This is a genomic window from Shewanella sp. SW1 (assembly GCF_025653545.1).
Lineage (GTDB): Bacteria > Pseudomonadota > Gammaproteobacteria > Enterobacterales > Shewanellaceae > Shewanella > Shewanella oncorhynchi.
Window position 1 is genome coordinate 57672 of the sequence record NZ_JAKKSG010000012.1, and the last position, 111069, is coordinate 168740.

Sequence of the window (111069 nt, forward strand, 5' to 3'; positions counted from 1 at the left end):
GACCAAGTCCCCTAGCACTAAGCAAATAAAAGCCTGCTCACTCATCCTATATTTTCACCTTCACGAATGGCGATATGTAACGAATCATTACGCGACTTTCAATATCGAAATCATCATGTTAGGGTGAGTGCTTAGATTGACTCATAATAACAGACACATTTTTAGCGCTCTGTTTAACTCTCTCATTGTCCAAAGGAGCGGTATCTATGGACTGGCTTATTATTGCACTCGCGGGCTTTTTAGGCGGCATGCTCAATGCAGTTGCCGGTGGAGGCAGTTTTATTACCCTATTAGCGTTAGTGTTTGTCGGGGTTCCACCGATTGCGGCGAATGCCACGGGGACAGCCGCGCTGCTGCCTGGTTATATCGCCAGCGCATGGCGTTTTAGAAAGGATATCGAATATCCGGCGAGTCTTAGCCTTAAAAATCTGATCTTAATTGCTTTAATTGGCGGCAGTATTGGCGCGGGTATTTTGCTGACCACCAGCGAGCAAGTCTTCGCAAAGCTGATCCCTTGGCTGATTCTACTGGCCACCGCGGCCTTTATTGTTGGCCCTTGGTTGCTCAAACGAAGAATCGCTGAGCAAGGCGAAAACACCTCTACGCCAATGTTAAGTCCGATAACGGCACTGATAATGCTGTCGGCTGTGTGTATCTATGGCGGTTATTTTAATGGTGGCTTAGGCATTATTCTGCTGGCGAGTTTTGGTCTAATGGGGCAAACCAACCTACATGGGATGAACGGGCTTAAAAATCTGATTTCTGCCCTGCTTACCACGATTGCAGTGGTGATTTATGCCGCGGGCAATGTTATTGATGGGCAATATCTGTTGCTGCTTGCCGTTATGGCGATTGTCGGTGGTTATGTGGGGGCGGCGCTGGCTTACCGTATTTCACAGCCCTTGCTACGCGGCTTTATTGTGATCGTCGGTTTAGCGATGGCCTTAGGCTTTTTCATGCGCTAGTTTTTCATACGTTAGGCTTTTGATTTGTGAAGCTTAAACTCATAAAAGCTGGACAGGCGAGTTTTCGATACAAGGTCTCACCGATAAATTGCCCTTATGTGACTGACTTGTTACTCTGATCCATCCTATAGGAGAACAGTGTGATTAAGGATAGCGATGAAACTGATGACCTTGAAACTGAGGATCTTGAGACTGAGTAAATTAATGCCAAAGACCTTGAAGCTAAGCACCTTAAATCTTGCCCTGTGTCTTATTGCATGCTCACCGGCTATTTACACCGAAACCGCTAGCGCAGCGACCATTAGCGTCAAAACGGAAACGGGTAATATTCAGGTAAAAACCATAGCCCAAGGGTTAGAGAATGTCTGGGGTATGGCATTCTTACCCGATGGCAGTATGCTCGTGACTGAACGCGCTGGCAGAATGCGCATTGTCAGCACGGCAGGCAAAGTGGGTGAACCCTTAACGGGTTTACCGCCTATGTATGCCAAAGGTCAAGGTGGTTTACTTGATGTCGTGCTTGCGCCAGATTTTGCCAGCAGCAAAAAAATCTATTTCAGTTATTCAGAACCCGCTGAAGGTGATGCAAGCGAGCTCAATAGCACAGCGGTCAGTTTTGCCACGCTCAATGGTAACAAGCTTGAAAATCTCACCCGCGTTTTTAGTCAACAACCTAAAGTCAACAGCGGCCACCATTTTGGATCTCGTTTAGTGTGGGCGCCTGATGGCACACTGTTTATCACACTCGGCGATCGCTATAGCGAAAAAGATAGCGCACAAACATTGGACAATCATCTGGGCAAAGTCGTGCGTATTCATGCCGATGGCTCAGTGCCTAAGAATAACCCCTTCGTCAATACGGCTGGCGCCTTACCCGAGATCTGGTCTATTGGTCATCGCAATATGCAGGGCGCGGCGATTAATCCCATCAGCAAAGTATTGTGGACTGGCGAGCATGGGCCCCAGGGCGGTGATGAACTCAATATTGATGAGGCGGGCAAAAACTATGGCTGGCCAGTGATTACCTATGGTGAGAATTATGGCGGCGGCAACATCGGCGAAGGTACCCATAAAACGGGAATGGAGCAACCCGTCTACAAATGGGTTCCGTCGATTGCCACGGCGGGCTTTATGTTTTACACAGGTGATAAATTTCCACAGTGGCAAAATAATCTGTTACTCGCCAACCTAAAGGAAAAAACACTGGTGCGTTTAGTGCTTGATGGCGACAAGATAATTAAAGAAGAGCGGCTGCTGAAAACTGAATTAGGGCAAAGATTGCGCTCAGTCGTGCAAGGACCAGATGGACTGATTTATCTCGTAACCGATGAAGCTAAATCAAAAATTTACCAGTTATCGCCGCAGTAATCTTAATCGCTGCACTTTTATCACAGTGCTTTAACTAAACCATGTTAACCACAGCAATAAACTCAATCGATAGAGAATTTAAGCCTTAAAACGACAAAGAGTATTCATCAGGAACACTCTTTGTCGTTGGCGTGGCACTTAATTCATGCCTTTATTCGTTCACCACACACATGCCCTGCTCGGTTTGTACATAGGGAGCTAAAATAGGCATCATGCCCTTCATCACCTGCAATGGCAGCGCCGAAGTAAAACTAAAATCATCGGATTTACTGCCTGGCACGAAGGCGGTCAAAGTACCGAAGTATTTGTCACCTAGATAAAACACGAAGGTCGCAGTGCGGTTCATCGCCGTAGTCGCCACTTTTTTACCTTGCTGCATCTGAGTCACAATACGGTTATCACCGGTGCCGGTTTTCCCGCCTATGGCTAACATGCCACCTTTTTCATCGGTAAAAATGCCCTTTAAACGACGTGCGGTGCCGTTTTGCACTACGTTCGCCAGCGCTGCTTTTAAGGCTTGTGCTACTTCATGGCGCATTACCCGCTCACCTTGGGTGTTCTGATTCTGCAATCTCACTTCATAGGGCGTATCTGCGGCGAAATGCAGCTGATTGATACGCACTGTGGGCAAACGATAACCGTCATTTTGAATAATGCCCATCAGCTCGGCTAAGGCTGCGGGTCGGTCACCCGAGCTACCCAGTGCTGAGCCTAAGGATGGCACCATAGAATCAAAGGGATAACCTAAACGCGCCCAACGTTGATGTATGTCGAGGAAGGCTTCAACTTCAAGCATCACTTGCACTCGTACGTCACGGGCGTTTTTATGCCGCGTCCTAAACAACCAACGGTAAACCTCTTGACGTTGTGCTTCACTCGCCTGCTTAACATCGTTCAAGTTGGCCTCAGGATTATGATTAAGATAATCCAGCACCCACAATTCCAAGGGATGCACCCGTGCGATATAGCCTTGATCTGGCAAATTATATTTATCCGGACCGTACTTGTTATATAAGCTCTTAATACGACCATCGGTATAACTTACCTGCGGCAATCTTTGCTTCAAGAAAGCCTTAAATGCCGCCATAGGTTCATCGGGCAGTAAATAGCGATACGCCGCCGTCAACTGCTGCTCCGACTGGGACAAACCGTCAAAAAACATGTCGAAACGCTCATTCGCAGCCACTTTTTTGTACTTGCGATAAAACTTAGTAACGAAGGTATTACCTTCTCTATCAGCAAATACCCGCAGATATTCGTCACGGCGCGGATCTTTATCATTACGCAGCAACTGGGCCATATTGCCCTCGTTTTGCATACTACTGCTGTAATTCACGATATCGCGCATGAGGCGCACAAACGGCAAGTTAACCGAATCCTGCAGGGCTTGGTAAAGTGTTGGCGTTTTTAAATCTTCTGTTTTTTTAAAGTTATTAAACACATGCAACCCACCACCGGTAAAAAATTGTTCACTGGTTGAGGCCGAATATTCTCGCTGTAACGCCGCATCTAACATGCGGTCTAAACGTCTGTCGGGATTCAAAATCAAGTAATCAATCGCCCAACGGGTTAAATGATCCCTAGGTTCGATAATGATAGATTCCAATTCAATCCCATGTTTCTTGGAATACTTGTCGTGGATCTCGGCAATGATTTCTAAGTAGGTCGCCATCACCCGCAATTTAGCGGTTGAGCCCAATTCCAACTTACTGCCCTCGTTAATATCAAAAGGCTGATCGGTGCTATCCGTCTGCACTCTAACTCGGTTGGCGGTCTCAGTGCGCTCATAAAGCGTAAAGCTATACAGTACGTTTTGCAGTTGACTTGGGTCGAGTAACCGTTCGCCAAGCAGACCCACTTTCTCCGCGGTAGGCACTTGCGCCAGACTGCGTAAGTAGTGACTGACTTTCTGCTGTAAGTCACTGTGTAAGCTACTATTGACCGTCAAATCGAGCCTGTCTAAATCATACAGCCCCACATTTAACATGCCTGCGGTGCGAATGCGAACTGTGTTCACGCCCTTATCTGCGCCAGATTGGGTGTTACGTTGCGGCTTGGCGACCTTAAACTGCAATTTCTGCGCGAGTGCAGCATCACGTAGGCCACGATCAATCAAATAATACTGGCCGAGTAAACGGATATGGCTATCGACTAAGTTTTCAAGATCTTCATGACCTTGTAATAGATAGTAGGACGGACGACGTTGGGCGATCATCAAGGCAACCACTTGTCGGAATACTTGTCCGCGCTTGGTGGCATTACCTTTGATCTGCGGCGATGCTAACAGCTTGTTTGCAGTATCGAAATCGGTACCAAACCACGCCCACAATCCATCACCAATACCATGAACTTCACCATGATTTGGCGCCGAAGATAATGGCACGGTATTCAGATAATCTTGAACGATGCGCTTACGAGCAGGTTCAGTGTTTTCACCTTGTTGGTACACGCGCACACTGGCCGAGCCAATTTGCAGTAACTTATCTTTAATACTCAAGGTTAAACCTTGGGAAGAATGGCGGAATTTCTCAATCTGAGTCGCGAGTGTACTGCCACCCGCGGTAGAGACATTCATACCAACCATTTCAGCAATTTGACTCATACCTGCCACCACAAAGCGTGGCCAGTCGATCACAGGATTGAGTTTCTCTTCCGTCGTCCATAACTCGCGGTTTTCAATAAACAGTAAAGTATTAACGATTTCATTGGGGATCTTATCGTCGTCCTGATAAACCCGTTTAGGATAGGCAAATTCGTATAAATCAGTATTGCGGCAATCGAGCAGCGTCAATCCAGATTGGGCCTTTTCATGGTAAGGCGGAAAAAATCCAAGTTGAGCGTATTCCTGCAACGCTGGCGAAAACGCCACTTGTTGCGTTACCTGAAAATTTCGTTGCAGTAACCTATCAATATACTGAGGTAACTTACTGTAGCCATGGCGCTCATCGAAAGGACCATAACTAGGATAAATAACCGCTTGGCTCGGTGAGCTTTCTAATTCATAGGTGAGCGTCTTAGCATATTGATTGATGAATTTTGCTTGATAAAACGAAGTTTTAACCTCAAGTCCAATCAGCAATGCAGCGCAGCAAATCAGAATGAAAAATAAGAACCAGACCCTGCCCTTTGATCTGGCTTTACGCGGCGGCTTAACCTTAGCTTTAGGCTCAGGTTGTGGTGGACGAGGACGATAATTTTCGAACTTCATCTCTGATGTGGAATTAGGCAAAACAGCTCCAAAAAAACACTAAAATATTCATCTTTCATGCAACTCAGCAAATCCGTTGCCACTCAGTAAAGCAAGATATCAAACTCATCTAGCCATTATCCGGCTCTATTAATTAGTCTTAGTACCCATTATGTTCCACACTTTATCAAACCTAACTTCACTGTAAAGAAGGGTGCCTGTGACCCACAACCGCCACTAATCAATACTCATGTTAAGCTGATAGTACATTTTGCCAAATATTAATTTGTTGATATCAAGGTATTTTCAGCGATTAAGGCAACAGACAGTATGACTTAAAAACAAAACGAACTAATTTAAGTCGCATAAAAAGAATGAGTCGCTTAATAATTACACGCTATTAACGAAGCCTCATCCCACATATTCATGCGCATCCCAGATAAATTCACGAAAATGTTTGCGACAGACAGACTCGTAACTTTCATTACCACCAATCGCCACTTGCTCACCCTCGCGCATCACCTTGCCTTCACCATCAAGACGCACCACCATGTTAGCCTTACGTCCACAATGGCAAATAGTCTTCAACTCAACTAATTTATCGGCCCAAGCTAATAAATAATGACTGCCGCTAAAAAGTTCGCCTTGAAAGTCCGTTCTTAGGCCATAGCAGAGTACAGGAATATCAATATTATCGACCACATGCGTCAGCTGCTTAACCTGTTCTTTACTCAAAAACTGACACTCATCCACCAACACACAACTTAATGGCGTAGCTTGATGCACATCGCTAATCATTTGAGTTAAATCATCTTGGCTACTAAATACCTGTGCTTCGGTTTCAATGCCAATACGTGAGGCCACTTTACCTTTGCCATATCTGTCATCTATGGAGGCTGTCATGACCAAAGTATTCATACCGCGTTCACGGTAGTTATAGGATGACTGTAATAGTGAAGTGGATTTACCCGCGTTCATTGCCGAATAATAAAAATACAATTGAGCCAAGACTTATACCCTTTAAAAACGTTATCGCTTACGCGTCTGCTACCAGAGCCAAATTGAGCGCTAGTCTAACATTGCGCTTCACATCAGAACACTAGCAGCCGCTAAGCTTTTATCATGAAATTCTGCAATGACACCAACTTATCAATCATTTTAATCTCCAATCGCCTCCTGAAATATTTCTAGTCCACTTCATTTAATACTCCTCCCTGCAAAAAACATAAAAAACGCCCCGATGCCGTTCAATTGTTAATGAAAGCTTAACTGAACCTTAAATATTGTTTCGTAAGGAAAAATTAGTAAAAGTTAAATTTAAAAAGTGTGATCTACCTCCAAAGTAATAGGTATAAATGGGCTTGCGCTCAAAAAACAAACATAGCGTTAACAGTAATATTTCATTCGAGACAAAACGTGCTCAATTAAAAAAAGAAAAGTATTCGATAGCTTGCAAATTGAGACCAACGGTCAAAGCACTAATCTACCCTGCAAACTTTAGTGCTCCACTCCGTCCTTTATTCGCATATTGGATCAAATGGAGATTATGATGAGAATTTTCACCTCTAGAAAACTGGCATATTTAGTTGCCTTAGCACTAACTGGCGCCCTTGTTGGCTGTGGCGATGATGGTAAAGATGGTGTAGATGGAGCACCAGGAACGCCCGGTATCCCTGGAACACCTGGTGAACCAGGAACACCCGGTGAGCCTGGAACACCGCCCCCAGTCACCAGTTCTACTATGACTAACGTCAAAGTGATCAACTATAGCTTTGGCGAAGGCAGTATCACTTACGAATTTGAAATTACAGATGAAAACAATAACCTAATCAACGGACTGTTAAATGCTCAAGCCAAAGTGGCTGCACTAACAGATAAAGGCTTCATCACTAACCGCACCGAAGCTGATAAAAGTGGTGTTGCAGATAATGTCCATATTGGCGGTGAAGCAACTCAAGCAACCGTCGGCGCTGAATTGACCGCTTTAGCTGATGGTCATTACCAATTTAAAGTACCAATGAAAGGGGTTAATCCAAGTACTGAAGGTATCGTTTGGTTACGTGTCGGTGGTAATAATGGTATTGCGACCTCTAAACCTCTGGTCGTTAACAAACCTGAAGGCACCCATTCAACCACAACTGATAGTTGTTACTCTTGCCATATCGACTATTCAACAAGCCCTCGTCGTCATGCAAGCTATGTCGCTACCGGCATGGACAGCGAAGTCACTTTCGTGGAAGGCTGTTTAGTGTGTCACGGCTCAGTCAGCCGCGCAGTTGTCAATGCTGAAGGTTTCTCTACGGGTGGCTATGCGACAAACACCCTATCTAAAATTGGTCATATCAATCACCAAGATTTTACTAAAGACTTTTCAGTACAAAACTGTACATCTTGTCACGTTGAAGCACCTAAAAACATCAACGTAGCTGGACCAGGTTGTATTGATTGCCATGACAGTGGTGGCGTACCAGGGGCTATTATCCCAAGTAATGGTGCGGATCTGCGCATTATGCACGAAAGCAAAGCGGGTATAACCGAACGCCAAGCGATTCGCGCTAAGTATAAATTGAGTCTATCAACACCTGTTAAAGTAGATGATATTTCTACCAAGACAGACCACTATGCGCCGACAGGTGCTGCGGCTGCAGTAACCGCCCCAGGCTGGTGTACAACGCTGACAGTGAAAGACACCGATGGTAACGTCTTTAGCATTAAAGACAACTTTAACTATTCTAGCCCGCTAGTATATGACGCTAAGAAACCCGTAGTTTATGCGGGCGCTTATTTACATTCCTATGAAAATGGCAGCTTAGTGGGTCGCCCAGGTAACCGTACTAACTACTACTATGGTTACAACACTGACGGCACTAAAAATATCTGTCATTTACTGACAGATATCAGCGCAGTGAATGCTAACTATGTTTATTCTGCCCGCGTGACATTCAGTACCGCTGGTTGGATGGAATATGATGGTAAGCAACGCTACCAAAGTAATGGCAACCTAAGAGCGACAGGTTATGATGGTTCTATGGGCATATCCTTTACGGCTTACTCAGATGTCGTTAACCCTGTCACCACTCAAAAGGTCTCTGGCTTCGAACGTCGTGAGATAGCGAGTACTAACAGCTGTACTACTTGTCACAACGATGCCACTGCGTTCCACAAAAATGGTGCCTTCGATGAAGGTGGTAAAGCTTGTATCGCCTGCCATGACAACGGCATGGAACGTACTTCAGCAGCCTTAGGCGCAGGTTTTGGTCCTATGGTGCACAGCTGGCACTGGGGTAATGGCGCTAAAGTCGGTGAAGTTAAAGCTGATGGAACTCAAGCGCAAACCGCTAACGGTGCAGGCGCGATTGAAGCCTCTACTAGCTGCGTTGCCTGTCATGAAAAAGCGATTGATTTAAGCAAAGTGCCAAATCAATACATCGCTGAGCCAGGTAGCAAAATGACAAGCCCAGTCACCGCTAACTGTTATGCCTGCCACACTAGCGATTCAGCTAAGGCGCATATGGCAAGCAACGGTGGTGAAATCAGCATACCAAAGGTTGCTGACTGGTTTAAACAACCGACCTCTGAATCCTGTGCAGTATGTCATGACACAGGTAGAAGTTCTGGTATTGATAAATACCACAAGTTTACTCGCTAATTAATCATCTCATCATCGCGTGATTAAGAAGTAAGTAAAAAGCGGTACCTATTTTCCCTGCAAGGAAATAGCCAAAGGAGTCTCGCTAATGCGAGGCTCCTTTTTTACTTAGACATTACCCGATAACAAGCCATTTTCAGTCCTATTTAAGTTACTAACGTTACAGTCCTAAAAAAACAACAATTCAAAGGAAGTCACTCAATTATGCGTAAAAGTTTTATTGCCATCGCCATCGGCGCCACTCTCACCGCCGGATTCATGGCAGGTTGCAGCAGCACAGAAACTAAAGCACCTAACGTTATCTCGGTACAAACCCAAAACCCGCTGTTCCAAGCCAGTAACCTGCAATATCAAGCCCCTGATTTTAGCCTCATCAAGAATGAGCACTTCGCGCCAGCCCTAGAGCAAGGCATGGCAGAGCAGTACCAAGAAATTCTCGCAATAGCCAATAATCCGGCAGCAGCAACCTTCGATAATACGATTGTGGCTATGGAGAAAAGCGGCGCCCTACTCAACCGTGCATCAAGCGTGTTTTATAATTTAGCAGGGTCAAACAGCAATCCAGAACTGCGTAAAATCCAAGGGGAAATGGCGCCAAAAATGGCGGCCCACTCAGATAATATCAACTTAAACCCAGCGCTATTTTCCCGTATCGAAGCCATCTATAACGACCGCACTAACTTAGGGTTAACCCCAGAAGCCGTACGTTTGGTTGAGGTATATCACCAACGCTTTATCATGGCTGGCGCTAAACTTACCGATGAACAAAAAGTTAAAATCCGCGCGTTAAATGAAGAACAATCAACACTAACGAATGAGTTCTCTCAGCGTTTATTACGCTTAACCAAAGAAATCGCCGTTGTGGTGGATTCAAAAAGTGAACTTGCTGGATTAACCGACGGTGAAATAGCTTCAGCCGCGAACGATGCCAAAGCGGCCGGTCACGATGGCAAGTATCTGATTAACATAACCAACACCACTCGCCAACCTGTGTTGGCATCACTGGAAAACCGTGAGCTACGCCAGCGTATTTGGGAAGCCTCAGCGAACCGTGGCTTAACTGGTGAAAACGAAACTGCGTCACTCGTATCTCGTTTAGCGAAACTCAGAGCCGAGCGCGCAACACTATTAGGCTATGAAAACTGGGCAAGTTATCGATTAGCACCGCAAATGGCCAAAACACCCGAAGCGGTTTACAGCATGTTTGGTTCAATGGTGCCTGCGGTAGTTGCTAACACAGAGAAAGAAGCGGCCGACATTCAAGCGATGATCACTAAAACCGGTGGGAAATTTGAACTGGCACCGTGGGACTGGGAGTTTTACGCAGAAAAAGTCCGCCAAGAAAAATACGCTCTCGATGCCAATAGCATTCGCCCATACTTCGAATTTAACCGCGTGCTCGAAGACGGCGTATTCTACACACTCAAAGAACTCTATGGCGTCACCTTAAAACCACGCCCAGATTTACCGGTTTACCATCCCGATGTAAAAGCCTACGAAATGTTTGATGCCGATGGCTCAAGCATGGCCATTTTCTACGCCGACTATTTTGCCCGTGAAGGTAAACGTGGTGGCGCTTGGATGAGTTCGTTCGTCGGTCAATCCTTCCTCGAAGGCACTAAACCTGTGGTCGTCAACGTGATGAACATAAAGAAAGCGCCCGAAGGTCAACCCACATTCGTCAGCTATAACGAAGTCACCACTATGTTCCATGAAATGGGTCACGGCACCCACGGCATGTTCTCTAAAGTGACTTATCCAAGTCTGGCGGGTACCTCGGTTTCACGCGACTTTGTCGAATTTCCATCGACGTTTGAAGAAGATTGGGCCGCCCATCCAAAAGTGTTAGCGAACTACGCGAAACACTACGAAACGGGCAAACCCATTCCCGATGAACTGCTGCAAAAACTGCTGAAATCAGGCAGTTTCAACCAAGGCTTTGACACACTGGAATACATGGCCGCTGCATTAGTAGACATGGAATGGCATTCATTAAGCCCAGATACCCCGCTGCAAGATGTACCAACCTTTGAAGCCAATGCCCTGAAAAAGCACGGCTTAAACATCAGTGCCGTACCTCCGCGTTATAAGTCGACCTATTTTGCCCACGCCTTCCCCGGCGGTTACTCGGCAAGTTATTACGCTTATATGTGGAGTGAGATTTTAGCGGCGGATGCGTTTGCCTATGTACAAACCCAAGGTGGGCTCAATCGTGAAATCGGCATGAAGTACCGCAAAACGATCCGTGAAGTGGGTAATAGCATAGCGCCAATGGACGCCTACAAAAACTTCCGCGGACAAGAACCAACCACAGAAGGCTTACTTAAACGCCGCGGTCTAGATCAAGCACGCTAAGCTAAGAGTTGATAGCCTTAATGCGATAGGCTAGAGATAAAGACAAACTCAGCCTTAACCAAAAAATCAGCCAGCATAATGCTGGCTGATTTATTTTGACTTATTTGTCGTGAACGTTTGCAGTGAAAGGTTTCAATTAACGTCTAGCTAATTGCGCCTTTCGATTTGATTTTAAGTACGATAATACTGATCACAAATGCCACACTACAAGCCACTAAACCCGCGACAACAGACTCGGTAAATCCAAGTGCCACATAACCCACTAAGCTAATAAACGCCGCAATGAGTGCATAAGGTAGCTGAGTCACCACATGGTCGATGTGGTGGCAACTGGCGCCCGTAGACGACAAGATAGTCGTGTCGGAAATTGGCGAGCAGTGATCGCCAAATACAGCCCCCGCCAGCACAGAGGCAAGCATAGGCAACATCATGCCAGTGTGGCTTCCCATCGCCATATCAGCAGCAATCGGCAACATGATCCCGAACGTACCCCAGCTAGTACCAGTTGAGAACGCGGTAATACCTGCTAGCACAAACATTAAGGCGGGTAAAAACGCGAACGGAATATTTCCTGTTGCTAAACTCGCCATAAACTTACCGGTTTCGAGTTGACCAATCACACCTGCGATTGTCCAAGCAAATAACAGGATGTAAATCGCCGGCAGCATAGAGCGAGCGCCCTGCACTATACCTTTGACTATCATCAATTTCTCAACGCCTTGCACTAAATTCAATATCAGCGAAACCGCTAGACCAATTAATGCACCAAAGAAAAGTGATGAACTGACATCGGTTTTCTCAAAAGCAGAAATAATATTAAATTCAATCCCTTCCGCCGCGAGTACTTGAGCGCCACTGTTAATCATAAAATAGAGGGTTGCAAATACCAACACGGTAATCGGCAGGAACAGACCTAAAATCTTACCAGTTTCGGCTTCAGGTAAATCCGCGTTCGCCCCAGGCGGTAATCCCTTAGACTCATCGTATAAATTACCACGTTGGGCATTGAGCTCATGCTCACGCATTGGCCCAACATCTAATCCCATAAAAACAACAAAAAGTAATAATAATAAGGAGAAGATTGCGTAAAAGTTCATTGGGATCATTTGAATAAAAATACTCAAATGACCCGTATCAGCAAAACCATGGGCAGTTAATATCCCGCCAATGAGTGCGATAATATAAGCGCCCCAGCTCGAAACTGGAGAAATAACGCACACAGGCGCCGCAGTAGAATCTAATAAATAAGCTAACTTAGCGCGGGAAACATAATAACGATCGGTAACAGGTCGAGCGACCGAACCAACAACTAAACTATTGAAATAATCATCAATAAAAACTACGCAACCTAAAAACATGGTCAATAGTTTAGCGTCACGTTTATTACGTATATGTAAACGAGCCCAATCGGCAAAAGCCCGCGCGCTGCCACTTACGGTAATTAACGCTGTAATCATTCCCAGTACAATTAAGAAACCGAGAATATATAAGTTCCACGAATTTAGACCTTTATCAGTCCAAAAAAGCCCTTTAACGCCATTAAATACAAACTCACCCGTTGCTAAAGGTGAAAATTGATTGAGCAATAAAGCACCAATTAAAATACCTAACCCCAAAGAAAGCAGTACACGGCGAGTCAAGATCGCCAATACGATAGCCACCGCAGGCGGCAACAAGGAAAGTGCCGAATCGGCATAATTCATAACAGTCATTGATTATTATCTTCGTTAAATACGAATGGAGGGCGACTGAACTGGTGGGAAAAGGCAATAGATACCCAAGGTCACCTGTCCTATCAGTAGCGCTCCATAGTAACTATTCCCAATATCCATATCGGAAAATACTATGGCAGTGCTGCACCTATTAGGTACAACCCCAGCAGTTGATCGTGATAAATCGAACCACTTCGGCACCAAATCCTTTCGCAATCGATCAACGGAATCACCCTACTGATCACTACTAATATTTGGCGCGCCTCTACTTCTAAGAACGCCCTTGCACGGGCGTGAGGCACATAAAAACATAAGCGGCTTAGCAGATGCTACCGCAAAGCCACTTAATGTGACCTAGATCACAGATAAAATCAACTGAGACTTGTAATCAGCTCAGGAACCGCCTCAAACAGATCTGCAACGAGTCCATAATCGGCAACTTGAAAAATCGGCGCTTCAGGATCTTTGTTGATTGCAACGATGACTTTAGCGTCTTTCATGCCGGCTAAATGTTGAATCGCGCCAGAAATACCGACGGCAATATACAAGTTTGGCGCAACGATTTTACCGGTTTGACCCACTTGTAAATCGTTAGGCACAAAACCTGCGTCAACTGCAGCGCGTGATGCGCCAACGGCTGCACCGAGCTTGTCAGCAAGTTGCTCTAACATACCGAAGTTTTCACCACTGCCCATGCCTCGGCCGCCAGATACGATAATGCCAGCATTGCCTAACTCTGGACGGGCAGAAACTGTCAGCGATTGAGAAACAAACTGAGTTCTCGCTTCAAACACTTTATCAAGTGTCGTCACAGCCGCACTGTTACCTTCTGGCGCAGCGTCAAACGCACTGGCGCGCACTGTCATCACTTTAATGGCATCATGGCTTTGCACTGTCGCTAAGGCGTTACCCGCATACACAGGGCGCACAAAGGTATCGGCATTGACAACAGTAATGACTTCTGAGATTTGCGCGACATCTAATAATGCCGCAACGCGCGGAAGCGTGTCCTTACCTAAACTTGAAGCCGAGGCCAGAATGTGACCATAGTTTGGCGCTAAGTCCACCAGCAATTTGGCAAAATTTTCCGCTAAATGCGCTTCATACACGCTGGCATCGGCAACGAGTACTTGGCTAACACCTTGTAGTGCCTGTACCGCTTGGACAACCGCGCCACATTGGTGACCCGCAACCAAGACATGCACTTCATCGCCTATGGCACGGGCGGCGGTAACAATTTTTGCCGTATCGAGTTTCAGTGCAGCATTATCATGTTCAGCTAATACTAAAATGGCCATTTAGATCACCTTCGCTTCATTTTTTAACTTTTCAACTAGCTCAGCTACCGACGCTACCATGATGCCCGCTTTACGTTCAGCTGGCGGAGTGACCTTCACAATCGTTTGGTGACTCTTTAACGTCACGCCTAAGTCTGCCACAGTAAATACTTCTAATGGCTTACGCTTAGCTTTCATTATGTTAGGCAATGAAGCGTAACGGGGTTCGTTCAAACGTAAATCGGCGGTCACAACAGCAGGTAAAGGCAGTTTAAGAGTTTGCATGCCGCCGTCAATTTCACGGGTGACTTGTAATGTATTCGCTTCTAATTTGATTTCTGAAGCAAAGGTCGCCTGTGGCATATCCATTAACGCGGCAAACATTTGGCCAGTTTGGTTATTATCACCATCGATGGATTGCTTACCAAAAATCACCAGCTCTGCTTGTTCTTTGTCTTGTACCGCTTTGAGCAATTTGGCGATAGACACTGGCACGAGCTCTTCTTCAGTATCGATATGAATTGCACGATCTGCGCCTAATGCAAGCGCGGTACGCAGTTGTTCTTGCACGGCTTTATTACCAATACTGACAACAACCACTTCAGTAGCGCTACCCGCTTCTTTTAAACGAACCGCTTCTTCTACTGCGATTTCACAAAAAGGGTTCAACGCCATTTTTAGGTTTGCAGTGTCAACACTTGTATTGTCAGCTTTGACCCTGACCTTCACATTGGCATCAACAACGCGCTTAACGGGCACCAATACTTTCATAGGGTTTCCTTCCTACACTTTCATGTACATGGACAAAACATTGGTTAATACCAATGCAGGATAGAGCAACTTTACGTCCTGTTAACGTTAACGTCAACCAAAGTCAAACGCCTGTTTGTATTTTTTAATCCGCTGCAACGGCCACTTTTTTGGACACTTATTTGAGGGAATAAGAAAAGTTCAAAAAATAAATAATATTTAATTTCCTTAAAACGCATAATTTTATTTGATTCGAGCTATATTAGTTTCTATCATTTAGGTGTTGTTCACCATTATCCTGTATTAAAAATAGAGTGGGACGAAAATAGATATGAGCGAATTTTTAGAGATATTAACTCACGGCCGTCGTTTTAAAGCTGCAGTAAAAGAACTTAGCGTTGAAGAGTTACGTGATTTAGCCGACAAATTAGATAAAATTTTAGTAGAACGCGAGTCTATGGCTGAGGAAGAAGAACAAGCCATGGCAGCTCGTAATGCTAAGATTGAAGAAATCCGTCAACAAATGGAAGCCGTTGGTTTATCAATTGATGACTTAGGTGGCGTAGCTGTTAAAGCTGCTGCGAAGAAACGCGCTCCTCGTCCAGCCAAATACCAAATTGAAGTTGACGGTGAAATGGTTCAATGGACTGGCCAAGGCCGTATGCCTACCGTATTTAAGAACGAGATCAACAAAGGTCGTTCTATGGAAGATTTCTTAATCTAATCCAACCAAGTGTGATGGCGCTAATTGCCAACACCAGTTTGCATAAAAGCTCGCATTAGTTGCGAGCTTTTTTATATCCATCAATCATTTCAAACTTAAACAACAGCCGTTAATTCTGCACCTCACTCCCGCTCAAATTACGTTACAATTCAGCCTTAGTATTTACATCTGCTTTCAGTTACTCTTTGTTCACCCTCACTCGATTGAATAAAATAATGCAGATAAACAATAAGATAATGATAAGCTGCAGCATAATCGCTAGCTTAGTATCACAAACAACATTTGCCCAGCTCAATACTGGAACAACATCCAGTAAACTCACTGCATTTACCCATGCTGAATTAATTATTGCCCCGGGAAAACGTTTAAGCGATGCCACTTTATTAATTGAAAATAATCGAATTAAAGCCATTATTGAGCACAACGACATTCCCGCTGGCGCATTTAGAATCGATTTGAGTGGTTATACAATTTATCCCGGATTTATCGATCCTTTTACTGATTATGGGATTGAGTTCGAATATCCCAAACTTAAGCTCACTCGCCCCGTCTATGATATAAAGCGTATCGGTGGTAATGCGGAAAATGGTGCAATTCATTCTGAAAAAGAATGGTTTAATTACGTTTACCCCAATAAAAAACGCGCAAAAGAGTGGATTAATAATGGTTTCACCAGTGTGCAAAGTAGCAAACTCGACGGTATCTTCCGTGGAACGGGTGTCAGCCTTTCATTAGCGGACAAAACGGCTAATGAAGTGATTTATCGCGCCCGCAGTCAACCTTTTATGGCATTTGATAAAGGTTCGTCTGAACAAGATTATCCCTCATCATTAATGGGCAGCATTGCACTTATTAGGCAAACCTTTGCCGATGCAAATTGGTATAACCAAAATAAAAACAAACCTGCCAATGGCGCAATAAACAATCAAGTCGAATTTAATATCGCCTTTGAGCGTTTAGATAATTTAGCCGATAAGCAAATTATCTTTGAAACCAAAAATCTCAATGACCAATTACGTGCAGCCCATTTACTCAAAGAACATAAACTGCCAGCCAACCTACTTGGTAATGGTCAAGAATACTCACGCATCAATGAGTTAAAGGCGCTGAACTATCCGTTGATCTTGCCTTTAAACTATCCGCAGGCACCCGATGTCGGCACTGATGATGCTGATCGTGAAGTATCACTGGCGGATTTAAGACAGTGGGAACGTGCACCAACCAATCCTGCAGCGGTAGCTAACGCAGGTATCCCCTTTGCGTTAACGCAGTTTGGGATTAAGACCGATGCCTTCTGGCCGCGCCTACGCCAAGCCATTGCCCAAGGTTTAAGTGAAGAAAACGCTCTCGCAGCACTCACCACCCAAGCCGCAGAGATGACAGGCACCGCCGACTTTACCGGTAAACTCGCGTCCGGTTATATGGCTGACTTTGTTATCACTAAAGGCAATATCTTTAAAGATGGCCAGATCTACAGTGTTTGGTTGCAAGGTCAGGAGCAAAGTCTGCGCTCACTTCCCCAAGCACGATTACTGGGAGATTACCAATTAAGCCTCAATAACCTCACGCTAGATTTATCGCTACATGATGAAAGTAAAAGTGATAAACCCAACATCCAAGGCAATTTAAGCAGTGGCGAACAAAGTATCTCACTCACTCAACTTAAGTTAGATGATAACGGAAGATTGAGCTTTACTGCCGATTTGAGCGCCGCAGGCATTAACGGCCTTAGCCGCTTTACGCTGTGGATGGCCGATGACGGCATTCAAGGTCGTATGGTCGATGCAAAAAGTCGCACTACAAATGTTGCCGGTGTCGCTTTAACTCAAACTGCAAAGCTCAAAAAAGCAGACCAAGCAAGCAATCATGCTCCCAAGAATGAAGCCAACACGAGCCTAGTGAGTCACCTCACCTTCCCTAACGTCGCTTACGGACTAAGCGAAGCACCTAAAGTGGAGAAGCTACACATCAAAAATGCCACCCTGTGGACATCGGATAAACAAGGTATTCTCGAACATGCTGATCTCTTGATGGCCAATGGCCGCATCGAAAAAATTGGCCAACAATTAAGTACGCCATCAGGTTATCAAGTCCTCGATGCAACAGGTAAACACCTCACCGCCGGCATAGTCGATGAACACTCGCATATCGCCATTAATGGCGGTACTAACGAAGGAACAGACGCAGTTACCTCTGAAGTACGCATTGGCGATATTATTAATCCCGACGATATTTCAATCTATCGTGCCTTAGCGGGCGGCGTCACCAGCGCGCAATTACTCCACGGTAGCGCCAACCCTATCGGTGGCCAATCACAACTGATCAAAATGAAATGGGGCGAGCCAGCTGAACAACTCAAATTTGTTAACGCGCCCGCCAGTATCAAATTTGCTTTAGGTGAAAACGTCAAACAGAGTAACTGGGGCGAGAAATTTGTTCAGCGCTTCCCCCAGACTCGCATGGGAGTAAAAGCCTTATTTGAAGAAACCTTCGACGCTGCTATCGCCTATGAAAAGGCGTTAAAAACCTATGATAATCTGCGCTCCAGCGATAAAAAGAAAACCATCGCCCCGCGTCCAAGTTATCGTCTGCAGGCGGTCGCCGAAGTATTAAACCAGCAACGCGACGTACATATTCATTCCTATGTACAGTCAGAAATCCTGATGTTTATTCGCTTGGCCGAGGCCTATCACTTTAAAGTACAAACCTTTACCCATGTGCTCGAAGGTTACAAAGTGGCGAGTGAACTGGCTGCCCATGGTGCTGGCGCATCGACCTTTGCCGATTGGTGGGCCTATAAGTTTGAGGTGTATGATGCGATTCCGCAAAACGCGTGCCTGATGCAAAACAAGGGGGTGATCACCAGCATTAACTCAGACGATTATGAAATGCAGCGCAGACTCAACCAAGAAGCGGCTAAGTCTATGATGTATTGCAATATGTCGAAGGAAGACGCTTGGAATATGGTCACTATCAATCCAGCCAAACAATTAAGAGTCGATGAGTTTGTGGGTTCACTCACCCCAGGCAAAATGGCCGATATCGTACTCTGGAACGCAGAGCCACTGTCTATTTACGCCAAAGTGACGCAGGCATGGGTTGAAGGAAAACGCTATTTTGACCGCGACCAAGACCAAGTTGCCCAACAAGCTGTGGTGAACGAGCGCGCCGCACTTATCCAAAAAATTCTCAGCAGTGATGACCAAACTAAAGCGGGTGAAAAAATCACGCCACTCAACGAGCCACAGTGGCACTGCGACACCCACTATCAGGCATGGGGCCACGCTCATGAGGGAGCCAAATAATGCAACATTTATCTAAAACCGTTTTGTTTGTGGCGCTACTCGGCGCAATTTGCATCACGCAGGCCCCAGCAATGGCCAATGATATCGTACCTACGCCTAAACAAAGCCGCAGCGTACTGATTAAAAACGCCACTGTGCACACAGTCACTCAAGGCGTGCTCAGCAACACAGACGTCTTAATTGAAAATGGCAAGATCACGGACGTTGGGCCCCAACTCACCAGCCAAACCAACAGTGCAACCGCAGAAACCAGTGACACTCAAATCATCGATGCCAGCGGTAAACACTTGTATCCGGGCTTAATCGCCCTAGACACCAGCTTAGGCTTAGTAGAAATTGAAATGAGCCGCCCAACGGTTGATAACGCCGAGGTAGGCTATATCAATCCGCAGATCAGCACGGCCACAGCTTACAATGCGGATTCGGAGCTCATCCCGACCATACGTTACAACGGCATTACCCACGCACAAATCGTTCCGAGCGGTGATGGGTTAGCAGGACAATCGGTACTGGTGGATCTCGATGCATGGACGATTGAAGATGCGATGACACCAAGTGCTGGACAGTTCCATGTCTATTGGCCGCAAATCAAACGCATGCCAGAAGATGAAAAAGAGAAAGCCAAGGCCATTGAGAAAAATCAGTTGGCGATCGACAAGCTCAATATCGCCTTTGAAGATGGCTATCGCTATTTCTTAAGTGATAAGGCCAGCGGCAAAGACAAAAACCAGAATGAAGATCCACAGTCTGCGACTAACAACCTGCGCTGGCAGGCTATGCTGCCGCTATACCAAGGCAAAGCGACACTGTTTGCCCATGCCGACAGTGTTGGCCAAATTGAGCAAGTGATCGCCTTGACGAAAAAATACCAATTCAAACTGGTAATTGTCGGCGGATACGATGCATGGCGTTTGGACTCAAGCCTAAGGGAAGTTAAAGCTGGGGTCATTTACCCTCATACCTTGAGTCTGCCTAAACGTAAAGATGAGCCAGTCGATTTACCCTTTAAGATCCCATCTTTACTCGCCAATGCAGGTATTCCCTTCGCCCTTGGGTTCTCATCGGACTGGAATAGCCGTAACCTCCCCTACGCCGCAGGTTACAGCGCCGCTTATGGTTTAACGCCTGAACAAGCACTTAAGTCCATCACCTTAGATGCCGCAAAACTGTTAGGTGTGGAAGATTTAGGGGCGATAGCGGTGGGATACCAAGGCAGTGTCGTGCTGTCCGAGGGGGACATTCTCGACCCTATGACCAATAAGATCGAAGCTATTTGGATTGAAGGGCGGCAGATAGATCTGAATAATCGCCATCAGCAGCTTTATCAAAAGTACCTTAAGCGGTAGAATTTGCTCAGATAATAATATCGCATCGGCGCAGCCTACCAAGGCTGCGCAGTTTTCTCCTCAACTTCAGGTCAAACCATGAAAATTATCCTCTCAAGTGCATTAGTGCTCCTGCTCAGTGCCTGTGCAAGCGACTACAGTTTTAACAGTAATTTGGACAGTGAGGCGATTAATGACTATTTCAAGGCATCCGATGTCATCCTTTATGAAGGTGATACCTTGCCTAAAGGTCATTATGAGTTAAAAGGATTGGTCGAAGGTGAGTCCTGTCAGGCCGATACCAACGGCGCGCCTGCGTCACTTGCCGATGCCAGAACCGAAGCCCGTCGCAATGCGGCAGATAAAGGGGCTAACGGCATTATCATCAAGCAATGTGTCATATTTGAAGAAGCTGCCCAAGGTTGTATCAGCCGCGCATTATGCGTTGGTCAAGCAGTAAAAACGGCTACAACAGAGTAAGCCTCACGCATATTAAGCATACTGCTCGCGGCGTGATCCTATAGTGTTCTAAGATTGCCCCTATCAACCGCTTAATGGCTAACGCTTCGTGACCAACGCTGCATTATTAGCGCACAAAGATGGGCCTTAATGATTAGCTTAGAATGATGAGCTTAGGCGGTTGTTATACTTACCCTTTAGGTAATTTTTTGCATGACATTTACCAACCAAATTATCGCAGTGGCAACATGCCGCACGCCCTATAAACAAAAATTTGGCATACCAAGACAACCCGGACTTGTTGAAGCGCGTGGTTATGTCGAACTAGAGTCCCATGTGAATCATATCGATGCGGTGCGTGGCATAGAGCAATATTCACATCTCTGGTTACTGTTTTGCTTCCATGAGAATCTTACCCAAGGTTGGAAAACCACAGTCAGGCCGCCGCGTTTAGGCGGCAATGAAAAACTCGGCGTGTTCGCCACTCGTTCCACTTTTCGCCCCAATGGCATAGGCCAGTCTGTAGTGAAATTGCACGGCGTAGTGCAGCGCAAGGGCAAAGTGTGCCTCGAAATTTCAGGTATGGATCTGCTCGATGGCACGCCGATTATCGATATTAAGCCATACATTCCTTTCTCAGATTCTATTACCGATGCTGTAGGCGGCATTGCCCAAGACGCGCCTAAACTGATTTCAGTGGTGTATTCTGACAATGCCAAGACGCAGATTGAGCGTTACGCCCTGCAGGAAACCTACACAGATTTAGCCGTACTTATCCGCGGTGTGCTCGGCCAAGATCCACGTCCCGCCTACAAAAAAGCCAAGGACGATCCTAAGTTATACCAAGTCGCCCTCTATGATTTAGATGTGTTCTGGCACATGGCGGTCGATGATAATGACCAAGAATATATCTTAGTATTGGAACTCAAACCGGGGAAATGTGGCTAAATGTCTGTATCAGAGCTGGCATCTTTGCCTGATTATCAAAGCCAGCATAAAAAGCGGCTCTCTTGGATGCCGTGGCTGTATTTTTCTTTAAAAGAGAAACATTTAATCTGGGCCAAACCTTGGCAAGACGATATTCAAGCAAAACTTTGTGCCCTCGAAACGGTAACTATCGGCGAGCACTGTTTTATCGCCCCCGAGGCGCAGTTATTCGCCGAACCCAATCGTGATATCCGCATCGGTAATCGCTGCATGATCGCCGCCGAGTGTTTTTTGCATGGACCTATCACGCTAGGGGACGAAGTGGCGATTAATCATGGTTGCTCCTTCGATGGCGGCAGGGTCGGTATTCAAATTGGCAGCCAGACTCGCATCGCTAATAATGTCACTATTTATGCCTTCAACCATGGTATGGTGCCAGATACGCCCATATATCAACAAGCTGCCAACTCAAAGGGCATTGTTATTGGTAAAGATGTGTGGATTGGCGCTCAGGCAGGCATAGTCGATGGTGTGACAATTGGCGATCACGCTGTGGTGGGTATGGGCAGCATAGTGACGAAAGATTTACCCGACTGGGCGATAGTGGCTGGCAACCCCGCCAAAGTGATTGGCGATAGACGGGATAAGTAAGCAGTAAGGATAATCTTGATACTAGCAGTGACGAAGTCACGCTCTAACAGCACAGCACTCTTCCTTGCGTTATCCGTTATCCGTTATCCGTTATCCGTTATCCGTTATCCAGCATCAAAAAATGCTATTTATCTCCCAGCTAGTTGAATTTAACCTAAATCCCTAGGTGACATCACCAAAGCAGGTGATAAAATGGCGACCATTCAACTCAAATTTGGACATCGGTAATGCGCGTCAGCAAGTACCTGCTATCAACACAGAAAGAAACTCCTGCCAACGCAGAAGTCATTAGTCATCAATTAATGTTACGTGCGGGCATGATCCGTCGTAATGCGTCGGGCCTATATAGCTACCTCCCCACGGGCTTACGTGTACTACGTAAAGTCGAAGCCATTGTTCGTGAAGAAATGAACAAAGCCGGTGCAATTGAAATTCTAATGCCTATGGTACAACCGGCAGACTTGTGGGTAGAAACGGGTCGTTGGGAAAAGTTTGGTCCCGAGCTGCTGCGCTTTAAAGATCGTCACAATCGCGACTTCGTACTGGGGCCAACCCATGAAGAAGTGATCACGGATCTCATTCGTAAAGAAGTCAGCTCATACAAGCAATTACCGCTGAATCTTTACCAAATCCAAACCAAATTCCGTGACGAAGTTCGTCCACGTTTTGGCATGATGCGCTCACGCGAATTCTTGATGAAAGACGCCTACTCTTTCCACCTTGACGTCGATACCATGAATGAAACCTATGAGGCTATGTACACAGCCTATAGCAACATTCTATCGCGCATGGGCTTAGCTTTCCGCCCAGTTTTAGCTGATACGGGTTCAATCGGTGGCAGCATGTCACACGAGTTCCACGTGCTAGCGCAAAGCGGTGAAGATTTAATTGCTTACTCAACGGGTAGCGATTATGCGGCTAACATTGAGAAAGCCGAATCACCTATGCCAACTGAACCACGCGGCGCAGCCACTGAAGCATTGCGTTTAGTCGATACCCCAAATGCAAAGACTATTGCGGAATTAGTTGAGCAGTTTGATTTGGATATCACCAAAACGGTCAAAACCTTAATCGTTAAAGGTGCGACCGAAGCCGCTCCGCTAGTGGCGTTAATCGTTCGTGGCGACCATGAACTCAACGAAGTCAAAGCCGACAAGTTAGATTTAGTAGCATCACCATTGGAAATGGCGCCAGAAGCCCTAATCCGTGACGCCATTGGCGCAGGTCCTGGTTCACTTGGCCCTATCGGTCTTAAAATCCCTATCGTTATCGATCACAGCGTTAGCGTCATGAGCGATTTTGCCGCCGGTGCTAACGTTGATGACCAACACTATTTTGGTATCAACTGGGAACGCGATCTGCCGACAGCGCAAGTTGCCGACATCCGTAACGTAGTCGAAGGCGAGCCAACACCTGATGGTTCAGGCACTTATGCTATGGCACGCGGTATCGAAGTGGGCCATATTTTCCAACTGGGCACTAACTACTCTAAATCGATGAACGCGACTGTACTTGACGAAAATGGCAAGTCACAGGTGCTACTGATGGGTTGTTACGGTGTCGGCGTGAGCCGTATTGTGGCAGCAGCCATCGAACAAAACTTCGATGACCGTGGCATCATTTGGCCAGAAGCGATTGCGCCATTTAGCGTGGGTATTCTGCCAATGAACATGCACAAGTCGCACCGCGTAACCGATATCGCCGAGCAGTTATACAAAGACTTAAACGAAGCGGGTATCGAAGTGTTATTGGATGATCGTAAAGAGCGTCCAGGCGTGATGTTCGCCGATATGGAACTGATTGGTATCCCACATACAGTGGTGATTGGCGATCGCAATATTGATGCTGGCGTATTTGAATACAAAAACCGCCGCACAGGTGAAAAACAAGATATTCCATTCGATCAACTGCTCGACTTCCTGAAAAACGCAGTTAAAGGCTAAGCCTCAACGCGAAATGTAGACAAGCTGAAGATCAAAAACGAAACGCACTTGAGCCCAGCTTAAGTGCGTTTTTTATTGGACTTTTTATTGACCTTCATCGTTCACATTGGCTCGCAACATGACTTTTTATGTGTGGCTGTTTACTGCTGTATTTTGGGCACTGTATTTTTGGCAAGGTATTTTGCGCTAACAGATACTGACTCGGAGCGACGCCCATCAACTGCCTAAACATATAACCAAAGGCTGAACCCGAGGCATAACCTAAGGATAACGCTGTAGTGAGCACTGATTCACCTCGGCTGAGCATCTGAATCGCTACCTGCAATCTAAGCCTTTGCAACCATTGGCTATAACTCAGCCCAGTTTGCTGTTTAAATAATCTCGCTAACGTGCGGGCCGAGGCACCGACCTCCCGCTGCCAATCAACCAAAGTGCGCTGTTCGCTTGGATCGGCAAGCAAAGCCTCGGTAATGCGCAGTAATTTTTTATCCCTAGGATAAGGTAAATCCAAGGCGACCTTAGGGGCGAGTACCATAAAGTCACGGATCACCATCAAGAGCCGCATGACGCGATCCTTAAAATCGGGATCAATTAGCCCAGCCTCACTCTTCACTAAGGTATTAGCCTCTTGCAGTAATAACTGCAAAACTGGCTTCACACTCAAACAAGTACTGTCGGGTGGAAACCCGCCTATCCGGGTTTCATCCAAATACAGACTACTCAATTGCACCTGACCTAGCGCGATAACCTCATGATCGACAAAGGGAGGCACCCACACCGCTTGTTCAGGCGGCACAATGTAACGCCCAGCAGGCGTGATCACACTCAGCACACCTTGACTGGCATAAATGACCTGTCCCCAAGAATGACTATGGCGCTGCACATGTTCAAACGGCTTGAGTGTTCGCTTAAGCAACATGATGGAGGCACTTAGCCCTGCGGCGGCTAAACGTGAAGGTGCGACCTGCGTGTGCTGAGTAATATGCTGCTGGGATAAATGCGTGTCAGTGACTTGATTCAAGGTGTTATCGCCCAAGGTGATTTTTATATCGAAGCTTCTTTTCAAATTATCGAGCCTCTTTGTTTAGAAGTACCTTTATGCAAAGAAGTGTCTTTATATCTAGACATTAAGTCAATCTATCGAGCTAAAGCCAAAGCTGCAAACGCTAACATGTCATATCAGACTGAATAAATTGGAGATGACATGAGTATCCACATGGATAAAAATCGCGTAACGCCCGTTACATTACAAAAAATGAAAGGTAAAACCCCCATAGTTGCTCTAACCGCCTATGAAAAGCCGATGGCAGAAATTATCGATCCCCATGTGGATATGATTATCGTCGGCGACTCCGTCGGCATGGTGGTTTATGGGCAAGACTCTACACTCGGGGTCACCTTAGAAATGATGATTAATCATGGTCTTGCTGTCACTCGCGGCGCAGCACATGCCTGCGTTATTATCGATATGCCCTTTGGGAGTTATCAAGAATCGCCTCAGCAAGCCTTCAAACATGCCAGCCAAGTATTAATACGCACAGGCGCGCAGGCGGTAAAACTCGAGGGTGGCGCAGAGATGCTCGACACCACTCGTTTTTTAACCCAGCGAGGGATCCCTGTAATGCCACACATAGGATTAATGCCGCAACACGTGAATCAATTGGGTGGATTTAAAACCCAAGCAAGAGATGCTGCCGCCATCGAAGCCCTCGTTAGTTTAGCGAAAGACTTTGAGCAAGCAGGCGCTTTTAGCATACTGATTGAAGGCACATCCGAGCTCGCGGCGCGCACAGTGACGGCAGGAGTCTCAATCCCAGTCATAGGCATTGGCGCCTCACCCGCCTGCGATGGTCAAGTGCTCGTGACTGAGGATATCTTAGGCTTATTTTCTGACTACACGCCTAAATTTGCTAAACGCTATATCGACTTAGGACCATTGATCACTAAGGCCTGCGCCCAATATGCCCAAGAAGTGAGGACGGGTGAGTTTCCAACATCGGAGCATTGCTTTGGCCTCAGCAAAACGACCAAAGTTACAGCGGATTAATTGTCTAAAGCGAAATGTTCCAGCAATCGAATAAACGATAAATCGAAATTTACAACTAATTGAGTCTACCGACTTGCTTTTTATAGGGGGGCGTTGCTTTAATAAAACTATTAAAACAATAAATTGAGTCTGAAGATTGCCTACATCAACTGCATTAGTCTTAGGCGGTGGCGGCGCTAGGGCGGCCTACCAAGTCGGCGTGTTAAAAGCACTGGTCCAGCTTTATCCACGCAATCATGGTATTCCCTTTAAAATTATTTGCGGAACCTCTGCGGGTGCCATCAATGGCACCGCTATCGCTACCCATGCCTCTTGCTTTCACCTTGGTGTCAGAAAACTCGAATGGGTTTGGCGTCACTTTGAAACTCGAAAAGTCTACCGAGCTTCGATCACAGGCGTTCTCAGCCATCTAACGAAAATGGCCCTCAAAGGCATGCAAGATGATAAGGTCAATACCGATGCAGGCAGTCTGCTCGATAATGATCCGCTAAGAGGCTTACTCAATGAGCTTATCGACTTTAAACGTATCGACCGTAATATCCGTAATGGCTCACTGACGGCACTGAGTGTGGATGCCTCTTGTTATAATAACTCTCGCTCAGTGACCTTTTTCCAAGCCGCGAAAGAAATCGAAAACTGGACCCGTGCCCGTCGCAGTGGCGAACGTATCATGCTCAATACCGAGCACCTACTCGCCAGTTCGGCAATCCCTATGGTATTTCCATCCATTAAACTCAACCAAGCCTATTATGGTGATGGTTCAGTCCATCAGCTAGCACCGCTCTCAAGCCCTATTCATTTAGGCGCCGAAAAACTCTTAGTCATTAACTTAGAGAGCCCGCACAAGCACTTTCCTATGGAACTAGAATATCACCCAAAAACAGCGACAATAGCGGGTCATCTGCTCGATACCATCTTTTCAGATACCTTAAATAGCGACCTTGAGAGACTAGAAAGGATCAATAACACTTTAAGCCTGATTCCTGAGTCAAGCCGTAACAAACTCGCCTTGCATCCGATTAAAGCCCTAGTCATCAAACCTAGCGAAGATCTCAGCAAAATTGCTGCCCGCTTCTATGACGACATGCCATGGGCCGTTAAAACCTTACTCGGCTTCATCGGCATAGACAGGCAGTCAGACTCAAGTATTGTGTCCTACCTACTCTTCGAAAAAACGTATACCAGCGCTTTAATCGACTTAGGCTATAAAGATGCCATGGAAAAAATCGATGAACTTAAAGCGTTTTTTGGTTTAGACAAAAATCCATCATCTTAAGGACATAACTGAAATTCCCAATAGGTATTCGGTACCTTAACATTCTAAAATCATGCTATGCGCTTCACTCTTTATTGGCGATTTAATCCCATGTGGCGATGAACGTAAGTACTGTGGCGGCGCTTTCACAGTTGCACCTAATATTGCTGCCGCATGCCAAGGCCAATGTGGGTCATAGAGCATAGTGCGAGCAAGTGCAATAGCATCAGCCTGTCCTTGTTCCAGAATCGTTTCCGCTTTATTGGCATCCGTAATTAATCCCACTGCAATCACAGGTGTGTTTACCTCAGCTTTAATGGCTTCGGCAAAAGGCACTTGAAAGTGTTCTGCAACAGGGATTTGTTGTAGCGGACTTAATCCACCGGTACTCACATGGATAAAATCACAGCCTCGGGCCTCTAATGCTTTTGCCAATACTAGGCTTTGAGCTAAATCCCAACCGCCATCAACCCAATCAGTCGCTGATATCCGCACACCGAGTGCAATCTTAGGCGATATCACTGCTTTAATTGCATCGAACACGGCCAACAATAAACTCAAACGATTTTCTAAACTGCCACCATATTGGTCAATGCGTTGATTCGATAATGGGGATAAAAATTGATGAAGTAAATAACCGTGGGCAGCATGGAGTTCAATCGCATCAAGCCCTAATCGTTCGGCACGTTGCGCCGAACTGACAAATGCCAATATAAGCTCATCAATTTCATCCAATGTCATTGCACTCGGTAATGCTGTGCCTTCATTAAAAGCCTGCGCGGAAGGCGCTATCGTCTGCCAACCATTATGTTCATCGGGTGAAATAGTGCCGCCACCTTCCCAAGGTTTTCGAGTTGATGCTTTACGCCCCGCATGGGCGAGTTGTATCGCCATTGGCATACTTGAATACTTGCGAATAGATTTGAGGGTTTTATCTAAAGCAGCCTCCGTTTTATCATCCCATAGGCCTAAATCTGCATAGGAAATTCGGCCATTGGGCAGAACAGCGGTAGCCTCTAAAATGAGCATTCCCGCGCCCGATAACGCCATGCTCCCTAAATGAATCGTATGCCAATCGGTTGCTTGGCCGTTTTCTGCCGAATACTGACACATTGGCGCGATGATAATGCGGTTGGCTAACTCGAGTTGACCTAAGGTTAAAGGCGAAAATAATAAACTCATTGTCATTCCTTTTAATACAAACAGTGATTGGCTTTATGAGGGTGTGCTGGCGATGCTATCTCTGGTGGATAAAATCGGTGCGGCGATTAATGGCCAATCAATGGCAAACTCGGCACAGTTCCAAGCTAAAACGCTTTCATCTTCAGGATCATAATATTGGGTACATTGATAAATAACATCTGCATAATCACTAAGAACATAAAAGCCGTGCGCAAAGCCCGGTGGGATCCACATTTGCAGATGATTCTCTGCCGATAGCACTCGCCCAACCCATTTTCCATAGGTGGCCGAGTCAGCCCGAATATCGACGGCAACATCAAAAATGCTCCCTGCACAGACCCGCACCAATTTACCCTGCGGTTTTCGCCGTTGAAAATGCAAGCCTCGCAGAACATTGTGTTGCGAACGACTCTGGTTTTCCTGCACAAATACGGGAGGCTCAAGTCCTCTTGCAGTAAAACAAGCATCAAAATAGGATTGCCTGAACGTTTCCTTAAAAAAACCACGCTCATCACCAAATACTTGAGGTTCAAACACCAATACTTCGGCTAATTCAGTTTCATTACATTTCATCAAATACCTGCTTATCGAGTAAACCGAGCAAATACTCACCATAGCCACTCTTGAGTAAAGGCTGAGCCAATTGCGCTAACTGCTGCCCATTGATCCAACCGCAGCGAAATGCAATCTCTTCAGGACAATTGATTTTTAGCCCTTGTCGTTTCTCAATGGCAGCAACAAATTGTGTCGCCTCGGCCATGGCATCAGGCGTACCAGTATCTAACCAAGCCGTCCCACGCCCTAGAATATCGACCTGTAACTCTCCCAAAGCTAAGTAACGAGTGATAACATCGACAATCTCTAACTCGCCCCTTGCCGAAGGTAAAACCGTTTTTGCAAATGTTGCAGCTCTGCCGTCAAAAAAGTACAAGCCAGGCATAGCGTAACGTGAACGAGGCTGCAGAGGTTTCTCTTCGATAGAAAGCACTTTACCCGTGTCATCGAACTCAACAACACCATAAGCGTTAGGGTTCGCCACATAGTAACCAAAAACGGTCGCCCCAGATTGGTCTTGCCAAGCATGTTGCAAATTTACCGTTAAGTGCTGACCATAGAATAGGTTATCCCCAAGAATAAGCGCACAGGCATCACCCGCTAAAAATGGCTCGGCGATAATGAGTGCTTCAGCCAACCCCTTCGGAGAGGCTTGTTCGGCATATTGCAGCTTAAGCCCCCAATGACTGCCATCACCAAGTAATGCATGGAATAGTGGTAAATCGTGGGGAGTACAAATGATCAAGATATGCCGTATATCAGCCTGCATCAGGGTGACAAGTGGGTAATAAATCATTGGTTTATCATAAATGGGCAGTAATTGCTTACAGACAACCTGCGTCATAGGATAAAGACGCGAGCCAGTACCGCCCGCCAGTAAAATGCCTTTTCTCATTGAAATATTTAGGATTGATAAGCCATGTTGAAGTGCCAAGATTGTAGCATACAAAATGTCGCGAGCAGGAAGAACAGATAACAGGGCTGTTGGCTGTTAATGCAGGAAAAACAACGCAACAGAATATTAAACCGCAAAAGCTAAATACCATTTTGGCTCAGTAAGATTTCAATTCGTCTTTTACTTAATAAACATATAAGAAGACGCTAACCTATCTCAACCCTTACTACTTTCAGGGATCAGCATCTCAATACGTAATCCCTGATTAGGCACTGAGAAGAGTGACACATTACCATTCAGTTTTTGTGTGATCAGATTATAAATAATCGACATCCCCAAACCTGTTCCACCACTCTGCCTTGCGGTGGTGAAAAAAGGCTCAAATGCTTTGGCTTTCACTTCATCGGACATACCTACGCCATTATCTTCATAAATCATCTTGATCTGCGAAGCCATTTTTTCAACTACTATCACAATTTGCTTATCACCGACAAAATCATCGGGAAAAGCATGGCGAAAACTGTTCGCGACTAAGTTAGTGAAAATTTGTGCGATCGCTCCGGGGTAAGAATCAATAAAAATATTATCGTCAAGTTCGACTTTTAAAGTGATATTTTTCTTACGCATCAAGGGTTTTAATGAACTAAATATTTGAAAAATATAATTCTTCAGATTAAAGCGCTCGCGTTCCAGTATCGATTGATCTGCAGCAGTACGCTTGAAGTTATGCACCAGTTCTGCAGCGCGGGAAAGATTACGCTCAATTAAGCATAAACCATCCTGCATTGTATTGATAAAGCTGACAAATTTATCCTCATCAAGCTCGTTTTTCTCAAAGAGCCCTTTCAATAGGGATAACTCATCCAAACAATGGGTCACGGATGTGACAGCTATGCCAAGGGGTGTGTTCACTTCATGGGCAACACCGGCGACTAAGCTGCCTAAGGCCGCCATTTTTTCATTTTCAATTAAGTGCTTTTGGGTTGATTTTAAAGTCGATAATGCTGTTTCAAGCTCTGCGGTGCGCAGCTCAACTTGATGCTCAAGATCGGTATTAATGAGCTTGAGCTGTTGTTGATATTCAATGATCTCTTTAGCACTCATGGCTCGACCAAAAAGGTCGGCGAGTGCCGAGGCAAAGGCCTTCTCATCCCGAGTCCATTCCCTCGCCTCGCCCTGATGTTCAGAACAAATAATCCCCACCATTTTTCCGTGGTGACGAATAGGACTATCCAACAAAGAGCTGATCTGATTCGGTTTCAGATAGGTTTCGACAAATTCTTTAGTGGCGGGATCCGTTTGCGCCTTATTGGCGACAATTGTGCGCTCATTGTCGAGCAGGCTAAAGTAATAAGGAAACTGCGCGCGAGTGAGCACTAACGCTTCTTGCGGCTGTTGATTGTCGAGTGAATAATAACAAGTGATACTCTGATTATCCGGACTCAACAACCAAATACCCGCCCGAGAGATCTGTAATCCCTTACAAATTGAGCTCACGATAAGTTGTGATGCTTGAATGAGATCACCCTCATCAATAACCTGAGACTTACTGACATCAAATAAAATTCGATCAAGCATTCGGGTCATAATGGCTCATCCGGAATATGAACATGTAGGGAGGCAAACACATCTAACAAATCAAGGCTGGCTTCACATAACACAGGATCAAACTGTTTACCCGACTGCGCTAAGATGTACTCGCGCACCGCCTCAACAGACCAAGCCTCTTTGTAACTTCGCTTGGAAAGCAAAGCATCAATCACATCAACAATCGCCATCAGGCGGCCTTCAATAGGAATGTCTTCCTGCGATAGCCCACGGGGATAACCTTGCCCATCCCAACGTTCATGGTGAGTATAAGCAATTCTAGCGCCCATTTTGGCAATAATACGATTTGAGCCAACCAACAGGTTATAACCCTTCTCTGCGTGGGTTTGCATAATCGCCCATTCCTCGGCATCGAGTTTACCGGGCTTATGCAAAATACTCTCAGGGATACCGATTTTGCCTACATCATGAAGAGGCGCCGCATAACGAATAGTTTCGATAAAGTCTGCCTTCATACCAATAGCAATCGCGAGCATTTCTGTCATGCGCGCTACGCGGCGCACATGGGCTCCAGTCTCCTTACTGCGCTGCTCAATGGCATCTCCAATGATTAAAATTAGCTCCCTTTGTGTCTGCTGCACATTTTCGCGGCCCGACAAATTCTCAAAGGTTAAGCTCACATTTGCCGCAAATAGCTCAAGAATGCTGACTTGAAAATCCGTTAACTTAGTGTTGTGTTGTAAATATAAAATACTGGTAACATGGCCACTAAGCTCATAAAATCCAACATAAATATTTTCACGGATCAGCGACGTTTTTAGCGCTATCGCTTCAATAATATGTTCACGCACATCCCCTGGCAGAGTCTCAACGCTACCACCTTCAAAGTAACTGATCATATCTCCCGTGGCGGCCAGCAGATTCATTTGAGTATCGAGGTAAAGGTCTTGATGATAACTCGTGAGATAAAGAGCCGAGCTTTCGAGATTGAGCAGCTGCAAGGTCTGTTCGAGCACTGCACTACCAAAGTTATGCAATGTATGGCTCTTAAGTACAGAGGTGGAGGCAGCAATCACTTTTTCCATCCCCTTTTGGCTTTGCTCGATAATTTTTATATCGCGATAGGAGCGCAATGAGGTGTATACACAAGACTTAAGCCGAGCCGCGGTGAGCTCTGTTTTAGCTTTATAATCGTTAATGTCAAAATCCCGAATAACTTGCTCTTCAGGTGCTTGCCCCGGCTGACCCGTACGTAAAATGATGCGGGTACTGTGGTTATTTAATTCAGTGCGAATTTTTTGGACTAGCTCTAAGCCTGCATGGTCCGTTTCCATGACGACATCAATAAAGGCCAAGGCGATATCTGATTCAGTTTGAAATAATGTTAAACCTTCAGCAGCACTGTAACAGGAGTAGAACTGCAAGACTCGATTATCTAAGGTCAGATTTTTTAACGCAAATCGAGTGACATCATGGATCCCAGGTTCATCATCAATAATAGCCACCTTCCAAATGCCTTGTTTAGGCTTATGGGATGTATCTTCGATAACATCAGCACTTTTCTTAAATAACGCCACAAAACCACCGTTTACGATGAATAGTTACGTTTTAGTATAGATTCAATCTTAAAAGTGACTAGTTTCAAAGGATAAATTATCATCCCATTAATTACAGCTTAGGACTAACAACTAACATACTGGTCACTTAAAACCCACACAAAAAAACTTAAGCTATTGTTATAAAAATAGAAATAGCAAAAGTTAGCCTAACCCAGTCTTGGCGGGTATGATGAGTGCACGTAATGCATAATTCCCAAAATTTCTATTGGAGCTACTATGAAAAAATCACTATGTTACATCGCGCTGCTGGCTTTATTCACCACGGCTTGCTCAGAAGCCCCAAAAGAAGAAACGGCAGTCAATACAGCCCAAGCTCAAACAGAAGCGGCAAAATCCGTCCCAGTAGGTGATACCAGCCAGAACTCGCTCGATTGGGCAGGTAGTTATGAAGGTGTATTGCCTTGCGCCAGTTGTGAAGGAATGCAAACCCTAATCACTTTGCAAGCTGATAATAGCTTTGTTCAAGAAACAGTTTATTTAGGTAAAGATGAAAAGATTTTAAAACTGATGGGTAAAGTGACATGGGACGAACTGGGCCAGAAAATCACTCTAGAAGATGGTACACAATATTTGGTCGGTGAAAATCAGTTGATCATGTTAGACACTGAAGGCAAACGGATCACCGGCGAACTTGCTGCAAATTATGTGTTGAAAAAGAAAGGTCTATAAAAGCAGAGCTGGCAGCTAGCACTCAGCTGCGGTATTAGATTATGGATAACGGAAGGCTGCACTTACCGTAAGAGCAAAGCCTCCGTACCGTTATCCATAAGTCACACAGAAATGTTCTGCAATCGCAAAGCCATGCTTTAGAAGTTGTGAAGCTAAGAAAGGCGAATCAAACCTTCTTAACCAATAAAGAGGTGATTTTGAATAACAGCATACAACTGATCCGCTATCAAGATTGCCCATCAACGCCATGGAAAAATGGTGGTGGAAGCACAAAACAGCTACTCATTTCCCCCATCAAGGCCGAACTTACTGAATTTGATTATCGGATCAGCATTGCAAGTATTAGCAGCAACGGACCTTTTTCATCATTTATCGACATAGACAGGCAACTGCTCATTCTGGAAGGTGATGGTGTTGAACTCAGCATCAATAGTCATGAAGGGACAAAACAGATAAATGGCCTTGGAGCTGGAGAAAAGATATCAGGAAATACAGATACAACTGAATATAAGCGACTCACGCCAGCTGATAGCCCATTCTGCTTTGCTGGTGAAAACTCAATAACAAGTCAATTATTAGGCAGTGATGTTATTGATTTCAATGTCATGACCAAACGCGGCGCATTTAAAGTGCACACGCAAAGGCTTAGCTTTGATGACATATTTATCGAAGAACAGATTGCAACCTCAAACAGCCACCCAAATGAACTGCAAAAAACTGAAGCTTACGTCCCTATCATCCAAATACTTTGCTGCTTAGATACCATGACATGGGAACATAATGGCAAGCTTATCAAGATCATGCCCTATGATATTCTCGTTTTCCAACAAGGCGATGGTATAAGGTTAAAAACAACAAGACCAAGTCGACTACTTAAAGTGTCCATTACTGCCAGTCCTCTATAACAGTATTTACAGGTTAAGCTCCAATATTACTCAATTTGGCGCGTTAAAATACCGAGCCACTATCCACTCGACAGTTTTTCTGAGCCCAGAATCGAAGGACTCTAATGGTTGCCAACCAAGTTCTCGCAGGATCTTACTCGCATCAATAGCATAACGCACATCATGCCCAGGTCTGTCTGTAACATGCTCTATCAAACCTCGAAAACCAACACCATTAATAACAAAAGCTTGCGGATGAGTGGGCACTAACTCTTCGAGTAAATCGCAAATTTGGTACACAACCGCTAGATTGCTACGCTCATTAGCCCCTCCAATATTATAGGTCTCCCCGACTCTGCCCTGTGTCATAACAAGAAACAAGGCACGCACATGATCATCTACATATAACCAATCGCGCACTTGTTGACCATTACCATAGACAGGTAACGGTTTTCCGGCCAATGCATTATTAACCATCAAAGGGATCAATTTTTCAGGGTATTGAAAAGGCCCATAATTATTGGAGCAGTTAGTGATAACTATCGGTAAACCGTAGGTGCGATGCCATGCCCGAACAAGATGATCCGCCGATGCCTTGCTGGCTGAGTAAGGAGAGCTAGGATCATAGGCTGTAGTCTCAGAAAAGAATCCTGTAGCCCCTAATGAACCGTAAACCTCGTCGGTGGAAATATGATGGAATCTAAAAACTTTTTGCTTATCCGCATTCAAACTTTGGAAATAGCAGCGGCACGCCTCAAGCAATGTATAAGTGCCCACTATATTGGTTTGGATAAATTCAGCAGGCCCATCAATTGAGCGATCAACATGGCTTTCGGCCGCTAAATGCATCACCACATCTGGTCGATAATCCTGGAATACGGCATCTAATTTTACTCTATCGCAAATATCAGCCTGAACAAAATGATATCGCTCGTTACTATCTAGCACTGTTAAAGCGTCAAGATTACAGGCATAAGTTAACTTATCAAAATTAAGTACTATGCATGATGTTTGTCTAATCAAAAAATGAAGCAATGCAGATCCTATAAATCCCCCTCCACCTGTTATGAGTATTTTTATAGCCACAATAAAATCCTAATTCTACTTAAATAAACAAAAAATTTTAATTAAAAACATAGAAATGTGAAAAAAACAATAATTAAAAATTAAGAGACCAATTAACAACACTACTATTACCCTATGTCTTCTTGTAAAAATATAACACAATTTCGAACTAAAAAAATAAGAAATAATGCAATAAAATTCAAGAAAACACTTTGTGATTATACGGCTAGTTAGGTAAAATAAGTCGTAAAGTATAAAAAATAAATTATTTCATCACATTCAGTGAGTTGCGACATAAAAGATACCGTATCAAAAAAGAGTAAAGAGGTTCTACAACGGTCACGCCCTTGCATGAGAGAACCTTAATATTATCACCATTGATATAGTCGGCTCGCTAAATTTTAGAAAAAAAATATTTCAGAGTTAGAAGTAGATCCTATAAGTCATAAAAACTTCATCTCTAGCAAGTTAAAAGCTCTTTAAATTTTAAGCATGGAGATATAACTATATTACTAACATCACTTTTTAAGTTATTTTAAAAAATTAAAATGGCTATAAAAATAGAATTCCAACAACCCCTTCACAATTAACCAGTTAATAAACTTACCAACTTCTACATTTTTAGCTTTCTTAAAATATTCCTTTTGTGCATTACAAAAAATCAACATCGAGTGAGCATTTTATCACAAAAAACACAAACACTCCAACAGACGCATTGAATTATACGGGAACTTTATTAAAGCAAATACATTATAAAAATATCATCACCAATGCGGGCCTTGAAATTAACTATTTTATACAAAAAAGCAACTGCAACAAAAAAAATTACCAATACATGCTAAATTTTCTACGGTAGTTTGAATATTAATGTATCCAAAATCTCTTTCTTTACTAAAGCGTTATAGTTGATACATAAATATACTGTTCAGCACAGAAATAAAAGTTAAACACTCATAACGTCTTGATAAAGTATTATTAGTAATTTTGAGTAATAAAAAGTATCATTGTGTCATTTTTACTAGTAAGAAAACCTCTATCAGAGGTAAAAATAGAATATTTAGGTCAGTCTACAAGGAACTTAATGTAAAAAAAAATTTACAGGACATTACATAACTGTATGACATACATCCATAACAAATATAACCTTTATCGGATCCTTTACAAACTTCCCCATTGTGCTGCAAGATAGAGTAAAAATGCATAGATTACAGACTAAATACTACCACTTTTTTTAATTTTGTAAGATAATTTGTAGCTATACCAACTAAATTATAATTTCCACAAGTTAAGATAGAGACTTATTAATGGATTTACTATTTACAATATGCACACCTACATACAATAGAGCGCCATTGTTATCAAGATTGCACTCAAGCCTTCAGAAAAATGTAAGTGAATCAATAAAAATACAGTGGCTATTGGTTGATGATGGAAGTAAAGACAATACAGAAGAAGTTGTATCGTCTTTTCCTCATACAGAAGGATTAGATATAATATACATCAAAAAAGAAAATCATGGAAAACATAGTTGTTTAAATTATGCTTTCAAAGAGGCTGAAGGGGAGCTATTTTTAATTTTAGATTCTGATGATTTACTTCCGGCGGATGCATTATCGAAAATTAAAAGTTATTGGCTGCCAATACGTGATAATAATAAAATTGCAGGGATTATTGGACACTGCATAAAATACAGCGACAACGATATATTAGGCGATTTATTCCCAACATCTCCTGTTTACTCAACAATTTTAAATAACAATTATAAACTTAACTTAAAAGGAGATAGAGCTGACTTCATTAGAACTTCACTTTTGCATGACAAAGAGTACCCCATCATTAGTGAGGAAAGATTTATGCCAGAAGGATATGTAACTTTAGACTTTGATGAACACTATTTTTATTATTGTATAAATGATAATTTTAAAATTGTTGAATATCAAGATTCTGGAATAAGTAATAACTATGCGAAACTTGCAATGCTAAATCCTATAGGCACTGCACTAGCACTATTACGAGTTATTAACAATAAAAATTTATTATCTCAGGTAGATAGCAAAGCAAAAATCAAATTTTATGGTAATTATATTAGATATTGCCTACATCAGAAAAATAATAAAGTTACTAATATTTTAAAAGCCAACATTACATATCCAGTCCATTATTCAATAGCATTCATAGCTGGAATTACCTTATATGCTCTTGATAAATTAACTTTAGGAATTGCTAAAAATTGAAAACGCTTTTCTGGGGATACTTTTCTCGATTCACAAACATTGCAAGCAGCCTGATTATTATGCCTTTTGCACTGCATAATTTTAGCCCAGAGGAGTTTAACATATGGATGCTATTTGTAGCTTTCTTTGGACTTATTGTTGTATTTGACTTTGGTCTAACACCAGCTTTATCCAGACAATATAATTATATATTAGCAGGTGCACAAACAATTGAGAAAGAAGGAATAAGTGATAGAGTAGGAAAAGATGTAAATAAAAAACTTTTTAGTGAATTATATTATTCATCACGTATGGTATTTAATACGATCACATTATTAGCTGCTGGAATATTGTTATTTAGCTACATATTTTATTTGAGCGAAATTGCAGCAAAATCCAACATGAATATAGCATTGGAGTGGCTACTATACTCACTTTCAATTCTGATTAGTTTAATCTGCTTAAATTATAATGCACTTTTTTTTGGCACTAACAATATCAATTCCATATATAGAACCTGCAGCATTTCAAACATTGCATTCTTTATTATAGCCATTTATCTAATCATGGAGGATTGTGGCCTATTAGCTATTGCAGTGGCAAGGCTAACTTCTGCCGCAGCCTATTTCATACAGGCAAGAATTGAAATATATAAAAACAAAATATTTAATAATCTTATTGCATTAGAAAATAACTCTCACTTAGAAATTTTAAGAAAAATACTCCCTAATGCTTCTAAAATTGGAGGAGTTAGTTTAGGCAATTTCTTATCAACTAAAATTTCAATACTTTTAGTTGCTAATTATTTACCACCAAACATATCCGGAAGTTACTCGCTAGCGCTAAACATTTTTAGCGTTATTATCTCGCTATCCCTATTATATATGTCAATAAAAACACCCGAATTAAATAAGCTATATCAGCTTAGAGATATTAAATCTGCAATAAAATTACAAAATAATATTTATTTTTATAGCATAGGTTTATTTATATTCGGCTCTCTTGCTTTTGTTGCTTTGGCTCCATATCTACTTAAATTAATAAATTCAAAGATCGAACTTCCTGCCAATACAATACTATTCATTTTCATAATAAACTCATTATTCGAGTGCATAAGAACTATATCAATGAACTTTATTTCCTGCAGCAACTACATTCCATTCCTTAAAACAACCATCATAACAGGAATACTTATTACACTATCAACGTTAACAATGTTCCAGTTAGATTACCTATCTATTTTCACACCGCTTTTATGTATATTAATCGCCAATTCAATTTATAACAATTGGATTTGGGTATATTGCGAACATAAAGAAAGACATAAATCATTATAATTAAAAGGCCCAATAAAATCATGTTGGGCCTTTATAATTAATTAAGAATACCTAACTCTTTTTCCGTCATATTTTTTATATTAATAGTCTGAATAAAGTCTCTTGATGATTTAGTAATATAGTCAAACTGTGCTTTATTCGTACTAATTGAAACCAGATTTTTTGCAACAATTAACAAGTTATCTTCACACAAACCTGTCTCCATATCTTTAATAAATTCAGGAATAGCAGTATTATTTGATGAAACAGTAACTAAACCAGCAGACATAGCTTCGCACATAATAACACCTTGAGCATCCATGCGAGTTGTAGCCAGAAATGTACCATACTGTGACATCAAGCTTGGTATATCAACACGGTCTATAAACTCTTCAGTTATTTTAAGCCTATTCTCAACATGAAGTTTTCTAGCAAGTGTAAGAAGTTCTTCTTTAAGATGACCCTTTCCATAAATATCAAGTGTAAAATGCTCAGGTAGCAATGCAAGAAGCTCAATAGCGGTATCAACGGCATATTTTCTACTAGATAAAGGCCTGATACATAGCATTTTATTTACATTTTCAAAATTTGGGTTAAAGTCAAATAGATCAGTATCTATACCATTTGGGCAAATACTCACATTATTCAAACTGATTTTTAGCTCATTTTCAGCTTCTTCGCGCATCCATACAGAAGGGGATAAAAAACCACCAGACTGATCAACATATTGACAAAACTCACGCATTCTCGGTAAGAATATATAGCGCTTGTAATATTTAACAGCGAGAGAATAAAAGCTCTTTGTATCATCAAAAGAATATCGTTCAGTACTTTGAACCTCGCTCCCATGTAAATACATAAAGCAACGAATTTTATTTTTAATTATACTCTTATAAATAGGCCAACCACTTAGTTTTGGATAAGGGTAAATACTTAAAAGATGTATATAGACTATCGAAAAATTCAAAATTTGTTTTGCAATATAAAAATCTGGCGCTTTTATTACCTTTACACCCTCAAAGCTATATTCTTCAATGGTTTTCGAGGGGACAAAAACACAAACCTCAACACCTTCTTTAACAAATTCTTTAGCTCTCGCATGTACCCACATGTGCGAATAAATATTACCTTTACTAGGATATCTTGAAGAAATTACAGCCATTTTCATAATCGTTGGTCCAAAATCATTAATAGTAATGTCTTAACATAAATTCAAACTGCTTTTAAAAAAGCTCGGATTAATTTTGGTATTCTTTTGGGCTGTGATGCAATTCGATACAACCACTCCAAATTCATATAAATCATAAACTTAGGAGCACGTTTCACACTACCACAATATACATCAAATGATCCGCCTAACCCTAAAATAATAGCATTAGGATTTACTTTCGCGAATTTCATACCTAAAAACTCTTGTTTAGGTTGGCCTAAGGATATAAATATATAATCGAAATTATGGCTAGCTATCTCATCAACCAGTTCATCTTCCACAAAACTATAACCATCAATATAGTAATCAACACTATGCATTGGAAACTGTTCTCTAAGAAGCCTAACGGTTTTGTCATTCACGTTAGAAGAAGCACCAATAACAGCAATCGAGCAATTCTTGTTGCTTCTCTGCTCTAGTAAGCTGAGCCACAACTCACAACCTGGAATTTTATTAAAATTAACACCATATTTACGCAAATAGAATTGAGCACCAACACCATCAACATAACCTGTAACGTTATCAAACGACAATAACCCCATCAATGCAGGATCTGTTACCGACTGTAAATTAACAGAGATATATAGACCTGGCTTTGAGTTAACACTCCTAGCAGCATCTTCCAAATCAAATGGGCTAATTATTTTATCAATCCTAACTTTATCCAAAACTTCACCATATTTAAATAAATAAGCTACAATTAAAACTTCAAAATAGCATCTATAATACGTTGACACGCGAACCCATCACCATATGGATTATGAGCACGGGACATTTCATCATAGGAAACAGAATCTGTAAGTAACGAATTCAAATAATGTGTAATATTTGAAGCATTGGTACCTACTAACTTAACTGTTCCTGCTGCCACAGCTTCAGGACGTTCTGTTGTATCCCTCATTACTAGTACAGGCTTTCCTAATGAAGGAGCTTCTTCTTGTACCCCCCCTGAATCAGTCAAAATAAGATAAGACTGATCCATTAAAAATACAAAGGGTAAATAGTCTAGCGGTTCTATCAGCACCACATTTGGAATATCTGATAGATATTTATTAACAGGACCACGTACATTTGGATTTAAATGCATTGGATAAACGAATTGAACGTCAGGAAAAGCTAATGCACTATCAGCAATAGCTTTACAAATTTGCTCAAATCCATCACCAAAACTTTCTCTGCGGTGACCTGTGATCAAAACCATACGCTGTTCAACATTACGCCATGGAAATAAGGATGCAAGTTCAGCATTAAAGTTTTGATTATTAGTAATTTTATCTTTAACCCATAGTAACGCATCAATTACAGTATTACCTGTAACGTAAATGGACTCAGGCCGTACAGCTTCAGCTAACAAATTTGCTTCAGATGTTTCTGTCGGTGCAAAATGCAGATTTGCAATTGCGCCAGTTAATTTACGATTGCCTTCTTCTGGCCAAGGAGATAATAAGTTACCAGTGCGTAATCCAGCCTCAACATGACCTACTGGAATTTGTTGGTAAAATGCTGCTAAAGTCGCTGAAAGCGTTGTAGAAGTGTCCCCGTGTACAAGTACAATATTTGGCTTCTCATTTTCGAGAACAGGTTTAAGACCCAATAATATTCTTGATGTTATCTCAGTCAAACCTTGTCCTGAGCTCATGATATTTAAATCATAATCAGGCACTATCTCAAATAAATCTAAAACCTGATCAAGCATTTCACGATGCTGTGCAGTTACACAAACTTTGACATCGATATCAGGATGCCCCTTCATCGCAATCACAAGTGGAGCCATTTTAATTGCTTCAGGTCGAGTTCCAAAAATTAGCATTACTTTCATTTACAGATCCTTTCCTAATATAGAACGACTAGACTTATCTAGTTGTTGCAATTCATAAAATAATAAACTATTGATTACGCCGAATAAAATACCTAACGTACCAGACATCCAAATATGTCCACTTAGCTGAGACAATAAAAGCAACAGTGAATTAACAATAAGTAAGCATGGTGCGTATACTGAATTACGCCTCAATGTTAATTTTAATGATTTGTAGAAAAGAGTGACATAAAACACAATACAAAGTGTCGCTCCTAAAAAACCAAACCATGTTAAAGAATCCATTAGATCGACTTCAGTTCCACTTAACCCTAATGGATGCAATTTACCGATTGAAGTACCATGGCCAAAAAACTGGTAAAAAATATTTGATTGATGAAGATAGACATCAAACATACGATCAATAAAAATATCTCTACCAGACCATAAAATTCCAATTATTCCTCTTTGTTGATAGAAGAACATCATACGGTCATATAAGCCAATGGCTTCTAGTAGTTCACTGATGGCAATGACAATAACAATAATAGCCAAAAAGAAAGGTGCGAGGATCTTAATTTTCAGCCAAGTCAGCCTCATTATATTATGTCGCTCATTTACAATTGGAATAAATGAAACAAGAAGAAAAGCAGCTAACATTGCTGTTTTGGTTGCAACCAGCAAACCAGCAGCTAATGTAAATAAAGCACACAGGACATACCATCTTTTCTTGCTATGATTCCATAATTGGTGCAAAACAAAACCGAATACAACAAGAAATGCAGGCCCTAATTCATTACCTGCGTATATAAATCCTGTCGTACCCGCAGTGTCGTCCCCCTCTAACTGATATGTTCCGTGGCCAAAACCTAGTGCACCTAAAATGAAGTTAAAACTCAGTATAAAAAATGCTGACCACAAAATTCGCTTGGTCCAACATAAAGCAAAATCAGGAGCGATACGATAAAGTTGAGCAAAATATGCAAACACAGTGATTGGCATTAGTAGTTTAACTGCATAACCAAAATCAGAAAAATAAACTGATAAGTCAACATGTTGAAAGAATTTAGCTGTAGGTCCAATAAGTAAAATACCTAAAACACCTAAAATACCTAAAAACCAGCGAATATTATAGCGAGCAATAAGTAGTGCTAAAAAAAGAAATAGCGGCGTCTTATAGATTAAGGAAATCTTAAGATCAAGACCAAAAGTGATCAAAGTAAATCCCGACATCATATCTGCCAGTAAATAAACAGCCATCATCACTAAGGTAGTGTAATGTAAATAGACTACAGGAGAGGCATAGCTCCTGTTAGTTATTGCATTTGAGGAGGTCATCATCATTTTATGATTGACCTAGGCATTAGCTTTCGGCTTCATAACGCAATAAACCATTGAAATGAATATTGATAAAATTAATGAGATAAAAAAGCCAACTAAACATAATAAAGAACGTGAGGGGCTATATTTTTGTTCAGGCACAATCACATTTGCCATCGATTCTAGGATCACCTCATCAGTGACTTCAGATAACACACTTGATTTCGTTTGCTCTGCAATCAACTGATAAAATACAGTTTTTAGTTCACTCACTTGAGCTTTCTCAGCTTGTTGTTCTAAAAACTGAGTACGCTTTACGTTTTGCTCATGTTCGCGTTGCTTCCAAAACTCATTGAGATCAGCAATTAGCCATTCTAACCAATGTGCGGCCATCTCTGGTGAGTAATAGCTTACAAACACTTCAACATAACCTTTTTTTGATTGATAAGAAGTACTTATTCTTTTGTTAAGTTCATCATAGGCTTCCCAAGACGAAGGTACTGTAGACATACCTACTGGGGGCTTTCGAACCCAAGTTTTAGTTTTTTCATCATATAAATCAGCATCAATAATTAAACGTTTAGTGACAGGATCCCACCCTTTTGCAGCAAGTAAAGGAACAACTAAGTCATGTTTTTCAATAAATTTTTGCAAAAAACTACGAGACTTAAAATATTCAAGAGCTGCGTCAGTCTTATCATCTGAGCCACCAAGGGAAATGCCCGCCATGCTTGCAAGACCACCAAATTGACCCGATAATTTCGATAGAGCGCCAGAACTATCTGCCGCTTTTGGCAAATAAATTGCTGAAGCACGGTAAACATTTGGTAGGCTAATTGCGAATAACACCGTTGCAATAGAACAGATAAGTGTAAAAATGACCACAAAATACTTCATTCGGGAGATCATATTCCATACGATTCTGAATGATATAACATCATTATCTGTATCCAATTGTTTTGCTTGAGTATTCATATCCATTTCTAAAAGACCACCTCTAAATTTGTCTTAATCAATTAAACCAAGCATGAGTGATATTTCATTCGCAGCTAAAAAAGGTTCACTGACATATGATTTAGGTTTAAACGTTCCGAACTGTTCAATTAAAAATTCAAGTTCAGATAACTGTCTGCATACGAGTGCAAATTCATTGTCTTCAACATACTTCAGTAAGTCTTCCTGATGACTATCAACTCTATCTGTATTTGCTATCACTATGGTCGGTTTAGCAAGCTCGAGTAAGGTATAAACAGTTCCTGCCCCGGCATGAGTAATCACAACATCTGCTATTTCAAAATATTTATGTATATTTGAGGTAAACGATATTGAATCACCGTTTTCAGGCACATAACAGCCATCATATACCTGAGAAATAAAATGCCATTCTGGATTACGTATTAGATCAATTTGTTTAAATAGCGAATCGAATCGAGTATGCCCTACTGTAACGAAAATCTTCATAATCTACCTGAATATCTCGCTTTTTTATAAGTGTTTTGCATTGTTCTATTTTGCACATAAAAACCATTAGCAATCAAATACATAAATCTTCCAGTTAATGAGGCTGAATAAAATCGAGACCAAGACTCGATGTAGACTACTTGACGGCCTAGTAATCTGAATACAATTGAAGGAAAAACAGCCATTCCAGGCCCAGTAGAAACAATACCGCTAACGCGATACTTTAGTAACAATCTGATACATTGAAATAAGCTAACAATCCCAGAGTAGAATAGCGTTACAGGCGCTGTCCATGAACGAAATTTATTTCTAGGTTCAGGGCACGCCAAATGCTCTAAAGCACCAAGGCGATCAGGCACATCTGCAATAGAAACGAATTTGAGCTGAGGAGAAACTTTTTTCAATTGAATAAGTAAGCGACGCATCTGCTCCTGATGCCCACCACGACCATATACAACTAAAATGACTTTTTCGGACATACTGATTAATGTTAACCACTCTTTCGGATTAAAAAATAAGTTCAATAGCGGGCGTCATTGTAATGTAATGCCGTTGACATAACCACTCTCAAGCCGACAATTCTCATCTAGGTTAATGCGTTAGTATGAAAGTTAAATCTATCTGACTAAAATGTGGTATTAAAGCAATGCCACAACTTTTTCAGCACAAGCTTTAGGAGAATACTTTTTAACAACGGACTCTGCCCCATGAACAGAAAAATAGAAAGGATTTTTCACAATCTCAGTCACCGCCGACGCGACAGACTCAGGGTTGGCATAGGGAACAAGCAAACCGACTTCTGATGTCACAACATCCGCAATGGGCCCCCAATCACAAGCGACAATAGGCAAGTTAAACGCCATAGCTTCAATGAACACCATACCAAATGAATCATATAAAGATGGTAGGCAGAATAAATCGGCCTTATTTAAGATCTCAATTTTTACCTTAGTCTCTAACCATCCAGTAAAAGTAACTCGGTGTTGAAGTCCTAATAAATCCACCTGTTTTTCTAGCGAAACTTTAAGTGGACCATCACCGGCAATGACTAATTCAAATTGTTCCGGCAAAAGTTCCAATGCAGCTAACACATGTTCAACGCCTTTTTGTGGGAGCAAACGAGCCATAGCTAATATCACAATAGGCTCAGAAACTTTTGGTATCTGAGCAGCATACTTGCAGTGTTCACGAGCAAAGCTCAGCAGCTCAGGCGTTACAGGATTTGGGCAAACATGAATAGGTTTAGTAAAGCCACTGGCGAGTACCCTTTCTCGCCACCATGGGGTGAGCACTATAAGTTGCTGAAATGGGAGCAAAAAAAATTTAAATAGCAAACGTCTTATTGGTGTTTGTAAGTAATCATTAACTGTGAGGCTATGAAAATGTACAATCGTTCTTGCCCCAAACCATCTTGCTATGACAGCGAAAGTAAATTTTCGCGACATAGACAACCAAGGGCCGCAGTGAAACCAAAAAACGGCATTACTACGGTACTTCATCGCTAGGCGCAATATTTGCCATCCTGCAAGCAACCATTGAGAGGCTCGTCCACGTTGATCACTATGTGAATTCACTCTAATGAACTCAACATTAAGCTCACGAAAACCAGCCTCATAGCCAGCTAAGGCAGAACTAATTCCACCGCGGGTTTCAGTAGTGTGAGTAGCAACAATAACTAACTTTAATGTCACGATGAACCTCGTAACCACTTTCTTCGTAATTGTGCTAGTTTGCTAAAACGACAAGCCAAATAATAGCGTAACTTTCGGCGGATAAAACCAGCCTTTAACTGGGATAATAACTGCGCAAAACTTAAGTATGATCTTGCTGCGACCAACCTCATAAAATCTTGATTTAATTTATTTTTAACTGACATATGCTTGCTATGTTTGTCAAAATATTGCTGATAACCAATGAGCTTATTCTGCTTAGCTGTCACCCTTGGTCCTTCATGGGATTGATGGACTACATATGAGGCGCCTGCGATACGTTTTGCTGGACCAAACATTAAAACCATTCGGGTCCAAGTATCATAATCTTGGCAAGCTTTAAACTGAGGATCAAACCCACCGGCGCTGCGTAGCTTCTCAGTTGCAGTCAGTATCTGATTACCCGCAAAATTATAATTGAGCAAATCATCAAGTTTAATCACCATAGTAGTGGAATCTACAGCTTTACGAACAGCACCATAATCCCAGAAAAAACCATGACAAACAAAAGCATAATCCGGAGTATATGCCTTGACTAAAGTATCTAAACGATCAACTAGAAATTCATCATCATCATCGATTCCAGTGATCAACTCGCCTTGAGCCTCATTTATCGCGATATTTCTAGCAGCACATGCCCCCATTGCAACATCAGATCTAAAAATCTTAATCTTTGACTCAAGGCTAGATAATTTTTGTAAGTAATCCCAAGTGCCATCAGTCGAGCCATCATCCACGATCAGCAATTCATAATACTGATAAGTTTGAGCTAATACCGAAGCCACTGCGCGTTTAAGCAAATGCAAGCGATTATGTGTCGGCATATAAATAGAGACTAAAGGTGCCGATTTATGCTTATCAGTCATAATACTCAGCAACCTTAGCCACAACCTGAGACCACATTTCTTGGGATAAAATTTTCTGTTGCGTAATACAAGGATTCTGACGGCATTCGGCAAGGTATTCGGCAGATAACAGACGTGTCAATTGGGCAGATACATCTATCATTTCAGGCTCTGAAATTAACATAGCCTCTTGATGATAATCGCCAAAAAGCTGTTCATATTTATGACTCCAGCTTGTACCAATACACGGAATGCCTTGGCTTAACGCGCTCACACAACCATGAAAGCGTGAACTAATCACTGCAGCAACTTGCCCGATTAATCCTTTGACCGCTAGCGGGTCCTCAATCGAAATGGTCGTAATCTCTATACCTGAAGCAAGTGTGATAGCCGTACACAGGGCTTCATCCTTAACGCCATCGTGGTTTAACAACAAAGGAATAAATCCTCTGGCATTTGCTTCACGACAATAGTCGGCCATCATAGCCACATACGTTTCCCTCCATGCCGAACGGTTATTGCGTGGACTTAGCATCTTTCCATTGGGAATGACCAATAATGTTCTGGCTGCATGTTGGAGTGGCTGAAGCGTTCCAGACACTAAATTAGTGAAATCTGGCGCTAGAAAGAGGTTGTTATGCAGCGGTAAGCACTGAGCAACATAGTCATAGGAAACCTTATCTCTCGCAAAAATCAATGCCGCATCAGCCCAAAACTTCGCAATCTGAGCATAACGGGCTGAAGTATTGAATGGTCCTAACGCTTGCGGTAAAAAAATATAAGGTTTACCTTTTTTTTGAAAACGAGCCACTTCCCTGCTGATATGAGCTAACTGACGGGCAGACCATTGATCACCGTATGCAAATCCACTGGCATCAAGCACAAGGTCAATATCAGCCTCCGTAATGAGGCCGTAGCGTTTCAATTGTGCGGTTAAGTTTATGGGTAAATGATAGGTTAGCCAGTTTAAATCTAAGACATGCTTACGTAAGCTCACCTTCTGCCAAGCTGCAACACTTGCACGCTTTAAATAAGGGGAATTAGGGCACGCTCTTAAAGCAATTTCGGCGGTAGGCCAATGTTGCTCTATCTGCTGAATCACAGCATGTAGCATTAGCTCTGCGCCCTTATTTACAAACTGAACACCTTTGATTTCTATAATCATTTATTTAATATCTTTACGTAAAACATCCACAGTTTTCTTCTGTGAATAAGGGATCATGCCATCTGGCTTTGCATAACCAACCGCGAGTAACATCACAGGCCGTTGGAAAGGTAATAAATTTAATTTCTTGGCCATTCTCTGTTCAGGGACATCAAGATCAGGCCAATTAATGGGGCATGAACTTAAGCCAAGCGTTTCAAGAGCCAGCATCAATTGCATCGCCGCTAATGCACCATCAATATAAATCACATGCCGGTCACGTTCCGACGGGTAAGCACTTAAATCCCCAACGACCACCAATAAACACGGTATATTATCGGCAAACCCACGTGTCCCCCCTGCAAATGAGGCTACCTCGGCAGCCAAAGTCGCATCATTAGCAACATAAAAGCTAAAAGGCTGGCGATTACAAGCACTCGGAGCTAATGAAGCTGTCATTATCGCTTGATTAAGTAACTCATCATCTACCGACTGCGGCAAAAACCAGCGCACGGATCGGCGCTGTAAACATAATGAATGAAACTGCTCAACACTTACATCGCTATGATGACCCAAATGACGAGCATAAGGAGTGTGTGAAGCAATATTAACAACATCAAGGGGATCTGGTTCGGGGTAAAAGGCGGCTTGCTGCGCAAAGATAACACGCGCCTGATCAGTAATCGGAGTCGAAGATACCACTGAAAAATAGGCCTTCAACACATCATTTGCCCAGGTTAATTCCGTCTGGCAAACCTGCTGCTGGCTTTGGAGTTGCACAAAGCAATTAACAGTCTCAACAATAAAGTCCTCTGCAAATACAGGCCTCATTGGCGACATACAAAGGCCCTTCTCAATCCGATGGATATTGCGGCGTAATAACGGGCTGGTATTGCTTGGTCCTAACTTATATCGATACGCTTTCTTCCCTGCCAGAATGGCAAGGTGTTCACGATCAAACTGACTGCTAAAAAAAGCATAAAATAAACTGGCAAGTCTAGGATGAGCCAACACCCAAGCTGTAGAAAAGCAACGTGTTAAAAACACATCCCATTTCCCCAATAAACCACGCAGTATCTGCTTGCTGCGAGTAGGTAGTAATTTACGGGCTAAGTTCTTCATCACAAACAATTCATTACTGTTAAGTCGACGCAGAAGTCTACGTCAAAGATTGCGAAATTACTACCAAGCTCACCACAGCAATACAAACGAACGGACAAGATTAACTGCGGGCGAGATACACAAACTTACGTACAGGAGCAATGAAGGCTAGCGACATGAGTTTTGCCATACCCCGTGTTTTAGGGAACAAAAATAACGCAAAATACGACGCAATGGCGTAGGAAATCATAGTTGCCCATGCGGCCCCCAACGTCCCCCATAGTGGAATAAACAGAGCATTTAAGATGATATTAATCAACGCACCGCTGCCATGGGTCAACAATGAATAATGGGGAATATCTTCAATAAGTAACCACTTACTAAAGAGCGCTCGCATAAAAATAAACACCCCCGCCCAAATATGGATCTGCAGTATTGGGGTCACGGCTTGATAAGCTTCACCAAAAATCAAAGGAACAAAATAGGGCGCCAGCAAGCTAACAAGTACAGCAATTGTAATCGCGCCCCAACAAAGCGCATCACACAATCGCTGTAACTTGACTTGATACTGCTCCCCTCTTTGCCTTGCAAGAATTAGCCCGGGATAAAATGACGCCACTAAAATCCCAGGGATCAAATACCACACCTCTGACAAACGGCTCGCAAGACTATAAAAAGCCACCGATTCACTAGACGCCATCATCCCAAGCATCACCTGATCTATCTTGAGATAAATAATCGCGGCCATACTCGATAAAAATAACCAACCACAGCGCTGCAGATAAATTTTAGCCTGTAAACGACACCAAGAAAGCTTGGTTACTGCCTTGGCATACATGCTATAGACTGTAAGCCACAATCCGCCTAGCAGTATCCATTCGATAGCCGTAAGCCAAACCACTCCCGTCAAATCACCACCATCAAAGACGTAAACGAGTTTAATGAGCATGAAAATCAGCCCAACACTACTTCTGACTATCGCAGAAATTTTGGAGTGTATTTGTGCCTCGAAATAGTAATCAAATACCCCTAAAGACTGAGAAATCTGGCCCAGTAATAAAATCCAGAATAAGCTTTGATAGGGAGATGGAACTAGCCAAAAGGATAAACAAAAAAAGATTCCCCCTCCCACTAAAGCGCCCGCTAGCCTTAGAATAAGTGCAGTGCCCATAATAGTGTCAATATTACTGGGTCGAGTTACCAGTTGATGGCTCACAAGTGAATTTAAGCCTAAACTCGAAAAAGGCAGTAATAAGGCCACTAATGCCAATAGATATTGAAAATGCCCAAGCTCTTCAACACGCCAATAACGCGTTAACACTATGGTAAATATAAAACCACCGCCCAGCAGCAGCCCTTTCTCGGCGAGTAGCCAGCCCGCGTTCCGTAACGCTTGAGAGCGAAACCCCAGTTGCAACAGTTTTCTCATGGGAAACCTAGATAAAAACCTTGATAATCATAAGGCTAAAAAGTCAGCTTCCTAGCTTTACTACACAATCACATAACAAAGATAACAGTGTTTTGACTCATAAAAGAGCTAAATCCATACAGTAGAATCATACACATCATCAGTATTACTTAATATAAATTCAGCCTTAATTATACCTTTGGAGTGGTGATTACCCTACTGCAACTTTCCTGCTTAATAAGTCGCATCGCAAAAATGATAAAAAAAAGCCCTAAACAAGTTAGGGCTTAAAATTCATGAAATGGATATTTGTACAGCAATTGGATTAACCGTATTTAGAATTAAAGCAAATTGATTATAAAACAAACAAAGCTATAAGTCGCATGTTTATCTCATTAAATCCAGTATTAAATACATTAATTTTTCGACATAAAGCATTTAAAACCCAAATGGGTATGGCATAGCATTATTTTTGGTATAAAAAAAACGAGCCATAAGGCTCGTTTTTAAATACTAAAGTAAATTAATTACTTTTTGTATTGGTCAGAAAGCACGTTTACACGGCTTTCATTTTGACGGTAGTAAGGAGCTAAAGTGATATCAGCAGCATCAGCGTCAAGTACGAAAGTTACGCTTAACTTCTTACCTGAATCTTTGCCTAAACCAAATGCAGCTTCGATATCCGCTTCAGCAACTTTAGTTACTGCGCCTTTCTTAGCAACTTTAGCAATAGCAACTGGACCGTAAGCAACACCGTTTTGGTCGAATGCTTCTAGTTGGATTGCAGCGTCAGTTGAACCAGCGTTAGCAATTTCAACGTTTGGTGTTAAGCCTAAACCTACTGGTAGGTAAGGAACGTTAACAACAGAAGCGTCTAACTGGAACTTACCGATGTCAGCAGCTTTAACATAATCAAACACTGGGTTGTTAGTTGCAGTAACTTTAGTATAAGTAACTGAACGATCAGCAGTTAAAGAGCCAACTGGGAAAGTTTTAGCTTGGTTAGAAGTGAAAGCGATAGCAATTTTACCTGATTTACCAGTTGAAACAGTTGGTAATGCAGCAGTTAAAGAGCTTGTATCAAAAGTAAAAGTATCTGGTTTAGCTGGAGCAACACATGCAACACCACCACAAGTAGCTGCAGCTGCTAGAACAGTTACATCTTCTAGAGTTGCAGGACCAGTACAGCTAAATACTGGTTGGCCTGAAGTTACATCTACTGCTGGAGTAGCACCATCGCTACAAATAGCAGCTTGAACAGATTTTACTGTATCGAAGTTTTTGCCTGTTAGAGACAAAGTTTCAGCCGTGATAGCTGCAACTGTAGTTGCAGTTGGGCGAGAAACACTCACTTCAGCTACTAAAACACCTTTAGAAGTTTCGAAAGTACCGCGAGCATCACGCTTCAGGAAGCCGTTGAACTTAGTCGCAACAGCTACAACTTCTTGATCAGTAGAAGTCGTCAGCGCTACAGAGTTAGTACCTGTAGTGTCTTTTGCTGCACCGCTAAAGCCATCAGCTGCAGTATAAACAGCATTACCTACTTTAGGTAAGAAGCCAACTATGCCAACTTCAGTTTTAGAGTTGTTTAATACTGGGCTACCAGTTGCAACTTTCATTGTCAATGTTGGAGCAACAGTTGCAGAACCTGCAACAAACACTGGAGTTTCAAACGAACCGACACCAGCACCCACGAATGTGGTTGCACTAGTCAGTACAGTTCCGATTGGGAAAGTCAGAGTCACAACGTCGCCAGCAGACAGTTCTTGACGGTTGTAAAAAGTGATTTTAGCACCATAAGCAACTGATGCAACACCAGCAGCAGCAGCTTCTTTAGTAATGCTTAGCTTGTTATCAATTGTGATATCAGCTGCGTTAGCGCCAAAAGCAGCGGCTAAGGTTGCTGCGATAATTGAGGCTTTAAATACCTTGTTCATAAATCCAATTCTCCAATTTCATGAAATTGGAACAAGAAGCAATAACAAACTGTTTTATTGACGACTTTTGTTCCATGTTTTTATTACAACTTTCTTGAGAAAGTCAAAATCTGTAAAGTTAAGCCAGGAGCACTAGACCCCTAGCGCGCGCCCTTACTTCAACTTCTCGGCCTTTAGTGTATGGATTCGATAATAGATGTCAACTGTATATTGCGTATATGGCTCAAAAGCCACTCAAAATGCTAACTTTATCGCGATTTGATGGCGTTTTTGCTGACTATTCGAACAGTAAATAACACTTGCATCAACCACGTAAAGCACTAATTGACCAAACTACATCAGAGATAACTAAATAATAACCAAACAAAAAAGAGGCCTTTGCAGGCCTCATTCATGAGCTATCAAGCTGATACTTTTGTTATTTATAAATTTACATTGATAACACTAACAGCTTATTGCTGTGGCAACTCAATGTACTCTAAACCTTGTTTCAACTTAGCCTTAATATCGTCCCATTCGTCACTGCGACTAATGACTTTTGGCGTCACCATAATCACCAACTCTGTTTTAATTTTACTGTTAGTCGTGGTGCCAAATAAAGGGCCAATAAAAGGCAAACTACGCAGGCCAGGCAAACCTGAACTGTTGTCGTTATTATTCTCGCTAATTAAACCACCCATAATCACTGTCTGGCCACTTTCGGCGACCACTTCAGTGCTTAGACTACGCTCGAAAATTTGCGGGTTACCCTCAACCTCAGAACCACCATCAACCGTATTACTGTTGGTTTGGTCTATGGTCATTATCACTACGCCTTGGGCATTAATGGTCGGGGTGACTTTAACGCTAATACCGGTTTTACGGTATTCAACTGAACGTGAGGTACCGGTTGTCGGGTCAGTGGTAGTTTTACCTACGACAGGAATATCAGTACCTACTTGAATGCTGGCAGCGACACCGTCGCGGACCAGCAAGGTTGGTTTTGACAATACATTCACCCACTTATTGCTCTCAAAGGCTTGGGCATCAATTGTGTTGCCACCACTAGCCCATTTCAATACGGAGCCACCAATGTCCTTGGCACCAAAAGCATTGCTAAAACTGAAGTTACCTGAGCTAAAAGCGACATCCACACCAAACTTAAATTCATCTGTCATGGTGACTTCAGCAATAGCCACTTCGAGCATGACTTGTTTAGGCATAACATCTAGACGAGCCACCAGAGGCAACATGGCCTGATACTCAGCACCCGATGTATAGAAGATTAGGCTATTAGAGCGCTCATCCACCACCATGTTCATCTTGTCATTACTGGCATTATTATTGCCGCTGGTATTGGCGCTGCGGTTCTCTATGGTGGCGGCTTTATCTTCAGAGGCTTTTTCCGCTTGTTGCAACCCAGCTGAACGGCCACTGATTAAGGCCGACACGCTTTGACCTAAGTCTGAGGCGCGGGCAAATTGCGGCGAGTAGACAAAATACTGTAAGTCTTTCCCTTTACTCGGTTTATCTAATTGGGTTGCCCAATATTGTACGCGACTGATGAAATCCGCCTCACTGGCAAACACTGCAACAGCGCCCAACTGATTAATAGGTACGAATGACACTCGGTTATCTGGGCTAACCGCTCCCGTCATGATACCTTCGTTCTTTAATATTTCAGTCACTGAAGTGATGAAGCTTTCGGCATCAATATAGGTCAATGTTAAAAAGCCAATATTGCGACTACGACTGCCTGGTGCATCGAGTAACGCTAATAACTCTAATGCTCTGACAACCTGTTGACGCTCTCCCGTTAAAAATAATATCCCCTGCGATAGATCAACAGTCGTCGTCACCTGCGTAACTTCCCTGAGCGTTGCAAGAGCATTGGGATTAATCAAATATCTCATTGGTACAATTTGCTGCACATTAATGGCATTAGGCACAGAGTCGGCTGTACGACCATAGCCAACAGACATTGAATTAGGACCATTTTTAGATATTTTGTAAATATACAAAAGTTCATCTTGGCGTTTAACACCAATCCCACGTGCAAGCAACAGTTGCTCAGTTAACGTATATAGTTTTTGTGGACTAATTTCATCTTGGACATTCAAGCTCACAGCGCTGCCGTCAGCCTCTAAACCTTCGCCTAAGATATAACTGGCCTTGAGCAAATCACCAAAGCTGTAATGTAAAAAATCAATCAATGCCATATTGTCGGCAGCAATAGTTAAGGAAGGTTTAGCACTAAAAAGATCAACAATCGCGACATCATTAGTGAACCCTTGATTGGTTTTACCTAACGAAGGAACCTTAGTGAACGAACTCTTCTGCAATTGCAGTCCATTATCTTTAGCAATTGAGGGTTGCTCTGAAGCATTGTTAGCCGCCCCCGACACAAGAGGCTGTTCGAGATATGAGTTGTCAATTTTCTTAGGTGTTCGTTCTGGCGTCGGCCAACTTGCGCATCCCGATAACAGAATGGTTACGGCGAGCATCGCACTCGCAGGACGGAAATAATTTATATAAAGGTTACGCATGTCTCGCTCATTCATCATGGTTACACTTACCTGCTTTTAATCGCAAAGTGGACTATTTATAACTTTCACTCGGAAGCTAAAATACTTTCTAAACCGACAATATTGTATGGTTAAAATCTGGAGCCTTTGATCCTAATATAACAATATCGTTCTAATCTTTATTTTCAATCATAGCATGGCTTACTGCTTCACATTACTCGTTACAGGTGGTGATATTTCAGCCCCTAATTTGCCACTATTGGGGGTAAATAATGCTAACCAAATCTTACGTTCGCCTGCTGATAATTCTAAACGTCTCGAATCTATGCCAGTAACGGTGTAAGGCCCTAAGATATCACCCAGCTGTAATGCCACTATACCGTCCTTTATTTCTGTTCCATCAGTAGATGTCACTTTCAAGAGAGCAGAAGTTTGCAAACGCTTAACCAGTGCATCAAGCCGATAAATTCTATCCCCAATGTAGAGCTTAGGAATCAATCCTTGCTGCTGTGCTTGTTCAGTTTCATTCATGCCTATTTCGGTGTGTGATACGTTATCATTAACCTCAGCAGTAGCAACTTTAGTCACGTCAAAAGTTGCGTAATCATCTAGTGAATGAGCACTGTGAGGCGTAACGGTACGCTTAGTCGAAATAGGCAATGTTGGCAGTAAATCAGACTCAACTAATGGGGCTCCACTGCTATTAAATACAGTATCGAGTCCAGCAAGCACAATACTAGTCCCTAATGTGATGAGGATAAATCGTAAGGTAAAATGGGCTTTTAAAGTAGAAATCATTTTCCCCCCTCGGCTGATGGCAATATTTTCACTGCCAACTGCAAAGAGACATTACCATCGACAAAGCCTAAACTGTCAGCAGTCTGCCCGCGAATGATCAACTGATCGTTAACGACGGTAAGATTAATAAATGCTTTATTTTCTTCAAACTCCTGAAGTAAAGCTAGATAACTTTTAAGCTTGCCATTAAAGCGTAAATCCAAGAGCAATATATGAATATCCTGCTCATTAATACCATCACGCCATGCTGTACTCGCTAACAATAAATCGTAACGTTTAAATAATGCTTCAATAGCACTCTGAGTCGCTAACTTGTAGTTAGTTAACTCATCAGCTTGAGGAGTCGAATTTTCTGCGTCACTCAAGAGCTGTGACATTTGAGCATTTCGCTCCGACATCGGAGCCGATAATGTAATCAATGCCTGCATTTTGGCAAGATTATGTTGTCCCTGTGAAAGCTGCTGCCAATAAGCTTGCTTCGAGTCCCATAATGGCACCCAAATAAATTTAGCGAGCAATAATACGCCTAAGAGCAACAATAGATTTTTATACTTAGCCAGAGACTCCATGCTAGCTCACCTCATTAGGTTGAAGAGTGAAACTAATCGTCGCTGAATCTATGTTTCCCTGACGACGAACAGCACTATCAAATTGAGCTTCCGAAACCCCCGGTTGAGAGATCAGTAGCCCAAGCACCTTTGAGGCAGAATCAGTTTCAATCCGGAGCACTACTTTACCTTGAGTTGTTTGAATCGTTTGAAATGTCACTCCAGCTTTATATAGTGGAGCAAGCACTTGCCACAGCTTTAATAGTTGACCATTTTCTGGCAAATACTTGTCTAACAACTGAAAACGCGAACTCATATCGAGTATGTCTTGGCGTTGTTTTAAGATGTTATTAGCTTCTACTCTCGCCTGTGCCAACTCATGGGCATTAGACTCAACCATTAAGTTAGCAGCTTTTTCAGTCACCACTAGATATAAGGTGACGACCAAGACTGCTGGCAGCGCCATTGAGGCGAGCTTCTTCAGCGTAGTTTGCGAATCAAAGTTGTGGCGATTAACGAGGCCCGTAAGTGGTAATTGATAAAATTTATAGAGCTGCGTCAATAACAAAGCGCGCATTTCATGACCGGTAAGGTCTCTATCTTGCGTTATTGTCAGTCCCTGCGATAGTGCAAATTGCAGTGATGACTGAATCATCCCCCCCTTAAACGCAGAGACAACGCCTCCAATAGCATTTGCCACAAACAGTGTCCGCGAGTTATCCACACTAGGATAACTGAGTAGTTCCCCCTGTTTAAGCTGCTGAGCTAATAACAAAGTCTCTGGCAGAAAAAGCCAAGGCTGTATACCATCAGGCAAATTGTCTAGATAGTAATAAGTCACGGGGGTTTTACCGTTGACAACATTGCCAATAACATGAAGAACTACGCAGTTAGCGTTCACTAACTGGAGACGAACTAAATTTAATACGTCAGATCTCTTGGTGATTGGGTACCATTGCAATTGCTCGCGGTAGCAAGCACGACTCAAAATAGCGATTTTCGCAGTTGAAGACTCGCACTCATGCCATATTGTATTTTTATGAAAATCAACACCTTGATCGTCAAGTGCGATACTAAACAACACTTTATCAGCGTAAACGACTTGTCCCAAAAAAAATCGATATAGGTATTTAAAAAACTTTGCTTTAACCTTATGCATTTTTCATTCTTTTAATTAGCAATCAAATATATTTGAGTAAACTACTGCAGCCATACTACAGGAATGCGATTTTCAGGGCGAATGTACCAGATTACACTGCGCTTCGCTACAGCACTCCCTTTTTTGACCAATAACTTCACCTCAAAACGACTACCAGACTGGAAAGTCATTACATCATCATCAAATCCGGGAGATAACTCTAGATAGCGACTGGATGTTAATTCACCAGTTTCACGCAATTTTTTAAGCTCTTGGTATACATCGCTTGGTAGCGCACTCTGTAAAATGAGTTTCGGGGCAATCAGAGGATTGTATTGATAAGTTTGAAACGTCGTGACTAATGGTTCCAATTTCCTATATAAGTCATCATCAATACCTCGGATATGCTTTAGTTCAGTTTTACTTACCATGTAATTACTGCGAACAGCCTGATTTGTAGGAGTTGTGTAATTGCTATCTTTTTTCCCTTGCCAATACAATAAGTTATCGATAATTTCTCTAACCTGCGGATCACTCTTTCCCAAAACCGCTAATAATTGTCGAAATGGAGTAAGATTTGATAATCCGTAAATGGATATTTGCCCATTAATATCCTGAATACTTACTTGAATATCAGGAGTAACAGAAAAGGGCTCACCATAAAAATTCCATTCTTTCCCAATGGCATCCTGTTGCTGTATCATTTCAGTATCTGGGCTTTTAGGTAATGACAATAAAGCCATCAACACTTGGCTTTCAAGAGTTCGCAGCCCAATATCAGCTAAGATTTTATCTTTAAAATCAGCTGCCAGCCTAACCTGCTGACGACTAGACAAAGTGAACTGTAGCGCCATTATGGCAAGAATGGTACTGAGTAGAAGTACTTGAATTAAGGCTATACCCTTTTGATTTAACTTATTCACCATCGCTTCGCTTTTCATTGGTGTACATTAGCTGGAAAGCATTATCATTTGCTAAAGGGAAAATTATCGGTTCATTATCCCCCCAAGTTATATTGATAGCATTAGGCAATATTGATGTCAGCTGTGATAAATATTCGTCCTGCCAAATAGGTGTTTGCTTGGTAAATATTTCATCATCATAAAATGATGCTTTAGCTTCAAGATTTTCCCAGCCAAAATAATTAAATCGAATTCGTTCAGCAGTTAACAAAACCAGCGTATTCTCAGGCGCGGGGAGGGGCGATAAGCTAAAAAGCGGAGATTTGGTAAAGTCAGTTTCTTGATAAACTAATTGCTGCTTACCACCTTCAAGCGGTAATACGGATAAACGCACCAATGCTTGGCCCTCAGCTGCAAATATTGGGCGATTAGTAACAAACACTAAGTGACCCGGACTACCTAAAAAAAAGTAAACAGGATTTTTTTTTGCATCTAAAACAAAATAATTCGAAATGCCTTGGATAGTACGTTGGAGTAAAAAAAACTTCTTAGCCTGCTCGGCCTGAAGAGTAAAATGTCCCATGTCCTTCTGCCAACGCTGACTGAAAACAGAAAAACTCAAACTGCCAATAAACATGACTATACTTAAAAGCAGCATAGCGATCAGTACTTCAATTAACGTAAAACCCTTAGTCTGTCTCATTGAGTTCCCCATGCAAGGTTCTCAAACTCAAAGGTTTGACTATAATCTTCTTGTTTAATTGTCAGCACCACTTTCCAAAGAAAAAATTTATTATCAAATGTAACGACCTCGCCTTCTTCTGGGCTAAATCTTGCTGGAGGTGACGCTGCCTTTATTACTTTAGCAGTCCAATCAAATTGAAAACCATCAATTACCCCTTCATCAGTAATAACCTTATCAACATCAGCTTGCTTTAAACGAAATTGAATAGTATCTAATAGCAAAGGAGTTATTCCCAACAAGGCGACAGAACGAGTCGCTTTTTCACTTGAGATAATAGCAGAACGATAAGTTTGACTGACTACGCCAATAACAGCGAATAGAATCGTCGCAGCAATAAGCACTTCGATTAGCGTAAAGCCAGTTTGACGGTTAGTTTTCATGACGACCAGTTAATAATTCATCAATATTGAGCGTGTTAGACTGACCGCGAACAGTATAAGTTAGACGTTTAGCAGAAGCATATCCGTTTGGATTGAAATGCAATGCCGTAGGTAAAAAAAACAATTCGTTAAACTCAAGTACGACTTTTTTATCTATATCAAACTTATCTATATCAAACTTATCTAACTCAGGTGATTCAGGATTTAACGTATTGGCTTCGTAGATTATTTTTCCATCTAAAAGATAACTCTTTGATGTTTCTATTTTGAACGCATCTGAACTCGCTTGTTTTAACCAACGCTTTAATAACAACTCTTCGTTTTTTGCTTTAAATTTATCAACTTGCGATATCGTTAATGGCCCAACAAGTGCTATTGCGATGCCAAGCATTACAATAACCACCAGTAACTCGATTAGAGTAACTCCTTGCTGCATGCGTTTCACATCTGTCACCTAAAAACCGTCATTGACAGACATGATACTAAGTAGCATGACAACGACGACAGAGCCAACAATGCCTCCCATAACAAGAATCATCAACGGTTCAAGAAGACTGGTAATTTTAGTAGTCCAAGCTCCAAAATCATTACGACTACGGCTAGCTATCTCTTCAAACACAGGGCTCAGCTGACCACTTTCTTCACCCACTTCAAGTAAAGAAACATAAAAATCAGGATAAATAACACTAACGCTTAAGGCTTCAGTGAGGCTTATACCCCGTTTAATTTTTGATTTTGCAGCATGTAATCCTTGGCGAATAGCGCTATTCTTAACGGTGCCTGCCGCTAGCTCGATAGCTTTATCCAGCTTTACACCAGCATCAAGCATTAACGCCATACTGGTGTTAAAACGAATACGCTCAATCTGATAAATAGCAGACTTAAATATTGGCAACTTAACCAAAGTATCATCTAACCAATCGTTGATTAATCCTTTTTGTAAGGCGTATTTTATCCCAATTCCGGACAATACAATCGCAGCTAAAAGCCACCACTGATAGTTTCGCATCCATTCACTGGCATTGAGCAAAAACTGGGTATAAAGAGGTAAATTGTCATTACCATCGAATAGCCCACCCATTTGTGGAACAATAAAATTAAAAACAAATACAATAGCCAAAATACAAACTGCAAGAATAACAGATGGATAAGTTAGTGCCTGAACGATTTTAGCCTTTAACTCTTTTCTAAAAGTGAGATCACGAGCTAACCCTGCAAAGACACTACTTAGCTCCCCACTTGCTTCGCCCATTTTAACTAAATTGACATAAAGAGAATCAAAGTGTGGATGGTGAGATAACGCATCGGCAAGCGACTCTCCTCTTTTAACCGCTAAAGAAAGTTCTGATAGTAACTTACCCGATGGTGAATTAGATTTCCCCTTGCTTAAAATATGCAAACTACGATCTATCTTAACCCCACTTCGCAGCAATAAAGATAATTCTGAGGTTATAAACTCTAACTCATCTAATGTTAATTTGTCAGATGTAAACAAATTACCATTGCGAGTACTTGGTTTCATCTTTATCGAGACTAAATGTAGCCCTTGCTGTACAAGAGCACTTTTAGCTGTATCCAGATCAACACTCTCTATGCTGCTATTTACAACCGCACCACTTGAGTCATACGCTTTGTATTCAAAAATAACCATCAACCAGCCACTCTAATCACTTCATCAATGGTTGTTTGCCCTAAAATAGCTTTGACTAACCCATCTTGCAGTAAAGTTCGACCACCACGAGCTTGATTTAGTTTCCACGCATTTATTGGAAAATTCTCATCTTTTGGTAAAGCTTTTATCGCTTCATCACAACGTAAATACTCCACAATTGCGACACGTCCACGATACCCCGTATGAGCACAATGCTCACAGCCTATCGACTTTTGCAAATTGATATCATAACCATAAGTATCAGCTAAGGTTGTTAACTGATACTGACTTATTTTTTCAGACTGCAACGGATCAGGTTGTGAACAATGCTCACAAAGTTTTCGCACAAGACGTTGAGCCACAATAGAGACAATTGCAGCGTTAAGTAGGTATTCTTCAGCACCGAGATCCAGTAATCGGGTATAAGCACTCGGAGCATCATTCGTATGTACTGTTGAAAATACTAAGTGTCCCGTCAGTGCAGATTGCATCGCAATTTGAGCGGTTTCTTTATCTCGGATCTCACCGAGCATAATTACATCAGGATCTTGACGCACGATACTGCGTAAACCCGCGGCGAAGTCAAATCCAATATTGGCTTGAACTTGCACTTGGTTTATCCCTTCAATTTGATATTCAACAGGATCTTCTAAGGTAATAATTTTGACACTTTCACTATTGATTGCGTTTAAGAAAGTATAAAGACTCGTCGTTTTACCTGAACCAGTTGGGCCAGTAAGCAAGATAACACCGGCCGTTTTCTTAATATCTTCACGAATTGAACGCTCAATATCCGCAGAAAGACCCAGTACTTCCATACTGTAATTAATCGCATCCTGCCTTAAAAAACGCATGACAATACTTTCACCGTCATGGAGCGGAAGCGCTGAAACCCGAATATCTAAGTCTTCATTGGCAATCTTCATTCCAATTTTGCCATCCTGTGGACGCCGCTTTTCAGCAATATCCATTCCAGACAAAATCTTTAAACGGGAAGCAATTGGTAATCTCATTCGTGGTGGGATCCAATCAGCCTCCTGCAAAACACCATCAATTCTAAAGCGAACACGATATCGATTGCCTATAGGCTCTAAGTGCATATCAGATGCTCTAGCTTTAAGGGCTCGAGAAATCAAAGAGTTGAGCATATTAACTGTTGGTGCTTCACCGGCCAACTCACGTAAACGGTCTTCTTCTAAATCAGTAAGTTCTTCATTAGTGGAGACATTGACAGTATCTGTTTGCTCAAACTGTAGCTTGAGCCTCTGAAGTTGTGCTTCTGTAGCAATCAATAAAGAAATATTGAGATTTTTTTGTCCTATATATTGGTTTGCTTCAGGTGAAAAAGGGTCACTGGCGACAACAATATGAGGAAAGGAAAAATCTGTTGGTTGTTCAATAACAAACCAGTGATAAGGAGCTAAGTACTGATTATGCTCAATTTGTCGCAATGTAGTAATGTCAAGTCCATTAAAAATTTCATCCGATATAATTTGAGTATCAAGAATTTTTGCATAATAAGTAGGAAGAGCATCCTCTGAAAGCGCGCCAATATTGACTAATATATGCTCTAAACGACCACCATACTTACGCTGAAATGTGGTGGCTTTTTCCATATCAGACAGAGATACATGCAATACTTGTTGCAGTATATTATTAACGTTCATCATTGATAAATAACGTCTTGATCTTCGTCAGTACCACCCACAACACCATTTTTACCATAGGATTTTAGAGTAAAGGGTAAACCTTGTTCACCTGGTACAGCATAAATATACGGATTGCCCCAAGGGTCCATGGGAACATCTTTAGGTAAATATGGACCATCCCATTTGGGGTTAGTCGATGATCTCAACTCACTAAGTGCAGATGGGTAATTACCTATATCTAATCTGTAAGTATCCAAAGCTGTTGCCATCATCTCCATCTGAACAGCTGCAGCCTTTGTTTTACTTGAACCCACTTTTGAAAACATCGCAGGTGCAACTAGAGACATAAGCAAGCCTAAAATAACGATAACAATTAACAGTTCAATGAGTGTAAAACCGTTTTTTTTCGATAACAAATTAACTTTGCGAGTAAAACACATACAAAAACCTCTCAAACCATACTTTAAAAACTAATTAAGCCTTTCCGGTGACGTTTCTATACCAAGATAAAATTAACCACACATGTTGAATGACGTAACTGTAAACGAAAAAAATACTAATAAAAAACAAAAACATAAACACTTCAGGAAGCACAAAGAACTCACCTAATATGCCTAGCCCTGCAATTAATATCGCACAAGAACTGATAATGATAAGCGACTGATTAGAGCTGAAACCTGCACGCATAAAAATATGGTGCAAATGGTCACGGTCTGGTTTAAAAGGCGATTCGCCCTTCTTAACTCTGCGATACATAATAGCGACCATATCCATTAAAGGAATTGCAATCAAGTAAAGAGCCGTTACAGGTCTAAAAGCTTTGATTGAAGCATCAACACTTACAACAAGCAGCCACACTATTGTAAAACCAATTAGCATACTACCTGCATCCCCCATAAAGACTTTACTAAGCAATTTGGATGGCCAACCAAGATTAAACATTAAATAGGCTAGCAAGGCTGCAATAAATAGCAGAGGCAAGAGACACCAATGACTACCAGCAAGATAAAGTAATAAAAAAAGTGCAGAGAAAGTAATAACACTCAGTGAACCCGCTAATCCATCAATACCATCAACCATGTTAAATGCGTTAATTGCACCAATAACAGCAACTGTTGTTATAAAAACACCAACAACACCTAATGATATAACTCCAAAACCAAACAGATTCCCAAAATCTTTGATGTAATACTCTGCCCCAAAAATCATCATTGCCGCAACTAACATTTGAGCAACAAGGCGATAACTTACAGCAAGATCATACCTGTCGTCTAGAATGCCTATAAACAACATCATTGATGAAGCTAATAGATAAATATTTAAAACATGGCTATGAGGAATAAATAGCATACTAGTAGTTAAAACAGCTAGATAAATAGCCAAACCACCGATCAAAGGTACTTGACCAACATGTTGTTTTCGCGCATTAGGCGAATCAACTAATCCAGCCTTAATGGCAATTGGTCTAACACAGCTTATCGCTACAAATGAAACTATAAAAGCCGAAATAAGGGGTATCATGTAATCCATGACTAATCATCCTAACAAAAAGTGTGGGAAGTTACCCCCACACTCATAAACATAAACAATGAGATACGCAGTTATAAATTACCAATAGTTGCTACTGCTACAGCAGTGTTATAAATGATCTGAGTAATCTGGCTCCATAAAGTTAAATTATCTTTATACTCAGTATCTAATGGGACGATAATTGTATCGCCAGGCTGTAGCTTATCTTCATTACTAAACCAGAATGAATTTGTAGGTAACATTACTGCACCATTTGCTTTCACAACGTACATTCTATCATCATCGGCACGTTTACGTGTGCCACCTGACATAGATACGTACTGCTCAATTGTTAAACCAGGCTTAAATCTGTGTGTGGCGGCATTTTGCACCTCTCCCATTACTGCAATTGTCTGCTGAGTAGAAGGTATATACAAAATATCCTGATTCTCTAATTGTAAATCAGCTTGCTTTATACCTACAGATATAGCAGATAGATCAACAACAAGGCGTCCGATTGCTCTGATGTTTTGCAAATCATCTAACATCAACTGTGCATCAGAGTAATTGATAACGTTCCCATCTTTCGATACACCACGAGTTGCAATTTCTCTTCTGAGTTGGTCTGCTAACTTCTGGATTTCTAGCTGTTCCTGTTTTCGCACTGACTCACGCACAAACACTGCTGAGGGTAAGTATGCATAATCAGTGAATCCACCGGCTCGTTCAATGACAGCCTCTAAAGTTTCGCCACGACGTATATTATATGTACCAGGAAATTTAACTTCTCCACGTATTTCCACCGACTGATGCTCTTGCCAATCAGGAATGGTCATCACTGTGAGGATATCACGGCTCTTCAGCTGCATATTGTCAGAAGCGTCATGACTCAAAGCTCTAGATAATTCAATATTCTGATGTGAGACAATTGAGCCATTGTTATCATTAAGCGTTCGCGTTAACTCGGCTCTGACTAAGTATGCGCCTTCTTTTAAACCACCACCTGCAGCGACTAGATCTCGAACATCACCATTGACGGCTAATGGATATACAGAAGGGTAACGAACTTGCCCATTAACTGAGACTATCTGTGCTTCACTGCCATTTCGACTTTGAATCGTGAGCATACGGATCACAGGATAAAGTAGCTCCTGACGAGTCATGACATGACTTAATTTAATCAAGGCAGGATCATCAAACAAATTTGCCAACATCTTACTCACTTCTTGGCTAATTGTTGCTACTTGCTGCTGCTCTTCCTTATTCGTTTTATTGATAACAACACCAGCTAATTCTTGCTTATTATCAAAAGCACTCTTTTTGGAACTCGAAGCTGTTAACTCAGAAAAACCTTGCTTAAAAATGTCACTTGTCAGGAAATTCTCATCACTAAGCTCATTCAAGGTACTTACTCGAGCTTTTACTAACTTATTCAACTCGTAACGATTTTGATCATCATCACTAAAATTAAACACTATAATCCTATCACGGGGTTCAAGCAGTAAATCGTCAGTAACAGAGTGATTAACGATAGCTTGACTAGGCGCAAATTGATGGACCTCAACATCGCCATACTTATTTATCTCCCTTAATATAATTGCGTAGTCTAGATCGGCTGAGACTAACAGATCACCCCAGAGAGAAGGTAATAAATCGCTGACCCGTTGACCTTCATACCACTGATATTTACCAGGACGAACAACAGCTCCCACAACTGTTATAGCACTTTCAAACTGACTAGAAACACCTTTAACATTAATAATGTCTCCAGCCGAAACGAGAACGTTTCTACCTTTATCTGTTGTTAAATCAACATTTAAAAATGATTTCAATCCTTCACGATTATAACGTTCAACAGAGCTTGCTTTGGGATAAGCACCAGCCTTCAGGCCTGCTGCCATAGTGATGACATCGGCCATCGTTTCATTATTTTTTACTTCATAAATTGCTGGGCGACGAACTTCACCATCAACAGTAACCAATCCGCCTACTGCTGGAATAAAAACAACATCACCAGATTGCAGGCGAAGATCACCAGACGCATCACCCCTCATCAATAAGTCATATAGATCTAAGGTACCAATCAATTTACCGCTGCGTTTCAGTTGTACATTACGGAGTGAACCAATTTCATTAAGGCCGCCAGCCACAAACAAGGCTTGGGTAATAGTTGATAAACTTGAGACAGTATATGAACCAGGCTTATACGCGTCTCCGGCAACAAAAATTCTGATTGAGCGCAAATCCCCCATAGTGATATTAGCTTCTACACCAATCATTTGCTGCTTAATGACTAATGATAAAGACTCCCGCAATTCACTAAAAGTTAGTCCAGATACAGAAACAGGCCCTAATTCAGGGAATCGAATACTACCGTCGCGATCAACTAACAGGTCAAGTTGCTTATTCTCTTTTCCATATAACTGCACTTTCACGGTATCACCTGGTCCGACAATATAATCACTCGAAACAGGAATGTCTGTCACAGGTGCAAAAGTAGTCGGCTCACCATTAAAGAGGTCATAACCAAACCTCTTCAACTCTTTGTCTTTAAATTCTTTTTTCTCTTTGAGGTACTTTTCAACCTCAAGTGTAATTGCACTTTTCTCCTCAGAATCAAAGTCTTCTAAATTCTTATCAATTCTGGGATTGACTAGTGTTGGGTTTGTTAAACTTGATTTAGCATTCGTCTTGTCATTCAAACTGCTCAGCATTGATGGATCTATGCCATATTGGGAAGCTAAACGTGTTTGTTCTGATTTAGGTAATTTCTTGAATTGTTCAATCATTTGTGGAGATGGAGTAGCTGCGTGTACCTGCCCCCCAATCAATATGGCGAAACTAATGCCTAATATGATGAATTTTTTGACGTGTTGTAACACCCGATATCTCCATTGATTTATGTATTTATGTACAAATTTTCTATTTTAATACTAATTGCCAGGTAACATACCAAAACACAAAAAGTAAAACTATGCAATTCAAATAGATATACACATTAGTGTGCAATAAATGATCATTCTACAGCCGGATAAAATCCTTTTCACTGCTGAACAAAACTACACTCCTCGAAAAAGAAATCAGTTCGCAAGTGTAACCGCTTTTTGAGCCGGAATTCTAACTGAATTAACTGACTTCGACTACATGTTCATCGCACAAGATACGCCTATGCCTAAATATGTAAATACCTAATGCATGTGGAAGGGAGTGTAGAGCAGGACTCAAGCCAACATAGAATTTACACAAAAAAACATAAGCTTGACAAAATATTTTAGTCACAAAAATCATATATAAGAATGATGTTGTTCTCCTGCAAAAGCGAACCAACATGTTTAATTTTGTAACGCATATGAAAAATTAGATATTACCATTACAAAACAATACCTTACACCTTTCTTGACTGCAAAGATAAACACACCAGTCTTGGCATCGAAATAGGCCATGACTTAGGTGCAAAAAATCTGACTTGAGGTGACCGATATAAACTATTAACTCATCTACATTGATTTAGTAAAAATGTCTTCCAAGTCGCGGCCTTTAACCCTGAAAACACCATTTTTAAACCGTAAATTAACCTCCAGGCCCTTAGAGCGTTCGTTCTGATGGAAGACTACTACTGCGCTAATTACTAGGGACGCGCTATCGAAAAACTCGGCCATACTTCTCGAGAATGGAGGATCCATGCTGCAGAGGCAATAAAAATTATATCAACGATGTTATGCTCTTGCTGAAACAGCTTGTCGGCCAAAGGTCAGTTTTGTATCCAAAAGCCGTCGAACTCCATGACATTCAATCCTTATAATGCGCATCAGTGAACGCTTGGAGGAAAACCACACAGCTAACTGGAATCAACAGCAAGATTGCCTTACTGAGTACGGCCCAATTGTAGTGAAAACTCGCCGTCAGTAAATACTAAGCATTCCACTCATTCTTGAAGATACTGATAACAAGTTATTTACTATTGTCAGAGACTTTATGAGTTTCAGTTGTATTTATTAGAATCAAAACTGATCGTTACATAATAGGGTCAACAAGTTACTGATGAAAAGCCACGGCGATATAATAGCGATAATACTTAACAGCTGATAATGTCACCACTTAGCTTACCAAAATTGACTTTGGTTGCTTTTAAGGGGTATATAAGGTGGGATTTTAGCGAAAATACTCATTTTACTGCTAAACACATTACTTTTATTATAAGAACGTAACAATAACCCATACGTAACTAGCGGTTATTCAACAATTAATGAATGCTATAGCGCGAATTAATGCTTGATTAAACCTGCAGGCGATATTGGGACGAGCAACAACCATTTTTCTGTGGTGACATCATCCTGTTTCAGGGGCCCACAGGCAATCACGAGCTTAAGGTGGAAGACTTCATGAGCGTAGCAAAACCACAAGGAACGATGCTTGGGCATCCCAAGGGATTGTTCCTGCTGTTTACAACAGAACTTTGGGAACGATTTAGTTATTATGCAATGCGTGCCATTTTGGTACTGTATTTAGTTGATCAGGTGGGTAAACAAGGCGGTGGCGGCTTAGGATTTAGCCAAGCTGATGCTTTATCCTTGTATGGTACTTTTACTGCGTTAGTGTATTTAACGCCGCTGATTGGTGGTTGGTTAGCTGATAATTTTCTGGGTCAGCGCAAAGCCATTTATTTTGGTGGTGCGTTAATGGCGGCTGGCCAATTTATGCTAGCTGCGCCTCATGCTTGGTTTCCTGGTATTGAAACGACCATTTTTTATATCGGTTTAGGTACCCTCATTCTGGGTAATGGTTTGTTTAAGCCGAACATTTCCACTATGGTGGGCGATCTCTACGAGGAAGGTGATCACCGTCGCGATGGTGCATTTACTATTTTCTATATGGGAATCAATTTAGGTGCGGCATTATCCGGCTTTATTGTTGCTTGGGCTTATACTAGCTTTGGCCACACTGAAATGGTTAATGGCCAAGAGGTTTTTGTTAATAACTGGCAGGCAGGTTTCTTCTGTGCTGGTATTGGTATGCTGCTGTCGCTGGTGATTCAATTTTTATTTGCTCAAAAACTGTTAGGTAACATTGGTACCGTGCCAGCGGCCAAGCTAGAACGTGAACGCCAGGCTAAGCTAGGTAATACCCGTAAAGAACCACTTACTAAAATTGAGCGTGATCGTCTCAAGGTAATTATGGTGCTGGGTTTGTTCACTATTATTTTCTGGGCGGGCTTTGAACAAGCGGGCGGGTTAATGAACTTATTTACCAATGAGTTTACTGACCGTTACATAGGTACTTGGGAAGTGCCCACAACTTATTTCCAATCGCTAAACGCTATTTTTATTGTGTTATTTGCCCCTGTAATTGCTTCTATCTGGATCCGTTTAGGTAAAAATGAACCTAACTCGCCAGTAAAGTTTGCCTTAGGTTTGTTCTTATTGGCGATTGGCTTCTTGTTCATGATTGGCGCTGTGGTTGAGATGGGTAGCGATCCTACTGCTAAATCAAGCATGTGGTGGTTAGTGGGTGCTTATTTCTTCCATACTATGGGTGAATTATGTTTGTCACCTATTGGCTTGTCTATGGTGACTAAGCTTGCTCCACTGCGTATTGCCTCTTTGATGATGGGCGCTTGGTTCCTGTTTATTGCGATGGCGAACAAGGTTGCTGGGATCGTAGGCTCTTTGATTGGTCACGGTGGTGGCAAAGAGGAACAACTTGCTAATGCTATGTCAATTTTTGCTGGTATCGCGATTACAGCGGCTCTGTCTGGCGTGATCCTGTATTTTATGGCTGACAAATTAGTCGATTGGATGCATGGCGCAGAAACCAAGCATCATACTGAAGCCGAAGCCTTAGAAAGTGAAATTGCAGTGACGGCTGAACATGAAGCGATAAAACGTTAATTATCCTGTTCAACTGTTTTGACTGTTAAAACAAAACGCCTTACTCGCAAGAGTAAGGCGTTTTTGTTAAGTCAGCTATTCGGTATACTCAATTTAGCCAAAGCGTCAAAAAAACTAAAGGCTTAACTGTAGAAAACCACCAGCAGGTAGCGTTGCATCATAGACTAAGCCCTTAAACTTATTATCAAGTAAAGCTTGTTTATGCTCATGCTCACTTGTCGCAATACACAACTGTTCTTGCGGTAAAATACTTCGGAACTGAATGCTCGGTTTACCCCAGTCTAACACGCCAAGCTGAAGACTCTCAGACAGTGCTAACGGGCTTAATCCCTCGTCATTACGCAGATAACAACGCAGCCCCTTACCAGCCTGTGCAATAGCTGCACGGTACTTAGTTAGCTCAATGGCAACATAAATCATATCGGCTTTAATATCGAGACCAGATTTCACTAAACGCTCGTTCAAATAGCTCATCATGTTAAAGGGTTCAATAATGCTTTGACTCTGGCCATTTCGAAAATCTTTAAGTTTCTGATTAACAAAACTTCTCAGCAGAACGCAGGCAAACGCAGCTCGATTATCCTCTGGGTACAAATGGGCCATGTACATAATCAGGTGATCACTACCAACCATAGTTGAATCAATGAAATAACTGCTTATATCGCTATTTTTATAAAGGCTATAGTCAACCTTGGCTGCCGGATAACTAATATTTGAAGCGGGAAAGAGTTGTTGCTGAACTTGTTTTGCCGCAGCAACACTTTGCTCAAGCAATGCTAGATTATCACTTAATTCTTGGTGGGATAACGCGTCAAAATCTGCGGCTTGAGTATCATCAATGTAGGAACTATGAAGGCTTTGTTTAATGGCTTGTTCAATAATAAATAAATCAGATACTGGCTTAACGAGATAATCACTTGCGCCAATGCGTAAGGCTTCTACGACGTCAGCCATGACATTATTACCCGAGATCACGATAGAAGGCACTAAAGGTGCTAACCTTGTCATTTCCTTAAGCATATCGAGCCCACCGAGCTTAGGCATACTCAAGTCTGCAAGAACAATATCGAAGCGCTGCGATTTAAAAACTGACAATCCTTGTTCACCATCACAGGCTTGTGTAACTTGCGCACCTCTGCTATCGAGAAAGCTTGCAACAATCTGCCTAAACACGGGGTCATCTTCAACTAAAAGAACCGCAACACCATTTAACGCCATAAAGGTTCCCGAATAAAGTTCATCGCATAGCCATTACTCAAGTGAATATGCCAATAACAAAATTTAACAAGGCTAGCATTTGATGACTAAAGACAAATGCTGTCAAGTACGGCCAATAGGGTTACTCAAGCTCCTGCATATACTGATCGAGCAACTCATCATCATCTTGCTTTTGAGGGACATTACCATCATAGACTTTATAGTCCATGTGCTGTAAATATGCATCTTTGACAAAGGCATAGGGATCGAGTGCATTATCAACAAGTCGCTCTTGATCGATTGCTGATGCTCTAGAATGAAGGTTTTTAAGTCCCCATTTAACAATGGATTGCCACATTGTTAACTCAGACAATGGGAAGTATAGACCATCAACCCAATCAGACGCGAGTTCTCGCACAACATAAGGACCCACAAATGGCGCCATGAAGTAAGGTCCATTAGGCACCCCATAATAACCCAGCACTTCATTAAACTCATCTTGCTTGCGGCTCATACCCATCATGTCAGCGACATCAATGACACCTAATAAGCCGACAGTAGAATTGATTGTAAAGCGTCCACCAGCATTAGCTGCCCAGCCCCACTTACCCTGCAGCACATTGTTTACTAAGCTGCTAGGTTCCTCTAAATTCTGCACAAAGTTATTGATACCTGTTTTAGCAGGCGTAGGAATATAATCGTTATAACCATGGGCTACAGGACGATATAAATATCTATCTAGGTAGAGATAGTTGAAGTCCCACATAGCTCGGTTAAAGCCTTCGAACGGATCGCGGGGATCGTCATAGGTAATTTGTACCTTAGCAGGTGTTTCCTGCTGAATGGTATCTGGTAGGGATACTTCAGCCGATTGCACTTTAGGCAACAGCATTAACCCCAAAGATAATCCCATCCATTTTAACTTCATATCGCTCTCTTAATATAAATGTACAGTTTAGACATCAAATTTTCGCTAAAGTGACAATACAAAAATGACGATATAAAGATAATTCGTCTTAGTGGCATACTATCCAGTATGACAGTTCCTTTGTCACAAGGCGCATAAGCATACTTGGCAAAAAAAATTGGTCAATTGTTAATTTTACTAAACGAATGTATCGCAGGATAAACTATATAAGGTCATTAAATGGAGTCGATTCCACTTGTCAGCAGTCAAAATTCGCAGTTACACACTGCGATGGCTAGCACTGATGCCCTCAATGCTACTCCACGCCCTATTCCAGCTCAGGTGCAAACATCACCTGAAGGAGATAGTATTATTCTAAACGGTACAGAATATAATTTAAAGCTAGTTAATGCTCAACAGCGGCAAATATTGTTGACTGCTAATAGCTTTTTAGTCACGCCCAATGCGCAAAACAGCTCAACTCCAACTACGATAGTGCAAAACTCCACTAGCCAACTGCTTGCGTTAGCTGCACCTCTCGTACTGAAAATCCCTGAGGCAGTGATCAATCTGGCGCAACAAAATGGCATCTCTCAAACGCAGCTTTCAGCGCTCGCGGCTCGCACACAGGGCTATCCATTACCCAACGTCACTATAGTTAACAAGGAGCTTCAATTTGCTAATGGTACCGTTGTAGCACAAGATCCTGGACCCCAGCTGAATCAAGGTGAATTCATCGCGAAAATAGCCTTTCAACAAGGGCGCCCTATTTTATTACTCACCCCAATACAGAGCAAACTCGAAATCATAATTGGGACGCCAGTAAATGAAACTCAGGTTCCCACAAATAAACCATCTTCTGATCTTGTGATCGCGAAAATTGAACCAGCCCAGATCATTGCGTCCTTTCTAAAAAAACTCGAAAATATCAACTTTCTACCTGAGCCCACAAAACAAATGGTCACGGCTAAAGTCGATATAATGCAGCTTCAAAGTAAAGTAGATGTTCCATCAGCGCCTACTGCTACTGGCTCACAGAATATCTCTAACGCGCAAGTCATAACGCCAACAACTAAAGACTTAGGTCAGATCAGCACCCAAAACTCAGCCCTTGAAAATCGGCTTGTGGGTCAATCACCGGCATCACAAATGGGTGAAAACGTAAATAGCAAAAACGGGTTACCTCAAGGCTCAAAAACGTCACAAGAAATCCTAAGTGTGAGTCCTACAGACATAAATAAACTTAAGAATATTTATGGATCCAGTAGCCAAAAGAGTGAACAACAAAGCAATGATGCTAAGACTGACACTTCGGTAAAAGTGGCTGATGTCTTACAAAAAGCGTTCAATAAAGCGGGGGCACTTCCTATTGAGCTATCTCGTTCTAATAGCAGCTCGAATTTAGCATCTGAGTTATTGAAACACCTACCGCATTTAGGGCTACCACCACTGAGCCAATTGAATGATATCGATGAACTCAAAGCCAATATTCTCGGCCTAGCGAGTCTAAATCTTGCTACACCTCAATCAAATCAAGCCTCTATGCTCATGAATGGGAGTGCAATTACCTCACTTTTTCAATTGCTACTTGGCTTTAAAGCCAATAACAATTCGAATTCCGTTAGCAAAAAGCTTGCCGACTACCTTGAGCAGTTACAAGCTAAAGTGGGCTTCTCCACTAAACTTCTTGGGCAACTGAGCAAAGCAGGAGGCCTTGATAGCATGGGACTATTAGCCTCTAACCTGCATTTATACCAACAGGCAAGTAATGAGAGCGCTGGCAATTTGGTGTGGTTCTTTGCCCTTCCCTATGGCATTAACCAACGACAGGAGCAACTGGAAGGGAAATTTGAGCAAGAAGCCGATCCTGATGACCCAGATAAAAAAATGGGATGGCGTTTACAACTGAAGTTTAATCTAGCACAAGGACCTCTGCTGATTTCAGCCCAAAACCACAATCAACAATTAGATATCCAGTTTAAAGGCAATAGTCAGATACTACTTAATAAGGTTAATAACTTTTTAACGCCCTTAAGCCAAAAACTATCACAACTGGGTTTTACGCCTGGAGAACTATCAACTCAAATAGCGCAAGTACCAGCAACCTTATTACCTGGTGATCATTTCCTCGTAAAGACAAAAGCTTAATGAGTGACAATGTTCCAACACTAATATTGAGTTCATTATACAAAACATTGGAAATAACGATATGAGTGAAGAGAGTGAACCGAAACAAGCTGTCGCACTGAGCTACGATGGCCGTAACGCTCCTAAAATAGTCGCGACTGGTGAAGGGCTTATCGCAGAAGAAATTATTGCCTTAGCTAAGGCTAACGGCGTTTATATCCATCAAGATCCCCATCTGAGCCATTTTTTGCAATTGCTAGAGTTAGGAGAGGAAATTCCCAAGGAGCTTTACCTGCTTATCGCCGAACTGATTGCATTTGTGTATATGCTCGACGGTAAATTTCCTGAGCAATGGAATAATATGCATAAAAAAATTGTCGAGAAGGCATAAAATAAAAAAGCTAATTCAGAAAAATTAGCTTTTAGTATTCAATAGGCTAACGATTACTTACGATGCAGACGGATCAACAGCTCGGCTTCAGCTTTAGGTAATTCGCATTCCTTAATCAATTCGTCGACGCCAGCACCAAGCGCGACCATCTTCATGGCTCGAGTATAAAGTTTTGCCTGTGGATCCTGTTGAGTCGTCTCTTCAATCCGTTCAGACTGTTGCAGTATGCGTTTTTCTAATTCAATAACACGACGGCCTACACCGATTGTGCCACTGCGTAATTCTTGCAATTCGCGTTTAAAAGACTCTCGCTGCCGATCGCCCTCTTTAACTAACACAGTTAATGCCTCAACTTTGCTTCTTAATTTACTCAATTGCTTTTGTAAAAAGAGTACTAACCCTAAGCATGCGATGACATAGACTAACGCTGCGATCAAAAATTCATCGCCCATCAAAAATCCTTATACTCACTCAAAGCCATATATTAAGAGCTGGCTTACAATTGAGTTATCTATTCCAAAGTGCTCACTTAACGTCACCAATATAATTGGCCATTGTTCAAGCTATGATAAAAAGACTTCGTCTACCCATAAATCGTAAATACTCAACATCATCGATTTATTCGCAAATAAACAAAATGGCTGAATGAATTCTAATCATTCAGCCTTATCACACTCATTGATTAGATCTGAGTCAACTCGGCCCATTCTTCATCGGACAATAATTTGTCGAGATCAACTAAGATAAGTAATTCATTGTCGCGATTGCTCACGCCTTGAATAAACTTAGCACTCTCTTCCGTTCCAACATTAGGCGCATTGTCAATTTCAGAGCGGCGCAAATAAACCACTTCTGCAACACTATCAACTAAGATACCAATGACCTGCTTTTCAGCTTCGATGATAACGATTCGGGTTGAATCATCAACTTCAGCAGACTGCAATCCAAAACGTGAGCGGGTATCAATTACAGTGACGACATTACCACGTAAGTTAATGATCCCTAGTACATAATAGGGGGCACCTGGTACGGGAGCAATTTCAGTATAACGCAGTACTTCCTGCACTTGCATTACGTTGATACCGTAAGTTTCATGGTCCAACTTAAAGGTAACCCATTGTAATACTGCATCATCTTTACTTGCAGCGACTGCTGCTACATTTCTTGTATCTTTCATGTTTACCTCAACCAATTGAGTCCTGACAACCTAAACCCGCATTAAGCATTTCAACTAAGGCTTGTACGTGCAAAATGCCACACATCTGTTCTTTAACTACACCCGCTAACCAAGGGCGTTTACCCGCTTGACTACGCCAGTTGACTTGCGACTTATTAATTTTTACCGCATTGACCAAGGACTCACAAGTCAATCCCCAGTTACTGCCTTCTAATAATACAAGATATTGATAATTTACTGATTGCGCCAGTTTATCTGTGTATTTTTCTGGCATAACCCACGCACAAGTATCAACAATGTTCAATTGCTCCTCCCTATGCGTCTGTACACCAAGAAACCATGCGGGTCGACCAAAGATGTGGTTTATCCGCTCAACTTTTACTATTCCGCCTAAACTCACCAAAGGCACAGCCAATGTCAGCCCTGCTACTTTAAAGAATAGTACCTGAAACTCATCATCGAGCACTTCTTGCAAATCTTTTGTCACACTAGGAGGCGTAATGCCGACTTGTGTTTCTGGCTCAACGATTTCATCAACAACGGTTTCATTAACAACATGCTGAGCTTGTGGTACTTCTACCACAACAGGTTGAACATCAATAGGTGGCGCTATCTCTACTGAAGGTGGTATCGGTTCTAACCTTGCAGTCTTTAGTACTGGCGCTAATAATTTCTCTAACGCTTGCTTATTCACTTGAGCTACAACCTGGCTTACCGGAGCAACAAACTCATGCTGTCTTGGCGCCGCTTTTGGCTGCAACTGCGCAATAGGCGTTATGGCCTTCTCTACATTCTGCGGTGCGGCAGTGCGACCATTTTCAGCCAAAATTGCCGCATCGAGCAATGCTGCCTCCGTTTGATTAACGGCAACATTTTGATTTGAGTCTGCTTTTACAATGCTTTGAGGGGAAACAATCTGGTTTGGACTGTCGTCTTCCTGCAGCAATAATGCGAAAAAATCAAAAACAGTTTCATCAACCGATTTTGACATGGCCAAACTCCCCAACTAATAAGAAATCTAATAATCTTTCATAGGCTTTAACGCCGCGGCAACCACTCGCATAATGCGATGCTGGTAAATGTGCCAAACTGGCATCTCTAAACTTAGTGTCTACTGGAATAACGTCTTTCCACAAAGTATCACTGTATTCGGCACCAAGAACTTGCAAAGCCGCAGGTGATGCTTTGGTGCGTTTATCGTACATGGTAGGCACAACAGTGTAACTGTAGCGCGTCTTCTTAGATCGGCCCATTAACTCCATCGTTTTAATCATCCGCTCTAGCCCTTTAATGGCAAGAAACTCCGTCTGCACAGGAATAATGATATGCTGACTTGCCGCAAGCGCATTGACCATTAATACCCCGAGTACGGGTGGGCAATCAACGATAGCAACATCATAATCATCAGCAACCAGTGCTAATAAATTACGTAGTACTAATCCCATTCCTTCTTGATGACCTAAGGCTCTGTCTAAGGTAGCCAATGCCATAGTTGCAGGCAATAAATCCAAACCATCGACTAAGGTTGGCACAACATGGGATAAAACGAGTTCCTTAGAAAGGTTTTTATGGGCAAGAAAAACATCAAACAACGAGCCTGGAACCTCTTCAGAATCAATGCCTAAGTAATAACCTAACGAAGCATGTGGATCGGTATCTATCATAAGAACACGCTTGCCACGCTTAGCTAATGTTCCCGCTAAACTCGCTACCGTCGTGGTTTTACCTACGCCACCTTTTTGATTCGCTATGGTCCAGACTTTCAAGAAGTGACCCCTACCTATACTGGTTAATATGCTAATGAACTAGAAAATTGTGAGTTCACAAATTCTAAAAATTACTGCTCTTTTCTGGTCGTGACTCGAATGCCGCCATTGGGCAAACTAATCACTTTGACACCATCGGCATTCTCAGATATCACCACGGGCAGCATCTCTGCATTTTGGGGGGCAATTGTCTGAGAAACAGCTTTAACCTCTTTTTCTGGCGCTTGAAGCTGTTTAGGAATAGAGGATTCCAGATTAGTTTTTTCCTTCGCCGTATCTATTTCAGTATCTGGTTCGCCCAGCAAAGGCGGAATGCTATTTTGTACCGGCTCAGGACCAATCGCTACAGCCTTCTGCTCACCAGGAGCCGCTAATTGCAACATTGCTTTAGTCTGATCGGGATGAGACGCTAACCAAGTTGCAATGGCTTCAGCCTGTTCGTCAGGTACCATTAACAGCACCTGAGTCGATTCCAAACGTTTTATATCCGCCTGCAGCAAACTATTCTTACGCTTGTAATCAAGGCTTAAGGCACCAAGAACCAAAATGGCTATGCCCATCAACAAGATGATGAGCACACTATTTGTGCTCATCGGATATTGGTTTTTAGACACGAACAGACTCTTTTAAAATACATTCGGCCATGTTGTCTAAGGCTATCGACTGGGTGGCAATCCCTGCACTCGCAACGGCTTGTGGCATACCATAAACCACACAACTGGCTTCATCTTGCGCCCAAATGGTAGCGCCTACAGCTTTCAACATACGTGCGCCTTCTCTGCCATCCGCCCCCATGCCAGTTAATACAACAGCAAGCACATCACCACTAAAGGCTTTAGAAGCAGAAGCAAAGGTGATATCCACACAGGGCTTATAATTCATATCAGCACTGCCTGCGATAACTTTTAATCGGCCACTTGCTCCAGTACGTTCAACCATCATTTGCATACCACCTGGCGCTAAATATGCACAACCCGGTTTAAGCAGATCGCCATTAGCGGCCTCTTTTACTTCAATCTTACATAAGCCATTTAAACGACTCGCAAATGCAGGGGTAAAGGCAGCAGGCATATGCTGGATTAATAAAATAGGATGCGGATAGTTTGCTGGAAACTGCGTGAGTATTTTTTGCAGCGCAACCGGACCACCAGTAGATGTACCGATCAGCAATAATTTATACTGTTTACCACTTGCACGAATCGTCGTTGCCGTTGAGGTTCTAGCAGGAGCTGCGACAGGCGTATGAGCCGATATACTCGTTGTACCTAAAACGCTACCTGTTGGACGCACACTAGGTGTTGGCGCAACCACAGGACGTGCAATCGGACGAAACATTCTGCGTCGTCCCAATGCCTTAACTCTTTGTTGCAACAATAAAATAGCGTCATCTTTGTTGGTCGCAATATCTTCAAAACGTTTAGGTAGAAAATCTAATGCACCAGCATCTAAAGCGTCTAACGTTGCTTTAGCGCCATCATGGGTTAAAGAAGAAAACATCAGGATCGGAGTCGGACACTTAGCCATGATTTCACGAACAGCAGTAATACCATCCATGACAGGCATCTCAATATCCATAGTGATAACTTGGGGATTAAGCTCAGCAGCCAACTTCACCGCTTCGGCCCCATTTGAGGCCGTCGCGATAACTTCCAGTTCAGGATCTTGATTGACTATTTCACTAACACGTCGTCTGAAAAAACTTGAGTCATCAACGACTAATACTTTAATGGCCATTCCATTCCTTAGCTTGGAAACTAACTCTTACTTTTCGCATAATGCTTTAGCAATCCAGGAACATCTAAGATCAGTGCAATACCACCATCCGATGTAATTGTCGCACCAGCCATCCCAGGTGTGCCATGTAACATAGCGCCAAGAGGTTTAATAACAACCTCTTCTTGTCCTATTAAGGCATCCACTACAAAACCAATTTGCATCATGCCTAATTGCACGATAACCACATGACCATGCTTTTTATCGCCATGTTTAAAGGTCGTTTTGTTTCTATGTAGCCAGTGTTCCAAATAGAACAAAGGTACGGCCTTATTACGCACTATGACAGTCAGTTGCCCATCAACAATATTGGTTTTTGTGAGATCGAGATGGAAAATCTCATTCACGCTAGATAGAGGTAATGCGAACACTTGTTTAGCGACATCGACCATTAAGGTTGGCATAATCGCCAGTGTTAGCGGTACTTTAATCTCAAGTATCGTTCCCTTACCTTTCATGGAATCAATATGTACAGTGCCATTCAGCTGAGTGATACGAGTTTTTACCACGTCCATCCCAACACCACGGCCTGAAATATCTGAAATCTCAACTTTAGTTGAAAAACCTGGTGCAAAAATCAAATTATAGGCTTCGCTATCTGTCATCCGCGAAGCAGAATCTTCATCGAGCACACCACGATTTATGGCGATTTTTTTGAGTTTTTCAGGATCCATGCCTGCGCCATCGTCTTCGATTTTCAGCAGTATATGGTCGCCTTCCTGACTTGCAGATAAGGTAATCGTTCCCGTTCTTGGCTTACCACTAGCTTCACGCTCGTTTGGCATCTCGATACCATGGTCCACAGAGTTACGCACTAAGTGGACGAGTGGATCGGCAAGCGCTTCAACGAGGTTTTTATCTAAGTCAGTTTCTTCACCGACCATGATCAAATCAATTTCTTTGTTTAGTGTACGAGCAAGATCACGTACCACCCGAGGGAAACGACCAAACACTTTCTTGATCGGTTGCATACGGGTTTTCATCACAGCGCCTTGCAAATCGGCAGTAACGAGATCTAAGTTCGCGAGAGCTTTCGACATCTCCTCATCATCACGACTGATGCCTAAGCTCACCAATCGATTACGCACTAACACTAACTCACCCACCATATTCATGATCTGGTCGAGTCGTGCAGTATCTACACGTACCGTTGTTTCACCCTGAGGCACATTCGCAGAGCTAGCCTTAGCAGGTGCTTTATCGACAACCGCAATTTCCACCTTAGGTTTTGCAGCAACGACTGGGGCAGGAGCTAGTACTGCGGCTTTTACTGGCGCAGGAGCATGTGGTGCAGCAGTAGGTGCTACAGTCGAAACAGGGGGCGTAGGCGCTTTTACTTCAGTTTTCGCAGGTGCTCCGCCTTTCCCATGGAGTTCATCGAGTAATCGCTCAAACTCATCATCGGTAATTTCATCAGCATCTACAATCGGTTGAGGTGCAGGTGTTGCCACAACCTTAGGCTTAACAGGCACTTCAGCCTCAGCTTTAAATTTACCTGAGCCATGAAGTTCATCCAGTAACGCCTCGAACTCATCATCAGTGATATCATCACCTGATGTTGAAGGCGTTTTAATTGGTGCAGCAGGCTTTGCAGCAACTGGCTCAGATACAAATGTGGTAGCAGCGACCGCAGGTCCCTTTCCTGAACCATGAAGCGCATCCAATAAAGCTTCAAATTCAGCATCATTGATATCATCGATACTTGAAGACGTATTTTCAATGGAAGATGAGTTATCACTTATGTCAGCAGGGATTTCTTGAAGGGTAGGAGTATCAATAATGACTTCTACAACAGGTTCTGGCTCTGCAACCTTGGCAGAAGCGACTTCAGATGGCAAAGGTGCACCTGAACTGAGCATTTTAAGTCTCGCTAACAAACCTGAATCGGCGGGGTCTTGTTGTTCGCCCTGCTGGGTTTGCGCAAACATGGTATTAATTGCATCAACAGCCTGCAAAATAATATCCATCAACTCTGCGTTAACGCTACGCTTGCCTGTCCGCAATAAATCGAAGGTATTCTCAGCCTCATGACAAACATCAACCATGGGAGTTAAGCTAAGAAAGCCAGCACCACCTTTAACGGTATGAAAACCTCGGAAAATGGCGTTCAGCAAGTTAGTATCATCAGGATTATTTTCAAGCGCAACGAGTTGCTCTTGCAGAAGCTCTAAAATTTCACCGGCTTCGATTAAAAAGTCCTGGAGTATCTCTTCATCTACATCAAAGGCCATCAAATTGACTCCCAGTTAGAAACCCAGACTCGATAGAAGATCATCCACTTCGTCTTGACCCGTTACCACATCTTGACGAAGCTCGGCATTCATTATCGGGCCTTCTGCTTCAATATTATTTTTCTGAGCAATCTGACTTTCAATCATAGGTTGCTCACCAAATACCGTCAGCATAGAAACCAGATTACTTTCTACTTCCATTACTAGATCAATAACACGACGTATTATTTGTCCTGTTAAGTCTTGAAAATCTTGCGCCATCAAAATTTGATTAAGCAATTCACGTAATCGAGTCGAGTCATTTGCACTACGAGACATAAGGTCTTGTACATCGTGACAAAGGCCCTTAAATTCAGTCAGCGCTATCTCGCGTCGCATTAATCTGTCCCAAGATGGCATGACATTTTGAATATTTACGGTCACGGCATTAGCCAAAGGTAAACATTCTTCAACCGCATCCATGGTTTTATTTGCAGCTTGTTCGGTCATGTCAATAACGTAATTTAAACGTTGCTTGGCATCGGGGATCTCTGTATTGGCTAATTCAGCAAGACGATTATCAACTTGAAAATCCATCAGCGCACTATGAAGTTGCCGAGTTAATTTACCTACTTCTTCGAATAATTCTCGTTGCAGTGGAGCAGCAAGCTCCCGAAATAAATCATCTGCCTGACTTTGCTCACCTGCACTTAATAATTCAACTAAATGCTGAGCTTGCTCGAGCGTGATGAGCCCTGATGTTTGTGACTTCATAGCTCATCCTTGCTCAAGCGAGTCGTTCGAATATTTTATCTAACTTCTCTTTCAGCGTTGCAGCGGTAAAAGGCTTAACCACATAACCATTCACTCCCGCTTGAGCGGCAGCAATAATCTGTTCACGTTTTGCTTCAGCAGTTACCATTAATACGGGTAAATGCTTTAGCGAATCATCAGCGCGAATTGCTTTTAACAGATCGATTCCTTGCATACCAGGCATATTCCAATCTGTAACAACAAAATCAAAATCCCCCTTTTGCAACATCGGCAGGGCTGTTGAGCCATCGTCTGCTTCTTGGGTGTTATTAAACCCCAAGTCTCGCAACAAGTTCTTGATGATACGCCTCATTGTCGAAAAATCGTCAACAATGAGAATCTTCATATTCTTGTCCAAGGTTTCCTCCGGTGAGCTGACATTCTGTGCTCGATTAATAATTATACTTATGTCCAGTGCTTGAGTTTAGCTTTCAATCGCAACATTGCCTGACTTAATATCTGGCTAACCCGCGATTCACTGACTTCAAGAATGGCGCCAATCTCTTTTAAATTCAATGCTTCATCGTAGTACAGGGATAACACTAATGCATCTCTTTCAGGCAATAATTTAATTGCCTCAACCAGAGCAGAATGAAATTGGTTCTCAGCTAATGCTTCAAATGAATCATCATCGGACCGATCACTCACTGTAAGTATATCCTGAGATACGCCTAAATCTTCTATCCCTATGATTTTTCCGACAGAAACATCGTTAAGAATATGATGGTACTCATCGAGCGTCATATCAAGTTTTTCTGCAATTTCTGTGTCGCGTGCATCACGGCCCAGTTCTTGCTCTAACTCATCAATAGCATGTGCAACCTTACGATTGTTACGATGAACGGAACGAGGGACCCAGTCGCCACGACGAATTTCATCTAACATGGCTCCACGTATGCGTATGCCGGCGAAGGTTTCAAATTTCGCACCCTTGCCACCATCAAACTTGGATGATGCTTCTAGTAACCCCATCATCCCAGCTTGGAGTAAATCATCTAACTGCACAGATGCAGGTAGTCTGGCGAGTAAATGATGCGCAATTCTTTTAACCAACGGAGCATACTGTTCAACGATCGACGATTTATTGTCTAAACAAGTATACGCAGCGGCTTTATTCACTCGTTTTTTCCTCTTGAAAATCTGGTCGTTGTACTAAACGCTCAACGAAAAACTCCAAATGCCCACCAGGTTGCTGCGGCACAGGCCAGCTCAAAATTTTATTTGCCAATCCTTGATACGCAATCGCCGCTGGTGATTTAGGATAAGCTTCAACCACCAATTTTTGTTTACGAACTGATTTACGTAAGTTTTCGTCAAATGGAATCGTGGCGACTAATTCAAGTGCAACATCTAAAAATCTGTCGGTCACTTTACTGAGTTTAGCAAATAATTCCATACCTTCGCGTAAACTACGCACCATATTGGCAACTATTTTAAAACGGAACACGCCATGCTCACGGCTGAGAATTTTAATCAGGGCGTAGGCATCGGTAATCGAAGTGGGTTCATCACAAACAACGACTAGCACATCCTGCGAAGCACGTGAGAAACTGAGCACCATATCTGAGATCCCAGCCGCAGTATCTACGACTAGAATATCAAACTGAGTCCGCATCTCGCTAAATGCTCGGATTAATCCAGCATGTTGTGCAGGGCTTAATTCCACCATCCCCTGTGTTCCAGAGGTGGCTGGTACTATGCCTATCCCCTTTGGACCACGCACGATAATATCGTCAAGCTCTGCATCACCAGAGAGCACGTGAGAGAGGTTACGCTCGGCACGAATACCCAGCATGACGTCGACGTTTGCTAAGCCAAGGTCAGCGTCAAGTACCAAGACACGCTTGCCTTTTTCGGCTAATGCCACAGCAGTATTAATAGAAACGCTGGTTTTACCCACGCCTCCTTTACCGCCAGTGACCGCGATTACTTTCACTTTTTCGTTATAGGGTTGATTCATCATACGTAAACCACTTGCTTGATCCAGGGTCATAAATCTACTCAAATGCACAGGCCATATTATCTGACCACGCTGTGTCTTGTAATGATTGTTGTTCTGTACTATCTAACGCTGCGAGTGCCTGCTGGGCTAAATCTAGGGTATCCGCAACTTTCATATCTTCAGGAACTCTTTGTCCATCAGTAATATAACTTAATGGTAATCCGTTTTGGATCAACACACTTAATGCCCCTGCTAACGACACAGATTCATCGAGTTTTGTGAGAACGACACCAGATAGGGGAATGCGTTTAAAATGATTGACTGCATCTTGCAGCACACGGCGCTGCCCTGTCGCAGACAGTACCAGATAACTGCGGATAGGTATCCTGCTATTTGCAGTTAAATTATCAAGTTGCTGGTAAAGGCGCATATCTCGCTGTCCCATGCCAGCCGTATCTATCAATACTAGCTTGCGATTCCTAAACTGATAGAGAATTTGTTCTAATTCATTTAGATCATGAGCTTGCTTTACTGGACAGCCCATTATTTTGCCATAAGTTGCTAATTGCTCATAGGCTCCGATGCGATAATGATCTGTGGTAATTAAAGCAACATGTTCAGCACCATGATGTGCCGCAAAACGGGCAGCAAGTTTAGCTAATGACGTTGTTTTACCAACCCCAGTAGGACCAACTAATGCAACCACTCCGCCCTGCTTAACAATGTCATCGCCCTGATTATCAAGCATATTCGCAAGACTTTGTGGTAATGCTCTGACTAATTCAGCTGGCGTATAATGCTGGCTCAGCGCGGCTAATTTATTCGCAACCGCAGGGGAGAATTCAGCCTCAAGCAATTTGGCTTCGAGCATAGCACCGACGGGATCGATGCGTTTTTTATGTTCCGTCATCAAGGAGGATACTTGATGTGTCAGTAAATTACGCAGTGATGCTAATTCATCACGCATAGCCTCAATATCAGCACTTTGTTTCTGTGATGTTTGTGGCTTTTTATCAAACGAGGAAGGCGCTTCACGACGTTCTGGTTTCACAGCAGTAGGGGCTTGTAAGCCCTTAGCCCATGCTGGTAACTCGGCATCAACTTGCTGATGTGACATTTGTTGATTCAAACGGCTTTGCTGCTTCTCAAGTAAGGCTTGTAATGAGTCTGCTGGTGCGGCTGGCTTAGCGCGAGTTTCTACACGAACTGGCTGCTTAGCACCTAGGGACACGAGATCGTCGCTCACGTCCATAAAGGTCGGTGCTGGCGCAGTGGCTGCAGTTTTCGCTTTAGGTTCGTCATAGTCAACGGCAGCGACAATTTCGATGCCACCGTTCACTTTTTTATTTGACATAATGACGGCATCGGAGCCGAGTGTTTCTTTCACTTGGGCCAGTGCGGCGCGCATGTCTTTGGCAAAAAATCGTTTAATCTTCACTTATGCGTCCTCTACTGGCCGACTGCAGATACGATACGTATTTGCTTCTCATCAGGTATTTCTTGATATGAAATGACTCTGAGATTAGGAATAGTATGTTTAACAAAGCGTGACAGCGTCGCGCGTAACATACCTGACGTCAACAATATGGCGGGTTGTCCGACCATTTCTTGCTTCTGAGCCGCATCGGCAAGGGACTGCTGCATGCGTTCTGCAAGACCGGGTTCAATATTAGGACCATCACCACCGGTTGCTTGCATTGACTGATGCAACATCTGTTCCAACTCTGGCGCCAAAGTAATGACGGGGATTTCGAGCTCTGGGCCTGAGATTTCCTGAACTATCATACGTTTCAAAGCGATACGTACAGCGGCAGTCAAGACTTCAGTGTCATTGCTCTTAGTGCCATATTCTAACAAAGTTTGCACTATAGTACGCAAGTCTCTAACTGAAACCCCTTCATTTAATAGGTTCTGCATCACTTTTACGACATGTCCTAGTGGCATGATATCTGGAATAAAGCCATCAACCAGCTTAGGTGAGTGTTTCGCAAGCATATCCATCAGTTGTTGCACTTCTTCGTAACCTAACAACTTAGCAGCATTATTTGTGAGTAATTGACTAATATGAGTTGCAACAACCGTCGCAGCATCGACGACGGTATAACCTAGTGTTTGTGCGTGCTCACGTAACTCAGGGGCGATCCATACAGCTTCCAGGCCAAAGGCGGGATCGCGCGTTTCGATACCATCGAGTTTGCCATAGACTTGACCAGGGTTGATCGCCAATTCGCAATCATGACGAATATCTGCCTCTCCGACGACGACGCCCATTAGTGAAATGCGATACGCATTAGGTGATAAATCTAAGTTATCGCGAATATGCACCGCGGGCACTAAGAAGCCTAATTCCTGAGACAACTTTTTACGCACGCCTTTAATGCGGCTTAGTAACTCGCCACCTTGGCCCTTGTCTACCAGAGGGATCAAACGATATCCGACCTCAAGACCAATAGTATCAACATGATGTACATCGTCCCAACCCAGCTCTTTAGGCTCTTTATCTTGTCTTTCTATAGGACCTGATTTCACTTGTTCTAGCGCTTTAAGACGTTTGTTTTCATTTCGTTTATAAACAAAATAAGCTGCACCAGCTGTCATAAAGGCAAAGCTTAAAAACGCCATGTGTGGCATACCAGGAACAATACCCATTACAAACAGGACTCCGGCGGCGATACCCAATGACTTATGACTGTCAAACATCTGACTCATCATCATTTGGCCCATATCACCTGACTCATTTTGACGGGTCACCATCAAGGCTGCGGCGATTGACAATAATAGACCAGGGATCTGCGCTACTAAACCATCACCGATAGTCAGTAAGGTATAAATTTCAACCGCTTCAGAGAAACTTAAGCCATGCTGCACAATCCCTATGATGAAACCACCTACGATATTGATCACTAAGATCATTATACCGGCAATCGCATCCCCTTTAACGAATTTGGACGCACCGTCCATCGCACCATAGAAATCGGCTTCACGGGTCACTTCGGCACGGCGTATTCTCGCTTGGTCTTGATTTAAGGTTCCAGCATTTAAGTCAGCATCAATTGCCATTTGCTTACCAGGCATAGCATCCAAGGTGAAGCGGGCGCTAACTTCAGCGATACGACCAGCACCTTTAGTCACCACCGCAAAGTTGATGATAATCAAAATGATAAATACCACTAAACCAACGGCATAGTTACCACCGATAACCACAGAACCGAAGGCCTCAATCACCTTACCCGCGGCATCACCGCCATTATGACCCTCAAGTAAAACCACACGAGTAGAGGCAACGTTCAGCGCAAGACGTAATAACGTCGCCACTAGCAGGACACTTGGGAAAGCAGCAAAATCCAACGGTCTATCAGTATAAATTGCGACTAATAATACGATGAGCGCTAAGGCTATGTTGAATGAAAAGAGTATGTCTAATAGAAATGGAGGGATAGGTAAAACTATCATGGCCAATGCTGCGAGTACGAGTATAGGAGTGCCTATACCTTTAAACGTACTCAAGCGCATTTGTTTTACTTGACCTAAAGTCGCTCTAACATCCATTCATATTTACCTAAACTTTGACGTATGACAGCATGAAAGCAAAAAATACGCCAATAGCGTATTGGTCTGCAATAATATCACGACTTCAAAGAATTTTTAGCTTAGGTCTTAATATTTTAACTCATCGGGAATGGGTTGATTAAGCGGGATTGGGATAGGCTTGCGTCCTCGACCTTTTTGGTACTGGCGCAACTGAAATACATAAGCCAAAATCTGTGCCACGGCGGTAAACAACCCTTCAGGGATTTGTTGATCTAGCTTAGTCGTATGGTATATAGCTCTTGCTAATGGCGGGGCAGAGACGATTGTCACATTATGGGCCCTTGCAATCTCACGAATTTTAAATGCGACATCATCGACACCTTTGGCAACAACGAAAGGCGCGACTGAACGCTGCACGTCATATTTAATTGCTACCGCAAAATGCTCTGGGTTAACAACTATTACATCGGCATTGGGTACTTCGGCCATCATTCGACGTTGAGCCAACTCGCGTTGCATCTGCCGTACTCGCCCTTTGACTTCAGGCTTCCCTTCAGTATCTTTATACTCATCTTTTACTTCTTGTTTGGTCATCTTAAGTTGTTTGTTGTGATTCCAAAGTTGAAATGGCACATCTATGACGACAATAAACAAAATCGAGGAACATAACAGGATAAACATCCAAACCAACAAATCTAATGCATGGTAAACATTACCAGGAAGATGGTCGCTAGACAGCAACATGATGTCATTGAAATAGAAGCTTAATAAAAAATAAGCAGAAAACGCTACTACCGAAAATTTAGCAATGCCTTTGGTGAGTTCAACCAGAGCCTGCACGCCAAACATGCGTTTAAAACCAGCAAGGGGACTCATTTTACTGGCTTTTGGCATCATAGCTTGGGTTGAAAAATTGATCCCACCAAGAGAGACGTTACCGATAAACGCAACAACTACAATCAGCAACATAATTTTAGCCATGGGCCAGGCTATTTCACTCGCAACAACGCCCCACACGTTGAACATTTCATTCGTATCAAAAATTTGCGCCCTATCCATGGTAAATACAATTTCAAACACCCGAGTTAGGCTAATGGCCAAACTTGGGCCTAGCATATAAAACCCACATGCCGCCGAAATCAATACCGCTGCAGTCCCGAGTTCTTTCGAACGTGCAATCTGTCCTTTTTCCCGCGCCTGTTCTAGACGCCTCCCCGTGGGTTCCTCTGTACGTTCGCCACTTGATTCTTCAGCCATGGGCCTCTCCTAATCCCATCATATCAAGCCATCAGCGTTACATTGGAGCGCTAACATATCGCAAAGCAGCACTTGAGCCGTCGACCATACTTCATCGAAGTGTGCCATTACCGGTGTTAGGGTTAACCACAGAATAAACAGTCCACCAATCATAGTGATCGGAAAACCAATAGAGAAAATATTCAATTGCGGCGCGGCGCGGGTCATGACTCCGAAAGACAAGTTAACTAATAACAAGGCGATAATCGCAGATATCGACATAGTGAGTGCCGCACCAAACATATACGACCCCCAATCAGCCAGTGATCGATAACTTGTCAGTGTTAAGCCTTGATTAGAAATTGGCAAAGTTTCAAAGCTTGCCACTAGCATACGGATCATCAAAAGATGGCCGTCCACTGCTAAGAAAATCAATGTCGCCAATAAAAGGAAAAAGTTACCAATAACGGGTGTTTGTTGGCCAGAACCGGGGTCAACCATAGAGGCAAAGCCTAAACTGGTCTGCATACCAATGATCTGTCCAGTGAGCACAAAGACTTGCATTACCATTTGAGTCACAAACCCCATGGCAACGCCAATAATGATTTGCTGCGCCGTGATAAATACTGCGCTTAACGAAAATAAATCCACATTTTGAGTTGGAGGAAGAACGGGTGCTATCGCAAAGGTAATCGCCATCGCCAATAATAAACGCACTCGAGTTGGTGTCGTTGCCGCACCAAAGACCACCATAACCATCAACATGCTAGCAACGCGGAACAATGGCCAAAGATAAGCGGCAATGGTTTGCATTAAGGTATCAAGCAGCAGCTCCATCGCGTTAGCCTATCACTTGAGGAATGCGATTCACCATCTCGATGAAAAAGTCCATCAGGGTTTCAACTAACCAGTGCCCCATAAACATTAGTGCGAGCAGCGTTATGATTAAACGCGGAAGAAAACTTAAGGTCTGCTCGTTAATCGAAGTCGCCGCTTGAAACACAGCAACGATTAACCCTATCCCCAGCCCTGGCAACACAATAGCAGACACCATCATAACGATAACAGAGAGAGCTTCACGAAAAATATCAATTAGCGCCTCAGGACTCATGTGTTTACTCTCCCTTGGCTATCCGAAACTATTCGCTAATGTCCCGAGGACTAAGCTCCAACCATCTACGAGCACAAACAACATGATCTTAAACGGCAGCGACACTATCATGGGAGATAACATCATCATACCCATAGCCATCAAGATACTCGCCACCACTAAATCGAGTACTAAAAAAGGCACAAATAGCATAAAGCCGATCTGAAATGCGGTTTTTAACTCACTGGTAATGAAAGCGGGCACTAACACACTCATGGGTGCTTCTTCGGGAGACTTAATATCCTTATAGCCAGAAATCTCAATAAAGGTCTTTAAATCCGTCGTTCTTACTTGGCCCAACATAAAGCCTCTCAGCGGCTCTTTCCCTTTATCAAACGCTTGCTGCAAGGTTAATTGCTCATCGATATAAGGCTTCACCCCTTCATCATAAATCCGGTCGAATACCGGTGCCATGATAAAAAAAGTCATGAACAAACTCATGCCAATTAAGACTTGATTAGATGGAGTCTGTTGTAATCCAATGGCTTGGCGTAATATCGACAGGACAATGATAATCCGCGTGAAAGAGGTCAACATGATGAGCATCGCAGGTAAAAAACTCAGCGATGTCATCAGCAGTAAAATCTGCATTGTGACCGAATATTCCGTTGAGCCGTCTGGCGCCGTTGTTACTGTTACAGCAGGTAAGACGCCATCTGCGGCCCATGCTGACGGCATCAATAGCAGCATAACTAACCCAACTAACGCGAGGATACGTGTTGTCATTGTTTTAATTTCGCCTGGCGTAATCGACTCGCAAACGAATCAGCTTCTAGATGGATAGGTTCAGCTAACTTATCAATCAAACTCACCTGCTGCGAGCTAACCCCAAGTAAATATTGTTGTTCTCCCACCTGAACCAAGACTAAACGTTCTTTTTGACCGAGGGAAGTCACAGCAATAGTCTTTAGTACGCCATTGGTCGTGGGGACTAAATTAAACCTTCTCAGTAAATAAGCTAACGCGAAAATTAATAATAAAACCAGAATCAAGCCGCCTAACATACTTGCTAAGGTCGCAACTTGAGAAGGTTCTGCCATTTTTGTAGCAGCAGGCGCTATTGAAGCAATATTCGCTGCGCCTTCCCCACCGAGGCTATCGGCGCTCGCTTGAACCGCTACCACTAAACTCTGTATTACCGATGTGCTCATTTAAAGTTCCAACGACTTTTACATCTCGAATTATTTAAGCTTTTTAATTCGCTCAGTTTGACTGATCACATCCGTTAAGCGAATACCGAATTTATCGTTTACCACCACCACTTCACCGTGAGCGATAAGCGTGCCATTGACCATCACATCTAACGGTTCACCTGCGACTCTATCTAACTCAACCACAGAACCTTGGTTAAGTTGTAATAAGTTTCGAATACTAATATAGCTACGGCCCACTTCCATCGAAATGGTGACAGGAATATCTAAAATTGTATCTAACTTAGCCGCTTCAGCCTTAGAAATAGGTCTTGAATCATCAACCAGCTCATCGAGTTCAATTGCGTTGGCTTCTTCTAACGCTTGTTCTGCCATTGCTGCAGCCCAATCATCCGTATCGTCTGTGCTCATCTTACTTCACCTTATAATTCTGATATATCACGAGATTTACCCTTACGCGTCACCAATTGCAGCTCAGATTTAACTGTCTCTGGCCGAGGGATTTTCTCACATATTTTAAGCGCTAGGTTATCTCTAGAACGGCCCATTTTACAACGATATGTCGGTAAATCCTCGATTTTCATCATGATAAACTCGGGTAACTCAATCGGAATAATATCGCCCGCTTTAAAATTCATGACCTCTTTGAGCGTTAATTCATGTTCAACAATATTGGCATCGAACCCAACCTTCACATCCATGATTTCATCGTGCAATGCCTGTGACCAACGCATATCAGTATCTTGCTTGTCACTTTGCACACCCGCATCGAGTAACTCTCGGATAGGTTCAATCATGGAGTAAGGCATAGTGATGTGAAAATCACCACCGCCTCCATCGACTTCAATATGGAATGAATTAATCACCACAACTTCGGTAGGACTAACAATGTTCGCCATGGCGGGGTTGACTTCAGAGTCCAAATAATCAAACTCAACATCCATTACGGGCGCCCAAGCATCTTTATAATCTTCAAATATAATCTTAAGCAGTAACTGCACTATTCGTCTTTCTGTCGGCGTAAATTCTCGCCCTTCAATCTTGGCATGGAAACGCCCATCGCCACCAAAGAAATTATCCACCAGGATAAATACCAGTCGCGCTTCCATGGTGATCAATGCTGTGCCTTTGAGTGGGCTAAAACGCACCATATTCAAGCTAGTAGGAACAAAAAGCGTATGTACGTACTCACCAAACTTGAGCATCTGTACACCGTTGATCGACACTTCGGCCGCTCGGCGCATCATATTAAACATACTAATGCGCAAATGGCGCGCAAAACGCTCATTCACGATTTCCAGCGTCGGCATACGCCCACGAACTATTCGATCTTGGGAAGAGAAATCGTAGGAACGGGCATCTTCTCCAACAGCGTCAATTTCGTCATCATCGACGTCATCAACCCCGTGCAATAGCGCATCAATTTCGTCTTGGCTTAATAAATCACTCACTATATTGCCTTCGCCTCTTTTGGTGCTGAAGTTAAAGGGTTATTGCATTACAAAACCGGTAAATAGTACTTTCTCGACAACTTTACGCCCAGTTACTGACTGTAGAGTATTTTGCACACTCAGAAGTGCTAACTGCCGTAACTCATCTTTCCCCGCTTGCGTGCTGAGCTTTTGCACATCTGCACCACTAAAGGTCGTTAAAAGCGCATCTTCAATCAGCGGAATATGTTTTTGTGTTAGCACATCATCATCGGTACCACGCACCATCAGCTGCACTTTAATCTCAACTAAACGAGCCCTATCAGGCCCAGGTAAGTTGAATAAGAAAGGACGCGGCATAGGCACGTATGATGCGGTAGCTACTTCTCCTGATGCTGGTACTTCAGCCTGAACAGCACTATCTGCTGCTACGGCGGGAACCTCTTCGGTACTGCTTCCCATAAAGAACCAGACGCCGCCACCGATTAACAGCGCGACTAAAACGCCTACACCAGCAAAAATAAATAGTTTCTTCTTACTCTTAGGCTCTTCAGTACTTTCAAGTTCTAACGATTCTTCCTTAGCCATCACTATTCTCTTTAATTTAGGCGGAAACTCATTACAGTTTTATTTGAAACGTAATTATGTCAGTCATTGCTATAGGTTACCTGCTTAAGCGTAATAATCTATACCTGAAGTTACACTAATCGCTTGATTTAAACCTAAATGTAACTCTTCTGCCGAGATTTCATCCATATCAGCCGCATTTGAACTGCCGCCATCACCGAAACTACCTTCCCGACGCTCACCTTGATCGCCTTGAGAAACATGGCTGTCAGCCAACTGCATCCCTTGCTCTTGCAATAACTCACGTAATCTTGGCATAGCTTGTTCAACCAGATCGCGCGTTTGCGGCTGAGTAACATGGAACTGTACTTGGGTTTGGTCGCCATGCACTTGGATCTTTACCAACATATGCCCAAGCTCAGGAGGATCGAGCCGGATTTCCGCATGTTGGATGCCTTGACTCACCATAGTAATCAATTGCTGCTTCATCACAGGTGAAAATCGTTGGATCATCTCCTGCATTTGGTTTTGCTGTTCTACTCCTTGACGCAATGACAGCTGAACTTGCATGGTTTCTTGGCGATTTAATTGTGACATCGAGAGTGTCTGTATGGATGATGTCGACTTAAGTTCTGAGAAAGTATTACTATCATCCATAAAACTTTCGTCTCTGGGAATATCCATCGCAACCGTTAATTTAGCATCTTTCAGTAATAGGTTAGCAGCCAAATCGGAATTGGGACTCCCATCAAGATCACTTTCTGTTACAGATGTTGTATCTAATGGTTCAGATGAAGTTGAAGAGCCTAAGGTATTCAGGTCGAAAGTATTTCCCGAGGTCGCGATATTAGCCGTATTGAGACTATTCACTGTAGAGCTACTAGTCGTTGCTTTTGCCGCAGTGTTGGTTACCGACTTTATCGTTGCACTGTTCGCTAAGCCCGCTTGATTAATCACAGCATTAAGTGTGACCTCATTCTCAACTAAAGACTCATCTATACTCACCCCGACTTCAGTGGCAGAGACAAGCTCAGTGTCTTCTAAAGGTAATTCTAAAGCGTCATCGGTCAAATTTGGATCAATCACAGCATCACTATCTGCTGACGCTTCAAGTATATTTGGGTCTATGGGAAGAATATGCACGAGTGACTTATCAGTCAAAGAAGATGGTTTCACGTCATCTGCGATTGAAATTGCTGCCATATCTGGGCTAGTAGAAACTAACTTTTGTAATTCAGCAGAAAAACCCGCTTCATCTATATCTGATGCCAGTTCAATCTCAGCAGAAACAGTAGATGCCAATGCTGAGCCGGTTAATAACGCTGATGAAGTATCAATATTTTCTCCACTAGTCATTTCGGTCATATCTTCTTCAGCATTTAAAAATGCTAGCGGCAAACTATCTCCATCTGATGCCGTTTTCTTCATATCATTTGCCATGCTAATTTGGGCAAAAATGAGATTTACGTCGGCGTCATCAGTTGATATATCGTCATCTTTTACTTTATCAGCAGAGGTAACCTGCACAGTATCATCAGTGTTAGCAATGGTTTTTTTAGACGCAGAAATAGAAAATGAGCTAGCGGTGACTGACGCAAGTGTAGATGAAAAGTCTTCATTATTAGACTCTTGGGAAGATGTCTTAGCGGAATTGGCCGCAGAGTTGCCTGTTTTACTTAACAGGATATTGGTCATTTGTTGCATAAGTGCTCCCAAACATTACCCAGCAAAAAAAGAAAATGGCTAGGTAGAAACGTCAATTAAACACTGCGGTTGCAGGGTAATGGACTAAATCAAAGCAAATAAGATGCCAACACATCAGGTTTTACGACAGCATATCGAAAAGAATTAACTCTGGGAGGTGTCAAATTGATGCTTATGCCATCAATACAAAAAAAACTAAAGAGTCTATCCGGCTCGCGAGCAGTAAATATGCCTATCATTTCACTAACGTTGATGACGGCGATAAAATTGCTGGGAAGCAAATTCATCGGTCATTTTTTGCTCCCTTTTTTGTTCAACCACTTGACGCTTCTTCTCTTTACTGGTTAAGAGTAATTCTACTGCCTTACGTTTTTTTTGCTTTTCCAACCAATGTTGTTGTCGATATTCTTTTTGCTTTTCACCGTCGGCAACGACGCGATTTTGCTGGATAATTGCGTCATCGATCTGACGAATAAAACGGTGAAACTGGTGATAGTGACTAGCACTGATGGCTTGACCTTGCTGGGATTGCATTTGCTTCATGTATTCTAAGCGATAGTTATTCAGAGCACTGAGTTGATTCAACCGTTTTTGACACTCTAACTGCGCCGATTTTAACAATAAAGCCGCTTGTTCTTCGGCATCATTGGCAAGCTTTAACACTAACAACAAGGGATCGGCGTTAGCCATACTAGACCTCGATTAATTCGATGACGCCATTATTTGCACTGTGCAGCAAGTTGCCCAAGCATGACTTGGCTATCGGCAAAGCTAAATGCATCACGCATGGTTTGTCGCAAAAAAGCATTCATTGCTGGCTGCAGTCGTATCGCATTATCAATGCGAGGATCGCTTCCTTGGGCATAGGCCCCAATAGAAATCAAATCTCGATTTTGCTGATACAAAGAATAGGTTTGTTTCACGCGGCGCATCGCCTCCAAATGTTCATTGGAGATCACCATAGGCGCGACTCGGCTAATAGAAGCTTCAATATCAATTGCAGGATAGTGCCCCGAATCCGCAAGCGAACGTGACAAGACAATGTGGCCATCGAGGATCGCCCGCGAAGCATCGGCAATGGGATCCTGTTGATCGTCTCCTTCCGTCAACACAGTATAAAATGCCGTAATTGAACCTTGCCCTGGGCCACCATTTCCGGCGCGCTCAACTAAACGTGGCAATTTTGCAAACACAGAAGGCGGATAACCTTTAGTCGCAGGCGGTTCACCCACAGCCAAAGCAATTTCACGCTGTGCTTGAGCGTAGCGCGTTAAACTGTCCATAAGCAATAAAACGTTATAGCCTAAATCGCGGAAGTATTCGGCAATACGAGTCGAGGTTTCACAGGCGCGAAGGCGCATCAGAGGCGATGTATCCGCAGGCGCAGCAACAACGACTGAACGCGCTCGACCTTTCTCACCAAGAATTTCCTCAATAAACTCTTTCACTTCCCGGCCACGCTCACCCACTAGCCCAACCACAATAATGTCGGCGGTAGTACCGCGAGTCATCATACCTAAGAGCACACTCTTACCTACACCTGAGCCCGCAAACAAGCCCATACGTTGGCCTTTGCCCACAGTCAGCATAGCGTTGATAGCGCGAACGCCAACGTCCAGCGGTTCAGTAATGGCACGGCGAGATAAGGGATTAATGGCAGCGCTATGTCTTGGCGCTTGTTGGTCGGTTTGCAACGCGCCTAAACCATCTAAAGGCACGCCGTTACCATCAAGTACGCGTCCTAGCAGGGATAAACCAACATTGAGTCCAGTTTGTTCCCCCAAAGGCACAACCCGCGCACCGGGCAATACACCACGTAATTCTTCAATGGGCATTAAATATAATAGTTCGCCATCAAAGCCGATGACTTCTGCAATTAACTCGCCCACCATGGTTTCGATCGAACATAAGCTGCCCACAGGCGCACGGCAACCGCTCGCCTCTAAGGTTAAGCCAACAACACGCACGAGTTGACCACTGGCCACAGCTCGAAATGGCGGCACTTTATCCTGATGGTGATTCAGCCTATTCAGCAATTGGTGTTGACGATTTTGCATCTGATTTTGCCTCTAATTGCTCACCTGTGTTTGAGGCAGATTGTATATCCTCAGCATGTTGAGAAACCGTATCGACAACCTGATCATCAAGCTCAGATCCCACAGCCTCAGAAGCCGCAACGTGTTTAGCGGTATCTTCAACCTCTATAGCCTCTTGCAATTGACGCTGCTTGTCACTTAAGTGAGCATGTTGGTTCCGTAAGGACTCAAACACAGCATCGATACGCGATGCGAGGGTCAAATCGACTAAAGAACGATGACTACTGAGAATACAGTCACCTGGGCTTAAGGAAGGGTCAACTTCAAGTTCCCACTTACTGCGGGTCAATTGAGCGCTGGAATAAAGTTGTTCGACTAAAATAACATCGTCAGGATGCAAGCGGATTGTGACCGTTTGTTCTTTTATCGGCAGCGATTCTATACCTAAGCGCAATGCCGAAAGCACTTGTTCTGGATGAGTTTTTAATTCGTGGCCAATGACAGATTTCGCTAATGTCATACTCAGGTTCAGTAGCGAAAGTTCAATATCGCCATCGAGCAATTGCAATGGTTTTTCAAATTGGGCTAATAAGGTTTCAAAACGCGAGAGCAATATTTTTGCTTGGGCTAAACCGGTTTCTAATCCTTGCTCATGCCCTTGGGCGAGCCCTTCAGTATGGCCCTGCTCTAACCCTTCTAAACGCCCTTTTTCTAGCCCTTGCTCATACCCTTGCTGCTTACCTTCGCTAAAGCCTTCTTCTTCGGCTTGGGCTCGAATGTCTTCAATCTCAGCCATAGTCGGTGGAGAAACACTTTCCACTGTAGTCGACTTAGCGGCTTGATGATTCGAATGGCCGAACAGATTTGAGATAGAATCATCATCGGCTTCAGTCACATCTGGCAGTGCCCAGTGACTAAATTCGACATCTCCTTCGCTCAAGACCTTATTCTGCAATTTATTATCGCTCGGATTAGAGGAACTCATCGCCACCACCGCCGCCTAACATGATTTCGCCGCTGTCACTTAAGCGACGAGCAATAGACAGGATTTCTTTTTGGGCGACTTCCACTTCACTGATGCGGATTGGGCCCATGGCTTCAAGATCATCACGCAATAATTCAGCGGCACGTTTTGACATGTTACCCAAGATTTTTTCTTTCAGCTGATCATCTGTGCCTTTAAGCGCCTTCATCAGTACATCTTGCTGCACTTCACGCAACAGGGCTTGAATACCGCGGTCATCGACATCAATTAAGTTTTCAAATACAAACATCAAATCTTGGATTTGCTGCGCCATTTCTTCATCAGACTCGCGCATGGTTTCCATCAACTGGCTTTCGATACCCGTGTCTAAGTAGTTCATTATGTTGGCAGCCGCTTTTAAGCCACCCATTTTCGCGGCCTGAGCGCCACCTTGACCGGCAAACTGTTTCTCCATGATGTCGTTCAACTCTTGCAGTGCAGCGGGCTGCACTTCTTCAAGATTTGCAATACGCATCATCAAGTCTAAGCGGGTATTCTCAGGGAATTGACCAAAAATTTCCGCCGCTTGATCGGGTTCTAGATAAGACAAAACAATGGTTTGGATCTGTGGATGTTCGTTTTGAATAATGGTCGCCACTTGGCGTGCATCCATCCACTTCAACGAGTCCAAACCTTTAGCGCCACTGCCCATGATAATCTGTTCAATCAGATTACCCGCTTTATCTTCACCCAGCGCAGCGGTTAAGGCTTTACGGACGAACTCTTCGCTGTTGAAACCAATTGAAGAATACTTTTGAATGTCATCAAGAAACAGCTTATGTACCCCGATAACTTTTTCCTGACCAAACTCATCCATTGCCGCCATGGCCATACCCACTTTTTGCACTTGCTTCGGCTCTAAGTGTTTTAAAATGGATGCAGCATCAGCCTCACTCAAACTGAGGAGTAAAATAGCGGTCTTTTCAACGCCACTAATATCTTTGATATTAAAGGCAGGTGCGGCCGCAGGAGCCACTTCTTTCGTTTTATTCTCAGCCATTGTCTTGTAACCAGTTTTTCACGACTTGAGTAGAGAGCTCAGGCTCATTCGCCACGAGCGCACGGATAGCTTTAATCATATCATCATCTTTGTGAAGATTAGGGATATGAATTGAGCCATCGTCAGCATAACTGTATTCCGCCTCTTGAGTATTGAGCATCCCTAGCGTATCAGCCGCATATTGGTCCTCAATTTCGGCTAATTCATTACCTAATCTGCCATCCTCAGGCATATTCACACTGTCAGGATAGATTAAGCGTTTCAGCATAGGACGTACCACAGCTAAAATCAGCACCAAAATCACTAGCGCACCAATCCCAAGCTTAATCGCACGCCAAAACCAAGGTTGCTCCCAAAGCTCAGGTGCGGGTAAATCTTCAACTAATTGGTCCATAAAAGGAACGGTTACCACTTCCAGCACATCACCCCGTTGTGAACTAAAACCAACCGCGCCTTCAAGCAAACGACGGATATTGGTCAGTTCTTGTTCGGTACGGGCAACACGGGCTACTTGACCATTTTCTCCAGCGGCACCAGGTTTAAAGTCCACCGCGACTGACACACTAATGCGGCGCACTGCACCAACTTGCTGGCGAGTATGGCTAATGGTGGTATCTAATTCAAAGTTACGGGTCGCTTCGCGGTGCGAATTACCTGCGGTGACAGACTCGGTCGCTTTAGTCGCATCTTCTGGAATATTTGACTCCATTGGCGGTTGATTGGATAACGCGCCAGGGATCCCACCAGAAGAGCCGCCAGTGGTGTTATTTTCAACGGTCATTTCACTGCGCAGTGCCGGTAAATCAGGGTTAAAACGCTTTGATGTTTGCTCAACAGCAGTAAAATCCATACTGACGTCGACTTGAGAGGTAAAATTATCAGGACCTAGAATTGGCACCAGAATCGATTCAATCTTAGTGCGATATTCAGCTTCTTTTTGCTGTACTAATTCAAGTTCACGCCGAGCCGTCGCAGACGCGCCATCTTGGCTACCCGAGTTCAATAAACGGCCGTTAGAGTCAGTTACCGTCACCCTTGATGGTTCTAAACCTTGTACTGCAGAAGCAACAATATCGACGATAGCATCGACTTCACCTTGGCCTAAACCACCGCGACGGGTATTGATCACCACAGTTGCACTCGGTTTAGAGGCATTGCGGGCGAAGACGTTTTCTTTAGGTAACGCAAGAATGACTTTGGCACGGCTGACACTTTGTAGTTGCTCAATCGCACGGGCGAGGTTTTCTTCTTGGCTATGCTTAAGACGAGCTTGTTCCATGCGTTGGCTGACACCAAAGCCACTGTCTTTATTCAAAAAATCTTGGTTGGCTGCAGGACTGTCGATACCAGCACGGCTCAACATCATTTTGACTTCTTGATATTTATCTTCAGGAACTTTGATAACGTCCACGTCGATTTGGTACTTAACTTTATTTTTATCAAGTACATCTAGCACTTGAACCATTTCCTGAGTTTCCATTTTACCCAATGGACGATACTCTGGCTCCTGCGCCCACAGCATGACAAATACCGCCAAGGCTAAACAAATCGCTAAGGCTAAAATCATAGTCACTTGGCGCATCATATCGACACCGCCAAGATTTCCCATCATTCCTGACTTATGTTCTTGCTGGACACCTTGTTCAGCTAAACCGGAATTGGATCCGACAATCATTTCTGTACTCACGATTCGTACCTGCTAATTGGGTTATTCACTGGCCTAGACAGGCATGCTCATTATTTCTTTGTAGGCTTCGACAAGCTTATTACGCACTTGCACTGTCGCCTCGAAAGCGACACTTGCTTTCTCACGGGCAATCACAGTGTCCGATAAAGAAACGGTAGTATCACCCATCTCTAAACGTGTCGCGAGGTTTGACGATGCAGACTGTAAGCCGCTGACATTGCCTACGGCTTGCGATAGCAACTGACCGAAGTCTGCACCACTGGTGTTATTCACTTGCTGCATGATATTTGGCTGAACGCCAAACGACGGCGTTATTTCGCCTTGGAGTTTCTGCATTTCCTGCAGGAATGAATTTGCGCCTATTTGCATACTGAGCTCCCAGTCGTCGAATTCTTGACGATCAAAATACCGATAACGGGACAATGCAAAATAACGGCCAAGTTTTCAGATGGTCGTGATTGATAATAAATTGACGGGATAAGAAGATGTCAATATCTAAGGATTTTGGATGAAATGAGCCACTTTTACTGTTGTGTATTTTAATAAATACAGCCTCACACTCAATGTGGAGGCTGCGAGATGATAACTTGAATTTATAGGCTAATTTGGCAGTTGGATCCCCATATCACGCATCCTTGCCATCTTGTATCTTAGGGTTCGTGCGCTAATTCCTAGCTTTTCGGCGACTAACTTACGACTTCCTTGGCATTGGTTAAGGGTCTCTAAAATAATCACATGTTCTTGAGCTTTGAGCTCTTCACCTAAGCCGTCTGGCTCAGAAGAAAATGGGTCTAGATCTTCACCGCTTAAAATCACATCCTGCGCATCGATAATAATGTCATTGGCTGTGATCAATTGACCGGCTCTTAATATCAAAGCACGCTGGATCACATTGTCGAGTTCACGTACGTTCCCTGGCCAGCGATGACTCAATAAACGTCGACGCGCATTCTCATCCAACTCAGGCACATCGGCAACATTCAATGCCTTAGCATGTTTAGCCAGTAAATGACGCGCAAGAGGTAAAATATCTGCAGGACGTTGACTTAACGCAGGCCAAGCTAAAGGAAATACGTTAATTCGATAGTAGAGATCTTCCCTAAATCCGCCAGCTGCGACCACTGCCTTTAAATCACGATTGGATGTGGCAAGCACGCGCACATCGAGCTTAATGGTTTTACGGCCACCTAAACGCTCAACTTCACGCTCTTGCAAAACCCGCAATAACTTAGCTTGTAAGCCTAAATCCATCTCAGAGATTTCATCGAGCAGCAAAGTGCCACCTTGAGCCTGCTCAAATTTCCCCGGGCACGCTTGATAAGCCCCCGTAAATGCCCCCTTTTCATAACCAAAAAGGGTAGCTTCGAGCATGTTCTCGGGAATCGCGGCACAGTTAATGGCCACAAAGGCTTGATTAGCACGGCTACTGTGTTGATGAATGTAACGGGCTAAAACCTCTTTACCCGAACCGCTAGGACCTAAGATCATGACAGAGGCATCAGAAGCGGCAACCCGTTGAGCCAGTGCTAATAAGGCTAAACTTTTTTCATCAGCGACGACAGGCTGATCCACATTTTGTTTTAATGGCAAATAGCGTGAGACTTGATTGAGTAACACTTCTGGTGCAAAAGGTTTGGCTAAATAATCAACAGCACCTAATTTTATAGCATTCACCGCGCTACCAATAGTCGCGTAGGCCGTCATCAACAGCACTGGCAACTTAGGATGATGCTGCTGCAGGTAGTTCAATAAACCTAAACCACCAATACCTTGCATCTGCACATCGCTAATAACTAAATCAAACTGATGTTGTTTCAAGGCTAAAATAGCGTCTTCACCGGAGGCAACATCAACACACTCATACTGAGCCAGCATTAAGGTATCCAACAAGGCTTCACGTAATGAAGCATCATCCTCAACGAGCAATAACTTTGCTTCAGACATGGGTAATCTCCAAAGGTAATATCACCGCGGATTTAGCCCGTGGGAATACTAAAGACACAGTACAGCCTTTATTCGGTACACAACAGAGTTGCAGTTGCCCCCCATGATTGCGCACCACAGATTGCACAACGGCTAACCCAAGCCCAGTTCCCTGCGACTTAGTCGTAAAGAAAGGTTCAAATACCTTCTGCTGCATAGTGGCGTCTAAGCCTTTACCATTATCGATGACGTCCAATAATAACCGTTCGCCCTCTTCCTTCGCTTGGATACGAATTTCAGTTGCTCCGGCTTCTATGCTGTTCATGACTAAATTATTAATCGCCGAGCTTAATGCATTGGAATTAGCTAACATCGAGCTGCTTGATGCATCATCAAATGACAAGTCACAGCCTTGCTTTGCCGCTATCGGCTCACAATTTGCCAAAACATTGTCGATAACCTCAGCCAATGAGATTAGATCTCCAAGTTCATCCTGACGACCTTTCGCCATCAATAGCATGTCGTTAACCTGCCGCTCGAGTTCATTGAGTCTATCAACAAGTTTTTGTTGGAATTTAGCTTTAGCGGCATCGGATAACTTCGGACTCGCAAGGTTTGAAGCGTATAACAAAGCGGCAGATAAAGGCGTGCGCACCTGATGAGCCAAAGTTGCTACCATCTTGCCCAGTGCAGATAAACGTTGTAGATGGGAGATATTTTTCTGTAATAGCCGGGTTTCAGTCAGATCAGTTAACACAATTAATTGACCAGGCTCTGGCGTGAGTGGTGTTATCGCTAACTTAACGCGGCGGCCATTACGCAGTGACACTTCGTGGCCATCATCGTCCTGTGGCGCAAAGGCACTGTGGATCACATCAATCCAGCGAACGCCACACAAGGAGCGCTCAAGTAATTCAACTGCAACCGGATTGGCATCCGTGACTATACCGTCGCCATTGATAATCACCACGCCAGATGGCATAGCCTGTAAAATATGCTCCATTCGATTGGACATATTCGCGGCCTCACGCAGTTGGTTCCATTGTTTGCTAGTGTGCTTGAATGACTCAATTTGCGCTAGTGGGTTGGCTGACATAGTCACTCCGTCAAAAAATTGCTTATGACGGGGTGACTGCAGTATCTATGCCAAATTGGAAATTGAACTTTAGAGGTTAAAACAACTTATATAACAATAAAATAGAAAACTAATCTTTTGTCATTCCGTACTTACGCATTTTTTCTACAAGCGTTGTACGACGTATTCCTAGCATCTCAGCCGCGCGAGCAACAACGTTATCTTGCAGCTCTAGTGCCTGACGTATCATGTCGATTTCCAGTTCAGCTAATAAATCCTTAAGGTTCACGCCTTCAGGTGGTAGCTCACTTGGGAAACGCGTCTCAGGGATTTCAACCGGCTCTTCATCGCTAAAGATAGAAGCTAAAGCATCACGTTCCTGTTGCTCTTCACTCATCTCTACACAATATTCGGGCACATCGATATGGCGATATTTGACAGGTAAATCGTTAACATCGACCAGTCCACCCGGATATAAAATGGTGAGGCGTTCGATTAAATTAGACAGCTCGCGCACGTTGCCCGACCAAGCATGTTCTTTCAGCGACTCTATCGCACGCTGCGTAAAACGCACCTTACCACGGCCTTCGTTATAGACTCGGCTAACTAACTCTTGTAATAGCAAAGGCACATCGTCCTTGCGATCACACAACGCGGGCATTTCAATCGGGAATACGTTTAGGCGGTAATAAAGATCCTCACGGAACTCATTAACGCTGATCATGGTTTCTAAATCTCTATGTGTCGCAGCAACTACGCGTACATCAGCATTAATTGTCTTAGTACCACCAACGCGCTCAAATACCCGCTCTTGCAGCACACGGAGTAATTTAACTTGCATTTGTAGTGGCATGTCTCCTATTTCATCGAGAAATAGTGTACCACCTTCAGCTAATTCAAAACGGCCTTTACGGGAACAGATTGCCCCAGTAAATGACCCCTTTTCATGACCAAATAGCTCACTCTCTAATAACTCAGGCGGAATAGCACCACAGTTAACAGGGATAAATGGACCGTCACGGCGCTCAGACAAATAATGGATATTACGGGCGACCACTTCTTTACCTGTACCTGATTGACCCAGAACAAGCACGGTTGCCTCAGATGTTGCTACTTGATTTATCAAGTGCCTCACATTCGCAATACCATCACTGCGTCCCACTAAGCTTCGGAATAACTTTGTTTGATTCGCACTAGTAGGGACTTGAGGCCGTTTAACTTGACCGAATACTTGGCAAAAGTGTAATAATTCAGTGAGCTGAGGATACGTTAAAGGTTCTTCTATATGTCCAAGAATATTAGACACTTGCAGATCGTCAACATTGCCAAGCAACAGCATAGGTTGCCATGGATGTTGACCTGCGATGTTTTTAAGCCCATCAGCATCCATAACATCAGTTAGGATAACTAAAGCTCGAAAACGGGTATCTTGGAGGCTAGCACTTAATTTTTCGGTGTCAATTTGTACAAATTGCTCACCTAAAAAATCCAAAATGCAACACAGGCGATTTAATCGCTCTGATGGAGGGCCGATAAGTAAAATTCGTTGATCTGTTTGCATCATTCAGTAGGCCGTAAAGCTCTAATATGTATTAATTCGCATTAATTATTTATGATTAGTTGCTGTAAAAGCTTAACAAATTCAATGTAACAATCTGTGCCACCATCACTACTTGAGATGAATATTGTATTATCAGCAGGCGAGAAGCAAGCCTCAGATGAGGTTTATGCCAAACTGAATTGATTTTAGTTCATTTACATCATGATTCTAGTCTAAAACGTCAATATTTTGACTTTTAGCCAAAAAAAAGACGCAACCAGTGCGTCTATTTTTAATCACGAAATAAGATATTAACCCGCTTCAGAATGCGCAGAAATATTATGTTTATCTGCAGGAATTGCATCCCAACTCTCTTTTAGAGTACGAACTAAGTCACTTACATCATCAATCGCTTGAACATCATTATTCAAATTCGCCTCTGAAATACGGCGCAACATAAAATCATATAAATTACTGAGATTGTAAGCAACACTGCCTTCAGCTTCCATATTTAGGCAGCTATTCAGCCCCGCGATAATCCCTAGCGATTTACCAATAAGAAGCCCTTTTTTTGCAAAATCACGCTGCTCTATTGCATATCGACTCTGAGCCAAACGCTCAAGCAAACCAGCAAACATCATTTGAATAATGCGGTGAGGGGATGCCACTGCTATTTCACTTTCTAAAGAAACCTTACGATATGACTGTAATGAACCTCTCATATTAGTACCTACCTATTTGCATCTATCGACTTGTATACATTGATATGACGTTGACTATTACTACCAGCATGCAATAGAGCTTGCCTGTCCAGTAAGAAAACATTGGCTTTCTCTGTACATGCTTGAGTTAATGAAAACTGTAACTGCAAATAATCTCTGTCAACAAATTGCTCATCTGCAACCAAAGCCTCAAGTAATAATTGACGCTGGCCAACAAATTCTTGCAATTTTAATACCAAAAAATCAATATTTTCATTATCTATTGATAATGTAGTCACTTGTCTAATGATTTCATTCATTTGCTCATTAAGAGAATCTAATGTGCTAACAACATTCTGTGTATTTATTTGACTATGATGCATAATATATAAAATCTCTTACTCTGCTACTCTGCCACTTTAGATAAAAAACTTATAAAATTCAAAAACTGGCAAACATCGTGTAAATCTATCTTACTGTAGGGACAATTTGGCTGATAAAATATTATCGTTTGCTCACAAGCCCAGGAAGAGAGTCGAGTCGCTGAGTTAGCATACTACCTTGAGCGTTCATCTGGCCGACAATCAAATCCATAGCATTGTACTGCTTTAATAACCTAGCTTCATAGGCCTTCATTTTTAAGGCAAGACTCTCACGGCTATCGGTAATACGAGAAAGTTGAGTATCTAAGCTTTCATCTCGACTATCTAAAATTCCCCCAGTTTTTACATAGGAGTCAGTAACATCCTTCATCCGCGTACCAAACCCAGTTTTTTCTGCAGAAAAAAAGTCCGATACGGCATTAATATCTTTACTTAGCACTTCATCAAGCTTTTTATCATCAATCTCAAGGCTACCCGTCTGAGTGGTTTTAATACCCAGATTCGCTAACATCATAGAGCCACTATCACCACTCGTTGATGACAACACGCCCCTCATCTGGTTTTGGACACCACGAATAACAGAATCACCCTGCAATATACCCGCTTTCTTAGTTTTGGGATCATAGCCTGACATGCCAGACATAGTTTTCATTAACTCATTGTATGAATTAACAAAATCTTTTATAGCTGTTTTCGAAGAGTCACGATTAGGTTCAATTTTGAGTGTCGTTGTTTTATCTTTGTTAGCATCCGTCAATGTTAAGTTGATGCCAGTAATCGCATTCTTTACTTCGTTTGAATCAGAGGTCACTTTTAAGCCATCAACATACAAAATTGCATCTTTTGCAGGTTGTAATTCTGTCATAGCAAAAACATCTGAAAGTGCTGTTCCAGCGTCATCTGTGGCAGATGCTTGCACTACATTAGCCGCACCAGTCTTGTTAGATGTAAGAACCAACTGAGCACCATTATCGCCCTTAATAATAGTCGCAGTTACTCCAACATTATCTTTAGAAGCATTGATGTTTTTCATAATGTCTTGCAGAGAGTCATCTGCGCCAACAGCAACATTAAAGCTCTCACTTCCCACTGTCAGACTTAATGAACCACTTCCTATTGGAGCCGTAACATCTGTAACTGCTGTAGAACCTAATTTATGGCTTTCAGCCAACTGTTCAACAATGACTTTATAATTGCCAGCCACTGCAGTCGGGTCAACTGTTGCGGTCATAAAGTCTTTATTGGAAAGCGTACTCTTAAAACCTGTAAAGGTTTTAGCATCAGATAGAGGTTTTATCTTCTCTAAGAAATCAGACATTGCACTTTTCAATGCCCCCAGAGCAGAGATCTGAGTGTTGATCTTACCTTCTTGAGCATTGAATTTGGCTTCTTTAGGCGCTTTTTCTGCATTAACTAAAGCGGTTACAATGCCGCCGATGTCCATGCCAGTACCTACACCTAATGATGTTAATCCCATATCCACCTCTGATCTGCGTCTAAAAACTTACCAATACGTATAGTTAATAGTATTAATACAGCAAAATTCACGCCAAGACTTCAGTTAATATGAATGGCTTACCACTCTGGACTGAGCCTCTCATGAATGCATATTAAAAAACTACGACTTAAACCTCTGTTTTTATTAATGCGCCTGTCACTTCAGACAGTTTTTCAGCCAAGGCAAGCGCCTCTTCACTAGGAATTTGTCGCAGCACTTCGCCAGAGTCTATATCCATAACACTGACAACGGGCCTATCAGAACTCGCATCAACTTTAAATGCTAATCCCTTACGCATCATAGTTACCATATCCGTCAGGTCACTCGCAACCTTATCTAACTGCTCAACATTCGTTTTAGTATCTTTTGTAGACTCGCCATCTTCTACCATGTTCACGCTGTTTGATTGGCCAAACAAAGGCTTTATTGAACCACTTGACTCTTGCTGAAGAGATTGTGGAGGAGCTAGTTTAAGCTCAGTCTTCAACCCCACTACATTAGATGTACTAACTGAATTAATATCCATCATGCCACCCTCTTAGTCACACTTACCTATGTACTCTGGTACTGCTAGAAAGTACTAACCTTACAGATGAAGCACAAAGCTACACGCTTCAGCTTTATCTTCAAACATTTGCTAATCTGCTTATTACTGTATATTGATGATGCAGCTAAATGATATTTACTAATAATCACTTTATTAACAACACTAAACTGACCATTTTAATGCACAAAGGGAAGGGTCTAAACGAACCTCCCCTCTCAGTGCCAAACACTTAGATGTCTATCATCTCAGCATGAGATAACCGCCAATCACAATTACAGCAATGACAGGGCAACTTGTGGTAATTGGTTGGCTTGCGCCAACATAGCAGAAGATGTCTGAGACAGAATTTGTTTCTTAGTCATTTCTGCAGTTTCTTTTGCAAAGTCAACATCTTGAATACGGCTACGGGCATCTGCTACGTTAGTTTGCACGTTACCCAAGTTATTGATAGTGAAGTTCATACGGTTTTGTACCGCACCTAAATCTGCACGTTGGGAATCAATACCAGCAATAGCTGAATCTATGACAGCCAAGGCATCCTGTGCTCCTTTGGCTGTGCCAATGTCAACTTTAGACACTTCAGACAATTTAGAGCTACCAGCAGTGGCAGTCACACCACCACCGAGCAGCTCGTCAGCTGTTGTACCTTTAATGGCAAATTTTTCAGGTGAAGATAATTTAAGTTCAGACGTTTTACTGGCGTTTGCTCCACTAGCTAAGCCGCCTAACGCTGCTGTACCGCCAGAGTAACCAGTGACTTCTACACCAGCAACACCCTTAGCTGTAATACTAATGACACCTGTTTCTTTATCGTGGCTAACATCGTATCCCGCTTTACCTAAGTCAGTCGCGAGTAGGCTTCAGCCTTAACGCCTGCACCTGCTTTATTAATGTTATCAGCGACTTTGGCAGCATTGTCACCGCCGGTAATTGCCACAACCTTACCATTAACAGCAAAAGCTGTATCAGCGGCTGTACCTTGCGATAAAGCGCCCGCGGTTTCTACACCAAATTTAGTGCCTTTTCCTGAAACGCTGTGATTACCAATCTTATTCGCCGCAGTGCTAGACAACGATACTGAAATCGTTTCATT

At 42.7% G+C, this 111069-nt stretch carries 97 protein-coding genes, 2 pseudogenes and 1 riboswitch (1 of these 100 cut by a window edge); of the genes and pseudogenes, 22 read left to right on the top strand and 77 right to left on the bottom strand.

The features are described 5' to 3' along the window. The 3 genes from L5M71_RS12230 to L5M71_RS12240 form a co-directional block, all read left to right on the top strand. A protein-coding gene (locus L5M71_RS12230; protein ID WP_263166626.1) for a cytoplasmic protein crosses the window boundary here: on the top strand, positions 1–15 show its 3' end. 303 nt of this gene lie to the left of the window's left edge; only the last 15 of its 318 coding nucleotides appear in the window; its start codon lies off the left edge, out of view; it ends in the stop codon at positions 13–15. 191 nt (positions 16–206) lie between these two features. After that, complete coding sequence (locus L5M71_RS12235; protein WP_263166624.1) at positions 207–965, top strand: sulfite exporter TauE/SafE family protein; 759 nt, start codon at positions 207–209, stop codon at positions 963–965. Between the two features lie 156 nt (positions 966–1121). Beyond that, positions 1122–2333: a PQQ-dependent sugar dehydrogenase gene (locus L5M71_RS12240; RefSeq protein WP_263207634.1), complete on the top strand. Its 1212-nt coding sequence runs from the start codon at positions 1122–1124 to the stop codon at positions 2331–2333. A gap of 151 nt (positions 2334–2484) precedes the next feature. Here L5M71_RS12240 and L5M71_RS12245 read toward each other — a convergent pair whose 3' ends face one another. Together L5M71_RS12245 and L5M71_RS12250 are read right to left on the bottom strand one after the other, a co-directional pair. Continuing rightward, positions 2485–5562 (bottom strand): transglycosylase domain-containing protein, encoded by a 3078-nt coding sequence (locus tag L5M71_RS12245; RefSeq protein ID WP_263207637.1) that lies wholly within the window; start codon positions 5560–5562, stop codon positions 2485–2487. 369 nt (positions 5563–5931) lie between these two features. After that, positions 5932–6528, bottom strand: a complete 597-nt coding sequence (locus tag L5M71_RS12250) for a thymidine kinase (RefSeq protein ID WP_028761119.1) — start codon at positions 6526–6528, stop codon at positions 5932–5934. Between the two features lie 541 nt (positions 6529–7069). On the opposite strand from L5M71_RS12250, the gene L5M71_RS12255 reads away from it, so the two are divergent. Beyond that, positions 7070–9169: a multiheme c-type cytochrome gene (locus tag L5M71_RS12255; RefSeq protein WP_263178033.1), complete on the top strand. Its 2100-nt coding sequence runs from the start codon at positions 7070–7072 to the stop codon at positions 9167–9169. A 204-nt stretch (positions 9170–9373) separates the two neighbouring features. Next, positions 9374–11524, top strand: coding sequence for a M3 family metallopeptidase (locus L5M71_RS12260; RefSeq protein ID WP_263178035.1), 2151 nt, complete (start codon positions 9374–9376; stop codon positions 11522–11524). Positions 11525–11667: 143 nt separating this feature from the next. Here L5M71_RS12260 and L5M71_RS12265 read toward each other — a convergent pair whose 3' ends face one another. From L5M71_RS12265 to L5M71_RS12275, 3 genes are all read right to left on the bottom strand, one after another. Beyond that, positions 11668–13236: a Na+/H+ antiporter NhaC family protein gene (locus tag L5M71_RS12265; RefSeq protein WP_028761122.1), complete on the bottom strand. Its 1569-nt coding sequence runs from the start codon at positions 13234–13236 to the stop codon at positions 11668–11670. Between the two features lie 79 nt (positions 13237–13315). Further along, positions 13316–13512: riboswitch (Lysine riboswitch) on the bottom strand. 95 nt (positions 13513–13607) lie between these two features. Beyond that, positions 13608–14534: an electron transfer flavoprotein subunit alpha/FixB family protein gene (locus L5M71_RS12270; protein WP_212600856.1), complete on the bottom strand. Its 927-nt coding sequence runs from the start codon at positions 14532–14534 to the stop codon at positions 13608–13610. Next, positions 14535–15284 (bottom strand): electron transfer flavoprotein subunit beta/FixA family protein, encoded by a 750-nt coding sequence (locus tag L5M71_RS12275; RefSeq protein WP_028761124.1) that lies wholly within the window; start codon positions 15282–15284, stop codon positions 14535–14537. A gap of 310 nt (positions 15285–15594) precedes the next feature. On the opposite strand from L5M71_RS12275, the gene L5M71_RS12280 reads away from it, so the two are divergent. The 7 genes from L5M71_RS12280 (at position 15595) to L5M71_RS12310 (ending at position 24597) form a co-directional block, all read left to right on the top strand. Then, positions 15595–15987 (top strand): H-NS family nucleoid-associated regulatory protein, encoded by a 393-nt coding sequence (locus L5M71_RS12280; protein WP_028761125.1) that lies wholly within the window; start codon positions 15595–15597, stop codon positions 15985–15987. Positions 15988–16202: 215 nt separating this feature from the next. After that, positions 16203–19292 carry an amidohydrolase family protein gene (locus L5M71_RS12285; RefSeq protein WP_263178039.1) on the top strand — a complete coding sequence of 1030 codons (3090 nt, stop codon included), beginning with the start codon at positions 16203–16205 and terminating at the stop codon, positions 19290–19292. After that, entirely contained in the window at positions 19292–20638 is a 1347-nt protein-coding gene (locus L5M71_RS12290; protein ID WP_263207639.1) for an amidohydrolase family protein, read from the top strand. Before L5M71_RS12285 ends, L5M71_RS12290 begins: the two co-directional genes overlap by 1 nt. A gap of 78 nt (positions 20639–20716) precedes the next feature. Further along, positions 20717–21097 carry an Rcs stress response system protein RcsF gene (gene rcsF / locus L5M71_RS12295; RefSeq protein ID WP_105252035.1) on the top strand — a complete coding sequence of 127 codons (381 nt, stop codon included), beginning with the start codon at positions 20717–20719 and terminating at the stop codon, positions 21095–21097. Between the two features lie 192 nt (positions 21098–21289). Next, a complete protein-coding gene (tsaA, locus tag L5M71_RS12300; protein WP_263200580.1) occupies positions 21290–22024 on the top strand; it encodes a tRNA (N6-threonylcarbamoyladenosine(37)-N6)-methyltransferase TrmO in 735 nt (244 codons plus the stop codon). Next, on the top strand, positions 22025–22654 hold the full coding sequence (locus tag L5M71_RS12305) for an acyltransferase (protein WP_263207641.1): 630 nt from the start codon (positions 22025–22027) through the stop codon (positions 22652–22654). 227 nt (positions 22655–22881) lie between these two features. Beyond that, the gene (locus L5M71_RS12310) at positions 22882–24597 is read left to right on the top strand and encodes a proline--tRNA ligase (RefSeq protein WP_131523128.1); all 1716 of its coding nucleotides are present in this window, start codon (positions 22882–22884) and stop codon (positions 24595–24597) included. A 94-nt stretch (positions 24598–24691) separates the two neighbouring features. Here the strand turns inward: L5M71_RS12310 and L5M71_RS12315 are convergent, their stop codons facing one another. After that, positions 24692–25633 carry a helix-turn-helix transcriptional regulator gene (locus tag L5M71_RS12315; protein WP_317629993.1) on the bottom strand — a complete coding sequence of 314 codons (942 nt, stop codon included), beginning with the start codon at positions 25631–25633 and terminating at the stop codon, positions 24692–24694. Between the two features lie 168 nt (positions 25634–25801). On the opposite strand from L5M71_RS12315, the gene panB reads away from it, so the two are divergent. Together panB and L5M71_RS12325 are read left to right on the top strand one after the other, a co-directional pair. Then, positions 25802–26644, top strand: a complete 843-nt coding sequence (panB, locus tag L5M71_RS12320) for a 3-methyl-2-oxobutanoate hydroxymethyltransferase (protein ID WP_219250903.1) — start codon at positions 25802–25804, stop codon at positions 26642–26644. 136 nt (positions 26645–26780) lie between these two features. Further along, positions 26781–27920, top strand: a complete 1140-nt coding sequence (locus L5M71_RS12325; RefSeq protein ID WP_263207648.1) for a patatin-like phospholipase family protein — start codon at positions 26781–26783, stop codon at positions 27918–27920. Between the two features lie 36 nt (positions 27921–27956). On the opposite strand, the gene L5M71_RS12330 is transcribed toward L5M71_RS12325, so the two are convergent. The 5 genes from L5M71_RS12330 to L5M71_RS12350 form a co-directional block, all read right to left on the bottom strand. Next, positions 27957–29081, bottom strand: a complete 1125-nt coding sequence (locus L5M71_RS12330) for an NADH:flavin oxidoreductase/NADH oxidase (protein ID WP_263207650.1) — start codon at positions 29079–29081, stop codon at positions 27957–27959. A 33-nt stretch (positions 29082–29114) separates the two neighbouring features. Next, on the bottom strand, positions 29115–29654 hold the full coding sequence (rfbC, locus tag L5M71_RS12335) for a dTDP-4-dehydrorhamnose 3,5-epimerase (RefSeq protein WP_263207653.1): 540 nt from the start codon (positions 29652–29654) through the stop codon (positions 29115–29117). Further along, the gene (rfbA, locus tag L5M71_RS12340) at positions 29644–30531 is read right to left on the bottom strand and encodes a glucose-1-phosphate thymidylyltransferase RfbA (RefSeq protein ID WP_263207655.1); all 888 of its coding nucleotides are present in this window, start codon (positions 30529–30531) and stop codon (positions 29644–29646) included. Before rfbA ends, rfbC begins: the two co-directional genes overlap by 11 nt. Before the next feature lie 216 nt (positions 30532–30747). Continuing rightward, on the bottom strand, positions 30748–32118 hold the full coding sequence (locus L5M71_RS12345) for a GAF domain-containing sensor histidine kinase (RefSeq protein ID WP_263207657.1): 1371 nt from the start codon (positions 32116–32118) through the stop codon (positions 30748–30750). Further along, complete coding sequence (locus tag L5M71_RS12350) at positions 32115–33656, bottom strand: DUF3369 domain-containing protein (RefSeq protein WP_263207659.1); 1542 nt, start codon at positions 33654–33656, stop codon at positions 32115–32117. The genes L5M71_RS12345 and L5M71_RS12350 overlap by 4 nt, the downstream gene beginning before the upstream one ends. Positions 33657–33914: 258 nt before the next feature. Between L5M71_RS12350 and L5M71_RS12355 the strand changes: the two genes are divergently transcribed. Then, on the top strand, positions 33915–34367 hold the full coding sequence (locus L5M71_RS12355; protein ID WP_113940966.1) for a copper resistance protein NlpE: 453 nt from the start codon (positions 33915–33917) through the stop codon (positions 34365–34367). Between the two features lie 197 nt (positions 34368–34564). Then, a complete protein-coding gene (locus tag L5M71_RS12360; protein WP_263207661.1) occupies positions 34565–35272 on the top strand; it encodes a HutD family protein in 708 nt (235 codons plus the stop codon). 30 nt (positions 35273–35302) lie between these two features. Here the strand turns inward: L5M71_RS12360 and rfbB are convergent, their stop codons facing one another. Beyond that, positions 35303–36331 carry a dTDP-glucose 4,6-dehydratase gene (rfbB, locus tag L5M71_RS12365; protein ID WP_263207750.1) on the bottom strand — a complete coding sequence of 343 codons (1029 nt, stop codon included), beginning with the start codon at positions 36329–36331 and terminating at the stop codon, positions 35303–35305. A gap of 1289 nt (positions 36332–37620) precedes the next feature. Between rfbB and L5M71_RS12370 the strand changes: the two genes are divergently transcribed. Both L5M71_RS12370 and L5M71_RS12375 read left to right on the top strand, forming a co-directional pair. Beyond that, positions 37621–38550, top strand: a complete 930-nt coding sequence (locus L5M71_RS12370; protein WP_263207663.1) for a glycosyltransferase family 2 protein — start codon at positions 37621–37623, stop codon at positions 38548–38550. Beyond that, positions 38547–39866: a hypothetical protein gene (locus tag L5M71_RS12375; RefSeq protein WP_263207666.1), complete on the top strand. Its 1320-nt coding sequence runs from the start codon at positions 38547–38549 to the stop codon at positions 39864–39866. Before L5M71_RS12370 ends, L5M71_RS12375 begins: the two co-directional genes overlap by 4 nt. Positions 39867–39903: 37 nt before the next feature. On the opposite strand, the gene L5M71_RS12380 is transcribed toward L5M71_RS12375, so the two are convergent. The 26 genes from L5M71_RS12380 to L5M71_RS12505 form a co-directional block, all read right to left on the bottom strand. Next, positions 39904–41013 carry a glycosyltransferase family 4 protein gene (locus tag L5M71_RS12380; protein WP_263207669.1) on the bottom strand — a complete coding sequence of 370 codons (1110 nt, stop codon included), beginning with the start codon at positions 41011–41013 and terminating at the stop codon, positions 39904–39906. A 44-nt stretch (positions 41014–41057) separates the two neighbouring features. Beyond that, the gene (locus L5M71_RS12385; RefSeq protein WP_263207671.1) at positions 41058–41792 is read right to left on the bottom strand and encodes a WecB/TagA/CpsF family glycosyltransferase; all 735 of its coding nucleotides are present in this window, start codon (positions 41790–41792) and stop codon (positions 41058–41060) included. Next, positions 41756–42874 (bottom strand): non-hydrolyzing UDP-N-acetylglucosamine 2-epimerase, encoded by a 1119-nt coding sequence (wecB, locus tag L5M71_RS12390; protein WP_263207673.1) that lies wholly within the window; start codon positions 42872–42874, stop codon positions 41756–41758. Before wecB ends, L5M71_RS12385 begins: the two co-directional genes overlap by 37 nt. Next, on the bottom strand, positions 42875–44197 hold the full coding sequence (locus L5M71_RS12395) for an O-antigen ligase family protein (protein WP_263207675.1): 1323 nt from the start codon (positions 44195–44197) through the stop codon (positions 42875–42877). 12 nt (positions 44198–44209) lie between these two features. Beyond that, positions 44210–45154, bottom strand: a complete 945-nt coding sequence (locus L5M71_RS12400; protein ID WP_263207677.1) for a Wzz/FepE/Etk N-terminal domain-containing protein — start codon at positions 45152–45154, stop codon at positions 44210–44212. A gap of 27 nt (positions 45155–45181) precedes the next feature. Then, the gene (gene pssE / locus L5M71_RS12405; RefSeq protein WP_263207679.1) at positions 45182–45634 is read right to left on the bottom strand and encodes a PssE/Cps14G family polysaccharide biosynthesis glycosyltransferase; all 453 of its coding nucleotides are present in this window, start codon (positions 45632–45634) and stop codon (positions 45182–45184) included. After that, a complete protein-coding gene (pssD, locus tag L5M71_RS12410; protein WP_263207683.1) occupies positions 45631–46158 on the bottom strand; it encodes a PssD/Cps14F family polysaccharide biosynthesis glycosyltransferase in 528 nt (175 codons plus the stop codon). Before pssD ends, pssE begins: the two co-directional genes overlap by 4 nt. A gap of 114 nt (positions 46159–46272) precedes the next feature. Next, the gene (locus L5M71_RS12415) at positions 46273–47325 is read right to left on the bottom strand and encodes a glycosyltransferase family 4 protein (protein ID WP_263207685.1); all 1053 of its coding nucleotides are present in this window, start codon (positions 47323–47325) and stop codon (positions 46273–46275) included. After that, complete coding sequence (locus L5M71_RS12420; protein ID WP_263207687.1) at positions 47322–48209, bottom strand: glycosyltransferase; 888 nt, start codon at positions 48207–48209, stop codon at positions 47322–47324. Before L5M71_RS12420 ends, L5M71_RS12415 begins: the two co-directional genes overlap by 4 nt. Continuing rightward, positions 48202–49353: a polysaccharide pyruvyl transferase family protein gene (locus tag L5M71_RS12425; protein WP_263207689.1), complete on the bottom strand. Its 1152-nt coding sequence runs from the start codon at positions 49351–49353 to the stop codon at positions 48202–48204. The genes L5M71_RS12420 and L5M71_RS12425 overlap by 8 nt, the downstream gene beginning before the upstream one ends. Then, positions 49354–50454 (bottom strand): nitroreductase family protein, encoded by a 1101-nt coding sequence (locus tag L5M71_RS12430; protein WP_263207692.1) that lies wholly within the window; start codon positions 50452–50454, stop codon positions 49354–49356. 100 nt (positions 50455–50554) lie between these two features. Further along, positions 50555–51862 (bottom strand): flippase, encoded by a 1308-nt coding sequence (locus L5M71_RS12435; protein WP_263207696.1) that lies wholly within the window; start codon positions 51860–51862, stop codon positions 50555–50557. A 506-nt stretch (positions 51863–52368) separates the two neighbouring features. Further along, complete coding sequence (locus L5M71_RS12440) at positions 52369–53778, bottom strand: hypothetical protein (protein WP_263207698.1); 1410 nt, start codon at positions 53776–53778, stop codon at positions 52369–52371. 452 nt (positions 53779–54230) lie between these two features. Continuing rightward, the gene (locus L5M71_RS12445) at positions 54231–56303 is read right to left on the bottom strand and encodes a secretin N-terminal domain-containing protein (protein ID WP_263207700.1); all 2073 of its coding nucleotides are present in this window, start codon (positions 56301–56303) and stop codon (positions 54231–54233) included. A 180-nt stretch (positions 56304–56483) separates the two neighbouring features. Continuing rightward, on the bottom strand, positions 56484–57080 hold the full coding sequence (locus tag L5M71_RS12450; protein WP_263207702.1) for a hypothetical protein: 597 nt from the start codon (positions 57078–57080) through the stop codon (positions 56484–56486). Then, positions 57077–57649: a hypothetical protein gene (locus tag L5M71_RS12455; protein WP_263207704.1), complete on the bottom strand. Its 573-nt coding sequence runs from the start codon at positions 57647–57649 to the stop codon at positions 57077–57079. Before L5M71_RS12455 ends, L5M71_RS12450 begins: the two co-directional genes overlap by 4 nt. A 1-nt stretch (position 57650) precedes the next feature. Next, complete coding sequence (locus tag L5M71_RS12460; protein WP_263207706.1) at positions 57651–58787, bottom strand: hypothetical protein; 1137 nt, start codon at positions 58785–58787, stop codon at positions 57651–57653. A gap of 41 nt (positions 58788–58828) precedes the next feature. Next, positions 58829–59707 carry a general secretion pathway protein GspK gene (locus L5M71_RS12465; protein WP_263207708.1) on the bottom strand — a complete coding sequence of 293 codons (879 nt, stop codon included), beginning with the start codon at positions 59705–59707 and terminating at the stop codon, positions 58829–58831. Further along, on the bottom strand, positions 59682–60371 hold the full coding sequence (locus L5M71_RS12470) for a type II secretion system protein J (RefSeq protein WP_263207710.1): 690 nt from the start codon (positions 60369–60371) through the stop codon (positions 59682–59684). The genes L5M71_RS12465 and L5M71_RS12470 overlap by 26 nt, the downstream gene beginning before the upstream one ends. Beyond that, positions 60368–60793 carry a prepilin-type N-terminal cleavage/methylation domain-containing protein gene (locus tag L5M71_RS12475; protein WP_263207712.1) on the bottom strand — a complete coding sequence of 142 codons (426 nt, stop codon included), beginning with the start codon at positions 60791–60793 and terminating at the stop codon, positions 60368–60370. The genes L5M71_RS12470 and L5M71_RS12475 overlap by 4 nt, the downstream gene beginning before the upstream one ends. Continuing rightward, positions 60783–61229 carry a type II secretion system protein gene (locus tag L5M71_RS12480; protein ID WP_263207754.1) on the bottom strand — a complete coding sequence of 149 codons (447 nt, stop codon included), beginning with the start codon at positions 61227–61229 and terminating at the stop codon, positions 60783–60785. The genes L5M71_RS12475 and L5M71_RS12480 overlap by 11 nt, the downstream gene beginning before the upstream one ends. Positions 61230–61247: 18 nt before the next feature. After that, entirely contained in the window at positions 61248–62444 is a 1197-nt protein-coding gene (locus tag L5M71_RS12485) for a type II secretion system F family protein (RefSeq protein ID WP_263207714.1), read from the bottom strand. Further along, a complete protein-coding gene (locus L5M71_RS12490) occupies positions 62444–64111 on the bottom strand; it encodes a GspE/PulE family protein (RefSeq protein WP_263207756.1) in 1668 nt (555 codons plus the stop codon). Before L5M71_RS12490 ends, L5M71_RS12485 begins: the two co-directional genes overlap by 1 nt. Further along, positions 64111–64533: a type II secretion system major pseudopilin GspG gene (gspG, locus tag L5M71_RS12495; protein WP_263207716.1), complete on the bottom strand. Its 423-nt coding sequence runs from the start codon at positions 64531–64533 to the stop codon at positions 64111–64113. The genes L5M71_RS12490 and gspG overlap by 1 nt, the downstream gene beginning before the upstream one ends. A gap of 34 nt (positions 64534–64567) precedes the next feature. Continuing rightward, positions 64568–65623: a UDP-N-acetylglucosamine--undecaprenyl-phosphate N-acetylglucosaminephosphotransferase gene (gene wecA / locus L5M71_RS12500; RefSeq protein WP_263207718.1), complete on the bottom strand. Its 1056-nt coding sequence runs from the start codon at positions 65621–65623 to the stop codon at positions 64568–64570. Between the two features lie 71 nt (positions 65624–65694). Beyond that, positions 65695–68484 carry an SLBB domain-containing protein gene (locus L5M71_RS12505; RefSeq protein WP_263207720.1) on the bottom strand — a complete coding sequence of 930 codons (2790 nt, stop codon included), beginning with the start codon at positions 68482–68484 and terminating at the stop codon, positions 65695–65697. Positions 68485–69111: 627 nt separating this feature from the next. Here L5M71_RS12505 and L5M71_RS12510 point away from each other — a divergent pair. Further along, positions 69112–69603, top strand: a pseudogene (locus L5M71_RS12510) (IS110 family transposase); the annotation flags it as partial. A 381-nt stretch (positions 69604–69984) separates the two neighbouring features. Further along, entirely contained in the window at positions 69985–71490 is a 1506-nt protein-coding gene (locus L5M71_RS12515) for a peptide MFS transporter (protein WP_263184951.1), read from the top strand. Between the two features lie 114 nt (positions 71491–71604). Here the strand turns inward: L5M71_RS12515 and L5M71_RS12520 are convergent, their stop codons facing one another. Continuing rightward, complete coding sequence (locus L5M71_RS12520) at positions 71605–72708, bottom strand: response regulator (protein ID WP_263207723.1); 1104 nt, start codon at positions 72706–72708, stop codon at positions 71605–71607. A 121-nt stretch (positions 72709–72829) separates the two neighbouring features. Next, positions 72830–73615, bottom strand: coding sequence for a VacJ family lipoprotein (locus L5M71_RS12525; RefSeq protein WP_263207725.1), 786 nt, complete (start codon positions 73613–73615; stop codon positions 72830–72832). A 219-nt stretch (positions 73616–73834) separates the two neighbouring features. On the opposite strand from L5M71_RS12525, the gene L5M71_RS12530 reads away from it, so the two are divergent. Both L5M71_RS12530 and L5M71_RS12535 read left to right on the top strand, forming a co-directional pair. Then, the gene (locus L5M71_RS12530) at positions 73835–75742 is read left to right on the top strand and encodes a hypothetical protein (protein ID WP_263207728.1); all 1908 of its coding nucleotides are present in this window, start codon (positions 73835–73837) and stop codon (positions 75740–75742) included. A 61-nt stretch (positions 75743–75803) separates the two neighbouring features. Continuing rightward, complete coding sequence (locus L5M71_RS12535; protein WP_028761167.1) at positions 75804–76112, top strand: EscU/YscU/HrcU family type III secretion system export apparatus switch protein; 309 nt, start codon at positions 75804–75806, stop codon at positions 76110–76112. A gap of 53 nt (positions 76113–76165) precedes the next feature. On the opposite strand, the gene L5M71_RS12540 is transcribed toward L5M71_RS12535, so the two are convergent. The 37 genes and pseudogenes from L5M71_RS12540 to L5M71_RS12720 all read right to left on the bottom strand — a co-directional run. Further along, positions 76166–76564 (bottom strand): DUF2802 domain-containing protein, encoded by a 399-nt coding sequence (locus L5M71_RS12540; protein WP_028761168.1) that lies wholly within the window; start codon positions 76562–76564, stop codon positions 76166–76168. A 230-nt stretch (positions 76565–76794) separates the two neighbouring features. Beyond that, on the bottom strand, positions 76795–77289 hold the full coding sequence (locus L5M71_RS12545; protein ID WP_006082380.1) for a chemotaxis protein CheW: 495 nt from the start codon (positions 77287–77289) through the stop codon (positions 76795–76797). 7 nt (positions 77290–77296) lie between these two features. Then, entirely contained in the window at positions 77297–78280 is a 984-nt protein-coding gene (locus tag L5M71_RS12550) for a chemotaxis protein CheW (RefSeq protein WP_263207730.1), read from the bottom strand. Then, positions 78264–79055 carry a ParA family protein gene (locus L5M71_RS12555; RefSeq protein WP_028761170.1) on the bottom strand — a complete coding sequence of 264 codons (792 nt, stop codon included), beginning with the start codon at positions 79053–79055 and terminating at the stop codon, positions 78264–78266. The genes L5M71_RS12550 and L5M71_RS12555 overlap by 17 nt, the downstream gene beginning before the upstream one ends. 71 nt (positions 79056–79126) lie before the next feature. After that, positions 79127–79648 carry a membrane anchored protein in chemotaxis locus gene (locus L5M71_RS12560; protein ID WP_198572674.1) on the bottom strand — a complete coding sequence of 174 codons (522 nt, stop codon included), beginning with the start codon at positions 79646–79648 and terminating at the stop codon, positions 79127–79129. Positions 79649–79661: 13 nt separating this feature from the next. After that, entirely contained in the window at positions 79662–80789 is a 1128-nt protein-coding gene (locus tag L5M71_RS12565; RefSeq protein WP_263168828.1) for a chemotaxis response regulator protein-glutamate methylesterase, read from the bottom strand. 20 nt (positions 80790–80809) lie between these two features. Then, a complete protein-coding gene (locus L5M71_RS12570) occupies positions 80810–83059 on the bottom strand; it encodes a chemotaxis protein CheA (RefSeq protein ID WP_263207732.1) in 2250 nt (749 codons plus the stop codon). A gap of 15 nt (positions 83060–83074) precedes the next feature. Next, positions 83075–83812: a protein phosphatase CheZ gene (locus L5M71_RS12575; protein ID WP_028761174.1), complete on the bottom strand. Its 738-nt coding sequence runs from the start codon at positions 83810–83812 to the stop codon at positions 83075–83077. 13 nt (positions 83813–83825) lie between these two features. Continuing rightward, positions 83826–84209, bottom strand: coding sequence for a chemotaxis response regulator CheY (gene cheY / locus L5M71_RS12580; RefSeq protein ID WP_007649667.1), 384 nt, complete (start codon positions 84207–84209; stop codon positions 83826–83828). Between the two features lie 47 nt (positions 84210–84256). Further along, the gene (locus L5M71_RS12585; RefSeq protein ID WP_028761175.1) at positions 84257–84970 is read right to left on the bottom strand and encodes an RNA polymerase sigma factor FliA; all 714 of its coding nucleotides are present in this window, start codon (positions 84968–84970) and stop codon (positions 84257–84259) included. Next, complete coding sequence (locus L5M71_RS12590; RefSeq protein ID WP_006082389.1) at positions 84963–85844, bottom strand: MinD/ParA family protein; 882 nt, start codon at positions 85842–85844, stop codon at positions 84963–84965. The genes L5M71_RS12585 and L5M71_RS12590 overlap by 8 nt, the downstream gene beginning before the upstream one ends. Positions 85845–85848: 4 nt before the next feature. Further along, the gene (flhF, locus tag L5M71_RS12595; protein ID WP_131523092.1) at positions 85849–87231 is read right to left on the bottom strand and encodes a flagellar biosynthesis protein FlhF; all 1383 of its coding nucleotides are present in this window, start codon (positions 87229–87231) and stop codon (positions 85849–85851) included. Positions 87232–87242: 11 nt separating this feature from the next. Further along, positions 87243–89342, bottom strand: a complete 2100-nt coding sequence (gene flhA / locus L5M71_RS12600) for a flagellar biosynthesis protein FlhA (RefSeq protein WP_263148458.1) — start codon at positions 89340–89342, stop codon at positions 87243–87245. Positions 89343–89450: 108 nt separating this feature from the next. Next, positions 89451–90581: a flagellar biosynthesis protein FlhB gene (flhB, locus tag L5M71_RS12605; RefSeq protein WP_113939471.1), complete on the bottom strand. Its 1131-nt coding sequence runs from the start codon at positions 90579–90581 to the stop codon at positions 89451–89453. A gap of 18 nt (positions 90582–90599) precedes the next feature. Next, positions 90600–91397: a flagellar biosynthetic protein FliR gene (gene fliR / locus L5M71_RS12610; protein WP_263207734.1), complete on the bottom strand. Its 798-nt coding sequence runs from the start codon at positions 91395–91397 to the stop codon at positions 90600–90602. A 4-nt stretch (positions 91398–91401) separates the two neighbouring features. Continuing rightward, entirely contained in the window at positions 91402–91671 is a 270-nt protein-coding gene (gene fliQ, locus L5M71_RS12615; protein ID WP_113939469.1) for a flagellar biosynthesis protein FliQ, read from the bottom strand. Positions 91672–91689: 18 nt separating this feature from the next. Beyond that, entirely contained in the window at positions 91690–92436 is a 747-nt protein-coding gene (gene fliP, locus L5M71_RS12620) for a flagellar type III secretion system pore protein FliP (RefSeq protein ID WP_028761180.1), read from the bottom strand. Further along, entirely contained in the window at positions 92433–92861 is a 429-nt protein-coding gene (fliO, locus tag L5M71_RS12625) for a flagellar biosynthetic protein FliO (protein WP_105251944.1), read from the bottom strand. Before fliO ends, fliP begins: the two co-directional genes overlap by 4 nt. A 30-nt stretch (positions 92862–92891) precedes the next feature. After that, positions 92892–93272 (bottom strand): flagellar motor switch protein FliN, encoded by a 381-nt coding sequence (gene fliN, locus L5M71_RS12630; RefSeq protein ID WP_028761182.1) that lies wholly within the window; start codon positions 93270–93272, stop codon positions 92892–92894. Between the two features lie 11 nt (positions 93273–93283). Further along, positions 93284–94312 carry a flagellar motor switch protein FliM gene (fliM, locus tag L5M71_RS12635; protein WP_105251943.1) on the bottom strand — a complete coding sequence of 343 codons (1029 nt, stop codon included), beginning with the start codon at positions 94310–94312 and terminating at the stop codon, positions 93284–93286. 39 nt (positions 94313–94351) lie between these two features. Beyond that, the gene (fliL, locus tag L5M71_RS12640) at positions 94352–94879 is read right to left on the bottom strand and encodes a flagellar basal body-associated protein FliL (protein ID WP_028761184.1); all 528 of its coding nucleotides are present in this window, start codon (positions 94877–94879) and stop codon (positions 94352–94354) included. Between the two features lie 84 nt (positions 94880–94963). Beyond that, positions 94964–96562, bottom strand: a complete 1599-nt coding sequence (locus tag L5M71_RS12645) for a flagellar hook-length control protein FliK (protein ID WP_263207737.1) — start codon at positions 96560–96562, stop codon at positions 94964–94966. Between the two features lie 243 nt (positions 96563–96805). After that, complete coding sequence (gene fliJ, locus L5M71_RS12650; protein ID WP_263207739.1) at positions 96806–97252, bottom strand: flagellar export protein FliJ; 447 nt, start codon at positions 97250–97252, stop codon at positions 96806–96808. Positions 97253–97281: 29 nt separating this feature from the next. Continuing rightward, the gene (fliI, locus tag L5M71_RS12655; protein ID WP_263207741.1) at positions 97282–98619 is read right to left on the bottom strand and encodes a flagellar protein export ATPase FliI; all 1338 of its coding nucleotides are present in this window, start codon (positions 98617–98619) and stop codon (positions 97282–97284) included. Beyond that, entirely contained in the window at positions 98588–99583 is a 996-nt protein-coding gene (gene fliH, locus L5M71_RS12660) for a flagellar assembly protein FliH (RefSeq protein ID WP_263207743.1), read from the bottom strand. Before fliH ends, fliI begins: the two co-directional genes overlap by 32 nt. Then, positions 99570–100622 carry a flagellar motor switch protein FliG gene (gene fliG / locus L5M71_RS12665; protein WP_028761189.1) on the bottom strand — a complete coding sequence of 351 codons (1053 nt, stop codon included), beginning with the start codon at positions 100620–100622 and terminating at the stop codon, positions 99570–99572. Before fliG ends, fliH begins: the two co-directional genes overlap by 14 nt. After that, the gene (fliF, locus tag L5M71_RS12670) at positions 100615–102297 is read right to left on the bottom strand and encodes a flagellar basal-body MS-ring/collar protein FliF (protein ID WP_263207759.1); all 1683 of its coding nucleotides are present in this window, start codon (positions 102295–102297) and stop codon (positions 100615–100617) included. The genes fliG and fliF overlap by 8 nt, the downstream gene beginning before the upstream one ends. Positions 102298–102342: 45 nt before the next feature. Continuing rightward, complete coding sequence (gene fliE / locus L5M71_RS12675; protein ID WP_028761191.1) at positions 102343–102678, bottom strand: flagellar hook-basal body complex protein FliE; 336 nt, start codon at positions 102676–102678, stop codon at positions 102343–102345. A gap of 231 nt (positions 102679–102909) precedes the next feature. Next, positions 102910–104253, bottom strand: a complete 1344-nt coding sequence (locus tag L5M71_RS12680) for a sigma-54-dependent transcriptional regulator (RefSeq protein ID WP_028761192.1) — start codon at positions 104251–104253, stop codon at positions 102910–102912. Further along, positions 104246–105328, bottom strand: a complete 1083-nt coding sequence (locus tag L5M71_RS12685) for a sensor histidine kinase (protein ID WP_263184941.1) — start codon at positions 105326–105328, stop codon at positions 104246–104248. Before L5M71_RS12685 ends, L5M71_RS12680 begins: the two co-directional genes overlap by 8 nt. A gap of 109 nt (positions 105329–105437) precedes the next feature. Continuing rightward, entirely contained in the window at positions 105438–106871 is a 1434-nt protein-coding gene (locus tag L5M71_RS12690; protein WP_317630044.1) for a sigma-54 dependent transcriptional regulator, read from the bottom strand. A gap of 287 nt (positions 106872–107158) precedes the next feature. Beyond that, a complete protein-coding gene (gene fliS, locus L5M71_RS12695; protein WP_113939464.1) occupies positions 107159–107569 on the bottom strand; it encodes a flagellar export chaperone FliS in 411 nt (136 codons plus the stop codon). 8 nt (positions 107570–107577) lie between these two features. Then, positions 107578–107931 (bottom strand): flagella biosynthesis chaperone for FliD, FliT, encoded by a 354-nt coding sequence (locus L5M71_RS12700; RefSeq protein WP_113939463.1) that lies wholly within the window; start codon positions 107929–107931, stop codon positions 107578–107580. A gap of 121 nt (positions 107932–108052) precedes the next feature. Continuing rightward, complete coding sequence (fliD, locus tag L5M71_RS12705; RefSeq protein WP_263207746.1) at positions 108053–109408, bottom strand: flagellar filament capping protein FliD; 1356 nt, start codon at positions 109406–109408, stop codon at positions 108053–108055. A 148-nt stretch (positions 109409–109556) separates the two neighbouring features. After that, entirely contained in the window at positions 109557–109958 is a 402-nt protein-coding gene (locus L5M71_RS12710) for a flagellar protein FlaG (protein WP_317629597.1), read from the bottom strand. Between the two features lie 290 nt (positions 109959–110248). Then, positions 110249–110590: a flagellin gene (locus L5M71_RS12715; RefSeq protein ID WP_317630045.1), complete on the bottom strand. Its 342-nt coding sequence runs from the start codon at positions 110588–110590 to the stop codon at positions 110249–110251. A 224-nt stretch (positions 110591–110814) separates the two neighbouring features. Further along, positions 110815–111069: pseudogene (locus tag L5M71_RS12720) on the bottom strand (flagellin); the annotation flags it as partial.

Excerpts from the sequence above, each read along its gene's own strand:
- L5M71_RS12235 (WP_263166624.1), top strand. The coding sequence starts at position 207 with ATGGACTGGCTTATTATTGCACTCGCGGGCTTTTTAGGCGGCATGCTC.
- L5M71_RS12240 (WP_263207634.1), top strand. The coding sequence starts at position 1,122 with ATGAAACTGATGACCTTGAAACTGAGGATCTTGAGACTGAGTAAATTA.
- L5M71_RS12255 (WP_263178033.1), top strand. The coding sequence starts at position 7,070 with ATGAGAATTTTCACCTCTAGAAAACTGGCATATTTAGTTGCCTTAGCA.
- L5M71_RS12260 (WP_263178035.1), top strand. The coding sequence starts at position 9,374 with ATGCGTAAAAGTTTTATTGCCATCGCCATCGGCGCCACTCTCACCGCC.
- L5M71_RS12265 (WP_028761122.1), bottom strand. The coding sequence starts at position 13,236 with ATGACTGTTATGAATTATGCCGATTCGGCACTTTCCTTGTTGCCGCCT.
- L5M71_RS12270 (WP_212600856.1), bottom strand. The coding sequence starts at position 14,534 with ATGGCCATTTTAGTATTAGCTGAACATGATAATGCTGCACTGAAACTC.
- L5M71_RS12275 (WP_028761124.1), bottom strand. The coding sequence starts at position 15,284 with ATGAAAGTATTGGTGCCCGTTAAGCGCGTTGTTGATGCCAATGTGAAG.
- L5M71_RS12280 (WP_028761125.1), top strand. The coding sequence starts at position 15,595 with ATGAGCGAATTTTTAGAGATATTAACTCACGGCCGTCGTTTTAAAGCT.
- L5M71_RS12285 (WP_263178039.1), top strand. The coding sequence starts at position 16,203 with ATGCAGATAAACAATAAGATAATGATAAGCTGCAGCATAATCGCTAGC.
- L5M71_RS12290 (WP_263207639.1), top strand. The coding sequence starts at position 19,292 with ATGCAACATTTATCTAAAACCGTTTTGTTTGTGGCGCTACTCGGCGCA.
- rcsF (WP_105252035.1), top strand. The coding sequence starts at position 20,717 with ATGAAAATTATCCTCTCAAGTGCATTAGTGCTCCTGCTCAGTGCCTGT.
- tsaA (WP_263200580.1), top strand. The coding sequence starts at position 21,290 with ATGACATTTACCAACCAAATTATCGCAGTGGCAACATGCCGCACGCCC.
- L5M71_RS12305 (WP_263207641.1), top strand. The coding sequence starts at position 22,025 with ATGTCTGTATCAGAGCTGGCATCTTTGCCTGATTATCAAAGCCAGCAT.
- L5M71_RS12310 (WP_131523128.1), top strand. The coding sequence starts at position 22,882 with ATGCGCGTCAGCAAGTACCTGCTATCAACACAGAAAGAAACTCCTGCC.
- panB (WP_219250903.1), top strand. The coding sequence starts at position 25,802 with ATGAGTATCCACATGGATAAAAATCGCGTAACGCCCGTTACATTACAA.
- L5M71_RS12330 (WP_263207650.1), bottom strand. The coding sequence starts at position 29,081 with ATGAGTTTATTATTTTCGCCTTTAACCTTAGGTCAACTCGAGTTAGCC.
- rfbC (WP_263207653.1), bottom strand. The coding sequence starts at position 29,654 with ATGAAATGTAATGAAACTGAATTAGCCGAAGTATTGGTGTTTGAACCT.
- rfbA (WP_263207655.1), bottom strand. The coding sequence starts at position 30,531 with ATGAGAAAAGGCATTTTACTGGCGGGCGGTACTGGCTCGCGTCTTTAT.
- L5M71_RS12345 (WP_263207657.1), bottom strand. The coding sequence starts at position 32,118 with ATGACCCGAATGCTTGATCGAATTTTATTTGATGTCAGTAAGTCTCAG.
- L5M71_RS12355 (WP_113940966.1), top strand. The coding sequence starts at position 33,915 with ATGAAAAAATCACTATGTTACATCGCGCTGCTGGCTTTATTCACCACG.
- L5M71_RS12370 (WP_263207663.1), top strand. The coding sequence starts at position 37,621 with ATGGATTTACTATTTACAATATGCACACCTACATACAATAGAGCGCCA.
- L5M71_RS12380 (WP_263207669.1), bottom strand. The coding sequence starts at position 41,013 with ATGAAAATGGCTGTAATTTCTTCAAGATATCCTAGTAAAGGTAATATT.
- wecB (WP_263207673.1), bottom strand. The coding sequence starts at position 42,874 with ATGAAAGTAATGCTAATTTTTGGAACTCGACCTGAAGCAATTAAAATG.
- L5M71_RS12395 (WP_263207675.1), bottom strand. The coding sequence starts at position 44,197 with ATGATGATGACCTCCTCAAATGCAATAACTAACAGGAGCTATGCCTCT.
- L5M71_RS12400 (WP_263207677.1), bottom strand. The coding sequence starts at position 45,154 with ATGGATATGAATACTCAAGCAAAACAATTGGATACAGATAATGATGTT.
- pssE (WP_263207679.1), bottom strand. The coding sequence starts at position 45,634 with ATGAAGATTTTCGTTACAGTAGGGCATACTCGATTCGATTCGCTATTT.
- L5M71_RS12420 (WP_263207687.1), bottom strand. The coding sequence starts at position 48,209 with ATGACTGATAAGCATAAATCGGCACCTTTAGTCTCTATTTATATGCCG.
- L5M71_RS12425 (WP_263207689.1), bottom strand. The coding sequence starts at position 49,353 with ATGATTATAGAAATCAAAGGTGTTCAGTTTGTAAATAAGGGCGCAGAG.
- L5M71_RS12430 (WP_263207692.1), bottom strand. The coding sequence starts at position 50,454 with ATGAAGAACTTAGCCCGTAAATTACTACCTACTCGCAGCAAGCAGATA.
- L5M71_RS12435 (WP_263207696.1), bottom strand. The coding sequence starts at position 51,862 with ATGAGAAAACTGTTGCAACTGGGGTTTCGCTCTCAAGCGTTACGGAAC.
- L5M71_RS12440 (WP_263207698.1), bottom strand. The coding sequence starts at position 53,778 with ATGAACAAGGTATTTAAAGCCTCAATTATCGCAGCAACCTTAGCCGCT.
- L5M71_RS12445 (WP_263207700.1), bottom strand. The coding sequence starts at position 56,303 with ATGCGTAACCTTTATATAAATTATTTCCGTCCTGCGAGTGCGATGCTC.
- L5M71_RS12450 (WP_263207702.1), bottom strand. The coding sequence starts at position 57,080 with ATGATTTCTACTTTAAAAGCCCATTTTACCTTACGATTTATCCTCATC.
- L5M71_RS12455 (WP_263207704.1), bottom strand. The coding sequence starts at position 57,649 with ATGGAGTCTCTGGCTAAGTATAAAAATCTATTGTTGCTCTTAGGCGTA.
- L5M71_RS12460 (WP_263207706.1), bottom strand. The coding sequence starts at position 58,787 with ATGCATAAGGTTAAAGCAAAGTTTTTTAAATACCTATATCGATTTTTT.
- L5M71_RS12465 (WP_263207708.1), bottom strand. The coding sequence starts at position 59,707 with ATGAAAAGCGAAGCGATGGTGAATAAGTTAAATCAAAAGGGTATAGCC.
- L5M71_RS12470 (WP_263207710.1), bottom strand. The coding sequence starts at position 60,371 with ATGAGACAGACTAAGGGTTTTACGTTAATTGAAGTACTGATCGCTATG.
- L5M71_RS12475 (WP_263207712.1), bottom strand. The coding sequence starts at position 60,793 with ATGAAAACTAACCGTCAAACTGGCTTTACGCTAATCGAAGTGCTTATT.
- L5M71_RS12480 (WP_263207754.1), bottom strand. The coding sequence starts at position 61,229 with ATGCAGCAAGGAGTTACTCTAATCGAGTTACTGGTGGTTATTGTAATG.
- L5M71_RS12485 (WP_263207714.1), bottom strand. The coding sequence starts at position 62,444 with ATGGTTATTTTTGAATACAAAGCGTATGACTCAAGTGGTGCGGTTGTA.
- L5M71_RS12490 (WP_263207756.1), bottom strand. The coding sequence starts at position 64,111 with ATGAACGTTAATAATATACTGCAACAAGTATTGCATGTATCTCTGTCT.
- gspG (WP_263207716.1), bottom strand. The coding sequence starts at position 64,533 with ATGTGTTTTACTCGCAAAGTTAATTTGTTATCGAAAAAAAACGGTTTT.
- wecA (WP_263207718.1), bottom strand. The coding sequence starts at position 65,623 with ATGGATTACATGATACCCCTTATTTCGGCTTTTATAGTTTCATTTGTA.
- L5M71_RS12515 (WP_263184951.1), top strand. The coding sequence starts at position 69,985 with ATGAGCGTAGCAAAACCACAAGGAACGATGCTTGGGCATCCCAAGGGA.
- L5M71_RS12520 (WP_263207723.1), bottom strand. The coding sequence starts at position 72,708 with ATGGCGTTAAATGGTGTTGCGGTTCTTTTAGTTGAAGATGACCCCGTG.
- L5M71_RS12525 (WP_263207725.1), bottom strand. The coding sequence starts at position 73,615 with ATGAAGTTAAAATGGATGGGATTATCTTTGGGGTTAATGCTGTTGCCT.
- L5M71_RS12530 (WP_263207728.1), top strand. The coding sequence starts at position 73,835 with ATGGAGTCGATTCCACTTGTCAGCAGTCAAAATTCGCAGTTACACACT.
- L5M71_RS12535 (WP_028761167.1), top strand. The coding sequence starts at position 75,804 with ATGAGTGAAGAGAGTGAACCGAAACAAGCTGTCGCACTGAGCTACGAT.
- L5M71_RS12540 (WP_028761168.1), bottom strand. The coding sequence starts at position 76,564 with ATGGGCGATGAATTTTTGATCGCAGCGTTAGTCTATGTCATCGCATGC.
- L5M71_RS12545 (WP_006082380.1), bottom strand. The coding sequence starts at position 77,289 with ATGAAAGATACAAGAAATGTAGCAGCAGTCGCTGCAAGTAAAGATGAT.
- L5M71_RS12550 (WP_263207730.1), bottom strand. The coding sequence starts at position 78,280 with ATGTCAAAATCGGTTGATGAAACTGTTTTTGATTTTTTCGCATTATTG.
- L5M71_RS12560 (WP_198572674.1), bottom strand. The coding sequence starts at position 79,648 with ATGAGCACAAATAGTGTGCTCATCATCTTGTTGATGGGCATAGCCATT.
- L5M71_RS12565 (WP_263168828.1), bottom strand. The coding sequence starts at position 80,789 with ATGGCCATTAAAGTATTAGTCGTTGATGACTCAAGTTTTTTCAGACGA.
- L5M71_RS12570 (WP_263207732.1), bottom strand. The coding sequence starts at position 83,059 with ATGGCCTTTGATGTAGATGAAGAGATACTCCAGGACTTTTTAATCGAA.
- L5M71_RS12575 (WP_028761174.1), bottom strand. The coding sequence starts at position 83,812 with ATGAAGTCACAAACATCAGGGCTCATCACGCTCGAGCAAGCTCAGCAT.
- L5M71_RS12590 (WP_006082389.1), bottom strand. The coding sequence starts at position 85,844 with ATGACCCTGGATCAAGCAAGTGGTTTACGTATGATGAATCAACCCTAT.
- flhA (WP_263148458.1), bottom strand. The coding sequence starts at position 89,342 with ATGGATGTTAGAGCGACTTTAGGTCAAGTAAAACAAATGCGCTTGAGT.
- flhB (WP_113939471.1), bottom strand. The coding sequence starts at position 90,581 with ATGGCTGAAGAATCAAGTGGCGAACGTACAGAGGAACCCACGGGGAGG.
- fliR (WP_263207734.1), bottom strand. The coding sequence starts at position 91,397 with ATGGAGCTGCTGCTTGATACCTTAATGCAAACCATTGCCGCTTATCTT.
- fliQ (WP_113939469.1), bottom strand. The coding sequence starts at position 91,671 with ATGAGTCCTGAGGCGCTAATTGATATTTTTCGTGAAGCTCTCTCTGTT.
- fliP (WP_028761180.1), bottom strand. The coding sequence starts at position 92,436 with ATGACAACACGTATCCTCGCGTTAGTTGGGTTAGTTATGCTGCTATTG.
- fliO (WP_105251944.1), bottom strand. The coding sequence starts at position 92,861 with ATGAGCACATCGGTAATACAGAGTTTAGTGGTAGCGGTTCAAGCGAGC.
- fliN (WP_028761182.1), bottom strand. The coding sequence starts at position 93,272 with ATGAGCACAGACGATACGGATGATTGGGCTGCAGCAATGGCAGAACAA.
- fliL (WP_028761184.1), bottom strand. The coding sequence starts at position 94,879 with ATGGCTAAGGAAGAATCGTTAGAACTTGAAAGTACTGAAGAGCCTAAG.
- L5M71_RS12645 (WP_263207737.1), bottom strand. The coding sequence starts at position 96,562 with ATGCAACAAATGACCAATATCCTGTTAAGTAAAACAGGCAACTCTGCG.
- fliJ (WP_263207739.1), bottom strand. The coding sequence starts at position 97,252 with ATGGCTAACGCCGATCCCTTGTTGTTAGTGTTAAAGCTTGCCAATGAT.
- fliI (WP_263207741.1), bottom strand. The coding sequence starts at position 98,619 with ATGCAAAATCGTCAACACCAATTGCTGAATAGGCTGAATCACCATCAG.
- fliH (WP_263207743.1), bottom strand. The coding sequence starts at position 99,583 with ATGAGTTCCTCTAATCCGAGCGATAATAAATTGCAGAATAAGGTCTTG.
- fliG (WP_028761189.1), bottom strand. The coding sequence starts at position 100,622 with ATGGCTGAGAATAAAACGAAAGAAGTGGCTCCTGCGGCCGCACCTGCC.
- fliF (WP_263207759.1), bottom strand. The coding sequence starts at position 102,297 with ATGATTGTCGGATCCAATTCCGGTTTAGCTGAACAAGGTGTCCAGCAA.
- fliE (WP_028761191.1), bottom strand. The coding sequence starts at position 102,678 with ATGCAAATAGGCGCAAATTCATTCCTGCAGGAAATGCAGAAACTCCAA.
- L5M71_RS12680 (WP_028761192.1), bottom strand. The coding sequence starts at position 104,253 with ATGTCTGAAGCAAAGTTATTGCTCGTTGAGGATGATGCTTCATTACGT.
- L5M71_RS12685 (WP_263184941.1), bottom strand. The coding sequence starts at position 105,328 with ATGTCAGCCAACCCACTAGCGCAAATTGAGTCATTCAAGCACACTAGC.
- L5M71_RS12690 (WP_317630044.1), bottom strand. The coding sequence starts at position 106,871 with ATGATGCAAACAGATCAACGAATTTTACTTATCGGCCCTCCATCAGAG.
- fliS (WP_113939464.1), bottom strand. The coding sequence starts at position 107,569 with ATGAGAGGTTCATTACAGTCATATCGTAAGGTTTCTTTAGAAAGTGAA.
- L5M71_RS12700 (WP_113939463.1), bottom strand. The coding sequence starts at position 107,931 with ATGCATCATAGTCAAATAAATACACAGAATGTTGTTAGCACATTAGAT.
- fliD (WP_263207746.1), bottom strand. The coding sequence starts at position 109,408 with ATGGGATTAACATCATTAGGTGTAGGTACTGGCATGGACATCGGCGGC.
- L5M71_RS12710 (WP_317629597.1), bottom strand. The coding sequence starts at position 109,958 with ATGATGGATATTAATTCAGTTAGTACATCTAATGTAGTGGGGTTGAAG.